The organism is Microcoleus sp. Pol12B5 (assembly GCF_036701335.1).
In the GTDB taxonomy this organism is placed as follows: domain Bacteria; phylum Cyanobacteriota; class Cyanobacteriia; order Cyanobacteriales; family Microcoleaceae; genus Microcoleus.
Genome location: NZ_JAUBQQ010000020.1, coordinates 1 through 87,778, shown reverse-complemented (window position 1 = coordinate 87,778; position 87,778 = coordinate 1). Strand labels below are relative to the sequence as shown.

Sequence of the window (87,778 nt, the reverse complement as noted above, 5' to 3'; positions counted from 1 at the left end):
ACGCCCGCCTTTCTCCCCAAATTCTTTACAACTCCTCTTAGGGTGGTGCGCCCCAGGCGCACCCCCTGAACGGTTACGATTTTCTTTATTCTTGCTTACAAGTTCTGGATTTTCCGCTTGGGGAATATGAGTACAAATTCCTTGCCGATCGAATTGCCAACCATGATAGCTACACATTAAATTCCCTGTTTCGTCATCAATGCGACCCTCACTTAGGGGAGCAAGCCGATGCGGACATCGATCTAAAAACACTTGGAAAGTTTCAGATGATTTTGGTTTCCAGATGACTAAACGCAGTCCTAGAAGTGTCACAGATGTTGGTTGCTTGGGATCTAAATCTTCGACGGGCGAAAGAGGATACCAATGCTGAAAAAAATTGAATTCGGGTTTCATTTTATCTCCTGAAGGCAGAGGACAGGAGGTAGGAGAAATGCTTCCGTCCTCTGCCCAGGACTAAAAGCAGTAAGGGTTTAAAACCCCTTCCAAATCTGGAGATTTGGGAGCACTCGTTTAGACGGGGTTGGAATCCCTGTCTAAACGAAACATAAGAGCCTCCTTATTTTAATCCCAGACGCCACGAACTGTATAGCGGCTTGCACTTTATTTACGCGTGGGCTCCCACACCCTACATCCCACACCCAGTGAATCAACCTGATGGGAATGTTGGGTTCTGCTCAATGAGTTTTCTTGTGGAGTGGGCAGGAGATACCGCCCAAAAAAGGATTATTGATATTTGTGCAAGATGTGAGTTATGACCAGAAGCTATACTTCCGGTGACTCCTCAAATAAGCGATCGCCCCGGTGCAATCCATCTGCCATTTGATAAGTTTGTGCTTGCGATCGCACTGTCGGGGCATGGGCGGCTAAATACCTTGCCGCCGCTACTAATACCACAATGCGATCGCCCGCCTTCTCTAATAAAGCATACTGGCGAAATGCCACTTCTACCTGCTGAATAACGTGGAAATCCCGATTTTCCCGCAGCATCAGTTTTCCTAAAACTGCCATCAACCGTTCTGATTTGCCGCCGCTATATAAGTATTTTGCAACTAATTTACCGACTGGATTCACCTGTTGCTGTCTGTCCAACAAGTCAGGCAGTTGTTTGAGCAATTCCTCTGGATTCTCAACTACATCTGTTGGTTCTGGAAGTCGCGCAGGCGGTACATTTAAGAAACGGTTGAGATATACGCCGATCGCTGCATCGAAAACTCCCCGCAACAACTCTATTGAAGGCGATCGTCGCAATCCTTGATGCACCGCATTCGCAAAGGTAAAGGGATGGTGCGCTGAATTCCAGTCGCTGTGGTCGTTATTCGTATTAAACCGGGCTACGCGGAGGGCTGCAGCATAAGTGACTGCACTCGCTAGTTCGTCTTCGCTACAACCTTCTTTCAAGGCAGTTAAAAGTGCATCGACGATCGCCATTACATCTTCGCCCAACAACATCGGAATTAACTGTTCTCTTCCCAACCAATTGCCCCGGTGCGATCGACCCATTTCTAAAGCTGCTGGCAACTGCGCCATTGCTGACTCTAAAATTGCCACCACATCCACAGGATAGCGCCAAGAACTCGACTCTTCCATGCGCGCCGCATTCGCCAAACCAGCCACCAAACTCGCGAAAATAGTTTCTGCCCCTTCCCAATTCACTGCATCCAGGGCTTCTAACGCCTTGTTAATAAAGTCTAGGCTGTGACCGACATCAATGTAGCGGTGGTCAGTAGCGGCCGCAAACAGCATATCAGCAATTTGTTCTCGTTCCAGAGGCGCGCGTACTGCTGTCAACAAACATCGTTCCGCCGCTTCACTGTCTCTGATTTCAATAAATTGCCGGAACCAGCTTTTGAGTGTCTCTGCATCAACCTCAGAATTAGGCAAGGGGTGAACCGCAAAGTGAGGAGGTGCGCCTGCACTATCGCGGGCCACTGCCGAAAGTCCCTGATAGAGGGCGGGGGGTCGGTCTTCTGGATCTAGATAAGGCAGGATATTCATCAAGCAGGTGTGGATCGTTAAACCCGTATCCCATCCCGACTTGTTGTAGCGGGTGCCAAATTCTAATCCGATTTGGAAAGGTTCGCTGGCAGTTGCCCCCATATCTAGCAAGGCAATCACTGACTTGGCAATGACTAGAGAAATTCCTTGTTCTAACCCATCTTGAAGTCGCTGGCGCTGGTGGGCGTAAGGGTCAAGCTGTTGTGCTAAATTTACCCAAACTTCCCCGTCGCGAATTTCCGCCGGGAACGATCGCACGTCGTCGGCCCAAGAGTCAAAAGTACCGCCGCTGGCGACATCAAAGCGGGCGTAGTGCCAAGGACAGGTGACTATGCCATCTTTGCAAGTGCTGCCGTTGAGGGGAAAACCCATGTGGGGACAGCGGTTGTCGATCGCGTATACCCGATCGTTTGAGTAGAAAAGGGCGATCGTGTGTTTTTCCAAATTCACTAACAAACTGCCCTTTGTCTCGACTTCTGCAAGTTTCGCAGCGCGAACGTAATAGCCTGAAGTCTCAGCCATAAGTTTTTAAACTAATTTATATATAAACTAGATTAGCTCAATCCCAGGGTATTTGCCTGAAGTAAAACAGGATTAAAAACTCAAGTCCTGATAGATGCTCGATCGATCGCCAGTAGGTTTCTGTTTTGGTTTTATTCCAGATTCAGGAGCGATAGCAAAGCTTCTTTCATCTCCTCTACCGTTGTTGTCGCCGTACCGAATTGACGCACGACAATACTAGCCGCCAAGTTGCCCAAAACTGCCGCTTCCCAACCGGATGCACCAACGCACAAAGCTAAAGTCATTGCTGCTACAACTGTATCTCCAGCACCGGTTACGTCGAATACATCAGTCTTGTTAAAAGGGGGAATGTCCCAACTTTTAATTGCAAATTCCCCCTTTTCACAAGTCGATGTTGGAGGGGGTGAATTTTTTATTTCTTCGCCGTTCGCCCTTTCAAACAAAGTCATCCCTTCTTCGCCGCGAGTAATCAGGATTTTTTGAGCTTGAGTTAAGTTCAATAAATCGCGTCCTGCTTGCATTAAAGTTTGAGAATTTTTGATAGCATATCCGACGGCTTGTTCGGCTTCGGGCAAGTTCGGAGTAAACAGCATTGCTCCAGAATATCGCTGCAAATTTATTTGAGCGTCTACAATTGTTTTGCCGGGAACCACTGCCGATTCGATCGCCAAATTCGTCCAAACTCCGTCGCCGTAGTCGGAACAAACCACGGCATCTACTGTCGGTATTTGCTGCCGGATGTAGTCTGCCAGTTGCAACTGCAAATCTAAATCCGGCAACTCGTCCGATTTGCGATCGACTCGGACAATTTGCTGAGTCACAGACTGCCGCGCGTGCCCGGAAATTCGAGTTTTGGTGACAGTTGGACGCTGCGAATCGATTAAAATCCCACCCGTATCAATTCCCGCCGCCTCAAAAATACCGCACAAAGCCTTTCCCTGGTCGTCTTTTCCCACCAAACCAGCAACTTTTACTTTGCCTCCCAGTTTGGCTAAATTATAGACTGCATTTGCGCCACCTCCTGGTACTTGCTGAGTATTTTCGTAGCGCAAAATCAACACAGGTGCTTCGCGGGAAATTCGCTCTACTTGTCCGGTAAGAAACTCGTCCAAGGTCAAATCTCCGATCGCTAATACCTGCGCTTGATCGAAGCAGTCTAATCTTTTCAATAATTGCTCGGTTGAGGCACGCAGTTGAGGCAAAAAATCGGAATAGTCGTTAGTCATTAACCAAAAAAATGAGACTGAGGAGTTGATAATTGAGTGTGGAACGAGCGGGAATTAAAAATCCTAATATTAATTAATAATTAATTTCCTCCCTTGTTTTATTTTTAACTTTTAATTGATTTTCTCACTGGGATTTTGATAAACCAGTTGCAGGCTATTGGCGATCGCACTCGCTCAAACAATTTGGCAAAAAAATGCGGATAAAATCGCAGCCTTTGAGACTCAACTGAAAGTTTCCCGGTGTGGAAGTTTCCTTCTACATAAGTGCCTTCAAAAAACAGCAGAATTATTTCAATTTCTGCTTGATGATCGTAATCACCTGAGTCATTTGTTTTTTGAGTGCATCAATTTCCGCTTGCATTTTCGCCATTTTCACAGTCATCGCCTCAATTTCGGCGGCGCCCCCTCCCGAAGTGGGTGCAGCGGCGGCTGGGGCTTCCGGCACTGGTTTCTTTTTGGCCAGTACCATCGCCGATTTGATCGCCTCGGTTAGCTGCTTCTTCTCAAACGGTTTGGCGATAAATGCAAAAAAATGCTTCTCAAAGGGTTTCGGAATTTTTTCCATCACCTCTTCTTCGCGGCCCGACATGATCACCAAAGGTATCTTAGAAAGCTCAGGATGGGCTTGCACTTTTTGATACACTTCCCAACCGCTGACTTTGGGCAGTAGGAAATCTAACATAATTAGATTTGGCCGGGCTTGACGGATCAGTTTGAGTCCCTCTTCGCCGTCTTTTGCTTCTAGAATTTCAAAGTTACCCTGAGGCAACATCTCTCGGACTCGGAGGCGGATGACTTTACTGTCATCGATTACCAAGATTTTTTGACCAGCCACGACTGACTCCTTCAGTAATGAATGAGTGATGATTTGCAACCTTCAGTATATCCCTAACAGAATTCTACCCATAATTCTGGGCGAGTTTAGTTTTGTTGCATTTCGGCGCGATTCGGATTTCGGGTGATACTGCTACAAGTTCAGGGGCTTTGATTTCGGATACGATCGAAGGAATTAACTCAATCGCCACTTAATTATATGTCGCCCCAAATTCCTCAAACTCCTACAGTCAAAGCAATTGCCGCCCAAATGCGGGGTGAAATCGAGGCGATGCCGGAGTGGTTGCGTAGGCCCGTTGGCAAAGCTAGCGAACTTTCCCAAGTGCAAAAAATTATCAAACAGCGGCAAATTCACACGATTTGTGAGGAGGGGAGATGTCCCAACCGGGGCGAGTGCTACGCGCAAAAAACGGCGACTTTTTTGTTGATGGGGCCGACTTGCACCCGCGCTTGTGCTTTTTGTCAAGTAGATAAAGGTCATTCTCCGATGCCGCTAGACCCGGAGGAACCGCAAAAGGTGGCGGAGGCTGTGCAGTTGTTGGGTTTGCGCTATGCGGTGCTGACTTCGGTGGCGAGGGATGATTTGCCGGATGGGGGTGCGAGTTGGTTTGCCAGGACGATCGCCCAAATCCGCCTTCTTAACCCGGATACTGAAGTTGAGGTACTGACGCCGGATTTTTGGGGGGGAACGGGGAGGAGTTCAGAGGGGGAGAATTCCGGTCTCGATGAGTTGCAGCGACAGCGGATTCGCACGGTGGTGGAGGCTAAACCGGCTTGTTACAACCACAATATTGAGACGGTGCGTCGGTTGCAAGGGCCGGTGCGGAGGGGGGCCAAGTACGATCGCTCGATCGACGTTCTGCGTATTGTTAAGCAATATGACCCAACTATTCCCACCAAATCCGGTTTGATGTTGGGGCACGGGGAAACCGAAGCCGAGATAGTCGAAGCGATGACAGATTTGCGAGAGGCCAAGTGCGATCGGCTCACCCTCGGTCAATACATGAGACCATCTCTAGAGCACCTCCCAGTGCGTAAATACTGGACGCCAGCCGAATTTGACCGTTTCGGGTCGATCGCCCGCGAGATGGGGTTTGAGCGCGTGCGATCGGGGCCCCTCGTCCGCAGTTCCTACCACGCCGGAGAGAGCGATTGAAATTAATGTGAATTCCACTCGGTATAAACTCCTTGTTACAAAAAATAACTCTAGAGGATTGTGCATAAGTGCGACGCTCTCTGCTATTTGTAAATACAGTGACATTATGAATTAGGAGCTTTACCTATGGCAGAGATAGCGAAGAACCAATTAAAATCCGACTCCGTGATGAAAACGGGCAAATTCCCTTACACATTTCGCGCAGGCTGGTTTCTCTTGCTGTTAGCAATCAATTTTTTGGTTGCAGCCTATTATTTCCATATCATTGAATAGTTCTGCAAGTTAACTTTTAGCAGACCCTGCTGTTCTCGACCTCAACGTCAGAGAAGGGAACAGAGGGAGAGGGGAGAGTTGTGAGTTTTGAGTTGGGGAGAATATGACTTCATCCTTCTAACTAATGACTACTGACTTCTTCCCTCTTCCTTCTGACCCCTGACTCCTGACTTTTGCTTAATAATTAATCCGTGTATCCCTGTCAAAATCCGTGTCCTTCCTTCTTCCTTCTTCCTGACATCCCTTACATCCGAAGAAAGCGAATCCGTTGCCGAACTTCCTTCTTCCTTTTCTAGCGATTTCTCGACGATTCTAGCTTTGACAAGCGTTCTTGAATTTTAATAACATCTTGCTTAGTTTCAATTGCCAAGGTTGCTAAATTGTCAAACATCGGGTCTCCCGACAGCGTTCTAGGATTTGTGCGACCAGAACCTGAAGGGGAAGAAGACTGAGGCCGGTTAACTCTAGAACTTTGATTCTGCAAACTGTAGATTTGTCCTCGGAGTTCAGAAATTTGACGTTCTAATTGAGTAATGCGAAATTCTAATTGACTTGTGGATTGAGCTGGTGTAAAAATTGGTGCTACAGCAATTGCTAAGGCACAAGCCAGACACAAAAAACTGATTTTTAGGGCGCGATGGCGATTTTTTTTCGGCATAGCTTTAATAATTTAAATTATACCAGTTCTACGATAACAAATCGCCGATATTTTTGGTCTCTATCAGAAGTATGTCTTATGGCAAGTAGGAATGTAGCTATTTTAATGTTCGATGATGTCGAGGTACTGGACTTTGCAGGCCCTTTTGAAGTGTTTTCGGTGACATCAGAATTAAGTAAGGGCGATCAACCTTTTGCCGTCTCTACCGTAGCCCAACATCCCGGTGCTGTCAACGCCCGCAACGGTTTGAGCATAAATCCCGACTGCACCATTTTCGATTGTCCGCCACCGGATATTTTAATTGTACCGGGAGGGCAAGGTACGAGAAAGTTAATCAATAATTCAGCAGTTGTTAATTGGATAAAAGATTGTGCACCAACAGCAGAATTAGTGCTTTCTGTCTGTACGGGTTCGCTGCTTTTAGCAAAAGCTGGCTTGTTGGAAGGTTTGGCAGCAACTACCCACCATCAGGCATTGGATTTATTGACAGAATTAGCTCCCAACACAACTATTATCGAAAATCAGCGATTTGTAGATAACGGCAAAATCATCACTTCTGGGGGAATTGCTGCGGGAATTGATATGTCTTTGCACGTTATCGGGAAACTTTTGGGTACAGCACAAGCTGAACAAACAGCAGAGCACATGGAGTATAAAATTGGGAATTAGTAATTGGGCATTGGGCAGGGTTAATTGTATAATTTGCGCGTATAGGCGAGTTTTATCAATAATTGCCTAAAACGAACAATCTCGTAAACGCGCCCCGCCCATACACGAAGGATGCTACCGGACGTGATATCAAGCATCTTCGCCCCAAACTTTTAGTTGTAAATAGACTAATATCAAAGCTATAGCCATCAGGAAAGTTGCTGCAGCGGCTGCATAGCCAAAATCAAATTGCGAAAAAGCTTGCTCGTAAATATAATAAACTAGCAAATTAGTAGAGTTCAAAGGGCCGCCGCCGGTGATGACGTAAACTTGCTCGAAACTCCGCAGAGTAAAAATAGCAGTAGTGACGGTAGCAAATACTAAAGTCGGCCGCAAACCGGGTAAAGTGATGTACAAAAATTGCTGCCAAGCATTAGCTCCATCCAATTCTGCGGCTTCGTAACGATTTACCGGAATTGCTTGTAATCCTGCTAAAAATACTACCATATTAAAGCCTAATTGTTTCCAAACACTGAGCAGAATGATCACTGGCATTGCCCAAACTGTGCTACTCAGCCAAGGAATTGGATTTAAGCCGATCGCATTTAGGGCATTATTCACCGGGCCATCGGTTTGAAACAACCACCGCCAACCCAAGCCAACTGCAACTAGAGAGGTAATCGAAGGAATAAAATAAGCGGTGCGGAGAGCTCCTCGCCAAGCAAACGAGCGATTTAGCAAAACTGCCAAACCCAATGGAATCACTAAACTGGGAATGACTGTTGCAGTAGTAAAATAGAGCGTGTTTTGGAGAATTTGCCAGAAATCCGGGTTTGTGACTAGACGCCAGTAGTTGTTTAAGCCAATCCAACGCACTCCCGACTGGGTAAAGCTGCCGCTGGTAAAGCTGAGGTAAAATAAATAGGCGATCGGCCAAATCAAAAAAGTACCCAAAAACAGCAAAGCTGGGGCCAAGAAAGTCCAAGCTGCGATCGCATCATTATCCAACCAGTTAAAACGCCCAAATTTAATCCGAACCATTGGCTTGTAAATTTTAGCTTTTAGTTTTAAATGGTATCACAATATAGGTCAATGTCAAAATGAATCTTCTCGATATATTAGCTCATTTACCCACTATAGAAACTGAAAGGCTCCTGCTCAGGAAAATTACTTTAAACGATGCTACCGATATGTTTGAGTATGCTTGCAACCCGGAAGTATCAGAATACACAATGTGGTCAACTCACACATCTATCGAAGATACTAAATACTTTCTAAAATCCATTACTAAAATGTACAAAAAACGAGAGCTTGTGGATTGGGGAATCGTCCACAAAGCCGAGAAAAAATTTATCGGCACTTGCGGATTTGTGGAATGGAGCATGACGCACAGCCGGGCGGAAATTGGCTACGCACTTTCTAGAAGATATTGGGGCGAAGGATACATGAGCGAGGCTGTGAATGCAGTGATTGAATTCGGTTTTCGGGAGATGTTTCTGAATCGAATTGTGGCTCGATGTGAAGTTAACAATATTGCTTCAGCTAGGGTGATGGAAAAAGTGGGGATGCAATTGGAAGGGATATTGCGACAGCAGCTATTTGTAAAAGGCAGATATTGGGATCTAAAACTTTATTCGATTCTCAGGGAAGAGTTTTTTGGTAATATTGTAGAATAGGGTTAAATCAGTAAGTCACATAACCAAATATACTTAGGACTTAGCCAATATCTCCCTGTAGAGTGCGACCAAGCACCCTTTACCTCTATAGTAGAATACGAGTGAATAGTTTTTATCTTTATGACAAGCGAATTTTTTGATAGTACCCGCCACGTGATTTATCCGTGGAATCAATCCAAAATCTAAAATCTAAAATCCTCAAGCCCCGAATTTATCCGTGGGGTCGCCTCCAAAATCTAAAATCTAAAATCTAAAATCGAATGACCGCTAATCCAGTATCTGTTAATTCCAATGCCTGCCTGATTTCTCCTGAGATTGGCAAAAGTGCGTTAGCGAAGCCCGCCCCTACGGGGGCTACGCCAACGAAGAGGATCGCTCCGGCCCATCCTCCGTTAAAATTAGGAGTTTTGGCATCAGGAAGCGGCAGCAACTTCGAGGTAATTGCCCAAGCCATCCAAAATCAACAACTCAACGCTCAAATCCCAGTATTAATTTACAACAACCCCGAAGCCAAAGCCGCAGCCAGAGCCGAAAAATACGACATTCCCTCGATTCTGCTCAATCACCGCGACTGCAAAAGTCGCGAAGAATTAGATACAAAAATTGTCAAAACTTTCCAAGATTATGATGTAGAATGGGTCGTGATGGCGGGTTGGATGCGAATTGTTACCAAAGTTTTGTTTGATGCTTTTCCCGATCGCGTTATAAACATTCACCCCAGCTTACTGCCGAGTTTTCCAGGAATTCGCGCCGTCGAGCAAGCACTAGCCGCCAAGGTTAAAATCACTGGATGTACGGTGCATATCGCCCGTTTAGAAGTAGACAGCGGGCCGATTTTAATGCAGGCTGCGGTGCCGGTATTGCCTGATGATACAGCAGAAACACTGCACGCTCGAATTCAGGTGCAAGAGCACAAGATTATGCTCGGTGCGATCGCACTTATTGCCGAATCTAATCAAAAACATTGTGACTAAAAACCTTGCCAGTGCTGTATCTTACCCGGAATTGCCTGTCAGCGAATCACCCGAAATAGGCTCGCCGCTGACAGACTCGAATCGCCTGAAATTAATTCTCAAAGAAAGACTCAAAAGGAGCATCGGCCTCAAGGGAGAATTCTATCTGCCTTGCTTGCCATCGATGCTAGACGACTATCTTAAATTACTCTCAGACTTCTTAAACATTCTCGGACAGAATATCGACGCTGCCCAAGCCGAAAACTTGCGAACATTAATCGCCAACGCCTTAGCAGAAGGATTCAAAAATTCCCCCCATGCTAATCTAATAGTCTCATACTTTCCCGCCAATTCCCAAAGCGGTTTAGCTGGCGGCATTACTCTGAATACCCAGATTCAAATCGAATCAATGGCCCAGAAATATCATAGCTGGCCGGATATTCGCCCCGAACCTTTATTCGGCAGCCATCCCGATGCCAAAGTCATCGCCATTGCCGCCGAATTAGGCGAACCCGGAAAAGCACCTATTTTAGATGTCGGTGCGGGCCCAGGGCGCAATAGTTTGCCTTTAGCAAGGTTAGGTCATTCCGTGGATGCGATCGAACTAACACCCATATTTGCCGAGAAACTATCATCCGCAGCCACCGCCGAAAACTTGCCGATAAATGTCACTCAAGGCGACGTTTTAGATCCATTATTGAGGATGAAAACTTATCGGTACAAATTAGCCATTGCTACAGAAGTTCTCTCTCATTTCCGCTACCCCGAACAAATTCGTCTTTTCCTGGGAAAAATGTCCGATGCCGTTTTAAGTGGCGGGTTTATATTATTCAGTGCTTTCTTAGCAGTAGATGGGTACGAACCCGATGAGATGGCAAAACAAATGTCTGAATTGTGTTGGTCTTATCTGATTACCAGGCAAGAATTGCAAGCAGCAATAGAGGGTTTGCCGTTAGAAATTATTTCTGATGAATCTGTGATTGAATACGAACAGAAACATTTGCCTGACTCTGCGTGGCCACCGACACCTTGGTTTGTCAGTTGGGCTAGCGGGCGAGATTTATTTTCTGTGCAACAAACACCGCCGTTAGAGTTGCGGTGGATACTGGTTAAACGCTTGTAGCTAAAGTAGTAGAGTGGGTCAAAACCTAGTTTATCAAAAATTGAGAAAATAACGCATTCTGACGCACTTTACTACAACTTTTAGCGATTAAAAATCCGCTCCTAAACCTCGGAAGCCCGCAATTGTCCGCAAGCGGCATCTGCTTCTAATCCGCGAGAATATCGCACGCTAACTGCAATTTTCTTTTCCTTCAAAGTCGCAACGAAACTGTTAATTCGATTGGGAGTCGGTCGTTTATATTCAGCTTCCTGAATCGGATTGTAAGGAATCAAATTGACGTGACACTGAAAACCGCGCAAGTGAGTTGCTAACTCGGCTGCGTGTTCTGGTAAGTCATTCACACCTGCTAAAAGTACGTATTCAAAACTTAATCTGCGCCCAGTTGATCGCACATATTCCCGACATTCTGCGATTAACTCACCCAAAGGATAAGGGCGGGCGCTAGGAATCAACTCTTCGCGCAATCTTTGATTGGAAGCGTGGAGGCTGACGGCGAGGGTAACTTGCAGTTGATGTTCGGCTAGTTGGCTGATGCGATTGCGAATTCCGACTGTGGAAATGGTGATGTTTCGCTGTCCAATTCCTACGTCTTGATTCAAACACTTGACAGCAGCTACAACATTATCGAAATTCAGCAGGGGTTCGCCCATTCCCATAAATACGATGTGGCTGACTCTGCGGCCGAAATCTTGCTGTACAGTCAAGACTTGATCGACGATTTCGTGTTTTTCTAAATTGCGCTTGAAACCGCCTTTTCCGGTAGCGCAAAAGTCGCAGCCCATCGCGCAGCCAACTTGGGCTGAGACGCACACAGTCAGCCGTTTATCGGTGGGAATGCCGACTGTTTCAATGATTTGACCGTCTGCCAATTTTAAGAGATACTTTACCGTGGCGTCTGGTGCGACCGATCGATAGTGAATAGTCGATCGCCCGATCGGAATTTTAGCAACAGTCTCGCGCCACTGTTTCGAGAATACAGAAATGTCAGAGATCGATCGCGCACCTTTCTCATAAATCCACTGGTACAACTGCTTTCCCCGATAAGCCGGTTGTCCCTGCTGCTGCACCCACTCCGTTAACTCAGCTAAACTCGCCCCCAGCAAGGGCGGAATTTTACCCGACTCAACAGCCAAAGCAGCAGTCTTGCGAGACTGATTCGCACCCTTGGAATTACCAGAAGAGTACACCTGAGAAACGGAAGTAGGAGACATAGGTCATCAGAAAATTTAAAGCCATCCTCCATATTAAAACTTCTCGACCAAAACTGCCGTTAATCCTCAAAAAGGCGAAGTCTCGATCCCCCTAAATCCCCTTTAAGAAGGGGGACTTTGAGAATAATCCGGTTCCCCCCTTTTGAAAGGGGGTTAGGGGGTATCTTATTGTGGACTCACAAATAAAAGTCCAGACACCAATGTCCGCAACAAAGTTAATTTTTGGCAAAATTCCCCAAATATTGCGTGTAAATGACCGCAGCCACCTAAAATAAACTCTGGAGTTTGTTAAAGGGTATGCAAATTTGACAGCTTTCCATCACAATTAATGCAACTTTTATGGTGCTAAATATTCTTGCGCTGCCCTTAGCGTTTCAATTTACATCGCCGGGCCCAATTATCTTTCAACTTGGCCCCGTAGCCATTCGCTGGTACGGGCTGTTGATAGCTTCTGCCGTCTTGATTGGGGTCAGTCTGTCCCAATACTTGGCCGAAAAGCGCCGCGTCAACCCGGAATTATTGGGTGATTTGGCAATTTGGCTGGTTATCGGCGCTATTCCCTGTGCTCGAATTTATTACGTGGCTTTTGAGTGGCAGCAATACGCCCAGAGGCCTGAAGATATTATTGCAATTTGGAAAGGCGGAATTGCCATTCACGGGGCGATTTTGGGTGGAACGATCGCAGCTTTAATTTTTGCGAAAATTCAGCGAGTTTCTTTTTGGCAATTGGCAGATTTAATCGCGCCTTCGGCAATTCTCGGTCAGGCGATCGGACGTTGGGGAAATTTCTTTAACTCCGAAGCTTTTGGCAGTCCTACGGATTTGCCATGGAAACTTTATATTCCCCCCAGCAACCGCCCGCCCGCCTACGCTAATTTTGAATACTTCCACCCCACATTTCTCTACGAATCCCTGTGGAATTTGGCAGTATTTGGGTTGCTTCTGGGTTTATTTTTCCGCGATTTGCAGGGCAAAATTCGCTTGAAAACTGGTGCTTTATTTTTGGTTTATATCGCAGCTTACAGTTCCGGTAGAGTCTGGATTGAAGGGTTGCGGACTGATAGTTTGATGTTCGGGCCGCTGCGGACGGCACAGATGGTAAGCTTGACTGGGATTGTGTTAGGGTTGGGCGGGTTAGCTTGGCTTTATTTGCTCGATAGACCTTTACCCGATGTTGTCTCCCCCAATAGCGATCGGGCAAAGATCACTCAGAAATCCCCAGAGGATCAATAAAAAACCCCAGAGAGGTTAGTCTCTAGGGTTCAAAACCAGGGTGCATCTACCATCTCTTACTTCCAACCAAAATAGGTACATCCGGAAGCGTCCGTAAATTTAGCAAATTTTTTAGCAGCCATGAGTTTGACAGAGATTGAATCCCTAATTCCAGGGGTATACATTGTAGGTGGAGGCCCAGGAGACCCGGATTTGTTGACTGTTAAGGCTCAAAAATTACTGGCTGCAGCCGATGTCATATTATTTGCTGACTCGCTAGTTCCAGAGCAAATTTTGCAGGGGGTACGCGCGGATGCTGAAGTGATCCAAACTGCCGATAAAACCCTCGAAGAGATTGTACCTTTGATGGTGCAACGAGTGCGCGAGGGAAAAAGCGTCGTCCGCCTGCATTCTGGCGATCCCTGTTTATACGGGGCTGTGGGCGAACAAATGCAAGCTTTGGCCTCCGAGGGAATTGCTTTTGAGGTAATTCCGGGAATTAGCGCTTTCCAACTTGCGGCGGCTAAACTTAAAATTGAGTTGACAGTTCCGGGAATTGTACAGACAATTATTTTGACCAGAATTAGCGGTAGAACCGAAGTACCAGATCGCGAAGAATTGGCGAGTTTAGCGGCTCATCAAGCGAGTTTGTGCCTGTATTTGAGTGCCCGCCATGTGGAAAAAGCTCAAGCTAAATTGATGGAACATTACCCATCGGATTTGCCTGTAGCGATTTGTTATCGGTTGGGCTGGCCCGATGAAAAAATTGTGCTAGTTCCCCTTGACAAAATGGCCGTTGCTACGCGCGAAAATAATTTGATCAGAACGACAATGTATGTGATTAGTCCGGCGTTGGGAAAATCAGCAGAAGGGCGATCGCGCTTGTACCATCCAGATCACGATCGGCTTTTCCGACCCTCGAAGGAAGTTCGGCAACGGATTTTGTAACGGATGTAACGGATGTCAGGAAAAAGAAAGTTCGGCAACGGATTCTGTAACGGATGTAACGGATGTAACGGATGTCAGTCCGATGGAAGAAGGAAGAGGGAAGAAGGAGCAATTATGAAATAACCAATTACCAATTCCCAATTCTCAATTCCCCAATCTAAAATCTAAAATCTAAAATCTAAAATCGCCATGACTGATTTAACTCGCAGACAATTTATCACTGTCACCGCATTAAGCGCCGGATTTGCCTTAGCAGTTCATCCTATTGCGGCTGCCGTTATCACCACTGATGCTAGCGGTTTAGTCGCAGGTGAAGTCAAGATTCCTGTCAAAGATGGACAAATTCCAGCATATAGAGCAATGCCTGCTAATGGTAGCAATTTTCCCGTGGTTCTGGTAATTCAAGAAATCTTCGGAGTTCACGCACACATTCAAGATATTTGCCGCCGTTTTGCTAAATTAGGTTATTTAGCGATCGCCCCAGAAATGTTTGCCCGTCAAGGTGATGTTTCTAAAATCACCGACATCCAAGAAATTATTAGTAAAGTTGTCTCGAAAGTTCCTGACGCTCAAGTTATGTCTGATTTAGATGCTACCGTAGAGTGGGCACAAAAATTAGGAAAAGGCAATATTAATAAGTTGGGAATTACAGGATTTTGCTGGGGTGGCAGAATTGTTTGGCTGTACTCTTCCCACAACCCGAAAGTCAAAGCTGGAGTGGCTTGGTACGGGCGTGTAGTTGGCAATTCTACGGCTTTAACTCCCAAACAGCCGATCGACATTGCAGCAACTTTGAAAGTGCCTGTATTGGGGCTTTACGGTGGCAAAGACGAGTCAATTCCCAACGATACAGTCGAGAAAATGCGGGAAGTTCTCAAAACTGGTAGCAGCGGTTCGGAAATTGTGCTTTATCCAGATGCGCCGCACGCTTTTAACGCCGACTATCGCCCCAGTTACCGGAAAAAAGAAGCTGAGGATGGTTGGAAACGGATGCAAGATTGGTTTAAAAAGTATGGAGTTTCATCATAGTTGTGAGTTGTTAATTTTGACTTAAAACTGGTGTCAAGTTTGGGATCTAAAAAGGCAATATTAGCGAATAGCCCTTAAGACAGGTGGGTTTGCGATCCCGATATTGGTAAACTGGGCGGTGTAGAATTATCGATCGAACAGGTAAGCCCGTGCTAGACGAACAAGCTAAAAAGACCATCTTGCGGAAAATCCCTCACGGATTGTACATCTGCGGTGTCAAAGACGGGGAGGAAGTCAACGGTTTCACCGCTAGCTGGGTGATGCAATCATCCTTTACCCCTCCCTTAGTTGTCAACTGCGTCAAGCAAGACTCCAAATCCCACGGCATGATCAAAGCCAGCGGTGTCTTTGCTTTGAGTTTCCTAGAAGCAGGGCAAAAAGAATTAGCCCAGAAATTCTTCAAGCAGCAGCGCCGCGTTGGCAATAAATTTGAAGATGTAGAATTTTATCCGGGCGCGGAAACTGGTTGTCCGATTATCTCGGATTCTCTGGGTTACATCGAGTGCAAAGTTGTCGGTTCTGTGGAACACGGAGACCACACAGTTTATGTGGGAGAAGTTTTGGCAGCCGGCGTCCACCGAGAAGGCAATCCGTTGCTGCTAGAAAGCACCGGTTGGAATTACGGCGGCTAAAGACTTGGCAGTTGGCAACTGGCAGTTGTCAGTTGTCAGTTGTCGGTTGTTAAGGGAGGCGAGTTAAAATTAATAAAAAATCGGCGACAATTTGGTCGGCATTTTCTTCTGTCAAAATTGGTACGTGTACGAAAATACATTTGGTGCTAAGTTGAGAATCTGCAAGGTGTTTTAAAACTGCATAATAGAGGGCTTCGCATACAAATTTTCCGGCTTCGTGACTAATTTCTGTTGCAGCTAAATCAGCGACTAGCGGTTCGAGATTAACTGATGTTTGCCGAATGTCGCGATCGCAGCAAGCGCAAGATTCTATAGTTAATTTTTGCCTGCTTTCGGCCATGCCGCAGCAGATAATAGTGTCGGGTTGGAGTTGGTTGATTTTGGCGATCGCTAAATTAGGTGCTAGCTGAAAATCTACTGGCAGTTTCCTCAAAAAAGTCAGGGAATCAGGCAAAGATTTGATTTGGGAAATCTTAGCTAATAAGTCGTCCGAAGAGTTGGATTTCTGATGGGGAAGCCAAGTATCAAATGAGGTTAGCAGGATTTTCGCCGTCATATTTGTGCAATAATACTGATATTGATAATATAAGGCAAGTAAGTCAATGTCTGTCATTGCAGTAGTAGACTATGACATGGGCAATCTGCACTCAGTCTGTAAAGGCTTGGAAAATGTGGGTGCAGTGCCACAAATTACAGATTCTCCTGCTATAATCGAGCAGGCTGATGCGGTGGTTTTGCCGGGAGTGGGTTCGTTTGACCCGGCAATGCAGAATTTACGATCGCGCAATTTGATAGAACCGATAAAAAGGGCGATCGCATCGGGAAAACCTTTTTTAGGCATTTGTTTGGGTTTGCAAATTCTGTTTGAAAGTTCCGAAGAAGGTGTAGAACCGGGATTGGGCGTTATTGCCGGAAAAGTGCGCCGATTTCGGTCGGAACCGGGTTTGACAATTCCGCACATGGGATGGAATCAATTGCAATTTCCTCAGCCGGATTTGCCGCTGTGGCAAAATTTACCGTCCGATCCTTGGGTTTATTTCGTGCATTCTTATTATGTCGATCCAGTTGATTGGGAAGTGCGATCGGCAATTGTGACTCACGGTAGTCAAAACGTGACGGCGGCTATAGCTAAAGACAATCTGATGGCCGTGCAATTTCACCCGGAAAAGTCTTCGAGTACGGGATTGCAAATGCTGTCAAATTTTGTCACTCTGGTGAGGGAAAAAGTACCTGCTTAGGCGATTTGTGCAAAACCCGGTTTGTAGTATAAACCGGGTGTTTATAGTTTTATATGATACCAGTTTCAATAAAGAATGCAACTGTAAGTATGCACCAAATTTATATTCATTCAGTCATCCCCAATCTAAAATCTAAAATCTAAAATCTAAAATTGTATGAGTCTGAGAATCTCTGGCAACCGCCAAATAAAAACCCTGCCGGGACTCGCAACTCGCCCTACACCTTCGCGAGTCAGAGAAGCTTTATTTAATATTTGGCAAGGGACGATCGCAGATTGCAGATGGCTTGACATTTGTACCGGCAGCGGTTCGATGGGTGCAGAAGCTTTGTGTCGGCAAGCCGCGAGTGTCACTGGCATCGAACAGTCGGCGAAAGCTTGTGCGATTATCCGCGAAAACTGGGAGCAAGTAGCAGACTCGTCCCAAACATTCCAAATACTGCGGGGAAACGCGACGGCGAAATTGGCGGCACTAGCGGGGCAGCAGTTCGATCGCATTTACTTCGATCCGCCCTACGCCAGCGACTTGTACGAACCTGTGTTAAACACGATCGCCAGCCAAGAAATGCTAGCACTCCTCGGCGAAATCGCGATCGAACACAGCCCGGAGCGATCGGCACAAGCGATTTCCGGCCTAGAAATTTGCCGCCAGAAAGTATACGGCAATACAGCATTAACCTTCTACACACGCAGTGCCTGACAGGCTCAAACAGCAGCAGCATCATTCCTCGACGCAGAAAGAAACCGGGTTTTATGGCGTTGGCGCGCCCGGGACTAAAAGTTTTTCCCTTGGGTACAATACAAATTTTTCCGATGAAGTTAAGCTTTGTGCGTAGGTTGTCAAAGCAAGTTGCTTAAGCAATTGACGAAATAAATGGAGTTTACGCTGAAAATAAAGACTTTCAGTTGTAACATGAACCCAAAGTGTGAGTGTGAATATTCCTAAAGGAGTGAATATGGTTCAGACACCTTCGCGCCCTCGTGGCAGCGAGTTTCCGGCTGCTAACTCGGTACAGCCAGTCAAACGCGATACGATTCTGCTGGGAGATAGCCTCCCCCTGCCCAATACCAAACTCTTCGGCACAGACGGCATTCGCGGGAAAGTTGGAGAATTGCTGAATGCACCCCTAGCCCTGCAAGTCGGCTTCTGGGCTGGACAAGTTCTACGCCAAAATACCTCCAACCAGGGGCCTGTGATTTTGGGGCAAGACAGCAGGAATTCCAGCGATATGCTGGCAATGGCACTGTCAGCGGGTTTGACGGCCGCCGGTTTGGAAGTGTGGAATTTGGGATTGTGTCCCACTCCCTGCGTTGCTTATCTGGCAAGCGTTTCGGAGTCGGTCGGCGGAGTGATGATTTCGGCTTCTCACAATCCCCCAGAAGACAACGGCATTAAGTTTTTCGACTCAAACGGCTCGAAGCTGTCGCAGCAGTTGCAGGAACAAATCGAAGCGGGAATCCGAGGGGCAAAGGTTCCGGTGGCTAGCTTGGCTTGGGGACACCACTACCATCGCTCTGAGTTGGTTAAAGATTATGCCACTTCGCTCTGTGATTCGCTGCAACAGATGAATTTGGAGGGAATGCGGATAGTTTTGGATTTGGCTTGGGGGGCGGCCGCGGGTTTGGCGCCGGCGGTGTTCGCGCAAATGGGGGCGGATGTGATCTGTTTGCACGACTCTCCTGATGGATCTCGTATTAATGTTAACTGCGGTTCTACTCATCTTGACAGTTTGCAAGCGGCTGTTTTGGAACACAATGCCGATTTGGGTTTTGCTTTTGACGGCGATGCCGATCGAGTTTTGTGTGTTGACAACCAAGGTCGAACGATTGACGGCGATTACATTCTTTATCTGTGGGGCCGGCAGTTGCGCGACTCCGAACAGTTACCATCCAATTTAATTATTTCTACTGTAATGGCTAACCTCGGCTTCGAGCGAGCTTGGGAAGAATTGGGCGGCAAACTAACTAGAACCAACGTCGGAGATCAGTACGTTCACGCTGAAATGCAGCGCACTGGTGCGATGTTGGGCGGCGAACAGTCGGGACACATTCTTTGTCCGCATTACGGTGTCAGCGGCGACGGTTTGCTGACAGCTTTGCATTTGGCTTCGCTGGTGCGCCAGTCCGGGCAATCTTTAGCACAATTGGTAAGTGGCAGTTTCCAAACTTATCCGCAGTTGCTGCGAAATATTCGGGTTGAGGATCGCGAAAAACGCCTGAAATGGCAGGAGTGCGAGGCAATGCAAAGTGCGATCGATCGTGCTACAACAGCAATGGGAGAACAGGGACGGGTTTTGGTGCGCGCTTCTGGCACTGAACCGCTAATTCGAGTTATGGTGGAAGCTGCCAGTGCCGAATTGGCTAATTTCTGGACTGAAAATTTAGTTTTAGCCGTTCAGCAACACATAGCTATCTGATGGAAATGGGGAATTAATCTGAAGGAAGAAGGAAGTTTGGCAACGGATTCGCTCGACCGATGTAACGGATGTAACGGATGTAACGGATGTCAGGAAGAAGGAAGAAGCCTCTAGATAAATATAGGCGCTATTGAAACTAATTTCTCATTCTTTATTCCCTCTTTCCTAAATAACTAAATCCTTCTTTCTTCATTTCCCCATTTCTGATTGTATGAACACCAAATCAATTCAAAATGGGCGGCTGCATCGAGTTTCGTTAAAATTTTTAATTGTCGTCATATTAATAACGGGGATATGGTTTCGCTTTACTAATCTGGATCGCAAAGTCTACTCGTTCGACGAATCTATCACCTCGCTGCGAATTTCTGGCTACACTTGGACGGAAATGGTGCAGCAAGATTTTCAAGGCAAAACAATTAGCGTCGGAGATTTGCAGCGGAAATACCAGCAGATAAATCCCGAAAAAACTTGGTTGGATACTGTTAAAGGTTTAGCTACAGAAGAACCTCAACTGTCGCCACTGTATTTTATTTTAGCCAGGTTTTGGGTGCAGTTGTTCGACCCGCAAGTGGCGACTGTCAGAAGTCTTTCAGCTTTGATTAGTTTGTTAGTTTTTCCCAGCATTTATTGGCTGTGCTGGGAATTATTTCGCTCTGCGTCTGTGGGATGGGTGGCTGTTACAATCGTTGCTGTTTCCCCCTTTCACGTCTTGTACGCGCAAGAGGCAAGACCCTACATGATGTTTGCAGTCCTGGTTTTGCTGTCGAATGCAATTCTGCTGCGGGCTATCACCCTACAAAATTCTCCGATCACATCTAAATTGAGCAAGGCTGTTTGGTCTATTTATGCGATCGCCCTGACTTTAGGACTCTATTCTAGTTTATTATTTTTTTTAGTAGTATTCGCCCACGGCATCTATGTAATTATTAAGGAGAATTGGCGTTTTAGCAAAACATTAATTGCTTATTTACTAGCTTCAGCGATAGCAATAATTCTTTTTGCTCCTTGGATTTGGGTATTACTTGATAATTCGGAAGAAATTAAGTCAACAGTAGGCTTTCCCCGCTTTTTCATGCCTTTGATATCTTCACTTCAACCTTTAATTCTCATCACCTGCCGAATGTTTATCGACACGCATTGGGAAGGCGGAATCATCAAATCTGGTTCTATAAATATGACTACAGATTTAATCCGAGTGATTGTAGTAGCCGTATTGCTGTTAGCGATCGCACATTCAATATACTCGCTCTGCCGCTCAAGTCCTAAACGAGTTTGGCTGTTTGTCTTGACAGCGATCGGAATTACAGCGATAGTATTGATAGCAGTGCGAGGCGTTGCCGATCGCTATCTGGTTCCCTATATTTTAGCAATCCAGATAGCTGTTGCCTACCTATTCACCGCTAAAATTAAAGTCGCTACCAATCCCCGCCAACAAAAGCTATGGCAGTTCGGTTTAATAGCGCTAATATCGAGTGGAATAGTTTCTTGTGCCGTCAGCTCACAGTCCCAACTGTGGTGGAACAAATATCCTTCTAGCACTAAATACAATCCGCAAGTAGCGGCGATTGTAAATCAAGCGAAAAAACCTTTAGTAATCACTCACGGAGGCAACAACATCACAGGAAAAATACTGTCTGTCAGCTATATGCTGAAGCCGCAAGTACAGCTTTTGCTGGCAGTTAAACCCGAACAAGTCAAAATTCCTGATGGTTTTAGCGATGTATTTCTCTACCGAGCTACAGAAGCATTAAAATTTGAACTAGAAAAAGTGCAAAAATATAAAATTACATTAATTTACAAACCAGGCGATGGCTGGCTTTGGCGTGTAGAGAAATAAGCAAAGTGGCAACTGCAAATGATGATTTCTGTTGTGATACCTACCTACAACCGTGAACAACCTCTGCGAGAGACATTGGCTGATGCGATTCGGCAAAATTACCCGAATTTTGAAGTGCTGGTAATTGATCAAACTCGCAGCCACGAATCGGAAACTCAAGTTTATTTAGAGCAATTGGCAAATGCGGGCCAAATTCGCTGGTTTAGAGTAGATTGGGCGAGTTTGCCTGCTGCTCGAAATTATGCAGTCCGGCGCGCAGTTGGAGAGATTATTTTATTTATTGATGATGATGTACAATTGCCAGATGGTTTTTTGGCAGCTCACGCTGACAACTATTTAGAAAAACCCGATGTGGGATGTGTGGCGGGCAGGGTTTTTGACAGAATGAAACTGGATAATTCTGGAGGCGATTTGGCGATCGAATATTTGCCCTCAGAAGCGATGGATGCGGGCATTGCCTGGTATTTTATCGATTTGGTGCATACAGTAAAACCGCAGCAGGTGCTCTCGGCTAGAGGCTGCAATATGTCATTTCGCAGGCAGGTTTTTGCCGAATGGGGGCTGAGGTTTGATGAGCGGTTTGCAGGGAGTGCGGTGCGGGAGGAGTCGGATTTTTGTTTGAGATTGCGATCGACTGGCATGAAAATTTGGTACGATCCCAATGCGTCTTTAGTTCACTTGGGGGAAGAGAGCGGCGGATGTCACGATGTCAGTACGCGATCGATCGAATATCAAGTAACATTTTATCACAACCATTTCCTCATGGGATTGAAAAATTTAACAGCTTTTCAATGCCTGCGATTTTTTGCCAAACTATTTGACTGCCACGTTTTGGGAAATCCACCTTGTTATAAAAGCCACTCGCCCATTAAAATTATAACTAGATTTGCTTTTTATATCCTGGGTTTTCTCAGTGCTATCAATACACTAATTCAATCTCTGTGGAATGATGGACAAAGTTATAGCCATCAAGACAAGATTAACGCTCAATAATTACCTATTCCCATTCGCCCTTCCCAATAAATGAGAATTCTCGTGGCTAGTCACACCTATATTGTGGACATTAATCGGGAAAAATTCAAGATATTAGCCAACCTAGAACCCGACATTGAAGTAACAGTTGTAGTGCCGCGGCGTTGGAAACCGGGAGGCGTACAAAATAAAATTATAGAAACGCAATTTTATCAAAAAGGCTCATTTAAAGTAGTCCCCGTCTCCAACTTTAGTCAAAACAATCAAGGATTGCTAACTTTTGGTAGAGATTTAATTGAACTTTTGCAAAAAATTAAGCCGCAGATAATTCAAGTTGAACAAGGTTCAAAATCCCTCGCTTGTGCTCAATTAATTTTACTAAATAAACTGCTCACACTCCAAGCAAAAAATATATTATTTACTTGGTGGAATCTGCCTTATCAATTGAAGTGGCCCATTTCAGTCTTAGAAAATTACAATCTTCAGCACACCGACGGAATTATTGCAGGCAACTTAGATGGAGCTAAAATTTTGCGGCAGCGCGGCTATCAAGGTGCGGTAAAAGTAATGCCACAACTCGGAGTAGATGAAACTTTGTTTCGCCGCACTGGTAAAGACGCTGATTTATCGCGCAGGTTAGGAATTAAACCGACCGATTTTGTGGTAGGATTTGTAGGGCGATTTGTCGAAGAAAAAGGATTGTTGACTTTAGCTGAAGCCTTGGCAGGGTTAAAGAAAAGCTCTTGGAAGTGGCTGTTAGTAGGACAAGGAAAATTGCGGACGCACCTCGCCGAAAAATGTATTGAATGGGGAATCAGCGAGCGAATAATCTGGGTAGAAAGCGTTTCCCACGAAGAAATCCCCCCCTACATTAACTTAATGAACTGTTTGGTATTGCCTTCGCAAACCAGCTATAAATTCAAAACTTTGACCACTGTGGGCTGGAAAGAACAATTCGGTCACGTTTTAATTGAAGCGATGGCCTGTCACATTCCGGTGATTGGTTCCGACTGCGGGGAAATTCCCCACGTCATCGGCGATGCGGGGTTATTATTCCCAGAAGGAAATGCAGGGGTTTTGCGAGAGTGTTTGCAGAAATTGATGGAGGGGCAGGATTTGGCGGCCGATTTGGGCGATCGGGGTTATCATAGAGCGATGAGCAATTATACCAATAAAGCCTTAGCTGAGCAGTTGTTGGAATTCTACAAAGAATTGTTGTAACTTTTAGCTATAATGCAAGTGTTAAATAAAAAATTTGGTAAATGTCTATTCCTTCCGAGATACGCTCTTTGGTTGACGAGCTCTACCAGGTACTAGACGATAGCGAGCGCCAAGCAACGCAGGGACTTTTTGCACTTAGAAGAGCCATGTCTCTTTTTCCGCAAAATGAAATACTGATGCAATACTTTTCTTTGATCACCAATTTTCAATTCAACGTAGCAGGTACTCGCTTACAAGCAGAGCACATGGTGGGCAATGTATTAATGGCTGGTGTTCCCGATGAAGATGTTCAAAAAGCAGGAGATTATTTAGCAGCCTTGCTAAAGATGGCTCCAGAATCGAGAAGTATGATAGACAAAGTAGTTGAGAGATTAGAAGCATTGCCATGAAACAATTACCCGATGAAAGCCTACTCCTGGAAATCCTTGAAATTGTGAAAGCTGCGGAAGCAAAAGCCAGTGAAATGTATGAATTTTCCAAGACAATGGCTCACAATACCCAAATTACAGCAACAAAAAGAGAGGAAGCTGAACAGCTAGACGGGCAGCCTTTTGCAGATAATTAAATTTGTAAGGGGAGATGTTGGTATGTTGATTTAAATAACTATCCCTGATGCGGATTCTCCAAATTATCCCCTCAATTTCCTTGGTATACGGCGGGCCAAGTCAAATGGTACTCGGACTTTCTGCGGCCCTCGCAGCAAAAAACATTGATGTCACCATTATCACCACAGATTCTAACGGAGATATCGGTCAACTTCCTTTAGATGTTCCTCTAAATCAACCAATACAACAAAACGGTTATCAGATTATTTATTTCCGCTGTTATCCCTGGCGCAGATATAAATTTTCACTCTCGTTATTGCAGTGGTTAAATGAAAACGCGCGACAATTTGACCTGGCTCATATTCACGCTCTTTTCTCACCAGTAACTACCTTTGCCGCCACAATTGCTAGATATCACAAGTTGCCATATATTATGCGTCCCTGCGGTATGCTTGATCCCGCTGATTTGCAGAAAAAAAAGCGCTTGAAACAGATTTATGCCACGCTTTTAGAAGGCCCTAATTTAGCAGGCGCTGCCGCAATTCATTTCACAAGTAAAGAAGAGGCTAAAATCTCAGAAAGATTTGGTTTGGGTAGCACAGGCAAGATGCCTGTGCCACGGGATTTGGTGATTCCATTGGGGGTGAGAGCAGGTTTGTTTCCTCAGAGATTGCGGGAATCAGAAGTGCCAATCATCTTATTTATGTCGCGAATTGAACCTAAAAAAGGGCTTAATTTGTTAATTCCAGCATTAGAAAGTATTTTGGCATCGGGCATAGAGTTTCACTTTATTTTAGCTGGTTCAAATCCCCAAGATGCTGATTATGAAACACAAATTAAAGTACAAATTCATAATTCAAGCTTAGCAAAATACACAAGAATAACTGGCTTTGTGAGCGGTGATTTAAAACTTGAACTGTTGACAAAAGCCGACTTATTTGTATTGCCTTCTTATTACGAAAACTTTGGCATTGCTGTAGCAGAAGCGATGGCCGCTGGTGTACCTGTCGCCATTTCCGATCGCATACATATTGCGGAAGACATACAGCAAGCAGAAGCTGGTTGGGTGGGGCCTTTGGAAGTAGGGGCGATCGCCAATTCAATCAAATCAGCACTTCTGAATCCACAGGAACGTCAACGCCGGGGATTGAACGGCCAAGAGTATGCAAGAAAGCATTATAACTGGGAGGCGATCGCCCAACAAACCATCGATGCTTACCAGGAGATTTTGTCATCTATAGCAGAAGGAAGAAGGAAGAAGGAAGAAGGAAGAGGGAAGAAGCAGTAAAATTTATCGTTTCAGCCATTAACAACGTCCTAACTGTCTTGACGGTTGCTATATTGACTAATGTGACTGGGGTTTACCTTTTACTTCTTCTCCTGCTGCGAGTTCTTGTACTGCTGCTATCAGAATTTGCAGGCGAGATTTTTTCAACGCTGCTACTTTAGGTGCAATACTTGTCAACAAAACTCTGCAATCCTGCCTGATATCCTGCTCCTACCGCTTGAAATCTCCACTCTCCATTCTTTCTATACAAGCGACCAAATTCTACAGCAGTCTCTAGCGAAAAATTCTCTTTTAATTCATAACGAACAAGTTCGCTTCCTGTATCCAAATTGGTAATTTTGATAAAAGCATTTTTGATATTGCTAAAATTTGCCTTGATTTTATCGGCTTCGTCAATAGTGACAACAAAAGTTATTTCCTCAATTTCAGGATTAACTCTTTTTAAGATAACGCCGTAAATAGTTTTATTCTCTTGACTTCTGTTGTTTTTATCCCGAATCACTTGCAGTACAGAATTGTCAAAGGATTGCAAATTATTGTAAAAAATCAAATATTTATCGTTAGGTATTTTGCCGTCAGCACCTAGCATAAACGCAGAGACATCAACCTCGTAGCTTTGTCCTGCCTCTGTCACCTGCCAACCGAGGGCGATCGCCATTTTTTTCAAACCGGGCGCTTCTTTAGATATATTAAATCTCTCACCCTTACTTAATTGCATTACCATCTGCTTATTTGTTAAACATCAAACTTTATAGCGTTCATGTTAATATTAAGTGGGACAATAACTTTTCTTCTTTAAGAAAACTTAATATTTTCTCTCTAATAGCGGGTCTCATTAAAAATATGTGCTATTGCTCTCCGAATTTATTGAGATTTACTGAGAGAGGATTACGTAAGCAAAAACCGGGCTTTCTAAAAAACCCGGTTTCAACACGTGAACTTAATTTGACTCTAATTTTGAACATTTTCAGAACTAGGTGGCAGGGTAACAAAATTACCAAAAGCTCCAACCGTTTGATAGCTTTTTTTACCTAATTCAGTTGTGTAAATACTGGCAACGCCTAAATTCTGACGCTGCGTTGTATTGTCGAGCAAGCTTTCGATCGTGTCGCGCTGCGAAGTCAGCAAATTCTTGCAACTGCCGATCAAAGTATCTGTAATGCCGCTCAAAGCTTTCGGAACGCGAGAATCTTTACACACAGTGCTTTCCAACTCGGTTTGTAGCACCCCGGAAGCATAAGTTAGGTATTTGTCTCTCCCAGGATTTGTAAATGCCATACCGGCAGCTAGAAGAGTCAGCGCGATCGCAACTTTTCCCACATTGCCGAAAAAACTAGAAGTTGGTTGGTTAGTATTCATTGCGTTATCAATATTCATTTTTTTTAGCCCCGTTGATTTATAAGCTTCTCTTGATTTAAACTACACCTCCTCAGAAACAGATTTCCGAAAGGAGGGGACAGTTTTTAGATTGGAGGCCAGTTGTGAGTAAGTCTCTCACTGGTTTACCTTCCTTTTACGTTTCCCCCTCCCTCAAATCCGGTAAATCTTCAACAAACATTTAGCTGGTTCCCAGGCAGAGCCTGGGGACGAGGAAACTTAGTTTCGCTTTGATTTTTGCCTCTCGATCTCCCGCTGCAACTCTTCAATCTGACGGCGCAAAGCCTCCGTCTCACTGTTAGGCGTTTGCGACTTGACATCAACCGCGCCCTCGGATACAGCCCGCTTGTAGTTCCCCAGCTTAATTTGGCGGTATTCCTCGGAACTGGCCCAGTCTCGCAAATACCTCAGCCTTTCCACGGGGAAAGGGTGACTCAGCATCACGCCTTGGCCCCCGTTGTAAAGTAAAAATTTATACACTTGGTTGAGATTGTCTCGATCGAGCTCTTGATAGTTGTCAGACTGGCGGATAAATTCTTGCAAACTGCATTGGTCAGCATATTTACTGCTAACTCCCGCAAGTTTCATCATCGTCTTCATCACACTGTTCAAGTCATCCGTCACCAACAAAGCCGCCCGGTCTGCCGACAATTCAGCCTTGCGCCGCCACTCGTAAAAAGCGAAAATTAAACCGCTACCGACCATATTTCCCAAACCGAAAGTCATCTCGCCAATTGTCGAGGCAACGCTCATCGCCCACATCGCCATTTGATTTAAAGTTGGATGGCCGCATTTAATGTGTCCCAACTCGTGAGCCAAGACTACCCGCAGTTCCGCCTCGTCCAACAAGTCTAAAAGACCAGTGTTTAATTCTACATAAGGCTGGTTTTTTCCCAGGGCATAGCTGTTAACTGAGGGATTCTGAGAAACAAACAAACCCGGTTCTGGAAAAACATCTAAAGCCTGCACGCACTCGCGAAATATATGATAAATGCTGGCATATTGGCGCGGGCCGACTTGAATGCTATTTCCCATTAGGTAAACGAATTGTGGTCGTTCGTAGACAAATTCTACAAATTTGCTGGCAATTAAGTCAAATCCAGGCACACTGCGTAACGCTTCCTCAGCTTGGCGATCAAGGGGATGCTGAAATGCTTCACTAGAAATTCCCGTATAAGTAGGCATAGTTGTTGCAAAAGTTACATTTAAGATATCAGGATTGCCGATCGCTGCTGGTGCTAGCTGGCGCCTGACTTATCAATGTTATCGCGACAAATATTGAACTGTTGTGGAACAGGGCGGAAAGCCTGTTCAAATTAGCGTTAAAATTGTGAATCTGGTACAGGCGCGATCGACAAACATCTTTCACAGTGCCTGTGTATCGCCTCACCCAAAAATTGGAACGTGCAAAAATGGCTATCCTGCAACTCGAAAACGGTACAACCTACACTCAACAAAGCGACATTACCCGCGAACTCGCGCCTTTAAACATTCAACTCAACCGCTGGCCAGTGGGTGACAGCGCTGAAATTCAAAATTTGTTAGCTAAAGATGCTCTTGACGACAATCAAAAAGAGCAAGTGTTACAAGCCCTCGACGGCTACTTTCAACAGTTGTCCGAAAGTGCAGGCTATCAGGATCGCGACTTAATTGTACTGCACCCAGACATTCCCAACCTCGACACCATGCTGTCCAAATTCAACAAGTGCCACATCCACGCCGATGATGAAGTCCGCTATATCGTAGCAGGCGAGGGCATTTTCGGCTTCGTGCGGCCTGACGGTAGCCAAGTCGAACTCACAGTGCAGCCGGAAGAATTTATCAACGTACCGGCGAATACAGAACATTGGTTTTATTTGACAGCAGCCCGGAAAATTAAAGCGGTGCGCTATTTTACCACGCAAGAAGGCTGGACGCCGGAGTATACGGATACGGAAATTCGATCGCGTTTAGCTGCTGTTTGAACAGAGTTGACGGTTGACTGTTGACAGTTGACGGCAATCTTCAAATCATCTAAAAATCCTCAAATCCCGCGTCAAATTTTGTGGTTTGAAGATCGCAAAATACTCAAAGCAACCGCCTCCGCCACCTTAATCCCATCAATTCCTGCCGACAGGATTCCACCCGCATATCCTGCACCTTCCCCAGCAGGATAAAGACCTTCTGTATTCAAACTCTGATAATCTTCCTTGCGTTTAATCCGAATTGGTGAAGAAGTGCGCGTTTCCACCCCAGTCAAAACCGCATCATCCATCGCAAATCCTTTAATCTGTTTGTCAAAAGCCGGAAGTGCTTCGCGGATAGCTGCGATCGCATAACCTGGCAAACTTTCGCTCAAATCAGTCATCACAACTCCTGGCGTATAAGACGGCTGCACACTGCCTAGCGCCGTGGAAGGGCGATTTGCCAAAAAATCACCCACAAGCTGCCCAGGGGCGTTGTAAGTGCCACCTCCTAACTCAAATGCCCGTTCTTCTAGGCTACGTTGAAACTCAATTCCTGCTAAGGGATGACCGGGATAATCCTCCGGCGTGATACCCACCACAATTCCGCTGTTAGCGTTGCGTTCATTGCGAGAATATTGACTCATCCCATTAGTGACAAGTCGCCCCGGTTCTGACGCAGCCGCCACTACCAAACCACCGGGACACATACAGAAACTATATACAGAACGATTGTTTTGGCAATGGTGAACCAGTTTGTAATCGGCGGCGCCCAAAAGCTTATGGCCTGCCCGATCGCCAAAACGACAGCGATCGATGATAGTTTGGGGATGTTCGACTCGAAAACCAATAGAAAATGGTTTTGCTTCGATGTAAACCCCGCGCGAAAACAACATTTCAAAAGTATCGCGGGCGCTGTGTCCCACCGCCAGAACTATATAATTACTAGCAATATATTCTCCGCTGGCGAGGGTAAGTCCCTGCACTTTTCCATTTTCGATGTGGATATCTTCTACACGAGTTTGAAACCGAATTTCTCCCCCTAATGATTCTATTTGGCCGCGAAGATTTTGGACAATTCCCACCAGTTTGAACGTGCCAATATGCGGTTTATTAATATATAAAATTTCCGGTGAAGCTCCCGCCTTCACAAGTTCCGTCAGCACCTTACGTCCATAATGCTGAGGATCTTTAACTTGGCTGTAGAGTTTGCCATCGGAAAAAGTACCCGCACCACCTTCGCCAAACTGGGCGTTAGATTCTGGGTTGAATTCTGCTTTTTTCTTCCAAAATCCAAACGTGTCAACCGTGCGATCGCGTACTGCTTTTCCGCGTTCTAAAAGGATGGGGCGAAAGCCCATTTGTGCCAGCATGAGACCTGCAAACATACCGCACGGCCCTGTACCAATCACAATGGGGCGAATCGTCAAATTGTTGGGGGCTTGCGCTACATAGCGATAACTCGTGTCTGGTGTCACCATTACATGAGGATCTTTTTTGAAGCGTTGGAGAAGTTGCTTTTCCTGTGTCGTCTCTACATCCAGAATATAGACAAGGAGGATTTCTCCTTTTTTACGAGCATCGTAGCTGCGCTTGAAGATGGAATAGCTGAGCAATTCTTCGGGGGGGATTTGCAGCTTTTTGAGAATGGCACTGGCGATCGCATCTTGAGGATGATCTAGGGGGAGTTTTATTTCGGTTATTCGTAACATATAGCAGAGGGAAGAAGGAAGAAGGAAGAAGCAAGAAGGAAGAATAAAAATCCCGAACAGAAGTATTATAACTATTTAACCGGAGATCCTACGGGCGATCGTCCTCGGTCGATCAATTTTTAATTTTTGAGTGGATAATTGAAGAAGCGTTATAATAAACAAAAAATTAAGTTTTGTAAAGACCCTTGACTGCAACATTTACACCCAAAAACAGCCGCACCTGGCACGCTCTCAACCCCCTCTGGCAAGGAGCCGAAGACGCAGTACAGAAGGGTTTGCCCCACACCAAGCTCGCACCGGCGTGGCAAATACTGCTCCTGGGCGACGGTTCCCCCACCCGTCACCTGCAACTGCTGACAGGGGAACCCACAGAAGTTGATGTCATCGATATGTCTTTAGTGGGTGAAGACGCAGACGGCGCGCCCCAGCAAATTGTCGCCGTTCCGGGGCCGCGCCTGCGCCGCCAAGTGTGGCTGCGGACTGCTTCGGGACAGCGCTTGGCCTATGCGACTTCTTGGTGGGAAGCAAGTCATGTAGACGAATATTTACAAAATAAATCTTTGCCAATTTGGGCCAGTTTAGCGAGGCTGCGGACAGAATTGTATCGCGATGTGCAGGGCATTTATTGCGGTGATTCGGTGGCTTTGGAGTCAGCTTTTGAACAGTCGGGGCCTTTTTGGGGGCGACACTATTTGTTTTGGCATCATGGTAAGCCCTTGACTCTGATTTATGAGGTTTTTTCTCCTTATTTAACTAAGTATTTGGGCCCGATGAAATTGGATGTGGATTGAGATGCTATCGGCTTATCTAGGGTTTGGGCATCTGACGCACTTTACTAATTGTGACACGCTTGCCTTAGTTCTTTTTGATAAACCGCGAAGGACACAAAGAAGAAGAGGAAGATAGATCGGGAGGGTATACAGCCGGATTTGGTATGAGCTTCCCCGACTTCTTCAAGAAGTCGGGGAGCTGGATTTTCTACCTGTTCATAGTTGTTCGACGAAAATTTACTCGCAAACCGTCGCGAGGATGAGGCATCGGTATTGCGATCAAATTCAAATCTTGATCCGGTAACAGAGCCCACTCGTACTCCCGAACCATCTTTGCTGCAAACAACTTCATCTCTAACCGGGCAAATTCTTTGCCCAAACATTCTCGCAAACCGCCGCCAAATGGCACGTAGCTGAAAGGTTTAGGCGATCGATCCGAGCTAAATCGATCGGGGTCGAATCGATCGGGTTCCGGATAAAGTTGACTATCCTGATGGGTTTGAGTAATCCCAGAAACCACGCTCCAACCCTTGGGAATTTCATAGCCGCCGAACTCACAAGCATTAATTACTGTCCGAAAAACACCTCCCGCCGGTGGAACTAAACGCAGCACTTCTCGCAGCACCTGTTCTAAATAAGTCATTTGTTTGAGCTGTTCCAAGGTTAGCGGTTCAATTGCGGGGAACTGCTGCTGTTCGGCCTGCACTTTTGCCATCACATCGGGATGTTGAGCTAGGAGGAGGCAAAAAGAGGCGATCGCCGAAGTTAAAGTTTCGTGTCCCGCAAAAAGCAGCAACAGCACTTGATCTTTTAACTCATCCAAACTCAAACTTTTTCCCTCGTCATCGCGAGCCGAAATCAGCAAACTCAAAGCATCATTGCCGCTAGGGGTTCCTTGCTGGCGATCGCGAATAATCTTTTCCAGTTCTGCCAACAGCAGCTTGCGGCACTTTTTCGCCTTACCAAACTGAGTCCAAGGCACATCTAAAGGAATCGAAAATAAACCCTTAGACCAAGTTTCAAAATAATGTCCTAGCGCCGTTTCCGAACCCTTTTCCATCCCTACTAACAACTTACACGCAACATCAAAAGTATAATTTCTCAGTTCAGGATACCAAGTCAGGGTTTCCATTTCGACCCATTTTTCCAAATAGCGCTGAGTGATATCTTCCATCGCGCCGATGTAGCCGGCTAAAGCTCGCGGCTGAAACGCTTGGTACAGCAACTTGCGCCGATTTTGGTGGTTAGCACCCGTTTGCAGGGACAAGGAAAGCGGCCCTAAAAGCGCTTTCGTACTCGGAGGAAAACTCACAACAAAATATTGGTTTTCCTTGCTTAAAACAAACAAACTAGCCTCTTGGCCACGCATAAACACGGTAGGCTCTCCGAAAATGCTCGTTTTGAAAATGGGCCCGTACTGCTGGTGGCGTTTTTTGGCAAATTGGGAATCTCGCAAAAACTTGAGGCTATCGCCAATTAGGGGTAAACCGAAACTGCCGGGAGGTAATGCCATTTTAGATTTTAGATTTTAGATTTTAGATTTTTAATATCATATCAATTTTAGTTGGAGGGTGGGCAATACGCACCAGACAAATTTATGGAAAAATAACTTTTCTCTGTTGGTAGCCTGTCGGGTGCGTCTTTAGATTTTAGATTTTAGATTTTAGATTTTAGATTTTAGATTTTTAATATCATATCAATTTTAGTTGTCTAGTTCATATTGTCAACCATACAAAATTCTGCTAAAATAACTTTTATATTTTGGCATATGTAGGGTTCGTCAGTCTTAAAGTTAGTACAAAAATAACTGGTTTTTCCAACTGACGCACCTTAGTATTTTGACCAACAAACCCATTTAATTTTCTGCCCTTTTAATCGGAATCTCGATTATAAATTCAGTGCTTTTCCCCACCACCGAGAAACACTTGATTTCACCTTTATGTTTTTCTACAATAATTGAATGGGAAATCGCTAAACCCATCCCCGTTCCTGAACCGACCCGTTTGGTAGTATAGAAGGGGTCAAATATCCGTTGCTTGACTTGATCTGTGATACCTGCACCGTTATCAGCAATTCTAATCACAGCGAGAGTACCTTCTACCTCTGTACGAATGCGGATAATTCCCGGATTTTCGAGCTCTTCTTGTAACACGTCAATAGCGTTAGCAATAATATTCATAAACACCTGATTCAACAATCCGGCGTAGCACTCCACCCGTGGCAGTTGTCCGTATTCTTTAATGACTTGAATTGGTGGGCGATGAGACTCCGTACCCGCTACGCTATCGGGCTGAAATTTCAGACGGTGTTCTAAAATCATCAATGTACTGTCGATGCCTTCGTGAATGTTAACCTTTTTCATGTCAGATTCATCGAGGCGAGAGAAATTCCGCAAACTCCGCACGATATCCCGGATGCGAGTGGCTCCCACCTGCATAGAAGACAGCATTTTCGGCAAGTCGTCTAGCAAGAAATCTAGCTCTAACACTTCTATTTCTTCCTGAATTGCTGGAGAAGGTTCCGGGTATTCATCTCGATACATTTGCAGCAGTTTCATCAGGTTTCTAGTGTATTCTTCTGTGTAGGTAAGATTGCCGAAAATAAAGCTGACCGGGTTATTGATTTCGTGGGCAATTCCTGCTACCATCTGACCGAGGCTAGACATTTTTTCTGCCTGCACGAGTTGAGTTTGAGCTTGCTGGAGTTCGCACAGAGTTACTTCGAGTTTGGCAGCTTGTTCTTGCGCTATCCGGGCTGAATCGACGCTTTTAGTGTAAAGTTCGGATTGACTGATGGCGATCGCCAATTGATCGCCAATTGCCTCCATTAACTCCACTTCCTCTTTTGTCCACTTGCGAACCTCCCTGCAAGAAACGCAGCTAACAACACCAGTTAAACCTCCGGCACTTTTAATCGGCAAATCCAAGACAGACTTGTAACCCACCTGCAAAAAGAATTCCCTTTCTACTGGATTGCTGAAAGTGGCAACATCATCTATTTGATAAACTTCCAACTTAGCGATTTTTTGTGGCAGCGTACCCGTTATGTCAGCAGGGTAATAGCCCAAAAGCGAGAACAAGTCATCATTTTTAGATTCGTGGACGACATCCCAAGCAGGTGGCGAAGCGTCGGGCAAATACCAGATAAACACACAGCGATCGACTTGCAGCAAGTCGCGAATTTGCTGCACAGTTGTTGCTAAAATAGTACCTAAATCCAGAGATTCGCGGATATTGCTAGCTAGCTGGTTCAGCAGCGCTTCCTGCTCCGCTAATTTGCGGAATCTCGCTTCCGACTTTTGCAACTGTCTTTGAGATTCTTTTTGTTTTGTAACGTCCAAACCCAAACCGATTAAGCCGATCGCGTTACCAGAATCATCTTTTACCTTAGTTTTAATTGTCTCCAAATAATGTTCTTTACCATCCGCAAGCTGCATCATTTCTTCAGAATAACAGGGAATATCTTGGCTCCACGCTTGCGCGTCAGATTCCATGCAGTTAGCCGATGCTTCTAATCCCAAAACTTCGGAATAGTGAGACGCTGCTAAAAATCTTGATTCAGGTATAGCCACATCTTCGCAGAAAGTTTTGTTAATTAATAACATCCGCCCGCTAGCATTTGTCAGCCATACCCAGATCGGAGCGTTGTCAATAATTGCCCTCAAAGTTTGCTGTTGTCTGGCGAGAGCTTCTTCTGTTTGTTTGCGCTTAATTCCCAGGGCGATCGTATCGGCACTTGACGCCAAAGCAATCAGCGTTGATTCGTTCAACTCTTGGCGAGCAAACATCGCGATTACTCCCAGCAACTGATTGTCAATAATTAGCGGATATCCAGCAAAAGCCACCATTCCTTCTCGTGAGGCCCATTTTTTGTCCTGGATTAGGGGATCTTCTTTCACACAATTAGTGATGTGAGGTTGTCGCTCCAGGGCGATTAAACCAATCTTGAACTCGCCGACAGCAATACGGCTGTGAGCGCCGTTAATATGAGTATATATCCCCGCGCTTGCTTGCAGTTGCAATACATTTCTGTCTTCATTCAATGTCCAAATCCGAGCAAAGGCAACATCCAAATGGCGAACAACTGCATCGGCGCAATATTGCAAAGTTGTACGCAAACCCTGGTTTTGAGTTAGAACAATTCCCACATCTGCTGTGAATAGAGAAAGTTTCAATTGTTCTGCTAAAGCTTGTTCTGCTATTTTGCGCTCTGTAATGTCCGTAGCAGCACCGAGACGCTGCTTAATTTTTCCCTCCTCGGTTCTGCTAAATACAATATTCCGGCTGACTAACCAGTGCAAACAATTTTGTCGATCGCGTACCCGATATTCGTACTCAATAACTTCGCCGTCGGGAGCATTTTCTAATTGCTGAAAATAGCCGGGAAATTTAGCTAAGTCGTCAGGGTGAATGATGGTGGGCAGTAGATTTCTGCCCATGTTTTCAACTTCTTCGGCGGTGTAGCCGAGGGTATCAGTGATTTCGCGGTTGCTGTAGATATTTCGCTGCTCGGTTTCGTCGTAAACAAAGAGAAGATTCGGACTGGTATTGGCAATTCGCTCAACAAAACGCTGGCTCTCTTGCAGCGCTGCTTCTGCTTGTTCTTGAGCGGTAATGTCGCGGCCGACACCATAGATCAATTCTTCCTCGCAGAAACGGGTAGCAGTCCAGGCTATCCACTTGTAAGAACCGTTGCGACAGCGCCAGCGGTTTTCAAACCCAACGGTATTATTCCCCGCAGCGATACTTTCAGCTTCTTTTAAAGTAGTTTCGCGATCGTCTGGATGCACGAATTCAATGAAGAGTTGGCCAATCATTTCTCCTGGGGAATAGCCGAGGATTTTTTCTGCTGCTGGGTTGATGAGTGTTATATAACCGTCAAAACTAAGGACGCACAGCATATCTAGCGAGAGGCTAAAAAAGCGCTCGCCCCCGTTGGGTTCGCTGGATGGGCGATCGTTTTGGGCTACGACAGCAGATGCGTTTGAGCGCGCCGATACTGCCAAAAAGACAATATTTGCTATTGCCAAAAATCCCAAGGCGAGTTGGCTATCGTGGAAATTATCACCGCTGCCAGCTACGAGCCACCCGTTTAAGACAAGCAGTACAATTATCAAAATTGAGAATAAACTGCCAGGGGCGATCGTCGCTACGCTGATTTTTTTTTCATACTCCTTGCTGCCTTCTGCCTTTTCTATTCTGGTGACTGCTGCCGTAATTTTTGTCCACAACACTTGCAGGAATTTCACCAATTTAGTGCTTTTGGATTCTCCTAATTGAACTGAATGTTTCATTCTTTTACTCTATAGTTACTTTGAGTTGTGCTGATTTAAATACAATAAAGATGTTTAAATATTATAAATATTTCCTATTGTGCGAATTCTAGTATTGGAGACTTGCGTAATTTTACGCAACACGAGGCGATAATTAAGTGTATTTACGGAAGTAGCCACCAATCTCTTTTTAGCTGGGGTACGCATTTTCTAATTTTTCCGACTCATAGAGAGAGTTTACTTATAATACTACGCGACATATTGTTGTTAGTCATTGGACATTTGGCCTAATTTAGCTAGTCTTAGACGCAGAACCTAATTATCTAGGCTGCGCCTGAAGCTGCTTACCGCCTTATAGTAGCGTGTTATACCGCACTTTTTGCGTCTAGAAATAACTAGCTTTGATGTAGGAAAATACTGCGTGGAGCGCCCTGGCTGTGGGTTGAAAAATCAGGAATATTAGTCAAGTTCAAGCAGGTTGAATTTGACCATAAATTATGAATTTAAAATAAAGATTAACTGCTAATTTGTGAAGATACAATGAAAAAAATATTCGTAGCAGTTTTTCGTTGCTCGATATGTTCGCGCGTAATGGCTAATTAGCAATTGGTATTTAGTAACAGGCAATTGGTACTTGATACGAGTTAAAAACACTAGATATCAATTTTGTTCTGATTCATCTGCAGGCGATGGGGGCCAAGGCGCCACAGCACCCAAAGCAGATTTGCGGCCTAATTGCTGTTGCCGAATTCGCTCCAAATTCCCCGCAGGAATAGAAGCTATGAGTTGCCGCGTGTAAGCTTGCTGCGGTTGGCGGTAAATGCGCTCGGCAGTGCCAATTTCCTCGATTTTACCTTTGTTCATGACGATCGCGCGATCGCTCATAAACTTGACCACGCTCAAATCGTGAGAAATAAAAATATAAGTCAGTCCAAACTCTGTCTGCAACTCCTTCAGCAAATTTAAAACTTGCGCCTGCACCGACACATCTAATGCCGAAACCGACTCATCGCAAATAATAAACTTAGGATTCAAAGCCAAAGCTCTAGCAATACAAATTCGCTGCCGCTGTCCCCCGGAAAACTCGTGAGGATAGCGTCGCATAAAATCGGGATTTAAACCCACTCTATCCAACAAATAAGCAGCGCGATCGCGCTGTTCTTTCTGGTTCTTACCAAAGCGGTGAATCACCATCGGTTCCATCACCGCATCCCCAACATTTAGGCGCGGATCGAGAGAACTAAAAGGGTCTTGAAAAATAATTTGCATATCGCGCCGCAGCCACCGCAATTTGCGATCGTAGTCTTTTTTCATCCGATAATTAGCCATCCACTGCGATGCCGAGCTACTTCTCGTAGGAGGCGTAATTTCTTGACCTTCAAAAAACACTTTACCGCTGGCTGTCGGAATTAATTGCAGCAAAGCTCTCGCCAAAGTAGATTTGCCGCAGCCAGACTCGCCCACCAAACCCAAAGTCTCGCCCGGGTAAACCTCAAAAGAAATATCGTTGACCGCCATAAAAAAGCGTTTAGTTTCGCCAAACATCCCCTGAACTGGAAAACCGACGCGCAAGTTATTAACAGCTAGCAAAGGCTCGGAAATATGCGGTAGCCGAGGCGGTTTTCCTGTTGCAAAAGCGGGATTTCCCCCGCTGTTGTCGCCGTCTAAATCGGCATTTTTCTCGACAATTACTAATTCGCCGCTAGCATTTGTGGTGACATCCATAAAATCGGAAACTGTCGGCAAGCGACGCCTTTGCCGATCGAGAGTTGGGCGGCAAGCTAATAAACCTTTTGTGTAAGGATGTTGGGGATTGCTGAAAATTTGTTCGATCGCACCGCACTCAACAATCTTGCCTCGGTACATCACCGCCACCGTATCGCCAATTTCAGCAATGACGCCCAAATCGTGGGTAATAAAAATCATTGCCATGCCTCTAGAGTCCCGCAACTCCCGCAGCAAAGCTAAGATTGTTGCCTGCACGGTTACGTCCAAAGCCGTGGTAGGTTCATCAGCAATTAATAAAGTTGGATTGCAAGAAATGGCCATTGCAATCATCACGCGCTGGATTTGGCCGCCTGAGAGTTCGTGGGGATAGCGATCGAGCATAGCTTGTTTTTGGCCGTTGACGAGCTGCATCAAATCGCGATCGTCCTCCATACCTGCTTGATTCCCCGCAGCAGCCCGGGAATGCTCTTGCCGCAAAGCCAAACACCGCTGCCTGATCTCATCGTCGCCCGGTAGCAGCTTCACCTCTTGCAGCAGAGAAGCAGCTTGGCGTCGCGCTTCTGTCTGCGACACCTGTTGGTGCAAACAAATGGCTTCTGTGAGTTGAAATCCGATCGTATAAACGGGATTTAGCGAACTCATCGGTTCTTGAAAAATCGTCGCAATCTGGCTGCCCCGGTATGTTTGTTTTTCCCTGTCCGGCATTTCCAGCAGATTCACAGGCCCATTGCTAACGCCGTCTTTTCTCGGAGAAAACCAAATTTCGCCATCGATTTTGGTTGACGAACTCGACAGCAAACCCATAACAGCCAGGGATGTTACCGATTTTCCCGACCCCGACTCTCCCACGATGCCCAGAGTTTGCCCTCGCTTGACCTCAAAGGAAATGCCGTCAACCGCTTTGACGGTTGCAGACGCATCGCCTGCGTCCGCAGATTGAAATTGAACCCGCAGGTTGCGAACTTCTAGGACGGTTTCACTCATGGAAGTCTATGGCAGTTAAATGGAGATTAAGTGGATTGTAGCAGGGCCTGTTGAAGGCAGAAGGCACGGGGAAGATTTTAAGGTTGCTTTGCATAACAGATGGCCAAAGCTAACATTCCTCGCAACGCTTCGCTGTGGGTGAGTTTTGAATTTTAAATTGTTTATAACTTAAAACTCAAAACTCAGAACTACTGGAGTGCCTTCTGCCTGCAATTTTCCTTAAAAACCGATGACTTGAGTGTCAGCAGGCAGTGCAGTGGCCTCGGAAACCTTTTTAAACACGGTTGCCTGCTCGTTTAAGGAATTAGGTCTGGCCTGTCCGGGATTAGTGCCTTGCAACTGAAGGCGCATTTGACCTTCGGGAGTCAACTCAAAAACAGTCTCAACGGTTTCTGTGCTGCTGAGGCCGACATCAATGTGCATCGGCTTTTCACCGAGATTAACTTTGTACCTCATTTCTTTGGCGCGGGCGGCTCCGTCGGGGCCTTTAGCCATGAGAAACAATTTGCCTTCTGGGGCAAAGACGAAGGTGAAAGACTGACCGGAGGGGACTGTGCCTTGCCATTGGCCTAGGAGTTGCTGGTCGAGGCTGCTAGCGGCCGGGGCTGCTGTTTCTTGGGCAATTGTTGGTGTTGCTGCGGATGCTGGGCCGAGTGAGGCGTTGAAGCTAATGAGGATGCCCAAGCAAAGGCTACCTGCGATCGCTTTACCAATCATTTTTGAATTAGACATGAGACCGATCTAAAAATTGGTTATTTGTTTTGTACACTGTAGCGGTAAAACCGTACTTTGTTTAGTTTAAATTTCTTTTAGGGATAGATATAGGTTGAGGTTTAAACCTGCAACGCAGTTGTCATCCCCGGACTAAAGCTTTTCCTGAGCTTGTTGAAGGGTCACGGGGATTTAAGTTTTTTTTATTGTAAAATCCAATACAAATCCGGCTTAAGCTGCACAGTTCGCTGTTCTGAGTTAATTGTTTTTAACTCAAAACAGCTAATTGACTATTGCGTTCGATCGCACAGAGAGTTTGGTAAATCGATCGCATTAATAGTCTTTCATTAATCTTTTTCAGTTTCGGGTTCGACTTGTTCTGTCGGAGATTCCGGCGCCGCTTCCTGTGGATTTCGCGATCGTTTCGTGCGATCCAATGCCTCTGCGTAAGACCAAGCCACGCTCACAAGAAAAGCTTTCGCCATGCCGGACAAATTTTGTGCATCCTCGGTTTCAGGCGCTTCAGCTTTTTGGTTGCCGTCGTTCATCATGTTTTTGTTTTCTCCCGGGCAGGTTTGTCTAGCGATTTTTTGCAGTCTGCGATCGATACCCACAAATTATGATTTTTCTTGCACCCGCACCCTACTTATCTTTGAGGATATGACCTTGATTACCACGAATAATATCATAAATACGCTGATTGGATGACCGAATCAGAAAGAGACCTTAACTTCGCTGGTGGCCCGCAACACTGACACCTGCTGGGAAGTGTACTTGTAAGTTTCGATAATTTAATGAATAGTTTGATTCTGTGCCGGACTACTTTCATAAATTAAAATAACTATTTATTTTAGAGTTTATCTCTAATCAGAATTCCAGAGCTGTTGAGAAACTGCCCGGAGCCGTCTAATACGGTTAGCCCTTCTCGAAAGCGAGGGGTAATAACTGCCTTGACAAACTCCTGCTATTCTGATTCATCAATTGTCTCGCATCCCGGTTTTGTTAAGCCAAAATACAGTTCATCTTTGAGGAGATTCGTTTACTTGGCATTAGTCTCCGAAGTTTCGGGAAGTTGAGCGTGGGCAATTGTCGCATGACAAACAGGCAGGATGAACAGCAGGCCTGTCAAGTAAAGACTGTTAATATATTTATTCATCAGGAATTACGCAGGAATTCTATATTGTGGGCCATTTTTTCTAGCGTGCCCTTGAAATGCTGATTAAGAATCCTGCAATATCTCAGTTTTAACCACCGAGTCTGATTAACAGTTTTTTAACCCGAATTTGATTTAATTTAACAAGATAAAAAACTTCCAACTCAAAAACCCAGTTTCTCAGGTGAAACGGGCTTTTTGAGCATCTGTTCTAGTTTATTTATGCTCGCCTACTTGATTGCGTCTGCCGTATTAAGTAGCTCAACTTATTTAAACGTCAAACTTTTCAGGTGTTCAGAAACCCGGAAGGGCGAGCACTCTTGGCTGCGCCCCGAAAGCAATCAGGTTTCTCAAAGTGTTATATTTTTTTAGGTGGAGCTACTAATCCTTTAATTCGCGGATACTTCTCTTAGCAGTATCTTGATACATCTCCCCCATTTCTTTCACGGCTGCTCCTGCCTCTTGGCCAATCTTCTGGGCTCGTTCGCCGGGAGAGTCTGAGGTTTCGCGAGCTTCTTGCCTCCATTCCCGTGTTGTTTGGGGTCTTTCAGGATTGTTGAGCTCAGACTTTGAGCTGGCTTGCGCGCCAAAACCTTCGTTACTGCTTCCCGAATCAACATTTGTTGTTAGGAGCAAAAAACCGACTAGGACAACACTCAAAAAACTCTTGATTTGAAAACCCTTAAGCAGGGAACTGATGCGAGCAATGGCTGTGGAAATCAAATTCATTTCAGTAATACTCCCTAAGTTAATTGGTGATAATTTTCAACGTTCTTTCATCTAATTGACTCGCTCCAAAATCAGCAGCTAATGCGAGGTAAAGCCAACTTAGCTTTAACTTGTGATTAACCACCTAAATAGAGTTATAGGTTAGCGATAAAATCTGGTAAACACGCCACCTATGTGTCAGCCAATTAGCTTGTTCACACATGAATATCACGTTAACAGCCGCCAAATATTTCTACCTCTAACTAAAGTCATAACTTAGTTAGAAGCAAAAAACATATTTTTATACACATGGTTAGACAATTTTTAATCAATCATGCTCTGCAGGGCAAATTCTTATTGCAAGCGATCGCCCGTTTTCACGTCAAACCAGTGCAGCAACTGAGGCGGAAAAACCAGCTCTACAATTTCGGAATTCCAGTGGCGGTCATTTGCCAACAAAGCCCGCACCGTTACTGAGTCCACACCTTTAACTCGGACGCTAACTAAATTTTGCATTCCCAAGTTTTCTACTAAATAAACCTCACCTTTAATTGCCTCTGGGGCAGAGATATTGCCGGCCTCTGCATCTGCAAAGCCGACGTGTTCGGGGCGAATTCCCAACACAATTTCTGGTGGCACAGTCGGCATATCTGGGAGTCGAACTCGAAAATCGCCCAAAATCGCAAAATTTCCCTGGCATTTAAGCACGAGCAAATTCATTTGCGGGCTGCCCACAAAACCAGCTACAAACTGATTTGCCGGACGAGTATAAATTAAGTGTGGCGGGTCTAGTTGCTGGACGTTGCCGCTGTTGAGAACTGCGACTTTAGTAGAAAGCGTCATTGCTTCGGTTTGGTCGTGAGTTACGTACACTACAGGAGCTTTTTGGGAGGAAAATAATTGTTTGAGTTCTGCCCTAACTTTTTCCCGTAATAATGCGTCGAGATTGCTCAAAGGTTCATCGAGCAAAAATACTTCCGGTTGGCGCACTAATGCGCGGCCGAGGGCGACTCGCTGCCGCTGTCCGCCTGATAGTTTTCCTGGTTTGCGATCGATTAATTCCGTCAATCCGAGGGATGTGGCAACTTCCGTCACTAACCGATTGATTTCGCTGGAGGGGATTTTGCGAAGTTTGAGGCTCGATGCCATATTCTCGTATACTGTCATGTGCGGATAAAGCGCGTAACTTTGAAAAACCATTGCAATATCACGATCGCCCGGTCTGAGATAAGTGACATTGCGATCGCCAATTCTAATCTCGCCTTTAGTCGGCTGTTCCAACCCTGCAATTAACCGCAGCGTGGTAGATTTGCCGCACCCCGACGGCCCCAACAAAGTCAGAAATTCCCCTTCGCTAACATCCAAACTAATGTCTTTTACGGGAACTACTTTAGGGCTGTAGGTTTTATTGAGGTTTTTGAGTTGCAATTTTGCCATGATTTTTAAAGTGGTGACTGTTGACTGTTGACTGTTGACTATGTTGTTTGACTCGTTCCCAGGCACAGCCCAGGAACCAGTTCAATCTAAAATCTAAAATCTAAAATCGATTTATCCTTTTACCGCCCCCGCAGTTAAACCCTGAACAATGCGCCGCTGGAATACTAAAACTAGCAAAACCAAGGGCAAAGTTCCCAAAACGGTAGCTGCGGCGATCGGGCCGTAAGGAATCTCAAATACTGACACCCCGCTGAGTTGAGCCGTGGCGACAGGAATAGTTTTCAGAGATTCGCGAGTCATAAATGTTAGTGCAAAAATAAACTCGTTCCAAGCTGAAATAAATGTCAAAATTCCAGTTGTGACTAACGCGGGGAATGTCATCGGTAGCACGATTTGCCACAGCATTTGAAAAGTGTTGTATCCGTCAACTTTAGCCGCATCTTCCAAATCTTTTGGCAACTGTTGAAAGAAACTTCGCATTACCAAAATTGTCAGCGGCAGATTGATAGCAGTGTAAGGAATAATTAATGCTAAATAATTATTGCCTAAATCCAAAGCTTTGACAATTTCCAGCAGTCCCAAAAATAGCAGCACCGCCGGAAATAGCGTCACAATCGTCACAGTTGCCAGGATGATTCTCTCCCCCCACAGTCGCAACCGGGCTAAAGCATAAGCTGCGGGAGCGCCTACTGCTAAACACAGTAATGTTGAAGTAATGGAAACAAAAGCGCTATTTAAAATGTAAAGTGCAAACGGGCGGCGCTGGAACAGCGACAGATAATGCTCGAAAGTAATTCGTTTGGGAATATAGACGTTTGGAATAGCTGAAATATCCGGATTTACTTTGAAAGAAGTTAGCACTTGCCAGATAATGGGTGCGAGAAAATATGCAACGATTAATATCGCTGAAATTGGCAAGATTAATTGCCGGATGTCAAAGTTTTTTTTGCTAGGTTGTTCGCGGGCGATCGACATAATTTATACCAATCAAATAAATGTGCAACTGTGGGTTATCTCAAATCTAAAATCCCCAATCTAACATCGTCTTAGTTTCCTCCGGCTGCATTGGTGCGGGCTCTCGATAACAGGTAAGTGGCGATCGCAACTGCTGCCACTAACATCAAAAAAGTACACACCACCAAAGCCGCCCCGTACCCAAAGTCTAAATACCTCATTACCGTGCTGTAAATGTAGATAGAAACCGTCTCCGTTGCCCCCGCCGGTCCCCCTCCCGTCATCACCTGAATCAAGTCAAAAATGCCGAAAGATTGGGCAAATCGAAACAGCAAAGCAATCACAATTTGGGGCATCAGCAGGGGAACCGTAACTTGACGGAAACTCTGCCAGCTACTCGCGCCGTCAATCGCGTGGGCTTCGTACAAATCACCGGGAATTGACTGCAATCCTGCTAGCAAAAGCAAGCTGACAAAGGGCGTAGTTTTCCACACATCTGCTGTAATTACTGCCATCATTGCCAAAGTCGGATCTCCAAGCCAACTAATGCTATTTTTAATCAATCCCAAACGCATCAAAATATCGTTAATTACGCCGTATTGGTCGTTAAAAATCCACGCCCAAGCTACTCCCATCAATGCAGTCGGCAGCGCCCAAGGTAGCAGAGAGATTGTGCGAACAATCCCGCGCCCTGCGAAGGATTGATTTAAGACTAAGGCAATGCCCATACCGAGAATTAATTCCAGCACAACAGAGGCGACAGTAAATACAGTGGTGTTGCCTAAAGTTTGCCAGAAACGCCCGTCGCCTAACATTCGACTGTAGTTAGCAAAACCGGAAAAAACCAGTTTTAATTCTGTACCAAGGTTTTGGGTGAATAAACTCAGCCAAAAAGCGCGTAATATTGGGTAAGCAAATACTAGCATCAGAATTATCAAAGCTGGTGCTACTAATATCCATCCGGTTTTTTGTTCGCGCTGTCGCATCTTGTCTAATTGCATATTGCTCACCTTGAATTTATTTTGGGGCGGGCAAGATGCCCATCCCACAATTGAATTAACTTTTTGTGGAACAGGCATCTTGCCTGTTCGGGCGGGCAAGATGCCCACCCTACAATTGAATTAACTCTTTGTGGAACAGGCATCTTGCCTGTTTCTGACAGAGGCAAGATGTCAAATTTACAAAGCTTTGGGTTGTTTTAAACTGCCTAATAAATTGCGAGTTTCGCTAGCTGCTGCTTTCATTGCTTGTTCTGCACTCATTCTCCCGGTAAAAGCTGAACTCAAATAACGCTGCAAAATATCAGAAGCTTGAGCGTATTGTGCCAGTGGCGGGCGCAAAGCTGATCGTTCCACTACTTTTAGCAGTTGCGGGTAGTGGGGATATTTGGCGACTATTTCTTTGTTGGTAAATAAGGATTTGTAACTGGGAACTAAACCGGTTTGTAAAATAAATTTGCGTTGGGTTTCCTCGCTGGTAAGATACTGAATTGCTTTCCACGCTTGTTCTGGATGTTTTGAGGTTTTGGCAATTCCCCAGCCCCAGCCGCCCAAGCAGGAACCGCCTGTTTTACCGGTACTGTTGAGCATTGGCTCGATCGCAATTTTACCTCTAACATTCGATCCTTCGGCATTTGCCAGCTTCCAAACATAGGGCCAGTTTCGCAAAAACAGCGCTTTGCCGTTTTGAAACAAAAGCCGGGTTTCTTCTTCTCCGTAGGTGGTGACACCCGGAGGAGAAATGCCAGAGGCGATCGTATTTTTGAGAAATTCCACTGCTTTAATTGCCTCCGGTTTATCTAACCCAACTTCAAAAGTTTCAGGGTTAGCCCAAAAGCCGCCGAAACCGGAGAGTACCTCGACAAACATCGCAGATACTCCCTCGTATTGTTTACCTTGCCACAGATAACCCCAAGTTGCTTTTCCCTGTTTCTGCAAGTTTTGAGAGATTTTTACCATCTCTTCAAAGGTTTTCGGCGCTGGTATTTTCGCTTGTTCTAAAATGTCTTTGCGGTAATAAAGCATTCCGGCATCGGAAGCATGGGGAATGCGGTAAAGTTTGCCGCGATACCGCCCGCCTTCGACGTTACCTTGGATGAATTTTGATAGTTGTTCGGGGGGAATTCTGTGTGTCAAATCGCTTACCCAACCTGCGGCTGCAAATTTGGGAACCCAGACAATATCCATGTTGATAATGTCGTAGGGCGATTCGCCTAAAAGAAAGGCAGATGTGTAAAGATTTTCTATGAGGTTGCTGTCAAAAGGCCCTTCTATGAGGTTGATGCGAATCTTGGGGTTTTTCTGTTCAAATTCTTTGACAAAGGGTTTCCAGTTAACAAGGTCTTGACCTTGCATTAACATGGTGAGCACGACTGGCTGTTGAGTCAGTGCCGGCAGAATAAATAAAAGCAAGACGGCGGTTAATGTGGCAGCGAATAAGGCTAAAAGACGGGGACGCTTCTGGCTTCGTTGCTGCGGGGAATTTATTTTTTGCATTTGCTCTTGAGAAATGGCGGTGCGATCGCCTTCTTTCTCTCATAACTCGCTTTCTTTTGTTTCGCTGGATTTACCGAGTTTGTGCAATAAAAATTTAAGTAAACTTTAGCTTACTTAATAATGCTTGAGTGAAGAGTGCAAATTTTGATTTAAGTAGCTACAAGGGGATTTAAGTAAACATCTATCTACAGATAGATATTGAGAGAATTGTCTGACTTGATAAAAGTCGGCGGTTGAAACAGCTCAAGAGTCAAATTTTCGTCCCTCTCACTTGAGACTAAAGAATCAACGGGATATTAAAGCCGGATTTTGTATTACACACTTTTGACACCCAGCAACCGGCTTTTGTATAGCAACCGCCAAGATGATTAGGAGGTTCTTAATCGCACAAACATAAACGGTTGATTGCAACTTCTTGCCTATTCCTTCTTCCCTAAGCTGTTCAACATTTAAATTGTGTGTCAAAAATCAATAAAAATTTTGTGGGACGGGCTTCTAGCCTGTCCTGAATTTCCAATTTAAATGCGTAATAGCTTATTCCCTATTCCTTCTTCCTCCTTCCGTGGATCCGTTATATCCGTTACAGAATCCGCTGCCGAACTTCCTTCTTCCTTCTAAATACAAAAAACACCGCTCCTCAAAATAGGAGAACGGTGTATAGGGGGTGTTATGGGTTGTTGTCTGGGATTAACCTTAACAAATCACGATCGGCTGAGGCTATGCCTTGTGATGGTTAAAAAATTGGCACAAACCTGCACTCTTGCCTGTTTCTCGATCGACCGCGAGCGATTAGCCCAACCATTCTACAACAGCATCTTCCTTGGTATTGGTGCGCCGTTCTGGGGTTTCGCGGTTGAATTTCAAGTGGATGGCGCGGTTTTGTTCGCCATCTGCGGCTACTGCAAAAATCGGATAGTCGATTAAGCCGTCTTGGAAGGACATCTGGAAGCGGAAAGTGCCGTCCGGATTGAGTTTAATCGGCTGTCCGCCTACGTAGACGGTAGCGTCGGGTTCGGTGGCGCCGTAAACGATCAGTTCGGCATCAGCAACTAACCAGAACTGGCGGGGGCGCATCGGGGCCGCGAAGCCAACTCCCGACATACCAACACCGGACATACCGAAACCGGACATGGTGAGGCCGGACATACCGACACCCGACATGGTGAGGCCGGACATACCGACACCCGACGCGGTGAGGCCGGACATACCGATACCCGACGCGGTGAGGCCAGACATGGTGGGAGCCGCCCACATTCCGACGCCGGAGGGGAATACATAGGAACTGAGAGCTTGTTCGTGGATGCCGACTTGCTGGACGGAACCGGCGACGTGCTGCATGGAACCGAAAATAGAACCGGCTACGCGCAGGGATTCGGCAGATTCTGCCATGCCGAAGATTTGTTCGTAGATGGCGTTGCTGGTGCTGTAACCACCACCATTGACTGCTTGTGCGAGTTTCTTGGCCGGAGGAACCAGTTCCGCGAAGGTTTTACCCTGCAATTCTTCTTCCCAATCGAGGGTGATGAATTGGTCTTCAATCCAGTCGCTGGGATAGACGGGAGGAACGCGGACTTCTGCCGATCGAGCTAATACCAGCCAGCGGCCATCTGCACAGCGGTAGCCGATGTCGATCGCGTAGTCCCGATCGCTCACGGGGATTGGCACGTACCATTCCCGCGCCAGTTCGTCGCAGGGATATTCTTGAATGCTGTGCGGGCTTTGAATGTCGAGGTTAACATCTGTAACGTCGTAGATCCGCAGGGCGAGTTGCTGTCCTCCTTGGCGACGCAATTCTTCTTTGCGATCGTTGGGAATGTCCCAGTAAGTGTAGGCCCATTCTGGGTCGCGGGGCATTAACACCACCCGGCTTTCGCCGTAGCCGTTGGGCAAATCTGCTAAACCTTCATCTACAGACGACAAAGAACCGCCTGTTCTATCTTCTTGACCTAGTTCAAACTTTGCTGCTTCCACTGCTTCTTGTGCCTCTAGTTTGCGAGATGGGCTGTAGGAAAATTTGGTGCGTTGAATTTCTTGAATTGATGCCAGAAGTTGCGATTTCCGCATCCGGCTGTAGCGAGAGACTCCACATTCGCTAGCAACTCTGCGGAGTTGTCGCAAAGTCATCTCTTCTAATGGTGGGCGTTCTTTTGCCATGAGTTTGTTCTCCACTAATTTGGGATGGCGGGTTAGATTTTTTCTTGCAACACAAATGTGTTGATTTTTTGAGTTAGAAACTCTTTTAAATCTACATATTATCGAGCTTCCAAATCTCTCCAACCTTTGAAGCCTTGCTTGTTTTTAGCTTGTCTTGTCCCCATGCGATCGGGGGTTTGGACTTATTGGCTTCTGCGCGCACCGTTCGATCTAAATAAAGCTTTATCTGTCGATTCTTGATTGACAAGATCGATTTTGTGAGTGCGATCGGTGCTGCTAGCAACGCTGTGCTGGCAGCACACGCGCTATTTCGACTCCCAATGCTGCTTAATCGAAGCATTTCTTTGGGATCGCTTTGTCATGACTTAATGTTGCAGACAAGTTGCGATCGGGTCAAGGGGTCTTTTGCCTCAATCCTGGGTACTTATACGCATTTTCGGGATTTTGGGGATCAATATGTCAGGGAATCTTGACATTGATGAGGTTTAGGGGATCGGTGTTGAAGCAAATGTCAGGATTTGATGACAAATTGGGATAGAGGGCTGTTGATGGGTTTGGAGGGTGGGGGCGATCGTTTAGAATGGATATGTCTTTGCGAATATGACAAAGTGGAAGACTTTCTATATAATCCTTCTAACAAGAAGGCTTCGCGGGAGCATCCCGATTTTGCAAAAATATTAGACTGCAAATCAACCATTCAAGTAGGCACAACGCAGTTGTAACATTTGAGAAACACTTTCAGATTTCTACTGTGAAGAATGGAATGTTTAGCCTTGTACCTATCTGCTTGACGGCTGATTCTACGGATCCCGATCCGATGGAGGCTGGTGGGAATTACTGACAAGTCTCATTCAATCCGATAACAACTAATTAACATCATTGTTCATTTTCAATCCTCACCTGCCAAGTCTCCAAAGTAGTACCTATTATTTTATCAAGATTTGTCAAAGCATTAAAATAGGCAATCCTCGCATTAAGTTCTGCATTTCTAGCCTCTATTAAATCCTTCTGAAAAGTCACAATATCGATACTCCGAGAAGTTCCCACTCCCAATCTTCTCTTGTCTTGCTCTATTTCTAATTGCTTTTGCGCTAACTCCCTTGACCTTTGAGCTAGTTCTACTTGCTTAAGATTCAAATTTATATCTCGAATTGCATTTCTGACCTCAACTTCCAGTTTTTGATTGGACTCCTTTAACATATTCTCAGCTTGTAATAGCTTAACACGACTATTCTGAAAATCTCGCTCAATTCCTCTATTTCCAAATTCGCGAGTCAAAACCAGTCCCGCTCTCAAATCCGAGCTGCTGTCTGAAAGATTAGTAGCATTATTATTATTAATACTTGCATTTACATCCAATTTCCATTTTCGATTATTTTCCGCTACGAGCAAGTTATATTTAGCGATTTCCCGGTCGAGCTGTACTTGTAAATAATCAGGACTATTTGACAGAGCTAATGGTAAAATATTATCGAAATCCAGAGGGTTAATCTTTACAGCAGCAGATTCTCTTGCTGTTATATTAAGATTGCGATCGAGGTCTAGAACTTGCAGCAGTGCTAATCTTGCCTTCTTCAGTTGCTCCTCACTAGCTAATACTGTCACTTCCCGATCTGCCACAGCTTTTTCACTTGTAAAAATATCAACTCTTGCTAGCCTTCCTGCCTCAATCAAAACCTGATTAGTCTGCAATTCTTGACGGGCAATTTCCAGAGAACTTTGTGAAATTTTAACTTGTTCCTGAGCCTTAATCAACTCTCTATAGGTTATAATTACTTCAGTAATTATCTCAATCAGCTTCGATTTCAAACTCATAATATTTCTTTTTTCACTCAGGCGAGCAATCTCAATTGGTGCTCGGTTGACAGCAACTCCAGCTCCCCTTAACAGAGGTTGGGTAAAATTTAACGTTAGATTTTGACTTAAAGAACCTTTACTATTAATGCCAAAACCATTCGCATCTTGTCCTTGTTCACTACTCCAAACAAAACTTATATTCCCTCCTGTGGGAATTTTGACACTCACCTGAGCAGATAAATCGACTTCGCCAGTAGTGGCGACTCTTCCCCCATTCCTCCAACGAATTGATGACACGGAAAGTTTCGGTGTAAAAATAGGGACAAATAAGCCTTCTGCTACGGATAAATCTTGTTTTTGGGCGATGCGTTCTAGGTATTTATTTTTGATATCTCTGTTGTTTTCTAAGCCTAAAAACACAACTTCTGGTAATGTCAGTTCAACCCCTAATTCATCCGCTATAGATTGCTGTTGAATAGTTGGATTTTGGCTATTTTCAGGTATTGGTTCTGCTGTTATTTCTGGATTTAGTGGAGCTTCAGAAATTACTATTGATTCTGGTTGGACAGTTTTTTTTTGATGAGTAGAAGTTGTTAATACTTGGGCATTGGAAATTGGGGATGGGGAATGGGGAATGGGTGAGTGTTTGATTTTACTTGTTGGATTTTCGTCGGGAAATTGAGGAATAACTATTCTCTGGTTTGTAGTTAGCCTTTCTCTCTGATTTGGGGGTTTAATGAGCGCCTGATTTTGCGGTAAATTTTGGATGTGTGGGAGATATTTTTCAGTGGGAACTGGCAAAATTTTGCGCGCGATCGACGATTTAGAGCTAACATCAGTTTTGACGGTTGAACTAGACTTAAAAGCAACAGCAACTATCGTCAATAGCCCACAGGTTGCAAGCAGAACGAGGCTAAAACGAAATATCCAAGGAATATCGTAGCGAGCAGGGGAATCGCTATTTGGGAGATAATCTTCGTGCGGTTGCTCAGTCATGCTAACTCAGTTATTCCTGCAAGTAATTTTATGGCGATTTCCTACGGGATGACTACCCTTGACGCAGCGCTTTAACAGGATCGAGTTGACTAGCTCGCAGAGCCGGGAAAAATCCCGCTCCTACACCCACCGCTAATGCCGATCCTAGAGCCAAAGCTGCTGTGTTGCTGTCAAATTTATAAGGCAACTTAAAAACATCCGCTACCACCACCGTTAACCCGTGTACCGTCACAATAGCAGCAATTCCCCCCGCTAAACTCAGAATTACTGCTTCTAGAATAAACTGCAACATTATATCTCTCTGAGTAGCCCCGATCGCACGTCTCAAACCAATTTCGGGGGTACGTTCCATCACCGCCGCGATCGTAATATTAGCAATACCAACACCTCCCACCAATAGCGAAATTACCCCCACTGCCAATAGTCCCCGTGAGGCGAGTTCCAGAGTTTCCTGCTGCTCCAAAATTTTCTTAACATTGTTCCCAACATAAAGCTCTGCCTGGGGAAAGCGCTGCTTCAAAACCTTTTTTGCCCGCTTTTCCACCCCTTTAATATCTTTGAGATTGTAAGGGCGCACCGAAATTGAGTTAATTCTCTGGCTCCCTTTTATAGCCTTGTAAACCGACATCGACACCAACATTTCACCTGTTGGTTTGCCAAAAGAATCTTGCTTGCTCTCCATCACGCCGACAATAATGTAAGGTCTGCGAGCAGCATAAATCCGTTTACCTACAGGTTCCGCGTCACCTTTAAAAAGTTTTGTGGCTAGCAATTCATCGATTACCACTACTGGTCGATAGTCAGCAAAATCAGTAGGCGAAAAAAACCGTCCCCCCATTAACTGCCGCCCCGATGTCAGCAAATAGTCCTGAGAAACGGCAATCATCTCTGGTTCTGCTTCTTCAGCCTGAAATACAACTTTGCCGCTCTCGAAATAGAACCCATTTGATGCGCTAATCGCCTGAATTCCTTTCAGCCGCTGCCGCAAAAATTCCATATCTTCTAACTTCAAACCTAAGCCATCCCACATAAAGATTTTAACTTGAGGCGCTTCTCGTTCAGCTAATTGTTTAGTAATTACAGCTCGGCTAATACTACCAACTTGAAGGGTTGCGCTGACCGCAGCTACACCCATGAAAACTCCAACTGTAGTTAGGGCAGATCGCAAAAGATTGCCACTTAGGGAAATACAAGTAAGGCGGAGGAGGTCTACAAGAGAAAGGCTCATAAGTAATTAAAAATTAAAAATCAACATTTCGTACATTAATAAAATTAGCTAATGTGATCCTACTCTTTAATTTTTATTCCAGATCGTCACCCTCTGTTTTTTCTTTCTTTTTAGTTGTTTTTTCTTCCTGAATAGGAGTTCCTGGCTCTAAGGAAGGTTCAGGAGGGGGTATCACAACACTGTCACCTAGCCGCAAGCCCGAACTTATTTCTACCTGTGTTAATCCTTCTAAACCTAATGTAACTGACCGTTTCTGGGCTTTGCCTTGACTGTCCCGAATCCACACAAAAGGCTTAGAGTCTGATCGCACAATTACCTCTGTATCTAAAACTACTACCTTCTGGCGCTGCTGCAAAATTATCTCCACATTCACTTGACTCCCTGGAATCAAAGTCCGGGTTGGAGCATCGAGTCTTACCGTTGCAGGAACCGTTGGTTGACTGCCTTGATTAGAGTCGTCATTTCCTTTACTATCACCACTTTTAGCAAGAATATACAAGCTTTCTACTCTTCCTGAAAACTGCTTAGGATTGGGGCCAATAATGCTGATACGGGCGGGCTGCTTGGGTCTAACTTTAGCAGCATTTAGCGTAGAAAGCTGTAGTTTTACCAGTTCTTGTGAAGGGTCGCCTAATGTCAAAAGCTCTGTTCCCCGCAGCACTCCGTCGCCATTTTTAACTTGAATATTAAGTACCTTGCCATCAATAGATGCAGTCACCACATTGTTTTTTAGTTCCTGTTCTTTTTCTCGGTACTCAAGCAGAGAGCTTTGGAGATTGGGGCTATTTGTAGCAACATCTAACTGAGCTTGTCGCACTCCTGACTGAGCAGCGATCACTTGTTGCTGAAGTTCTTGCTCTTTATCTTGTCGCTGAATTTGCCGACTTTTGAGTTCGAGCAGATCGGTGTTGATTTGAGACTGTGCGTTTCGTAAACTGACTTTAGCATTGCGAACTTCGTCTTCTTGGGATCGCACGTCATTGCGCGGAATATAACCTCTTTCAAATAAGGCTTTTTGCTCGGCAAGTTTCCGCTCAGCAGCAGCCAAAACCACCTCAGCGTCAACAACTCTTTTGCGATTATTTGCTAAGGCAATTTCCTGTTTTTTAATTTCTAATAAATCGTTATTTTGCCCGGATTTATAATTTTGAACTCTCCCTTGGGCGGTACTGAGCGTTTCCTGGGCTACGACAAGTTTTTGGCGTAAGCTTTCTAGAGTGAGTTTTTCTTTTTGAATCGCCAACTCTTGCTTGCTGAGAATTGTTTGTTTTTGGGGGTTACGAAGAGTGATTAAGTTCTGACCAGATATGATATTTTGCCCCATTTTCACTAGCACTTCATCAACAGTAGCATCAACGGGAGATTTAAGAGTTTGTTGACCAGCCAATTCAATAGTGCCGCTTTCATTAATCGTATCTTCAATATCGCCAAGTTTGACGGGGATCAAGCGCACTCCTATAGGTTCTGGAGGTCGATTTTGATATAACCCGTAGGCAAATAAGCCGCCGCCGATGGCTAGAGTGAGAAAACTCGACCACAGTAGCCATTTGACTCCTGTTTTGAAACTATTGTTTTCTTTATATTTCACTGTCAACTCCCCCTACAAACTGTAAATAACTGTTAAGCGTGCGCGATCGCCCTTTAACCGTTTTGGTTACTGTTTGGATAAAAAAATGGCAACTTTGGGGCTGACATATTCTAGCATCTGTTGACATACTACTTTCTCTCTTCCCTTCTAAAGTCGCTATTTCTTATGAATCTGTATTGCGTTCTAAGTCTGACAACCTGGAACCATTGCAATAAAAAATGCGGGAATATAGCCTTTCTCAGTAACATGAGGTGCTCTTGGGGATTGGGCATCGGGTCTAAAAGCATGGGGCATCGAACTAGCTCGTGTATTTCACTTTCTTGAGAACCGCTATATATCGCAAATGGAGCTATTTTGGGATGGTTAACCGATCGCAAAAATAAGAAAGTCGAGATATACAGACAAAATCAGGATGTGGAAATATTAGATAATCCCAGCACTGTGTCGGGGGAAGATGTGTTACCGGGATGTGTCTTAGATTTAACAGATGTTTGGTAATGACACCGAAAGATTCGCCAACAGCAATATAATAAATTAGAGCAGTACATTAATTTCAAATCTCAAATCCCATGCCCCTAACGCTTTACAACAGCTTGACCCGTCGCGAATCACCTTTTGAACCCCTCGAATCAGCAAAGGTGCGGATGTACTGCTGCGGCGTTACGGTATACGATTACTGCCACGTCGGCCACGCCCGCGCTTACATTGTTTGGGACATGGTGCGCCGCTATTTGATGTGGCGGGGATACGATGTGCGCTACGTGCAGAATTTTACAGATATTGACGACAAAATTCTCAACCGCGCCCGCGAAACAAATTCAACAATGGAAGCCGTGGCTGAACGCTTCATCGATGAATATTTTGCAGATATGGACAAGCTGAATATTCTCAGGGCCGATGAATATCCCCGCGCCACCCATACAATGGACGGCATTAAACGGCTGATTCACGAATTAGAAAATAAAGGTTATGCCTATGCTTCTGGCGGCGACGTTTACTACAAGGTGAGGCAGTTTGCCGATTACGGAAAACTTTCCGGCCGCAAGTTGGAAGAAATGCAAGCCGGGGCTAGCGGTAGATTGGAAACCGCAGAAATAGAAGCTCAAAAAAAGCAAGATTCCTCGGATTTTGCCCTGTGGAAAAGCGCTAAACCCGGTGAACCTGCTTGGGATTCATCTTGGGGAAAAGGTCGCCCCGGATGGCACATCGAATGTTCGGCGATGGTGCGCGATTGCTTGGGCGAAACTATTGACATTCACTGCGGCGGTTCCGATTTAACTTTCCCCCACCATGAGAATGAAATTGCTCAATCTGAAGCCGCGACGGGCAAGTCACTTGCTAATTATTGGATGCACAATGCTTTTGTGACTGTCAATGGCAAAAAGATGTCGAAATCTTTGCATAATTTTATTACAATTCGTGATTTGTTGGAGGGGAATTGGTCGGGGGATTGGGAATCTAACCCCCCCCTTGGTCAGGGGGGGAGTAAGAATGAAGGAAGCGAGAAGTCAAAAGCGGTGGATCCGATGGCGGTGAGGCTGTTTGTGTTGATGGCGCAGTACCGCAGTCAAATTGATTTTACCGAAGAGGCGATCGCTAGCGCTCGAAATGGCTGGAATACCATCAATGAAGGTTTGCTGTTTGGCCTTCGATACGGTTCTCAACTGAGTTGGGACGTTGAGAAAACTGGACAGTATAGCAAAGCTGTGGAGGAATTCCAATCAGCGATGGACAATGATTTCAATACTCCCGGTGCTGTGACGGTTTTGTTTGAATTGGCTAAGGAATTGGCTAAAGAAGGCAATGTTTTAGTGCATCAGGGAAAAACAGAAACTTCACCGGATTTGTTGCAGCAAAAATGGGTAACTTTGGTGAGTTTGGCGGGGGTTTTGGGTTTAGAAGTTCAGCCGGAAAGTGATAGCAATGATGCTGTTGACGGTTTGAGTGATGCGGAGATTGAGGCGATGATTCAGCAGCGGAAAGATGCCCGGAAAGCGAGGGATTTTGCTGAGGGCGATCGCATTCGCAACGAACTTAAGGATCGGGGCATTACTTTGATCGATCAAAAAGATGGTACAACCATCTGGCACCGGAGTTGAAATTTAGAGTTTTTTAACCGCAGATGAACGCCGATGAACGCAGATGAAATTCCATCCGCGTCCATCTGTGTTCATCTGCTGATATCTGCGGTTAAAAACTCTCATTCACAAACTCCGCAACAGCCGCGACAAATTCTGGGGTTGATTCGTAGGGCAAAACATTGCGCCCCGGCATTAATAAACCTTCCGCATTGGAAAAGTTAGCCAAATATTGCGCTAATCTTTCATCCGGTTTCTCTTCCTTACCCGCTTGACTGATGCTTGAGGCTTTTTCTCCCATCACAATGAGTGCGGGGCGATCGAACTTTTGAATCGTACTACTATAATCCTGGCGCCAAAACCCCGCTAAAAAAGAGAAAACCGCGTGTCGGCTGTCAGGATTTGCCGCCCCAGCCTGCAAAGCATCCAACCATTCACTGTCAACTTTTGCCGCATCGCCAAACAGTTGTTTCACAGAAAAAGAACGCAAAAATTCAGCGCGTCTGGCGTAGCGATAAAAAGCGTTTCCCAAGGGAGAATCTAACAAATTCCAGACAATTCTTTGCTGTCTTTCTGTCGAATGTTTGTTCATCACTGCCCAAGCTGGAGGCCCCGCTAGGACTAACCCGCTAATTAAATTTGAGCCGCTTTCCTGCTGCCTTTTTGCTAAAGCCAAGGCTACACATAGTAAAGCACCTTGTACGAGGACGATCGCAGGTTTTTTGACTACAGTTTCCAAGAAATACTGCAACTGCGCCGCCCAATCGTCTGGATAGCAAGCCACCGCCGGCATTTCGCAATCACCGCAGCCCAAAAGGTCGGGATTATAAATCGGATTACTGTTCCCTGCTTTGTACCAACTCTCACAAAATCTATTCCAAAAGATTCTTGACAAACCAACTCCTATCGGATGAATTAATAACAAAGGGATGCTATCTTCTGTCGCAGTAGTTGGGTTATAAAATTCATAAGCACAGCGATAATTTTGCCATTCGTAAAACAGCGTGGGTGATTTTATATACGAAATCGGGGAGAAATTTTGGGTGGAATATTGTGGTTGCATATTAATGTTTTAACGGATCATATACTAGGCGCTACGACAATGCGAGTTTGAGCTTGAACATTTGGTTGCGAGTGAGCAATACGAATCTCTACATTGCTGCCAAGTGCGTTGAGAAAACGAAATAGGCGTTCTGTAGAGAACTCGGATAATTTACCGCGCATCAATGCTGATATTTTGGGTTGATCGATTCCTAAGAGCTTTTCTGCTTCAGTCTGGCTTAATTGGCGTTCGGAGATTAACTCACTGATTTGATGAGCTAGTTCTGCCTTAATCAATAGTTCATCAGGATTGGGGAGCCCTAAGTCAGCAAAGACATTCCCACTGCTTGAATGCACTTTCATTTCTTCAGCCATTTTATTCCTCCAAGTCTTTCTGTTCTAAATATGTTTTATACAGGGCTGTTTCATTCTCAGGAAAATCGGGATTTTGTAGGGGGCGTCTCCCGTGCAGACCCTGCCCGATCCACTAGGCGCTTCAGGTATCGCGTCAAACACGGGGGATTGACCCTACTGAGAATTAAACAGCTCTGATGTTTGATAATGTTCTTGGGCACGCTTAAGCCGAGCTTCAATCAGCTCTATATCTTGCTTGGGGGTAGAAATTCCCTGCTTGGATTTCTTTTGAAAAGCATGGAGAACATAGACTATTCCTTCAAACTTCACCGTGTAGACCGCTCTGTAAGTGTCTCCATCAAAATTATCAACAATTTCTAGAACACCAGCACCTTTAAATCCTTTGAGTGGTTTAGCATCAGGATGCTTTTTACCCAATTGAGCGCGGTACAAGGCGAAACCCATGATTTGCTGGACATCTTCGGGAAACTCGCGCAAGTCGTCGCGGGAACTGCCGATCCATTCAACGGGTTTTAATAGCGAATTCATATTTTTAATTATATTGTTTATATTATAAAAATTATTATAACATCAAGGGTAAGACGAGCGCCAAAAATATAATTACTTAATCATGTCAGAACAGCGGATTACCATTTCTTTACCTAACTTGCTGCTAATTGTAGCATCGTCCTTACTCCTAGTGTTGCTGTGGCAATTGCGGAGCCTGCTAGTAATTCTAATGATATCAGTTGTCCTGGCTGCTTCGATCGTCCCGATCGTTAATTGGGCAGAAACCATGCGGACTCCCCGCTGGCTGGCGGTGATTATGGTTTATTTAACTCTCATCGGCGGATTTAGCGGGACGGTAGTGTTAATCGGGCCCACGGTCATCGAACAAATAGAGTTACTGCTGCGGCAGCTACCAGTTTATGTCGAAAGTTTGCGAACTGTGGCAACTAATGTATTGAGTCGCCTCACCGACGATGCCCCAACCCTGATGGGTCAGTTGGTGGACACTCAATCGCTGACTAATTGGCTGATTCGATCGAGCCAACAACTGGTTTTGCGATCGTACAGTTTAACGAGAGGCATTCTCGGCGGTTTCTTCAGCTTAGTTTTAGCATTATTTATTTCAGGTTACATGGTTGCCGACAGCGACACATTAATCAAAAGTTTGGTGCAATTTTTCCCTAAACCTTGGGATACAAGATTAGCTGCACAAGCCGCGCCAATCGGTCAAAGAATGGGGAGTTATATTCGCGGGCGAGTGTTAGTTTCAGGCATTTTAGGGATATTTATTACCACAGGTTTGAGCATTTTGGGAATGCCGGAATTTGCTTTAGGCTTGGGTGCGATCGCAGGTGTTACCAACCTGATTCCCTTCATCGGCCCAGTGTTGGGAGCAGTACCAGCATTAATCGTAGCATTAGCTAAAGGTGGCTGGGTGCTTTTGTGGGTATTACTGTTATTTGTAATCATCCAAAATTTAGAGACTTACGTACTCGATCCGTTGCTAGTTGGCTCATCTGTTGGGGTGCATCCTTTATATCAATTGCTGTCTGTATTGGGAGGCGTTCAAGTATTAGGAATTATTGGAGCGGTAATTGTGCCACCTTGGTTTGCGGGAGTGGCTGCTTTGATTGAAAACTTGTATTTAAAACCCAAACTTAGGAGCGAACATCGAGAGGCAATAGATCAGGCTAAAAATAATTCTGAGTTGCCACCTCTTACACCTTCGGCGTGATAGCGGTGAAGATGGGAACATGGGAGATTGGGAAATGGGGCAATAGAGAGAGGGGAATTGAAATATTTAATTTATATCGTTTCTGTTGGCATCAGCATAATATGCTTGAAAGTGCAGTGCGAGCTTAATATCTCGCGAGTGTTCTTTTCGCGAGATATTAAGCTCGCACTATTAACTAAAGACTATACTTGCATTTTAGCCTTCCCAAACAATCTTGAAATGTCTCTGCGTTGCCTCTGCTGTTACCCTCTCACTCAAAATATTTATGCAATAAGTCTAATGACTGGTGACTGAAGACTGATGACTAAAAACTAAGGACTAATTGCCACTTCAATGCGACGGTTGCGCTGCCGATTAGTATCCGAACTATTGTCTACCGAAGGACGACTTTCCCCATAGCCGATCGCCACCCAATGATACTTCTGACCGAGTACACCAGACAAATACTGCACCACAGCCTGAGCCCGCGCAAACGACACATTGCGATTGTCCGCCGCTTCCCCCGCGTCGTCAGTGTGGCCCGCAACCCGCACAGTTGCCCCCTCATGATTGCCCAACTCCGCCACCAAATTGTCCAAAATCGCATTAGTTCCCGCGCGCAAAGAAATGCTGCCAGTATCAAACAAAACATCGCTGGGCAGAGTCACCATCAGCCCATCCCCCCCAAACACCGGATTATTGGCATTCTGTGGCGCAGTATTCACCGTTTCAGGGTTCAGACTGGGGCTGCTGCCGATCGCCGGTAAAGCAGGGGCAAGAGTTGCCGCCGCTTCCGGCGACGCCAATTCCCGCGACATCAACTGCAAACGCTTTTCCAAAGTTTCCGTCGGGCGGCTGCTGCCCAACTGACTCTCCAAAGCCGCCGTCCGACCAATCAGCGCGTTGAGTTCGCCCTGCAACTGTCTCAAATCCGACTGCAATTTCTCTCTCTGGGCAGGACTAACTTTTGACTGGGGAGTTGGTGTAGCGGTTGGTGGCGGAAGCGCCGGAATTGGCGTTGCTGGGGCGCGTTTCGGGCTGGAGGTCAAATTTTGAGTTACACGCAGCAATCTCTCTGCCACCGGCATTTCCGTCGCGCCTGACGGATAAATTTGAGCGATCGCCATCCCCAAAACCCACGCAAAACCGCTGCCCACCCCCAGCAGCAGCAGTCGAAAAATCAGCGACAGTACAAGCAAACCTTTTCCCGGCGACTTGGAGACGCGAGTGGGGGGGATTGAAGGTTTTTGGTTAAAAGATCGCGTCATATTTCATCCCTCTCAGTGTACATACCAGATTAATTTCGATACTATCTTACCTATCCGATTTGAAATTTGAGATTTAAGATTTGAGATTTATCCTCCAATCTAAAATCTAAAAAATCAACCCGGTTTCTATAAATCTGGGGTTTGGTGGCGAAGCATCAAGGCAGAAACCGGGTGTCTAATCCGTTGCCTGCAAGCCTGAATCTGTTGGATAATTCAGTAAAACTTTTGGAAAAAAAACCGATGACTGACCCTTTAAATAGCCCTTATCCCGTTCCTTGGGAATGGATTAGTGCCACTCATGCTAAAGTGAGCTCCACTGCCGGCACAGGCCTCCGCTACTATCGCAGTCCATCCCTAGTATCAACTAACGGCCAATACGCAGCTTACAGTCGAATTGAGTTGCAAGTACAGCCGGAATTCTCCCGGTGTCGGGTTAGCAGCGTCATGTTTGTGGAAAATCTCAAAACCGGGGAACTGCAAACAGTGGCGGCTGCTTCGCCACTAGCCGAAAGTGGGATGTATGCTAGCGATGATACAGATATGTCCGGGACGATCGCCATTTTAGTGCCTGTTTCTTGGAACCAAGACGGTTCCCGCATTCTCGCCCGCGAATTTGAAGCACTTTTCAACTCTTCCGATATGTCCGACTACGGTGTCATTTGGGACAAAAATGATAACTACACTTATACCGTTGCTCCCGCTCGCAGTCTTTACACTCATGCTGTATTGTTGGGTTGGAGTCAAGTTTGTCCCGGAAAAGTTCTGTTCCGCGCCGGCAATTTGGGCGATCGATCTTGGCCTCTGTGTGCAGTGGATATGACAGGGCAAACGGTATCTGTCACCGAGGACAAACCCCTAGTTTTCGGCAGTCAAGCCAGCACAGACTGGATCGAACCTAAAACTCGTTTTTAGATATTATGGCGGCACTTTCTTTGATCTGGCCAACATTTTTTTTAGTATCAGGTCAGTCTTTCAACCAATTCATTTTGACCTTGGGGCTGATTATTTTAGCTGTTGTTTTTGGTTTAACAGCGTTTATTTTTATTCGCATTTTCCTAAATTGGTTGCAAGCAAAGTTCGAGAAATCTCACCTCTTTAGACGCTCGTCCATAAAAACAACTGGTCATTTAACCGCTAACTTTTCACAACCTGAAAAGGTTTTTTTAGAACCCAGATTTGTAGAAAGTGACGGAAATTTAACTGCTACTATTTTTGGAGAAAAAAGCGATATTTCAATAAATTTTGAGCCGGAGATAATCTGCGAAAATTCAGCATCAGTTGCCTATCTTTACAAGCCGATAGCCCTTTGGCACGGGCGGTTAATTTTGCCCTTAAACGAACAGCGCCAGCCTTACGGTACGGTTTTTTTTGAAGTAATAAATGCCCCCAAAAAATATAAAGATTTCATTGGCAAAACAGCATTTTTGAAATGGAGTACAAATCGCGAAGTACAGTTTTTTGTCCACGCAGTCAGTCAAGATATAAACTTCACACAAGAAACTAAAAAAAGTCAAAAATCTGGCAATATCCATCCAGAGAGATTGAACGGCTGGCGAAATGTCGGCCCTTTAGAAACTCTAGCAGGTAGCAGAGTTGAAGACAGCGTGACTGTGATGCTACGCAGGCCGGTGATTGCGATTAATTATAGCAGCAGCGATCGCCAGGAACTCACGATCGATCGCGAGCCAGTACAAATTATCGGACGTTTCTGCGCCTTAGTATCAATTTTACAGCGAAAAAAACCCGACAGCGACAAATTTATTGTCCGGCATTTCAACAAAACATCTCAACAATTTGACGGCGCCGCCGAAATTATTCGGATTCCACAAGTACAGCCAGACAAAAATGGCGTAGCGAGGTTTACCAATCACCTGATCGAACAATCGCCCTTAAATCCAGACGGCTGGTACATTTACGGCGAAAGAGACGAAGACAGTATATTTGTAGTGCAGGCAATCGAACCCCGCAAAATTGCCCAATTAACACCGGATGAAACACATTTAGGGCTGAAAAAATCTCTCGCTTATTTAAACAGTAAAAATTGGGAAAATACACCAGCCCAAAAAGGGCAAGCAAGAAGAGTATTGTTAACCCCGAATGACGCTACAGAAAACGCTTCCATCTCTCCTTGGCAAGAAGGAGATATCGGGATAGTGATTCACAGTTTCGGGGGTATCGGCGGGAAAAAAGGCGAACAGCCACCGCTGGGAATTGTCACCGGACATTTTGCTTTCGGAATAGCAAAAGTGGTGCGCGATCGCTTTACCAGCGAACTGCGCTTTGACATAGAATACAAACAAGTTTACGCTCATAATCCCGATGGAATTGTTGCAGGTTCCAGCAAATGGCAAAGTTATATGGGAGACTTGCATCGCGGCTGGTTGGGCGATCGCCCGGTTTGCGATATCATCTGTAAATTAGACTGCGTGTGTTGCGACTACGATTTTGACGGGATAACCTTGTCGCCTTTAACCGAATTAAACCAGCAACTAGATATCATGATGGCGCGCTACCGCAGCGGAGACGGCACCGGTGCAAGTTTAGTCACCCCAGCAACTTCTTGCGTCCAAGATTCAAGTCAGGCAATTTACGCGACAATTAAAAAAATCACTTCCGAAATAGAGTCAAATCCTCAGATTCAAGACTGGTTGAAAACACATCCGACGGACGCACAAACCCAAAGATTTCACCAGTTAGTAGCATTAGGAGAAAGTTTAGAAACAGTATTAATGCCCCTCGGTATTGTTCGTCCAGATTGGCGAAAAAATTCGAGATTAGCGGGGATTGATTCTGAACTGAAAAAAACCTTTTTTGCTGGTATAGCAACCCTGATAAAAGCTGCTATTAGTTACCGAACAATGTTGCCGAGGCGCACCCAAGATGAAATCGCCAAAGTTTTATTAAAACAAGGAGAATTTTTGTGGATAATTCGCACAAATCAAGTCGGAGGATTTGACCCAGATATTGAGCCGATCGCACCGACAGGGCTTTGAATCAGCAATCGATTTGTTGTAGATGATTCGGCGATTGAAATCGCTACTATAAAAACCAAGTCTGCCTCCGCAGACTAAGAGATTGAGGGAGAATTTAATCGGGATTTGGTATCAGTCAACAGTCAACCGTTAACAGTCAACACTTAACCGTTAACAGTCAACAATCAACTATTACCAAGGAGTGACTTGAACTTTGCCGTCTGGTGCCAAAACTACCCGGAAATCAGCCAGCGGTTCCGCAGGGGGCCTTGTGCCAATGGGTTTGTAAAGCAACTCCGACAACGGCGTTTCGGATCGATCAACTGCTGCCGAATTTTCCGGCTTGTAACCGACAATCGCCCCGTCTGGGGCCACACTCACCCGATAAACCAACTCCGCATCAACCGGAGGCTTATCCTTCACAACTCCATCAATTTGCTGGGAAAGTTTGCCCCTCAACAGGTCAATTTCCCCTGGATCGGTAATTGGCAGGGCTGCCACATCTGGGCTTGCCAAACCTTCAGCAACAGGGCTGGGCGTGCTTTCCGGTGAAGTGCTCGACTGCGGTGTGGCCAACGGTGAAGCGTCCGGCTGCGGCGCGGGGCTCGGAGTCGTCGAACTCGATCCAGCATTCGGAGTTTGAGTCCCAGGCAGCAAACCGTCAGCAGGGGGCGTGGGATTGGGATTAGGCGAACCCGATCCGCCCGGATTCGGCGTCCCCTGATTCTGGCCCGCTGGATTGGGCTGCGGCACCGGATCTCTCTGGCGCTGGACTTCCGGCACCGGCACCAAGAAAAACGCCATCGCCGCCAAAGCCAAACTCGACACCCCCACCACAGCAGGTAAAGTCCGCTTCGCCAAAGGTTCGGCCGACTTTATATAACGCCTGGAAATTGGGGTTAATTGCAGCGACAATTCCGGCAGTGTCTGCGTGTCGGCAAAAAACTGATCGATCGCCTCTACCAAGTCAAATAGCTGTACCGTCGTCAAATCAACTTTTGCCGACAGTTCTGTTTTTTGATCGATGTGGGTGGCGCTGCCTGTGGAGGCGGGTAGAACCGTCAACCGATGAACATTCCCGTCAATTCTGTGTAACTGCACCATACCCACATTCGGGCCGTAGCGATCGGGATAATGCACTCCGCTCATAAATTCTTGAGCGTAGCTGCTGACGGCCCTCACCAAGCTTTCAAAAAACTCCCGTCCCCCGCTTAGGGGTTCGCCAAGACCTGTAACATAGCATTCAGCGCTCATTAATATGGAAAGCACCGGCCGTATATCTAACTGGCTGGCTGCCGATCCATCGCTCAACCCTTCTAGAACCAGGGTGCAATTTGGCAGACTGTACTGACGCCTAATAGTCATTTTTTATTCAACTTCTCCATCAAACAGGCTAACCCAGAAGCGCTGCATTCCGGCTGTGCCTGTACAAAATAGCAGTTTGCTCAACAAGTTCAAAGCTAGTTCGTTGAGCTTGTCATCGGAATCGTAAGCTGCAACTAGCGATCGCTTGGGGTTCATGCGCGATCGAAAGTGAGCTCGAAAGCGTTCTAAATACTCGGCCAGCGGCAAGTGCTGGTTGAGGGGGATATTTTTCGATCGCAACTGCTGCGAATCTAGCAGCAACTGCCGAATTGTCGCGGTTAACTTGCGTGCCATATTGCAGGCGATCGCCACCAGCGCTTTTGCCTCCACCATCGTAAGGGAGCGGCGCTGCGTGTAGCGTCTCAGCGGGTTAGTATTACGCATCAGCCAAAGGGCAACCCGATTTTTGATAATTGATTCCAATTCCAGGTCCTTTGACACAGCCAGCATTTCTTCCGCACCTCCGAGATACAAGGCTTCGATCGCCAGCAACATCAAGTCAATTTGCAATCTGGCTCGGCGGGGACATCCCCCATCGGAGGGCGACAAGTCTGGCAAACTGTCTAAAATTAACGGGTTTGACTGGGTAAGCGAAGTTTCTGACGGCATTAATATCACGGCAACATCCATTCCAAACAAACTATACGGGCACGGGGGGTCTTGAGCAAGACAAATTCTCAACCAAGAACTTCTCTGGGATACTTTATTTTTATCATTTACTTTTACGTATATTTTCTAATTTAGCAGCAACCGACCGTCACAGGCGAGCTCCGGCGGCCGGAGTTCGATCGCCCACTCCCCCACCCCCGCCGCCGCTTTGTGATTCCTTGCTTCGCCAAGGGTGAAGGGAAGAGTCAATCGATTTTAGATTTTAGATTTTAGATTTTAGATTGAAGCATTGACCGCACGGATAAATTCGGGGGGCAAGTTTCATCGGATACAGGTTTTTTATTTCTGGATGGATGAATCCGGCGGCTTTTATCCTGGATGCTTTCGGTCAGAAAGCGACAAAGAATTACCCATTTCCCCTTTCTTATTTTCTATTGGAATCAATCAATGTTCATTCTTCTGGGGTTGCACCGCCGCTTCTCTTTGAGCCGTAAAATCAGTAGCCGCCGCCTTATCAGTTAGACTAATTTTTCCCTTGAGGGTTTCTTGCTCCACAATTCCGCGCATTTTAACAGAACTGTTTTGACCGGTTGCTGTGGAGTCGCTGCAACCAGCTAAATTAGGAACCGCACCCGACAAGTTCAATCCTTGAGTTTCCCACTTACCAAATAGAGAAGGTTTCTCTTCGGCTGTTTTTTCCCTGCCCTCCCTGCTGCCCGATCGCAAATTACCGCTCAAATAAACACCCGATTGCTCGATTGTCAATACCAAAACATCAGATTTCAGACATTCGGGCAAACTTTGAGGATCGAAGCGATAATTTCCCGCAATTGCCGGGGCCGCCTTTAAATTTGTTTCCCCATAAGCAGTTACTACTTTAAACAGCAGTGCAACTGAGCCGATCGCAATCCCGTAAAATGCCAGTGATTTCAGGCTTAAATGATTCATAATCTTGGTAATTAATAATTGGGAATTGGGCATTGGGCATTGGGAATTGGGCAGCGGGCATTGGGCAGGGGGCATTGGTATTAACTCACAAATAACCAACAGTCAACAGTCAACTGACTACCTTTGAGGAAGTACCGATGCCAAGTGCGATCGCACTTTAACGTAGCACCGCGCAATCAGCAGCGAAGAATGACACTGCACAGCCAATTCATCAGTATACTGTCCCAAAGTTTGGCGCTCAATTCCCCACTCCCGACTCGTACCTGCAATAGTCAAATCAGCATTAGCAGAAGCCGCCACCACTGCTTGAATTGGCTCAGCAGCCTCCACAATCGGAGTTTCAATTCGCGATCGTACCTCAACCGGTAACTGCTCCATCACTCGCTGAAAATCGTAACTCAACTCGTTTTCAGCTTCCCCGTCAACCGCCACCCGCAGCACCGTCAAACGGCGTTCCTCGCTATTAACTAACAGTCTCAGCGCCAACTCTAACCCCAAATCATCGTGAATGTTTGCCGCGTAAGGTACTAACAAGTTATTCAACCTTTCCCGACCTCTGTCAACAAAAATTGCTACATCCACCTTAGCGTTGCTGAGAATTTGGCCGACACGTCCTCCCAAACGGTTGCTGCTAAAAGTAGGTCTGTGCCACCCTACTAAAATCAAATCCGCGCGATCTATTTCCGCAATTTGTGCCGTCTCCCTGGCTACATCATTAGTAACCCGAATGATGGGATGTACGAATTTTCTCGCCTCCGGCAGTTCCAAACTCTCAATCAATTCTGATAATTTCGAGCGACGTTCTTGAATAATGCGATCGGCTTCCGCAGGCGTACTTTCAAAGGCATAGTCATCATTTAATTCTATCAAACTCAGAGGATGAACCGCCGCCGACTGTAAATCCTCACCACCCATACCAGCAGCAGGCTGCGCCAGCGCTACCGCTAGTCGCAGTAAACCTTTCTGCGTGCTGGGATTGGCAACAGGTACTAAAATTCGATAAGTGGGCAGCAATTTGTTAGCAGTTTCTTCGCTGCTGTCAGCCATTTGTGAATTTTCTAATTCTGAATCCTCAGAGTTTACTTCGGAAATATCTAATCTAATTAACCGTTTTGGATAAGTCCACTCCAACAGAGGCGAAGTCATAAAAGTTGTCACTAAAGCCATGATGACTAACATCGTAAATAGCAGCGGCGAAACTACGCCCAAGGAAAGACCTATATTCAGCACAATTAGCTCAGTCAAACCGCGAGTATTCATCAGCCATCCCAGGGCTGAAGCTTCGCGGTTGCTGATGCCACAGACTCTAGCCGCAACGTAAGTGCCGACATACTTGCCGATAATTGCAACTCCCAAAACAGCGGCGCACAGCAGCCACAATTCGGGGCTGTTAAGCAAGCCGATTTGAGTCCGCAATCCGCTATAAGCAAAAAAGATGGGAAGCAGAAATATTAGTACAAAGTCTTCGGTTTTTTCAGCTAATTCTCTAGTTAATCCAGCATTTTTAGGCATAGCAGCACCCAGCAAAAATGCACCGAAAATTAAATGAATGCCGATCAACTCAGTAATTAAGGCAGAAGCTAAAACTCCCATGTAAATGCCGGAGAGCACTAACTGTGTTAATCTGCCAGTGCGGTTGTAGTGTTTGGAAAGCCGCTGCAAGAACCAGCGGACTACAGTCAGCATGAAACCGATGTAAATCAAAGACTCAATAATTGTCGGCAAAGCACCGATCATCGAATTAGTACGAGTAACTGCGATCGCCACCGCTAACAAACACCACGCCGTTACGTCATCTACCGCAGCACAAGTTAGGGCCAGCGTCCCCAATTTTGTATTCTGCAAGTTGTGTTCTGTAATAATTCTTGCCAGCACCGGAAACGCCGTAATTGACATCGCCGCGCCCAGAAACAAAGCAAAGGCGGTAAACGAAACGCTATTATTTGAAACGATGGGATACAGCAGCAGTGCGAGCAAGCTTCCCAGGGAAAACGGCACTAGAATGCTGACGTGGGAAGTTAAAATCGCTATATCTAAATTGCTTTTGAGGTACTTGGGATTCAGTTCCAAACCAATCAAGAACATGAAAAATATCAGCCCCACCTCAGACAACACGTTTAGGAAGGGAACGGCTTCGGCTGGAAAAAGTGCTGTTGCTAAATCTGGTGCAACTAAGCCAAATAGAGAAGGCCCAAGCATAATTCCTGCGACAATTTCTCCAATGACTTGAGGTTGTTTTATCGCTCGAAATCCTAAACCTACAAGTCTCGAAAGTGCGATGACAATTAGAACTTCAAGCAGAACGAGAATGGGTATGGGCATGACGTTTTTAGCTTTGGGATTTTTGCGGATCGAGAGGGCAGGGTACTAAAGCTGACTGAATTGGCGATCGAAAAAAATGAATACCAGCTCGATCGAAGTTAGAAGGCACAAGAGGCGCACTAACAACGTCATTGTCTCACAAGCGAACAAAGGCTTTGGCAACCTTAGTACCTGGATTTTTTGTTTTTAAGAAGCCCTTGCAAGTAACTTTAACCGCAGCGTGCGTACCCCGCACCCAACCCGCGCCCTAAATCTCACCAGGAGGTGAGAAGCCAACCCTACGGATATGAGATTGTCAGAAAAAGTAGCGCGCGCTGTGATAAACTAGAAAAGTTGTTTAAATTCGCACATCCGGGTTTTCGGGTGTTTCTAGGGCGCAAACCTTCAGAAATACGACCGGGTGGAGGATTAACCCGAATTAGGAGTTAAAAATACAATGCCAGTAGTCAGTTTGGCTCAAATGCTAGAGTCAGGGGTTCACTTCGGACACCAAACCCGTCGGTGGAACCCTAAAATGTCTCCATACATTTTTACAGAGCGCAACGGGGTTCACATCATCGACCTCGTGCAAACCGCTCAGCTTATGGAAGACGCCTACGAGTACATGAGAGTTGCCTCAGAAAAAGGCAAAAAGTTTTTGTTCGTGGGTACGAAGCGCCAAGCTGCAGGGATTGTAGCCCAAGAAGCTCAACGCTGCGGTGCTTATTACGTCAACCAGCGCTGGCTGGGGGGAATGCTCACCAACTGGACGACGATTAAGTCCCGCGTGGAGCGCCTCAAGGATTTGGAGCGCCGCGAGGAAATCGGCGCCCTCGATTTGCTGCCGAAAAAAGAAGCTTCGGTACTGCGCCGAGAAATGGCAAAACTCCAGAAATATCTGGGCGGGATTAAATCTATGCGGAAGATTCCCGACGGAGTGGTGCTGGTAGACCAACGTCGCGAGTATAATGCGGTGTTGGAATGCCAAAAGTTAGGAATTCCGATCGTCTCTCTGTTGGATACAAACTGCGACCCGGATTTGGTTGACATTGCGATTCCGGCGAATGACGATGCTATTCGATCGATCAAGCTGATTGTCGGCAAGTTAGCTGATGCCATCTACGAAGGTCGTCACGGTCAGCAGGGCGGTGACTCTGAGGAAGACTACGACTACGATGGTGGTTACGAAGGCGCTGAATATGATGTCGAAATCGAAGAATTGGATGACCCCGATTATGTAGATCCCGACGACGCCGCTGAAGCCGAGGGCGAAGAAACCGAGAGCTAGTATTGCCCTCGGAATCTGACACCAGAAAATTAAAAATTAAAGATTGAAAATTAAAAATAATTATTATTATTTTTAGTTGGATATTTTTAATTTTTAATTGTACATAAGCTGCTCTGCATTTAAATTGTATGTTAAAAAAGATTAAAGTCTTGTGGGGTGGGCGTCCCGCCCACCCTGAATATACAATTTAAATGGGCGACTGCTTAGCACGAGTCTAAGTCATTAGTAGAGCTCTGGCAAAAGCATTCATTGTGTGAGGGTCAGAATTCATTCTGGCGCTACACTTACAAAGTCGGTACTAATATCCACTGGGTATTTCTTCACTTTGGTCTAATCATTAACATTAAAATTAGTGACTAATGACTGATGACTAATGACTGATGACTAATGACTAATAACTAATTTTGATTGGGAACTTAAAGAAGATGGCGGACATATCTGCAAAACTTGTTAAAGAACTGCGCGAAAAAACTGGCGCGGGCATGATGGACTGCAAAAAAGCCCTCGTTGAAAACGAAGGCAATATGGAAACATCCATCGAGTGGCTGCGGAAAAAAGGTCTGGCTTCGGCAGGTAAAAAAGGTGGACGAGTTGCCTCAGAAGGACTTGTAGGTAGCTACATTCACACGGGCGGCCGCGTGGGAGTGCTGGTGGAAGTTAACTGCGAAACAGATTTTGTGGCACGCCGCGAAGAATTCCAAAAGTTGGTGCGGGATATTGCGATGCAAATTGCAGCTTGCCCGAATGTGGAATACGTGAAAGTTGAAGATATCCCCGCCGAAGTTGTCGAAAGAGAAAAGGCAATTGAAATGGGCAAAGATGACTTGGGCAATAAGCCGGAAAACATCAAAGAAAAGATTGTTCTAGGGCGGATTGAGAAGCGCATGAAAGAGTTATCTTTGATGGATCAGCCTTTTATTAAAGATCAGAATATCTCGGTGGAAGAGTTGGTGAAACAAACGATCGCCCAAATTGGAGAAAATATCCAAGTGCGCCGATTCGTGCGTTTTGTCTTGGGCGAAGGCATTGAAAAGGTAGAAGCTAACTTTGCCGATGAAGTGGCAGCCCAAATGGGTGTTCAATAATCCCCAATTAAGATTTAGAATTAAAAATTAAAAATGTGAAAAATCAATTTTTTACATTTTTAATTTTTAATTTTTATAGGACTTATGGACAGACTATATTTGTAGGCTGATCCCTGCAAGCCTTACTACTACAGACAGCGTAAAAAGTGAAAATTTGCGTAAGTCTTAAGCTGTTGTGCATTTAAATTTTTTGTTGAGGGCGGGATCTGCTGCCCACGTCACAAAAGTGAAAATTTATTTGACCATGGAATTTAAAAGTGGATTAGCTTATTTTAATTTTATACGAGACATATGGTGCGACCAAAAGAGAGAATAGAGCAAGATTTGGCAGGACTCGAAGAGGCTTTAGCAGCCTTGAATTTGGAGTTTCGCAGTACCTACGAAGGTTATTTAACTGCGTTGGGACAAGCGGTGCGACAGCAGTTAATTTTGGCTTGCTATCACCTTTGCACTCAAGCAGTACCGGAGTCGTTTCTCAAGTTGTCCTTCGAGGGGCGACAAAAAATGCAGCAGTCTGTAAAGGCTTTGGCTGCGGCCTCGGAGGAAAAATTGCGATCGCTGGTGACTGAATCAGTAGCAGATGAAGAAATAGAGGAAGAGGAAGAGGAAGAAGAAGACGAAGACGACTTCGATGAAGAAGAAGACGAAGAAGAGGAAGACGAAGCTGACGACAAGGAAGAAGACGAAAAGGAAAAAAACCAAGTTTCGGCCATTAACTATCTATTTTCATTGGCCAATTATCAATTGCCAAGTGCCAATTCCCCAGAAAGTTTGGCACGCTGGCAAAATAGTATTGAAAAGTCGATCGTCCATATACTCAAGCTGCTTTCTCGCGACACCAACCGCTTGCTGCAACAGTCGGGAATCTTGCCGAGTCAATTGCCAGAACCGGTTCTAGAAGCTGCTTCTCAAGCTGAATCCTCCGGCGATAGTGTTGCCGGGCCGCCTAACTTATTAAACTTAATCATTGAAACCGATGCCTCATCAGCGTCGCGAAAATTGGCGGCAGCAACCTTTGGTAGTAGGGCGCTGCACATTACAGCGATTAAACTGCGGCTATCGGAAATAGAGTTTGCCGATGCGGGAACCTCGGCTTGGCGCCAGCAAATTCGTAACCTCTCTGTAAAGTTGAACTCCCTGGGCCGCGATTATCAGAAAAAGCAGCGGGAACTCGCTGTGGTGGAGGCTGAGTCGGCTTGGCGATCAAGTTGGTTTGAAGATTAGTCAGTTGTCAGTTGACAGTTGTTAGTTGTTAGTTGTCAGTTGGCAGTTGACAGTAGGTAATTTTCAGTAGGTAATTGTCGGGAATTCTTGAGCTATGATTAATAACTAATGACTAATGACTAATGACGAATGACTAATGACTAATAACTAATGACTAATAACTAATGACTGATGACTAATAATCAACCAGAATGGCAGCGATTGCAAAAAGCTCTTTCAGTAGAAGCCGATCGCGGATTTAACGACATCCAAGGCAGTCAATACCGCTTCAGCGAGTTTCTGGGCCTGAGTTTGAGACAGTTGGCAGCTTCTGTGGCGGCTTCTTCGCGCGATCGAGCTAGACAACTAGCCGCTGAATTTGACATCTACCCTCAGAAAGATCTCGAACAGCGCCAACATTCGATCGCCATTACGGTCAGTTTTCTCAGGCAAATGGAGCAAGTTTGGGAACAAGAAACTCGCCACCAGCCAGAACAAGTAGCACAAGTCAGACCCGCAAACGCTAACGCTTCTGAACCAACCGCCCCAGCACTTTCCGTTCCCCGAACAGTACCCCTGAGTACAGCACCCCCACCGCCAAGCCTGACTCTCGACCAACAGTTAACCCGCGTCACAGGCATCGGCCCCGCCAACGGCAACCGCTTGGCCAAACTGGGTTTATACACTGTATATGATTTGCTTTACTACTATCCGCGCAACCACATCGACTATGCAAAGCAAGTACAAATTCGCGAGCTAATAGCCGGGGAAACTGTCACTTTAATCGCAGAAGTAAAGCGCTGCAATTGCTTTTCTAGTCCCAAAAATAAGAAGTTAACAATATTAGAAGTAATTTTAAAAGACCGCACCGGAGAGATAAAAATTAGTCGTTTTTTTGCAGGCCCTCGCTACAGTAATCGCGGCTGGCAAGAATTCAAAAAGCGCGAGTATTGTACAGGTGCGGTGCTGGCAGCTTCGGGGTTGGTGAAGCAGGGTAAATATGGAATTACTTTAGAAAATCCTGAGTTAGAAGTATTAGACGACTCCGGCGGTGCGATCGAATCAATGAAAGTCGGCCGCCTGATACCAGTTTATCCGCTGACGGAGGGGGTGGATGCTGGTTCGGTGAGGCGATCGATTTTGGCTGCAATGCCGGCGGCAAAAATGTTGCCAGAATCGCTACCGGAAGATTTGCGCGAGCGTTACGGTTTAATGGGTTTAGCCGATGCCGTGACTAATATTCACTTTCCGCTCGATCGAGATTGTTTGGCCGCCGCCCGCCGCCGCTTAGTCTTTGACGAATTTTTCTACCTGCAATTAGGACTTTTAAAGCGCCGCCAAACCCAAAGGAAAGCTCAAGCTAGTGCAGTCATCCTTCCTACTGGCAAATTGATCGAACATTTTTATGAAATCTTGCCTTTTGCCTTGACTAATGCTCAGGAAAGAGTAATTAACGACATCCTCAACGATTTAGCTTCGTCGCAACCGATGAACAGATTAGTGCAAGGCGATGTCGGTGCCGGCAAAACTGTAGTAGCCGTCGTCGCAATGCTAGCAGCTATTCAATCCGGTTATCAAGCGGCTTTAATGGCGCCGACTGAAGTTTTAGCAGAACAGCACTACCGCAAATTGGTAGGTTGGTTTAACTTGATGCACTTGTCTGTTGAACTATTAACTGGTTCCACAAAAGTAGCAAAGCGCCGCGAAATTCACAACCAATTAGAAACCGGAGAATTACCTGTTTTAGTGGGAACTCACGCGCTGATTCAAGATACCGTGAATTTCCATAAATTGGGTTTGGCGGTAATTGATGAACAGCACAGATTCGGTGTGCACCAGCGCGCTAAATTGCAGCAAAAAGGCGAAGCTCCCCACGTTTTGACGATGACGGCAACTCCCATTCCCCGGACGCTGGCGCTGACGCTGCACGGGGATTTAGATGTGAGTCAAATTGATGAACTTCCCCCCGGTAGGCAGGCGATTCAAACCACTGTACTGTCTGCCAAAGAACGCATTCAAGCTTACGATTTGATTCGGCGGGAAGTGGCGAGCGGGCGTCAAGTTTATGTGGTGCTGCCGCTGGTGGAGGAGTCGGAAAAGTTGGACGTGCGATCGGCAATTGAGGAAAAAGAGAAACTTGAAAAAAGTGTATTTCCTGAGTTTAAGGTGGGTTTGCTGCACGGGAGAATGAGCAGTGCCGACAAAGATGACGCAATTACTAAGTTTCGAGACAAAGAAACGGATATTTTAGTATCTACTACTGTGGTCGAGGTGGGAGTAGACGTGCCGAATGCCACGGTAATGCTGATTGAAAATTCTGAGCGTTTTGGACTGTCGCAACTGCACCAGTTGCGGGGTCGAGTTGGTCGGGGCAGCAACCGTTCTTATTGTTTGTTAATGCCCGGTTCCAAAACGGCGGAAGCTATGCAGAGAATGAAGGTTTTAGAACAATCTCAAGATGGCTTTTTTATTGCAGAAATGGACATGAGATTGCGCGGGCCGGGCCAGGTTTTGGGAACTCGGCAGTCGGGTTTGCCGGATTTTGCTTTGGCGAGTTTGGTGGAGGATCAGGAGGTTTTGGAGTTGGCGAGGGCGGCGGCTCAAATGGTAATTGAGAATGATGAAAGTTTGAATCAGTGGCCGGTGGTGCGGGATGAATTGGAGCGGAGATATCAGCGGATGATGAGTGGGTCGATTTTGACTTAGATAGTTTTGGACGCAGCAACGAGGTTTTTAATAATATTTTGTAGTGGCCGGTTAAGCGAATATTTATCAAAGCCGGCTGTTTATTGCTGCACTCACGCACCCTCTCCCCGTAGGCTGATTTATTTGCACCTACCTATTTAATGTCAGAAACCGGGTTTCTTGCCACAAAGTCACGTAAAATATTAGGTTTTTTGTCAGGAAAACCCGCTTTATACCGTTTTGCTGACAATGGTGCAAAATATCAAGTTGAGCGAAGCGTCAAAAACACGAATTTGTTGGGTACGCCTGCCTCAACCCAACCTACTTTCTGAACCCAACCTAACTTTCACAGAAAATTTTTCCCTTGGTCTAGGGTATTTTTATGAATTGTAAGGATTCCCGTACTGATTAAACCAAAAATCCTTCGCAGGAATGACGGGAAAGTGTCAAAATTAAGATAGTTCTGCCAGAAACAGGGGAAAGGAAATCTAGCCTGTACTGGCGCCTAAGGCAACATTGATTCCTCGCTGGTTACGCTTGCAGGTGGTCGCCGACGGTTCGTCGAATTTAATCTCAACAGTAATTATGAAAGATCTCACTCGTTATCGAAATATTGGCATCTTCGCCCACGTAGATGCTGGCAAGACCACCACAACAGAAAGAATCCTGAAACTGACAGGCAAAATCCACAAAATTGGTGAAGTTCACGAAGGCGCGGCGACTACTGACTTCATGGAACAGGAGCAAGAGCGCGGTATTACGATTCAGTCCGCTGCTACCACCTGCTTCTGGAACGATCATCAGCTCAACATCATTGATACTCCGGGACACGTCGATTTTACGATCGAGGTTTACCGTTCTTTGAAGGTTCTTGATGGTGGCATTGGTGTGTTCTGCGGTTCGGGTGGAGTTGAACCGCAATCTGAAACCAACTGGCGCTACGCTAACGATTCCAAAGTCGCTCGCGTCATCTACATCAACAAGCTCGATCGCACCGGTGCAGATTTTTACCGCGTTGTCAAGCAAGTTGATAAAATCCTTGGCGCTAAACCGATGGTAATGGTATTGCCGATCGGTATAGAAGAAAAGTTTTGCGGCGTAGTCGATTTGCTGACCCGCAAAGCCTGGATCTGGGATGATTCCGGCGATCCCATGAACTATCAAATTAAAGATGTCCCCGCCGATATGGTCGATGATGTCGAAACTTGGCGCGAACAGTTGATCGAACTGGCCGTCGAGCAAGACGACACTCTGATGGAACAATATCTCGAAGGCAATGAACCGAGCATCGACGACCTCAAGCGCTGTATTCGCAAAGGTACTCGCGATCGGGCATTTTTCCCCACATACTGCGGCTCATCGTTTAAAAACAAAGGCGTGCAGTTGGTTCTAGATGCCGTAGTTGACTACCTGCCAAACCCGATGGAAGTCACACCGCAGCCAGAAGTCGATCTCGATGGCGAGGAAACCGGCGAGTTTGCGATCGTCGATCCCAACCGGCCATTGCGGGCACTCGCGTTTAAGATCATGGACGATCGCTACGGCGCTCTAACCTTCACACGCTTGTACTCCGGTACTCTGTCCAAGGGCGACACCGTACTCAACACCGCCACAGGCAAAACCGAGCGCATCAGCCGTTTGGTGGAAATGCACGCCAACTCTCGCGAAGAAATTGAATCGGCCCAAGCCGGGGACATTGTGGCGATCGTCGGCATGAAAAACGTCCGCACCGGACACACCATTTGCGACCCCAAAAATCCCGCAACCCTAGAGCCGATGGTATTCCCCGATCCCGTTATTTCGATTTCGGTCAAACCGAAACAAAAAGGCGGCGAAGAAAAAATGGGAGCAGCCCTCACCAAGATGGTGCAAGAAGACCCATCCTTCCACATGGTGACGGATCAAGAAAGCGGCGAAATGATTCTCAAAGGGATGGGCGAGTTACACCTCGACATCAAAGTAGACATTCTCAAGCGCACCCACGGCATCGAAGTAGAAGTCGGCGAACCGCAGGTAGCCTACCGCGAGTCGATTACCAAGCGCCTCGAAGACGATTACACCCACAAAAAGCAATCAGGTGGTTCCGGTCAATTCGCCAAAATCGGCTACGTGATCGAGCCTGGTGAGCCTGGAAGTGGCTTCATATTTGAGTCAAAAGTGACTGGTGGTAGTGTACCGAGAGAATATTGGCCAGCAGTCGAAAAAGGCTTTGAAAGCTGCATCGACAAAGGCGTCTTGGCTGGATTCCCTTGCCTAGACTTGAAATTCACGCTTCTAGAAGGCGGTTTCCACCCCGTTGACTCGTCAGCAATGGCTTTTGAAATTGCTGCCAAAGCGGCCTATCGTCAGTCTCTGCCGAAAGCCGGGCCTCAGTTGCTCGAACCGATTATGAATGTCGATGTATTCACTCCAGATGATTACATGGGCGACGTGATCGGCGACCTCAACCGCCGCCGGGGGATGATGAAATCTCAAGAAACAAGCCAAACAGGAGCACGGATCAAGGCCGATGTGCCGTTGAGCGAAATGTTTGGTTACATTAGCGATTTGCGTACTATGACCTCTGGGCGCGGACAGTTCTCAATGTCCTTCTCGCACTATGCTCCTTGTCCGAATAACATCGCTGAAGAAGTGATTAAGGCGGCAAAAGAACGTCAAGCTGCGAAGTAATGTATTTGACTCCTGGTAGATGCTATCTGGAGTCAAACAGAAAAATTAGATCCCCGCTTTTTGAAGAAATCGGGGATCTAATTTTTGTAAACTATCGGTTAGAATACAATACGGTTCAGTTAAGCCCGATCCCCCCTAGCCCCCCTTAAGAAGGGGGGGACAAGAACTTACTCAAAGTCAACCCCTACTCCCCTTCTTAAGGGGGATTTAGGGGGATCTCCGGGGAATAAACAGTTTTAACTGAACCGTATTGGGTTAGAATAAGTCAACAAAACATATTAGATAGTTGAATCACGAGCTGACTTCAACAACATCTGGATTTCTTCAAGACTTAATGGTGGTGAACTACGATGAATCATAGCGTGACAATTTGGGCAAACAGGACGCAAATCTTTTATAGGATCAATTTCATACTCTTCTGCAATTTCTGAAAGGGGTCTTAGATGATGAACATGAATGAAACCTTTTCCTGGTTGTCCAAAAGTTTTGCCAAAATCGAAATCACAAATATAGCAACTTGAACCGTAATAATCAATACATTTTTGCCGAGCTTTAGGCTCTCGTTCATAGGCATTGACTGAAACTTGCCTTACTGCCCCCTCACGAAATGTTTGTACTGCATCTACTTCATCAGGAAACAATCTAGTAGTTACAGATTCCTGAACCTGAAGCGGATTTTGCCAATCCCTCAAACATTTTAGGTAGTCCTCAAAACGGTCTTCCTTACCAAGAAACACATTTGATGCAGCACGAAAGATAGCAAAGATTTCGACAAAGTTATTAATCACTGGCTGAGCTGCATCTAGGTCTTTAATAGGAAGAACTAGGGATGGACTCTGAATACAAGTACCATTCCAACCTACTTCATGAATTAATTGCAGTCTGTTAATGAACTCCTCATACTCAAACTTACCATATTTTTCCGGTGCAATATTATTAGAGGAAATAATATATCTACCATGCTTCAAAATCCTAGTAACATCTTCTAAATGGTTTTTCAGAACGTGAACAATCGGATTGCTTTCTAGCCCTCTTAATCCAAAAAATTTCACAACTAAACTATAAGAAGTACACTCTAATCTCTGTTGAAAATACCAACCTTTTCCTTTTATAGTCAAGCCAGCGCTTGCTATTTTGTAGGGCTGGGTTTTTTTGGCTTCAAGGCGATGAGCTGGTGTAGTCAATATCCGATAATCTGATAGTACATCTGTGCCATAAACTTGGTGAATTAGGTCACAAGCTTGTTTAATGATTATTTTAAGCTTAGGGCTAAGTAATTCTTTTAGCTTATCAGCACGCTCTCGATTGTCTTCGACTGAGAAGAGATATTGTTCAGCAGACCCTATGAGTGGCAAGTCAACGATTTCTGACATTTCGGTTTCCTCAACTGAACTCATATTTGCTCTCCGACATGACAAGTCCAACGAAAACTAATCGATATTTTAGCTTTTTTTCGACATATCCTGAAATAGGTCATGCTTCCCCTGCTCCTAAAACCTGTGCTGTGGTGAGTTTCAGCCTTGTAGGGTGCGTCAGTTAGAATATTTACTGGACAAGGGAAACGCTTATGGACTGACGCACCCTACTATTGTCTTTTAAATGCCGAACAGCTTATGACTCAAATAAATCCCGATCGCACTGCTGGTACAATTGCGATCGACGTTTCCGCTCAATCAAACGGGCAGTATCTTTGTCAGATTTCGTCATCTCTGAGCGATCGCCCCAATGATACCATGAATTTTTACGGACAAACGAAAGAACACGCGATCGCGATCGCCTTAGAAAATTTAGCCTCTCGCTACCGCCAGCAAGCCGAAGACTCTCAAAATATAGATTGGGATGCGGTGGAAATTTCGGATTCGGGAGAGCCGATTGAAAAGCGTTATCACGTAATTTTGCACTACGAACGAATTGCTAAAGATGAATCTAAGTTTGAGGCAATGCACAATACAATGATGGGAAATACAGTAGTTGAAAATGCCAAAATTTCAATAATTGAGATCGAGCCCGATATCGAAATCGAGCCGTTAGAGCGATCGGGATATTGAGCCATCGGGACTTAGGTGCGGATGGGCATCTTACCCTACGCATCAGCGATCGAAACGTGAGTTTGAGGCGACCATCGACTAGAAGGGATCGGATAATTGCAAATCCCCAAAATTTCTTTTCTATTACTCCCCCGCAAAATCTGCCCTAAACTTCTCCACAACTCGATTCAACTCAACTGAATGAGAAGCTTTAAATAAAATCCGATCGCCATTTTCGACAAATCCCAACAACCGCTTTGCTAAATCTTCCCGCCCATCCTTGGCTGTAATATCTCCTATCTCCACAAAATGCAAACCCGCAGCGCCCGCGGCCATCGCCGCCGCTTCCTCAAAATCAGCAAAAACAAACAAAGCGTCAAGCTGCAACTCTCGCGCCGCCCTTCCCACTTGTCGGTGAAACTCGATCGCCCTATCGCCCAATTCCTTCATCGTTCCCAACACCGCAATCCGGCGCCTTCCAGGAGTATCTGCTAACAGTCTCAGGGCCGCCAACATCGACTCTAAACCAGCATTGTAAGTCTCATCCAGAATCACAATATCCTGCGGCAAATCGTAGCGGCGTGCCCGTCCATCCGGTAACTGCACAGACAAACCTTGCTTTAAAGCTTCCCAATCAATACCTAAAACTTTTCCTACCGCCAAAGCCGCCAAATAATTTAGAGCATTGTGTCGTCCCGGCAGCGGCAGTGGCAATTCTATACCTTCTACTAACATTGTATCATGGTTGAGCAATTCTCCGCACAAATCGCCTTCTTCTAAACCGTAACTTAAAGTTTTTCCCTGCCAAACTTTGGCCGCAGTTGCGATTAATCTGTCACAATCGTGATTGAGAATAGCAATGCTATCCCCAGGCATTTCGGCTAACAGTTCGCACTTAGCTTGAGAAATCGCCTCTTCCGATCCTAATCGCCCGATATGTGCCGTTCCTACATTAGTAATTACCGCCACAGTAGGACGCGCAATTTGCGACAGTAGCGCAATTTCGCCACTCCCGCGCATCCCCATTTCAATTACAGCATAATTGTGGGTCGGTGAAAGCTCCAACAGAGTTTTTGGTACGCCAATTTCATTGTTGTAGTTATATAGAGTTTTAAGAACATTTCCCGTCGTTGACAAAAGCGCCGCAATTAACTCTTTAACAGTAGTTTTACCTACAGACCCAGTAACAGCAACTATAGGTATACTGAATTGGTCACGCCACCAGCGGGCGATCGACTGATAAGCTTTTAAAGTATCATCAACGCGCAACAGCGGAAAATTAGGCAATGCCTCTTGCCAATCTCGATCGACTATCGCCGCAATCGCCCCCAAATCCCTGGCTTTTGCCACAAATTGATGCCCGTCAAAATTATCTCCCCGCAGTGCCAAAAATACTTCGCCCCCCTCAAGAGTGCGCGTATCTGTGGCAATACCTGTCCCTAAAGCTGTCAAAACGCCCTCAGACACAGCAGGCAAAGGTACACTTAAAATTTTAGATAGTTGGGCGATACTTACACGACAAACCATAACCAGCACTCACATTTCAAATAATTATTTTCACAGCTAATTCTACCCCGCCCAACCTCAAATTTAACTAACAGCGGGCTGCGGATCAGGATTGACCTTGATCATCCTAATACTAAATCGTCTGCCCACTAAGAAATTATTGCGTACCCACCCACAATCTTTACCAATACTTTACACAGTCGATGGTGATTTAAGGCCTTGCTAATTACCAACAATTCATGTCATGCTGGTGTTGATAAATAGTTTAACTAAGCAAAAAATATCGACCGGCTTAAGCTGCTGACAGCTTCTACCCATAAGTCTCAGCCGGCGAGAAGCTTGGTTGACTCAATTATTGCGATTCATTTGCCAATTCATCAAGCTAATAGCGCTGAAAGCTCCTGCCCCAGCCTCGGAGGGTTAATCCACAGTGAACGACTACAACAGACAAAGCCACGAAGAAGAACAGCTACTTTACAAGCATTGGCTGGAGTTGGTACAACGAGAGCAGCCGGCCGAACTCATCAGCCGCTTTCGCGCATTGTTTATCCAGGGTACCGGATATCCCGATCGCTCGATCGCCGACGCACTCGATAAAATAGCACGCTCAGAACACGCCGAACAAGAATTCAAATACATCCTCAACCGCTGCTGCCACATCCTGATCAACCGCTGGCAAACATACCCCAGCAAGCAAGCCGCCATCCCTGAATTGATCGCTGTGTTTGAAGAAGCGCCCAAAATATTATTTGGATACAATCGATCGCGGGGGCGAGGCTCCATCCCCCAATTAGTCAATCAATTTACCGAAAGCGAACAGTACCTCACCCTCCAACGTTTAGCCAAAGTCATAACTCACAGCAATGAAGATAGCAGCAACAGCAAAACCCCTGCTACCCTAGCTCTCGGAACCTTAATTCCCCGTTACCCTTACCTCTACAAACACTGCCTCCTCAGCGACGACAGCACCTACGAACAGCAAAAGATCATTAAAAAAATCCAAGCTCAAAAGCAGCAGCAATTTGAGATCAACCTCTCACAATATGTCGCCCACCAAGTGAGAAAGGCTCACATAGCGCGTCGGGAAACCTCCCTTTCCTTCGGCAGAAATATACAGCCTATAAAAAATCCTACCCTATTGACCGACCCGGAACTATTCTTTGCCCTCAAGCAATTTGTCGGAAAAGTAGAAGGAGCCGATACCTACAGACAGCTAGCGGGCCGTTTCACGGCGAACGCCAGCACCTATCAGTCCTACCGATCCTTTAAAGACGACTTGTACGAATACCTGATTTCTTCTGTCACCGACGATCGCTACGGCAAACGTCTGTTTAACGAAAAATTGTATAAGCAACTACAAAATACCCTGCCCCACAGCGATGATCAGAATTTTAACGAATTTTTAATGATCAGAACTTGCAGCCAGTTATTGAACTTTTTAGTAGTAGAGAGTCCTGTGCGGCCCAACCACTTTGTCTTCATCGACCTGATCTCAAACCTCGGGCCGACCCAAACCACAGGTTTGCTGCTGAAAATCGTACTAATTTGCGGCAAAGTCAAGCCCTACCTAGAAAAGCGACTGGCAATTTTGTTCGGTCATTACGAATGCAGTACCCGAGAAGGCGTGGTGTGGTTAGTCAAAGCCCTAGAAAACGTAAACCTAGCTTTGAGTACCAACTTTGGCAAGGTGGATGTATCTTTCCTGCGGTGAGAGGGCGCGGCATAACTTTCTCTGCTTCCAATGCAGGCAAAACATCACGCCGATCGACCAGGTTTCTGAATACCCTAAAAGTTTTACCTTTGATTAGAACAACTTAATTAACTCCTGAAACCTACTCAAAAGACATTATTCTATGTTAAAGTACCAAGTGTGAATCAGATTCAGTTGCAGGCTTTGTTCATTGCTACAGAATTGTCTAAAAACTTGCCCTTCTGTATCGGCAGGGGACTCTCCGAAACTGAAATCTTCGCACTGTCTAAATTTTGGAGTTATTCCTCATGTCGATATACGTCGGTAACTTATCCTACCAAGTTACCCAAGAAGACATCACCACCGTCTTCGCCGAATACGGAACTGTTAAGCGGGTACATCTACCTACCGACAGAGAAACCAGTCGCCCCCGCGGCTTCGGTTTTGTAGAAATGTCCACAGATGCAGAAGAAGATGCAGCGATTGCTGCTCTCGACGGAGCAGAGTGGATGGGTCGCGACCTCAAAGTTAACAAAGCCAAGCCCCGCGAAGATGAAGGTGGCCGGGGCGGCGGCAACCGGGGCGGCGGTGGCCCTGGAAAATTTGCTCGCGGAGGGGGCGGCGGCGGAGGACGTTATTAATTTCCTCTGATAAAGATTTGAGATTGAAGAGTTGAAATTGGCGCGAGAGCTCACCTAGCTCCGAACCACTTCCGGCCGTTCCGAAAAACCTATCCTCTTCAAATTTCCATATCTACCGGATTAAATATACCAAAAAGCCAAGGGCCTAACCCTTGGCTTTTTGGTATGAGGGTTGACGGTATGAGGACGGTATGAGTCTGAAACCGGCTACGCGAATCCGTTGCAGTACCGTCAGGTTCTAATCGTCAGGTTCAATGCTGCTACTCAACCCGTGATTATTGAGCGTTTCAGCGTAAAACTCAGCGTGTTCGAGAGCGCAAACAATCACCAATCCCATCCCGTTAGTATGGGCTTCCATCATCACATTTACCGCCTGTGGCTGAGTCAGACTCGGTACCGTCGCCATCAAAGTCTGCACCACGTACTCCATAGGATTGAAATCATCATTGTGCAGCAGAACGCGGTAGCGCGGTGCAAGCTTGCGGACTGTGGAAGGCTTTTGAATAATTTCGACAGACACTAATCTATACCTCCTGACTTGTAAAATGTTAAAATTTGTCAACAATCTTGAGCCGGATTCCTCCGCTGTGCAAGACTATCTCACTTTCAGCTATTTTATTGAAATCTGAAAATTCAGACAAGGCAGCCCCTGGGTCGATCGCGAGCTGTGAACCCAACACCAAACCCACAGGGCGTGTCCTGGGCCCTCCGCAACCACATTCCTAGCGCCATAATATTAGAAAGGCGCGATCGGTTAAAAATAACAAACTACTACCTGTTGAGTCTCCAGAACTGACGGAACCTTATATGAAACGCAAACCTAAATCCTACAACGACAGATTCAGCGGCGACCCATCCCGAGGAGATGAAGACTCCGATTACTCCGGCTCCTTTGGCGGACAGTCGCGGCGTCAACCTCAGTCCGGCAAACCCTCTTTCCTCAATTCCGCCACATTAGGGATTTTAACAGCCGTCTTTATTCTGGGAATTGGCATTGGCATTGCCTTTAGCTCCACCGCTACAATTAGCCCAGAGAACGTAGCCTCCCGCGAATTTATCGATCGCAGCGCCCCGAACCCAGAACTTTGCGTGCAGTTTGGAGCAAGCGCGATGGTGACAGATATGCGCCTCTACGTCACCCTCAACCCTTTCAACGTCTACATCTCGCAGCCGAGTATGCGCCCCGGATGCGTCCTGCGAACCAATAACTGGGCAATTCTAGAACAAAGAAAACTCATCAGCCAAGACCAAGTGCGCGATTGCAAAAATCGCATGAACACCTTTGGCTTCACCGGCCCCCTGGAAGCTCAACCGGAAATTAACTGTATCTATCAAAACGACGGCGCTAAAAACCTGTTCCTCAATCAACCGGGATCGATAGCTCCAACCAGTGAAGGTCAAAATTTCTAAATCGCCGATATAGCGGTTTTCAGTTGAGTCAATTACAGATATGCGGTAGGACTTAGGCTTTGCCTAAGTCCTTATTTTGTTTCATAGGATGGAAAACTGCTCTAAGAAAATATTGAACTAAGAGATTCGAGGGAAGAAGAAAGTCTTCCTTCTTCTTCCTTCTTCCTTCTTCCTTCAAAAATCAAACTGGGGGAAATCTTCCGTTAACTGAACTTGCAAAATTTGGCCGGGTTGAATCGTAGCAGGTTGTGGAGCAGCGACGTAAGTTGTAGCAACACCACCGGCTGCTCCCGCCAACAAACCGATACCAGAAAAGCCGCTCAGCAAGAACAAAGCTAAGCCACCAATACCAGTATTTCGCAACAAACTGCGATCGGTCGGCTGTTGCCGGCGGCCGCCCACGGGTTCGGAGCGAGCCAAGAGAGGGATATTGCGGCCGTTGAGACTAATACCTTCGACCACAAATTGACTGCCGAGGTTCGTTGTTTCAAACCGACCGATGACCGGCGTATTAGCAGGTACGATCGTATTACCGAGACCGTCGAGAATTCCCCCTTGCAGGAGCAGCACTTCCTTTCGGCTGGGCTTCGCTTGCAGTCGCAAAGCCCGATCGCCGAGGTATAGCAAACTGAGCTCCGTGCCCGCCGGCAACAAGACATTCGCCCCAGTCGCAGCCTGCAAAGGAGCATTCGATCGTGCGCGAGGAAGCGGTTCACCAAAGGTAAGCGTCCGCTGTTGGGGTGCAGCAGCCGTTTGTTGAGGATCTAGGCGGGGTACAGCAGCAGCTTTTACCCCACGGCGTTCGTCAAGGCGAACATTGACTAAAGGCACTCTTAGCGGCCGGATTTGGTCATTTGAAGTTGACCGCGGCGAAAAATTTGTAGCGGGATTCGGGGCAGTAGGAGGCTCAGGTCGATCGACCTCTGGGGCACTAATTGACCTGGAATCAATCGGCGGCTGGTTTTGCGGTACTTGTATTGCAGGCTGCGGCTGAGTTTCGGAAGTTTCCATAATTGGAGTCGGTTCGATCGAAGGACGCAACACCCAGCGATTTTCTACCCCGCTTCTTTGGAATTGAACTTGCCCTGCGCTGAAACCGACTCCTGGAGCCAAATTGACCAGAATTCTCGCCGTTCCCGGTTGAAGTTGACTCACCCCCACAGAACGCACTCTGCCTTGCGGGTATAGCTGAGTTGAATCTACTCCGATCTCAGTATTGGGCAAATCCACAGCAATCTGAGACGGGTTGAGTAGAGAATATGTGGGGGTTGTTCCCTCTGGGAGAGTAATTTCTAGCTGATTTGTCGCCGGATCGAATTGCCAACTTGTCACTGTAGAAGCATTTGCTGGTTCCAGTGTTGTCGGCACTGCTGCAACTGCGGCGACGACTGCTAGACTCAGACCCAGTGACTCGATCGCAAACAATCCCGCTGGTAGAGAATTAACAGTCAATTTTTGTAAGTCTTCCCCAAATCGGGTGAGTAATTTTTTGTATGGCATGGCGGCTAAGTGAAATTTTTGATTTGAAATAGATTATGGATGGGAAAATTTTGAGTTCGGATGACGCTGAAAGTTTAGCATTATTGCGATATGAAAAATTTAGTTAAATGGAAATTATTGCGATCGCGCTTCGTTCTTAACAACAAGTGGTGTCAGGTTAGACAAGATGAAATAGAATTGCCAAGCGGACAAATTATAGACGACTTTTTTGTTAATGTTCGACCCAACATCGCCCTTGTATTTGCCACAACAGAGCAGCACGAACTTTTATTAGTGCGCCAATACAGGCACGGAGTAGGCGAAATTTTGCTGGAACTGCCTGCTGGATCTTTCAATCCTGCTGAAGAGAGCGGGAAATCGGCAGCCGCCAGAGAACTTGCCGAAGAAACGGGATATGTTGCTGAAGAATTGTTGGAACTAGCAACCTTATATGATAACCCCGTAAAAGACACCAATTCTATCCACCTCTACTTCGCTAAAAATGTCAAGCTTGCTAGCAAAATAAAATTAGATATTACAGAAGATATTGAAGTAGTTTTAGTTCCTATTGCTGAAGTTTTGTTAAAAATAAAAAACCGAGAAATTTGTGTAGCAGGAAGCATCGCAGCTATTTTTTTAGGATTAGATTTTTTGAATAAACAGCGGTAAGGTGCTGTATGAATGGAACCTTACACGCTGTTTAATGGGCTTTGTTTTCAAGGATAAAGAGTGAGAAAGTCCAGAGCAGTGATAGAATTATCAGCACCAAAAACCTGAGCCAAAACCTCCCCAGTCGCAGCAACTTGCAGCAGTGT

General features: G+C 45.8%; 77 protein-coding genes. 37 read left to right on the top strand and 40 right to left on the bottom strand.

The genetic code is table 11. The annotated features are described in order from the left end of the window. The 4 genes from QUA24_RS12430 to QUA24_RS12415 form a co-directional block, all read right to left on the bottom strand. Positions 1–393 (bottom strand): Rieske 2Fe-2S domain-containing protein (locus QUA24_RS12430; RefSeq protein ID WP_333230022.1); only part of this gene is annotated, 393 nt, incomplete at its 3' end. Positions 394–762: 369 nt separating this feature from the next. Next, a complete protein-coding gene (locus QUA24_RS12425; protein WP_333230020.1) occupies positions 763–2,517 on the bottom strand; it encodes a Rieske (2Fe-2S) protein in 1,755 nt (584 codons plus the stop codon). A gap of 131 nt (positions 2,518–2,648) precedes the next feature. Continuing rightward, positions 2,649–3,743, bottom strand: a complete 1,095-nt coding sequence (locus QUA24_RS12420) for a PfkB family carbohydrate kinase (RefSeq protein ID WP_333230018.1) — start codon at positions 3,741–3,743, stop codon at positions 2,649–2,651. A 286-nt stretch (positions 3,744–4,029) separates the two neighbouring features. After that, a complete protein-coding gene (locus QUA24_RS12415) occupies positions 4,030–4,578 on the bottom strand; it encodes a response regulator (protein ID WP_333230016.1) in 549 nt (182 codons plus the stop codon). Positions 4,579–4,776: 198 nt separating this feature from the next. On the opposite strand from QUA24_RS12415, the gene lipA reads away from it, so the two are divergent. Both lipA and QUA24_RS12405 read left to right on the top strand, forming a co-directional pair. Next, complete coding sequence (gene lipA / locus QUA24_RS12410) at positions 4,777–5,733, top strand: lipoyl synthase (RefSeq protein ID WP_333230014.1); 957 nt, start codon at positions 4,777–4,779, stop codon at positions 5,731–5,733. Positions 5,734–5,859: 126 nt separating this feature from the next. Next, positions 5,860–6,006, top strand: a complete 147-nt coding sequence (locus QUA24_RS12405) for a photosystem I protein PsaX (RefSeq protein ID WP_332954628.1) — start codon at positions 5,860–5,862, stop codon at positions 6,004–6,006. A gap of 292 nt (positions 6,007–6,298) precedes the next feature. Here the strand turns inward: QUA24_RS12405 and QUA24_RS12400 are convergent, their stop codons facing one another. Further along, complete coding sequence (locus QUA24_RS12400; RefSeq protein WP_333230012.1) at positions 6,299–6,664, bottom strand: hypothetical protein; 366 nt, start codon at positions 6,662–6,664, stop codon at positions 6,299–6,301. A 78-nt stretch (positions 6,665–6,742) separates the two neighbouring features. Here QUA24_RS12400 and QUA24_RS12395 point away from each other — a divergent pair, with 78 nt between their 5' ends. Continuing rightward, positions 6,743–7,333, top strand: coding sequence for a DJ-1/PfpI family protein (locus tag QUA24_RS12395; protein ID WP_333230010.1), 591 nt, complete (start codon positions 6,743–6,745; stop codon positions 7,331–7,333). A gap of 129 nt (positions 7,334–7,462) precedes the next feature. On the opposite strand, the gene QUA24_RS12390 is transcribed toward QUA24_RS12395, so the two are convergent. Next, a complete protein-coding gene (locus QUA24_RS12390; RefSeq protein WP_333230009.1) occupies positions 7,463–8,353 on the bottom strand; it encodes a sugar ABC transporter permease in 891 nt (296 codons plus the stop codon). 59 nt (positions 8,354–8,412) lie between these two features. Here QUA24_RS12390 and QUA24_RS12385 point away from each other — a divergent pair, with 59 nt between their 5' ends. The 3 genes from QUA24_RS12385 (at position 8,413) to QUA24_RS12375 (ending at position 11,064) form a co-directional block, all read left to right on the top strand. Continuing rightward, on the top strand, positions 8,413–8,988 hold the full coding sequence (locus QUA24_RS12385) for a GNAT family protein (RefSeq protein ID WP_333230007.1): 576 nt from the start codon (positions 8,413–8,415) through the stop codon (positions 8,986–8,988). Between the two features lie 260 nt (positions 8,989–9,248). Further along, positions 9,249–9,962 (top strand): phosphoribosylglycinamide formyltransferase, encoded by a 714-nt coding sequence (purN, locus tag QUA24_RS12380; RefSeq protein WP_333230005.1) that lies wholly within the window; start codon positions 9,249–9,251, stop codon positions 9,960–9,962. Continuing rightward, on the top strand, positions 9,955–11,064 hold the full coding sequence (locus QUA24_RS12375) for a class I SAM-dependent methyltransferase (protein WP_333230003.1): 1,110 nt from the start codon (positions 9,955–9,957) through the stop codon (positions 11,062–11,064). Before purN ends, QUA24_RS12375 begins: the two co-directional genes overlap by 8 nt. A gap of 101 nt (positions 11,065–11,165) precedes the next feature. Here QUA24_RS12375 and rlmN read toward each other — a convergent pair whose 3' ends face one another. Next, the gene (rlmN, locus tag QUA24_RS12370) at positions 11,166–12,275 is read right to left on the bottom strand and encodes a 23S rRNA (adenine(2503)-C(2))-methyltransferase RlmN (protein ID WP_333072679.1); all 1,110 of its coding nucleotides are present in this window, start codon (positions 12,273–12,275) and stop codon (positions 11,166–11,168) included. A 339-nt stretch (positions 12,276–12,614) separates the two neighbouring features. On the opposite strand from rlmN, the gene lgt reads away from it, so the two are divergent. The 4 genes from lgt to QUA24_RS12350 all read left to right on the top strand — a co-directional run bounded on the left by lgt (position 12,615) and on the right by QUA24_RS12350 (position 16,096). Next, positions 12,615–13,508 (top strand): prolipoprotein diacylglyceryl transferase, encoded by an 894-nt coding sequence (gene lgt, locus QUA24_RS12365; protein ID WP_333230001.1) that lies wholly within the window; start codon positions 12,615–12,617, stop codon positions 13,506–13,508. Between the two features lie 120 nt (positions 13,509–13,628). Further along, on the top strand, positions 13,629–14,435 hold the full coding sequence (gene cobM / locus QUA24_RS12360; RefSeq protein WP_333229999.1) for a precorrin-4 C(11)-methyltransferase: 807 nt from the start codon (positions 13,629–13,631) through the stop codon (positions 14,433–14,435). Positions 14,436–14,624: 189 nt separating this feature from the next. Then, entirely contained in the window at positions 14,625–15,464 is an 840-nt protein-coding gene (locus QUA24_RS12355) for a dienelactone hydrolase family protein (protein WP_333229997.1), read from the top strand. Between the two features lie 149 nt (positions 15,465–15,613). Then, positions 15,614–16,096 (top strand): flavin reductase family protein, encoded by a 483-nt coding sequence (locus QUA24_RS12350; RefSeq protein WP_333084418.1) that lies wholly within the window; start codon positions 15,614–15,616, stop codon positions 16,094–16,096. 49 nt (positions 16,097–16,145) lie between these two features. Here QUA24_RS12350 and QUA24_RS12345 read toward each other — a convergent pair whose 3' ends face one another. Beyond that, positions 16,146–16,652 carry a pyroglutamyl-peptidase I family protein gene (locus tag QUA24_RS12345; protein ID WP_333229994.1) on the bottom strand — a complete coding sequence of 169 codons (507 nt, stop codon included), beginning with the start codon at positions 16,650–16,652 and terminating at the stop codon, positions 16,146–16,148. A gap of 46 nt (positions 16,653–16,698) precedes the next feature. Here QUA24_RS12345 and hisH point away from each other — a divergent pair, with 46 nt between their 5' ends. From hisH to hpsP, 9 genes are all read left to right on the top strand, one after another. After that, positions 16,699–17,334, top strand: coding sequence for an imidazole glycerol phosphate synthase subunit HisH (gene hisH, locus QUA24_RS12340; protein ID WP_333229992.1), 636 nt, complete (start codon positions 16,699–16,701; stop codon positions 17,332–17,334). Between the two features lie 156 nt (positions 17,335–17,490). Beyond that, complete coding sequence (gene rsmD / locus QUA24_RS12335; protein ID WP_333229990.1) at positions 17,491–18,033, top strand: 16S rRNA (guanine(966)-N(2))-methyltransferase RsmD; 543 nt, start codon at positions 17,491–17,493, stop codon at positions 18,031–18,033. Positions 18,034–18,289: 256 nt separating this feature from the next. Beyond that, positions 18,290–19,750 carry a phosphoglucosamine mutase gene (gene glmM / locus QUA24_RS12330; RefSeq protein ID WP_333230027.1) on the top strand — a complete coding sequence of 487 codons (1,461 nt, stop codon included), beginning with the start codon at positions 18,290–18,292 and terminating at the stop codon, positions 19,748–19,750. 211 nt (positions 19,751–19,961) lie between these two features. Beyond that, positions 19,962–21,587, top strand: coding sequence for a glycosyltransferase family 39 protein (locus QUA24_RS12325; RefSeq protein WP_333229988.1), 1,626 nt, complete (start codon positions 19,962–19,964; stop codon positions 21,585–21,587). Between the two features lie 18 nt (positions 21,588–21,605). Further along, entirely contained in the window at positions 21,606–22,580 is a 975-nt protein-coding gene (gene hpsN, locus QUA24_RS12320; RefSeq protein ID WP_333229987.1) for a hormogonium polysaccharide biosynthesis glycosyltransferase HpsN, read from the top strand. Between the two features lie 30 nt (positions 22,581–22,610). After that, positions 22,611–23,780: a hormogonium polysaccharide biosynthesis glycosyltransferase HpsO gene (gene hpsO / locus QUA24_RS12315; protein WP_333229983.1), complete on the top strand. Its 1,170-nt coding sequence runs from the start codon at positions 22,611–22,613 to the stop codon at positions 23,778–23,780. 41 nt (positions 23,781–23,821) lie between these two features. Beyond that, a complete protein-coding gene (locus QUA24_RS12310; protein WP_333229981.1) occupies positions 23,822–24,169 on the top strand; it encodes a hypothetical protein in 348 nt (115 codons plus the stop codon). Beyond that, positions 24,166–24,345 carry a hypothetical protein gene (locus QUA24_RS12305; RefSeq protein ID WP_332977946.1) on the top strand — a complete coding sequence of 60 codons (180 nt, stop codon included), beginning with the start codon at positions 24,166–24,168 and terminating at the stop codon, positions 24,343–24,345. The genes QUA24_RS12310 and QUA24_RS12305 overlap by 4 nt, the downstream gene beginning before the upstream one ends. A gap of 47 nt (positions 24,346–24,392) precedes the next feature. Beyond that, the gene (gene hpsP / locus QUA24_RS12300; protein ID WP_333229979.1) at positions 24,393–25,613 is read left to right on the top strand and encodes a hormogonium polysaccharide biosynthesis glycosyltransferase HpsP; all 1,221 of its coding nucleotides are present in this window, start codon (positions 24,393–24,395) and stop codon (positions 25,611–25,613) included. Positions 25,614–25,770: 157 nt separating this feature from the next. On the opposite strand, the gene QUA24_RS12295 is transcribed toward hpsP, so the two are convergent. The 3 genes from QUA24_RS12295 to QUA24_RS12285 all read right to left on the bottom strand — a co-directional run bounded on the left by QUA24_RS12295 (position 25,771) and on the right by QUA24_RS12285 (position 28,175). After that, positions 25,771–26,331 (bottom strand): TerD family protein, encoded by a 561-nt coding sequence (locus tag QUA24_RS12295; RefSeq protein ID WP_333229978.1) that lies wholly within the window; start codon positions 26,329–26,331, stop codon positions 25,771–25,773. A 233-nt stretch (positions 26,332–26,564) separates the two neighbouring features. Continuing rightward, positions 26,565–26,990, bottom strand: coding sequence for a DUF4359 domain-containing protein (locus QUA24_RS12290; RefSeq protein ID WP_333229976.1), 426 nt, complete (start codon positions 26,988–26,990; stop codon positions 26,565–26,567). Between the two features lie 219 nt (positions 26,991–27,209). Next, positions 27,210–28,175 (bottom strand): M48 family metallopeptidase, encoded by a 966-nt coding sequence (locus QUA24_RS12285; RefSeq protein WP_333229975.1) that lies wholly within the window; start codon positions 28,173–28,175, stop codon positions 27,210–27,212. Between the two features lie 227 nt (positions 28,176–28,402). Between QUA24_RS12285 and QUA24_RS12280 the strand changes: the two genes are divergently transcribed. Then, a complete protein-coding gene (locus QUA24_RS12280) occupies positions 28,403–28,954 on the top strand; it encodes an acireductone dioxygenase (RefSeq protein ID WP_333229973.1) in 552 nt (183 codons plus the stop codon). 71 nt (positions 28,955–29,025) lie between these two features. Here QUA24_RS12280 and QUA24_RS12275 read toward each other — a convergent pair whose 3' ends face one another. After that, positions 29,026–30,645: an NAD(P)/FAD-dependent oxidoreductase gene (locus QUA24_RS12275; protein WP_333229971.1), complete on the bottom strand. Its 1,620-nt coding sequence runs from the start codon at positions 30,643–30,645 to the stop codon at positions 29,026–29,028. 185 nt (positions 30,646–30,830) lie between these two features. Here QUA24_RS12275 and QUA24_RS12270 point away from each other — a divergent pair, with 185 nt between their 5' ends. Then, a complete protein-coding gene (locus QUA24_RS12270) occupies positions 30,831–31,436 on the top strand; it encodes a chorismate lyase (protein WP_333229969.1) in 606 nt (201 codons plus the stop codon). A gap of 187 nt (positions 31,437–31,623) precedes the next feature. Here QUA24_RS12270 and QUA24_RS12265 read toward each other — a convergent pair whose 3' ends face one another. From QUA24_RS12265 to QUA24_RS12210, 12 genes are all read right to left on the bottom strand, one after another. Continuing rightward, positions 31,624–32,928, bottom strand: a complete 1,305-nt coding sequence (locus QUA24_RS12265) for a cytochrome P450 (RefSeq protein WP_333229967.1) — start codon at positions 32,926–32,928, stop codon at positions 31,624–31,626. 342 nt (positions 32,929–33,270) lie between these two features. Beyond that, positions 33,271–36,708, bottom strand: a complete 3,438-nt coding sequence (locus tag QUA24_RS12260) for a PAS domain S-box protein (RefSeq protein ID WP_333229965.1) — start codon at positions 36,706–36,708, stop codon at positions 33,271–33,273. A gap of 639 nt (positions 36,709–37,347) precedes the next feature. Beyond that, a complete protein-coding gene (locus QUA24_RS12255; RefSeq protein WP_333229963.1) occupies positions 37,348–39,399 on the bottom strand; it encodes an ABC transporter ATP-binding protein in 2,052 nt (683 codons plus the stop codon). Between the two features lie 219 nt (positions 39,400–39,618). After that, positions 39,619–40,131: a hypothetical protein gene (locus tag QUA24_RS12250; protein ID WP_333229961.1), complete on the bottom strand. Its 513-nt coding sequence runs from the start codon at positions 40,129–40,131 to the stop codon at positions 39,619–39,621. A 326-nt stretch (positions 40,132–40,457) separates the two neighbouring features. After that, positions 40,458–40,661, bottom strand: a complete 204-nt coding sequence (locus QUA24_RS12245; RefSeq protein WP_333229959.1) for a hypothetical protein — start codon at positions 40,659–40,661, stop codon at positions 40,458–40,460. 299 nt (positions 40,662–40,960) lie between these two features. Next, positions 40,961–41,053: a DUF3574 domain-containing protein gene (locus QUA24_RS12240; RefSeq protein ID WP_333230025.1), complete on the bottom strand. Its 93-nt coding sequence runs from the start codon at positions 41,051–41,053 to the stop codon at positions 40,961–40,963. Positions 41,054–41,644: 591 nt separating this feature from the next. Beyond that, a complete protein-coding gene (locus QUA24_RS12235) occupies positions 41,645–41,992 on the bottom strand; it encodes a hypothetical protein (protein WP_333229957.1) in 348 nt (115 codons plus the stop codon). Between the two features lie 333 nt (positions 41,993–42,325). Further along, the gene (locus QUA24_RS12230; RefSeq protein ID WP_333229955.1) at positions 42,326–43,408 is read right to left on the bottom strand and encodes an ABC transporter ATP-binding protein; all 1,083 of its coding nucleotides are present in this window, start codon (positions 43,406–43,408) and stop codon (positions 42,326–42,328) included. 111 nt (positions 43,409–43,519) lie between these two features. Further along, the gene (locus QUA24_RS12225) at positions 43,520–44,383 is read right to left on the bottom strand and encodes a carbohydrate ABC transporter permease (RefSeq protein WP_333229953.1); all 864 of its coding nucleotides are present in this window, start codon (positions 44,381–44,383) and stop codon (positions 43,520–43,522) included. A 71-nt stretch (positions 44,384–44,454) separates the two neighbouring features. Then, positions 44,455–45,363 carry a sugar ABC transporter permease gene (locus QUA24_RS12220; protein ID WP_333230023.1) on the bottom strand — a complete coding sequence of 303 codons (909 nt, stop codon included), beginning with the start codon at positions 45,361–45,363 and terminating at the stop codon, positions 44,455–44,457. A 177-nt stretch (positions 45,364–45,540) separates the two neighbouring features. Then, positions 45,541–46,857, bottom strand: coding sequence for an ABC transporter substrate-binding protein (locus tag QUA24_RS12215; RefSeq protein ID WP_333229951.1), 1,317 nt, complete (start codon positions 46,855–46,857; stop codon positions 45,541–45,543). A 789-nt stretch (positions 46,858–47,646) separates the two neighbouring features. Beyond that, positions 47,647–49,011: a DUF4912 domain-containing protein gene (locus QUA24_RS12210; RefSeq protein ID WP_333229949.1), complete on the bottom strand. Its 1,365-nt coding sequence runs from the start codon at positions 49,009–49,011 to the stop codon at positions 47,647–47,649. 521 nt (positions 49,012–49,532) lie between these two features. Between QUA24_RS12210 and QUA24_RS12205 the strand changes: the two genes are divergently transcribed. Continuing rightward, complete coding sequence (locus QUA24_RS12205) at positions 49,533–49,733, top strand: hypothetical protein (RefSeq protein ID WP_333229947.1); 201 nt, start codon at positions 49,533–49,535, stop codon at positions 49,731–49,733. Positions 49,734–49,887: 154 nt separating this feature from the next. On the opposite strand, the gene QUA24_RS12200 is transcribed toward QUA24_RS12205, so the two are convergent. The 3 genes from QUA24_RS12200 to QUA24_RS12190 all read right to left on the bottom strand — a co-directional run bounded on the left by QUA24_RS12200 (position 49,888) and on the right by QUA24_RS12190 (position 54,620). Then, entirely contained in the window at positions 49,888–51,804 is a 1,917-nt protein-coding gene (locus QUA24_RS12200) for a TolC family protein (RefSeq protein WP_333229945.1), read from the bottom strand. A gap of 52 nt (positions 51,805–51,856) precedes the next feature. After that, positions 51,857–53,032 carry an ABC transporter permease gene (locus QUA24_RS12195; protein ID WP_333229943.1) on the bottom strand — a complete coding sequence of 392 codons (1,176 nt, stop codon included), beginning with the start codon at positions 53,030–53,032 and terminating at the stop codon, positions 51,857–51,859. A gap of 73 nt (positions 53,033–53,105) precedes the next feature. After that, positions 53,106–54,620 (bottom strand): HlyD family efflux transporter periplasmic adaptor subunit, encoded by a 1,515-nt coding sequence (locus tag QUA24_RS12190; RefSeq protein WP_333229941.1) that lies wholly within the window; start codon positions 54,618–54,620, stop codon positions 53,106–53,108. A 336-nt stretch (positions 54,621–54,956) separates the two neighbouring features. Here QUA24_RS12190 and QUA24_RS12185 point away from each other — a divergent pair, with 336 nt between their 5' ends. Then, positions 54,957–55,118 carry a Uma2 family endonuclease gene (locus tag QUA24_RS12185; RefSeq protein WP_445242610.1) on the top strand — a complete coding sequence of 54 codons (162 nt, stop codon included), beginning with the start codon at positions 54,957–54,959 and terminating at the stop codon, positions 55,116–55,118. Between the two features lie 71 nt (positions 55,119–55,189). After that, positions 55,190–56,719, top strand: coding sequence for a cysteine--tRNA ligase (gene cysS, locus QUA24_RS12180; protein WP_333229938.1), 1,530 nt, complete (start codon positions 55,190–55,192; stop codon positions 56,717–56,719). Positions 56,720–56,810: 91 nt separating this feature from the next. On the opposite strand, the gene QUA24_RS12175 is transcribed toward cysS, so the two are convergent. The 3 genes from QUA24_RS12175 to QUA24_RS12165 form a co-directional block, all read right to left on the bottom strand. Further along, a complete protein-coding gene (locus QUA24_RS12175; protein WP_333229936.1) occupies positions 56,811–57,761 on the bottom strand; it encodes an alpha/beta hydrolase in 951 nt (316 codons plus the stop codon). Between the two features lie 17 nt (positions 57,762–57,778). Further along, positions 57,779–58,114 (bottom strand): helix-turn-helix transcriptional regulator, encoded by a 336-nt coding sequence (locus QUA24_RS12170; RefSeq protein WP_333229934.1) that lies wholly within the window; start codon positions 58,112–58,114, stop codon positions 57,779–57,781. 153 nt (positions 58,115–58,267) lie between these two features. Continuing rightward, positions 58,268–58,642 carry a type II toxin-antitoxin system RelE/ParE family toxin gene (locus QUA24_RS12165; protein ID WP_333229932.1) on the bottom strand — a complete coding sequence of 125 codons (375 nt, stop codon included), beginning with the start codon at positions 58,640–58,642 and terminating at the stop codon, positions 58,268–58,270. A gap of 82 nt (positions 58,643–58,724) precedes the next feature. Between QUA24_RS12165 and QUA24_RS12160 the strand changes: the two genes are divergently transcribed. Continuing rightward, entirely contained in the window at positions 58,725–59,837 is a 1,113-nt protein-coding gene (locus tag QUA24_RS12160) for an AI-2E family transporter (protein WP_333229930.1), read from the top strand. Positions 59,838–60,148: 311 nt separating this feature from the next. On the opposite strand, the gene QUA24_RS12155 is transcribed toward QUA24_RS12160, so the two are convergent. Further along, entirely contained in the window at positions 60,149–61,084 is a 936-nt protein-coding gene (locus QUA24_RS12155; protein WP_333229928.1) for an OmpA family protein, read from the bottom strand. 240 nt (positions 61,085–61,324) lie between these two features. Between QUA24_RS12155 and QUA24_RS12150 the strand changes: the two genes are divergently transcribed. Together QUA24_RS12150 and QUA24_RS12145 are read left to right on the top strand one after the other, a co-directional pair. Beyond that, a complete protein-coding gene (locus tag QUA24_RS12150; RefSeq protein WP_333229926.1) occupies positions 61,325–61,996 on the top strand; it encodes a hypothetical protein in 672 nt (223 codons plus the stop codon). A 5-nt stretch (positions 61,997–62,001) separates the two neighbouring features. Then, complete coding sequence (locus QUA24_RS12145; protein WP_333229924.1) at positions 62,002–64,077, top strand: abortive infection protein; 2,076 nt, start codon at positions 62,002–62,004, stop codon at positions 64,075–64,077. A gap of 171 nt (positions 64,078–64,248) precedes the next feature. Here QUA24_RS12145 and QUA24_RS12140 read toward each other — a convergent pair whose 3' ends face one another. The 5 genes from QUA24_RS12140 to QUA24_RS12120 form a co-directional block, all read right to left on the bottom strand. Beyond that, positions 64,249–65,421, bottom strand: coding sequence for a DUF4335 domain-containing protein (locus tag QUA24_RS12140; RefSeq protein WP_333229922.1), 1,173 nt, complete (start codon positions 65,419–65,421; stop codon positions 64,249–64,251). 3 nt (positions 65,422–65,424) lie between these two features. Continuing rightward, on the bottom strand, positions 65,425–66,051 hold the full coding sequence (locus QUA24_RS12135) for a DUF3038 domain-containing protein (RefSeq protein ID WP_333081936.1): 627 nt from the start codon (positions 66,049–66,051) through the stop codon (positions 65,425–65,427). A gap of 105 nt (positions 66,052–66,156) precedes the next feature. Beyond that, positions 66,157–66,279 (bottom strand): hypothetical protein, encoded by a 123-nt coding sequence (locus QUA24_RS12130; protein ID WP_333213984.1) that lies wholly within the window; start codon positions 66,277–66,279, stop codon positions 66,157–66,159. A 195-nt stretch (positions 66,280–66,474) separates the two neighbouring features. Next, a complete protein-coding gene (locus tag QUA24_RS12125) occupies positions 66,475–67,011 on the bottom strand; it encodes a hypothetical protein (protein ID WP_333229920.1) in 537 nt (178 codons plus the stop codon). 84 nt (positions 67,012–67,095) lie between these two features. After that, the gene (locus tag QUA24_RS12120; protein WP_333229918.1) at positions 67,096–69,300 is read right to left on the bottom strand and encodes a cation:proton antiporter domain-containing protein; all 2,205 of its coding nucleotides are present in this window, start codon (positions 69,298–69,300) and stop codon (positions 67,096–67,098) included. 436 nt (positions 69,301–69,736) lie between these two features. On the opposite strand from QUA24_RS12120, the gene rpsB reads away from it, so the two are divergent. The 5 genes from rpsB to fusA all read left to right on the top strand — a co-directional run bounded on the left by rpsB (position 69,737) and on the right by fusA (position 78,210). After that, entirely contained in the window at positions 69,737–70,567 is an 831-nt protein-coding gene (gene rpsB, locus QUA24_RS12115; RefSeq protein WP_172187021.1) for a 30S ribosomal protein S2, read from the top strand. A gap of 425 nt (positions 70,568–70,992) precedes the next feature. Continuing rightward, complete coding sequence (gene tsf / locus QUA24_RS12110; RefSeq protein ID WP_333081940.1) at positions 70,993–71,652, top strand: translation elongation factor Ts; 660 nt, start codon at positions 70,993–70,995, stop codon at positions 71,650–71,652. A gap of 291 nt (positions 71,653–71,943) precedes the next feature. Continuing rightward, positions 71,944–72,876 (top strand): hypothetical protein, encoded by a 933-nt coding sequence (locus tag QUA24_RS12105; RefSeq protein WP_333229916.1) that lies wholly within the window; start codon positions 71,944–71,946, stop codon positions 72,874–72,876. A 171-nt stretch (positions 72,877–73,047) separates the two neighbouring features. Continuing rightward, positions 73,048–75,561, top strand: a complete 2,514-nt coding sequence (gene recG, locus QUA24_RS12100; RefSeq protein ID WP_333229914.1) for an ATP-dependent DNA helicase RecG — start codon at positions 73,048–73,050, stop codon at positions 75,559–75,561. Positions 75,562–76,125: 564 nt separating this feature from the next. After that, on the top strand, positions 76,126–78,210 hold the full coding sequence (fusA, locus tag QUA24_RS12095) for an elongation factor G (protein ID WP_333229912.1): 2,085 nt from the start codon (positions 76,126–76,128) through the stop codon (positions 78,208–78,210). Positions 78,211–78,488: 278 nt separating this feature from the next. On the opposite strand, the gene QUA24_RS12090 is transcribed toward fusA, so the two are convergent. Then, a complete protein-coding gene (locus QUA24_RS12090) occupies positions 78,489–79,607 on the bottom strand; it encodes an HNH endonuclease (RefSeq protein ID WP_333229910.1) in 1,119 nt (372 codons plus the stop codon). Positions 79,608–79,823: 216 nt separating this feature from the next. Between QUA24_RS12090 and QUA24_RS12085 the strand changes: the two genes are divergently transcribed. Continuing rightward, positions 79,824–80,258, top strand: a complete 435-nt coding sequence (locus tag QUA24_RS12085; protein WP_333229908.1) for a hypothetical protein — start codon at positions 79,824–79,826, stop codon at positions 80,256–80,258. A 123-nt stretch (positions 80,259–80,381) separates the two neighbouring features. On the opposite strand, the gene QUA24_RS12080 is transcribed toward QUA24_RS12085, so the two are convergent. Beyond that, entirely contained in the window at positions 80,382–81,764 is a 1,383-nt protein-coding gene (locus tag QUA24_RS12080) for a UDP-N-acetylmuramoyl-tripeptide--D-alanyl-D-alanine ligase (RefSeq protein WP_333229906.1), read from the bottom strand. Positions 81,765–82,173: 409 nt separating this feature from the next. Between QUA24_RS12080 and QUA24_RS12075 the strand changes: the two genes are divergently transcribed. Together QUA24_RS12075 and QUA24_RS12070 are read left to right on the top strand one after the other, a co-directional pair. Then, on the top strand, positions 82,174–83,454 hold the full coding sequence (locus QUA24_RS12075) for a hypothetical protein (protein WP_333229904.1): 1,281 nt from the start codon (positions 82,174–82,176) through the stop codon (positions 83,452–83,454). Between the two features lie 287 nt (positions 83,455–83,741). After that, positions 83,742–84,074, top strand: a complete 333-nt coding sequence (locus QUA24_RS12070; protein ID WP_190743136.1) for an RNA-binding protein — start codon at positions 83,742–83,744, stop codon at positions 84,072–84,074. A gap of 238 nt (positions 84,075–84,312) precedes the next feature. Here QUA24_RS12070 and clpS read toward each other — a convergent pair whose 3' ends face one another. After that, positions 84,313–84,594: an ATP-dependent Clp protease adapter ClpS gene (clpS, locus tag QUA24_RS12065; RefSeq protein ID WP_015178019.1), complete on the bottom strand. Its 282-nt coding sequence runs from the start codon at positions 84,592–84,594 to the stop codon at positions 84,313–84,315. A gap of 287 nt (positions 84,595–84,881) precedes the next feature. Here clpS and QUA24_RS12060 point away from each other — a divergent pair, with 287 nt between their 5' ends. After that, complete coding sequence (locus QUA24_RS12060) at positions 84,882–85,484, top strand: DUF3172 domain-containing protein (RefSeq protein WP_333213962.1); 603 nt, start codon at positions 84,882–84,884, stop codon at positions 85,482–85,484. Between the two features lie 174 nt (positions 85,485–85,658). Here the strand turns inward: QUA24_RS12060 and QUA24_RS12055 are convergent, their stop codons facing one another. After that, positions 85,659–86,984: an AMIN domain-containing protein gene (locus QUA24_RS12055; RefSeq protein WP_333213960.1), complete on the bottom strand. Its 1,326-nt coding sequence runs from the start codon at positions 86,982–86,984 to the stop codon at positions 85,659–85,661. A gap of 90 nt (positions 86,985–87,074) precedes the next feature. Between QUA24_RS12055 and QUA24_RS12050 the strand changes: the two genes are divergently transcribed. Then, positions 87,075–87,632, top strand: coding sequence for an NUDIX hydrolase (locus QUA24_RS12050; RefSeq protein ID WP_333229902.1), 558 nt, complete (start codon positions 87,075–87,077; stop codon positions 87,630–87,632). The last annotated feature ends 146 nt before the right edge of the window (positions 87,633–87,778 follow it).

What these genes read in the sequence shown, in the direction of transcription:
- QUA24_RS12200 (WP_333229945.1), bottom strand. Translation starts at nt 51,804, where the DNA reads ATGACTGAGCAACCGCACGAAGATTATCTCCCAAATAGCGATTCCCCT.
- QUA24_RS12050 (WP_333229902.1), top strand. Translation starts at nt 87,075, where the DNA reads ATGAAAAATTTAGTTAAATGGAAATTATTGCGATCGCGCTTCGTTCTT.
- QUA24_RS12085 (WP_333229908.1), top strand. Translation starts at nt 79,824, where the DNA reads ATGACTCAAATAAATCCCGATCGCACTGCTGGTACAATTGCGATCGAC.
- QUA24_RS12105 (WP_333229916.1), top strand. Translation starts at nt 71,944, where the DNA reads ATGGTGCGACCAAAAGAGAGAATAGAGCAAGATTTGGCAGGACTCGAA.
- QUA24_RS12245 (WP_333229959.1), bottom strand. Translation starts at nt 40,661, where the DNA reads ATGATGAACGACGGCAACCAAAAAGCTGAAGCGCCTGAAACCGAGGAT.
- QUA24_RS12175 (WP_333229936.1), bottom strand. Translation starts at nt 57,761, where the DNA reads ATGCAACCACAATATTCCACCCAAAATTTCTCCCCGATTTCGTATATA.
- QUA24_RS12215 (WP_333229951.1), bottom strand. Translation starts at nt 46,857, where the DNA reads ATGCAAAAAATAAATTCCCCGCAGCAACGAAGCCAGAAGCGTCCCCGT.
- QUA24_RS12425 (WP_333230020.1), bottom strand. Translation starts at nt 2,517, where the DNA reads ATGGCTGAGACTTCAGGCTATTACGTTCGCGCTGCGAAACTTGCAGAA.
- QUA24_RS12260 (WP_333229965.1), bottom strand. Translation starts at nt 36,708, where the DNA reads ATGAAACATTCAGTTCAATTAGGAGAATCCAAAAGCACTAAATTGGTG.
- QUA24_RS12060 (WP_333213962.1), top strand. Translation starts at nt 84,882, where the DNA reads ATGAAACGCAAACCTAAATCCTACAACGACAGATTCAGCGGCGACCCA.
- QUA24_RS12405 (WP_332954628.1), top strand. Translation starts at nt 5,860, where the DNA reads ATGGCAGAGATAGCGAAGAACCAATTAAAATCCGACTCCGTGATGAAA.
- QUA24_RS12135 (WP_333081936.1), bottom strand. Translation starts at nt 66,051, where the DNA reads ATGGATGTTGCCGTGATATTAATGCCGTCAGAAACTTCGCTTACCCAG.
- cobM (WP_333229999.1), top strand. Translation starts at nt 13,629, where the DNA reads ATGAGTTTGACAGAGATTGAATCCCTAATTCCAGGGGTATACATTGTA.
- QUA24_RS12280 (WP_333229973.1), top strand. Translation starts at nt 28,403, where the DNA reads ATGGCTATCCTGCAACTCGAAAACGGTACAACCTACACTCAACAAAGC.
- QUA24_RS12285 (WP_333229975.1), bottom strand. Translation starts at nt 28,175, where the DNA reads ATGCCTACTTATACGGGAATTTCTAGTGAAGCATTTCAGCATCCCCTT.
- hisH (WP_333229992.1), top strand. Translation starts at nt 16,699, where the DNA reads ATGTCTGTCATTGCAGTAGTAGACTATGACATGGGCAATCTGCACTCA.
- hpsN (WP_333229987.1), top strand. Translation starts at nt 21,606, where the DNA reads ATGATGATTTCTGTTGTGATACCTACCTACAACCGTGAACAACCTCTG.
- QUA24_RS12120 (WP_333229918.1), bottom strand. Translation starts at nt 69,300, where the DNA reads ATGCCCATACCCATTCTCGTTCTGCTTGAAGTTCTAATTGTCATCGCA.
- tsf (WP_333081940.1), top strand. Translation starts at nt 70,993, where the DNA reads ATGGCGGACATATCTGCAAAACTTGTTAAAGAACTGCGCGAAAAAACT.
- rlmN (WP_333072679.1), bottom strand. Translation starts at nt 12,275, where the DNA reads ATGTCTCCTACTTCCGTTTCTCAGGTGTACTCTTCTGGTAATTCCAAG.
- QUA24_RS12250 (WP_333229961.1), bottom strand. Translation starts at nt 40,131, where the DNA reads ATGTCTAATTCAAAAATGATTGGTAAAGCGATCGCAGGTAGCCTTTGC.
- hpsP (WP_333229979.1), top strand. Translation starts at nt 24,393, where the DNA reads ATGCGGATTCTCCAAATTATCCCCTCAATTTCCTTGGTATACGGCGGG.
- QUA24_RS12090 (WP_333229910.1), bottom strand. Translation starts at nt 79,607, where the DNA reads ATGAGTTCAGTTGAGGAAACCGAAATGTCAGAAATCGTTGACTTGCCA.
- QUA24_RS12420 (WP_333230018.1), bottom strand. Translation starts at nt 3,743, where the DNA reads ATGACTAACGACTATTCCGATTTTTTGCCTCAACTGCGTGCCTCAACC.
- lipA (WP_333230014.1), top strand. Translation starts at nt 4,777, where the DNA reads ATGTCGCCCCAAATTCCTCAAACTCCTACAGTCAAAGCAATTGCCGCC.
- QUA24_RS12140 (WP_333229922.1), bottom strand. Translation starts at nt 65,421, where the DNA reads ATGACTATTAGGCGTCAGTACAGTCTGCCAAATTGCACCCTGGTTCTA.
- QUA24_RS12145 (WP_333229924.1), top strand. Translation starts at nt 62,002, where the DNA reads ATGGCGGCACTTTCTTTGATCTGGCCAACATTTTTTTTAGTATCAGGT.
- QUA24_RS12225 (WP_333229953.1), bottom strand. Translation starts at nt 44,383, where the DNA reads ATGTCGATCGCCCGCGAACAACCTAGCAAAAAAAACTTTGACATCCGG.
- recG (WP_333229914.1), top strand. Translation starts at nt 73,048, where the DNA reads ATGACTAATAATCAACCAGAATGGCAGCGATTGCAAAAAGCTCTTTCA.
- QUA24_RS12055 (WP_333213960.1), bottom strand. Translation starts at nt 86,984, where the DNA reads ATGCCATACAAAAAATTACTCACCCGATTTGGGGAAGACTTACAAAAA.
- QUA24_RS12385 (WP_333230007.1), top strand. Translation starts at nt 8,413, where the DNA reads ATGAATCTTCTCGATATATTAGCTCATTTACCCACTATAGAAACTGAA.
- QUA24_RS12345 (WP_333229994.1), bottom strand. Translation starts at nt 16,652, where the DNA reads ATGACGGCGAAAATCCTGCTAACCTCATTTGATACTTGGCTTCCCCAT.
- QUA24_RS12265 (WP_333229967.1), bottom strand. Translation starts at nt 32,928, where the DNA reads ATGGCATTACCTCCCGGCAGTTTCGGTTTACCCCTAATTGGCGATAGC.
- purN (WP_333230005.1), top strand. Translation starts at nt 9,249, where the DNA reads ATGACCGCTAATCCAGTATCTGTTAATTCCAATGCCTGCCTGATTTCT.
- QUA24_RS12165 (WP_333229932.1), bottom strand. Translation starts at nt 58,642, where the DNA reads ATGAATTCGCTATTAAAACCCGTTGAATGGATCGGCAGTTCCCGCGAC.
- rsmD (WP_333229990.1), top strand. Translation starts at nt 17,491, where the DNA reads ATGAGTCTGAGAATCTCTGGCAACCGCCAAATAAAAACCCTGCCGGGA.
- QUA24_RS12355 (WP_333229997.1), top strand. Translation starts at nt 14,625, where the DNA reads ATGACTGATTTAACTCGCAGACAATTTATCACTGTCACCGCATTAAGC.
- QUA24_RS12295 (WP_333229978.1), bottom strand. Translation starts at nt 26,331, where the DNA reads ATGCAATTAAGTAAGGGTGAGAGATTTAATATATCTAAAGAAGCGCCC.
- QUA24_RS12205 (WP_333229947.1), top strand. Translation starts at nt 49,533, where the DNA reads ATGACAAATTGGGATAGAGGGCTGTTGATGGGTTTGGAGGGTGGGGGC.
- QUA24_RS12390 (WP_333230009.1), bottom strand. Translation starts at nt 8,353, where the DNA reads ATGGTTCGGATTAAATTTGGGCGTTTTAACTGGTTGGATAATGATGCG.
- QUA24_RS12255 (WP_333229963.1), bottom strand. Translation starts at nt 39,399, where the DNA reads ATGAGTGAAACCGTCCTAGAAGTTCGCAACCTGCGGGTTCAATTTCAA.
- QUA24_RS12170 (WP_333229934.1), bottom strand. Translation starts at nt 58,114, where the DNA reads ATGGCTGAAGAAATGAAAGTGCATTCAAGCAGTGGGAATGTCTTTGCT.
- glmM (WP_333230027.1), top strand. Translation starts at nt 18,290, where the DNA reads ATGGTTCAGACACCTTCGCGCCCTCGTGGCAGCGAGTTTCCGGCTGCT.
- QUA24_RS12305 (WP_332977946.1), top strand. Translation starts at nt 24,166, where the DNA reads ATGAAACAATTACCCGATGAAAGCCTACTCCTGGAAATCCTTGAAATT.
- QUA24_RS12325 (WP_333229988.1), top strand. Translation starts at nt 19,962, where the DNA reads ATGAACACCAAATCAATTCAAAATGGGCGGCTGCATCGAGTTTCGTTA.
- rpsB (WP_172187021.1), top strand. Translation starts at nt 69,737, where the DNA reads ATGCCAGTAGTCAGTTTGGCTCAAATGCTAGAGTCAGGGGTTCACTTC.
- QUA24_RS12235 (WP_333229957.1), bottom strand. Translation starts at nt 41,992, where the DNA reads ATGAATTTGATTTCCACAGCCATTGCTCGCATCAGTTCCCTGCTTAAG.
- QUA24_RS12275 (WP_333229971.1), bottom strand. Translation starts at nt 30,645, where the DNA reads ATGTTACGAATAACCGAAATAAAACTCCCCCTAGATCATCCTCAAGAT.
- QUA24_RS12150 (WP_333229926.1), top strand. Translation starts at nt 61,325, where the DNA reads ATGACTGACCCTTTAAATAGCCCTTATCCCGTTCCTTGGGAATGGATT.
- QUA24_RS12290 (WP_333229976.1), bottom strand. Translation starts at nt 26,990, where the DNA reads ATGAATATTGATAACGCAATGAATACTAACCAACCAACTTCTAGTTTT.
- QUA24_RS12070 (WP_190743136.1), top strand. Translation starts at nt 83,742, where the DNA reads ATGTCGATATACGTCGGTAACTTATCCTACCAAGTTACCCAAGAAGAC.
- lgt (WP_333230001.1), top strand. Translation starts at nt 12,615, where the DNA reads ATGGTGCTAAATATTCTTGCGCTGCCCTTAGCGTTTCAATTTACATCG.
- QUA24_RS12160 (WP_333229930.1), top strand. Translation starts at nt 58,725, where the DNA reads ATGTCAGAACAGCGGATTACCATTTCTTTACCTAACTTGCTGCTAATT.
- QUA24_RS12125 (WP_333229920.1), bottom strand. Translation starts at nt 67,011, where the DNA reads ATGCCCAATTCCCAATTATTAATTACCAAGATTATGAATCATTTAAGC.
- QUA24_RS12400 (WP_333230012.1), bottom strand. Translation starts at nt 6,664, where the DNA reads ATGCCGAAAAAAAATCGCCATCGCGCCCTAAAAATCAGTTTTTTGTGT.
- QUA24_RS12155 (WP_333229928.1), bottom strand. Translation starts at nt 61,084, where the DNA reads ATGACGCGATCTTTTAACCAAAAACCTTCAATCCCCCCCACTCGCGTC.
- cysS (WP_333229938.1), top strand. Translation starts at nt 55,190, where the DNA reads ATGCCCCTAACGCTTTACAACAGCTTGACCCGTCGCGAATCACCTTTT.
- QUA24_RS12195 (WP_333229943.1), bottom strand. Translation starts at nt 53,032, where the DNA reads ATGAGCCTTTCTCTTGTAGACCTCCTCCGCCTTACTTGTATTTCCCTA.
- QUA24_RS12080 (WP_333229906.1), bottom strand. Translation starts at nt 81,764, where the DNA reads ATGGTTTGTCGTGTAAGTATCGCCCAACTATCTAAAATTTTAAGTGTA.
- QUA24_RS12310 (WP_333229981.1), top strand. Translation starts at nt 23,822, where the DNA reads ATGTCTATTCCTTCCGAGATACGCTCTTTGGTTGACGAGCTCTACCAG.
- QUA24_RS12230 (WP_333229955.1), bottom strand. Translation starts at nt 43,408, where the DNA reads ATGGCAAAATTGCAACTCAAAAACCTCAATAAAACCTACAGCCCTAAA.
- QUA24_RS12395 (WP_333230010.1), top strand. Translation starts at nt 6,743, where the DNA reads ATGGCAAGTAGGAATGTAGCTATTTTAATGTTCGATGATGTCGAGGTA.
- QUA24_RS12220 (WP_333230023.1), bottom strand. Translation starts at nt 45,363, where the DNA reads ATGCAATTAGACAAGATGCGACAGCGCGAACAAAAAACCGGATGGATA.
- fusA (WP_333229912.1), top strand. Translation starts at nt 76,126, where the DNA reads ATGAAAGATCTCACTCGTTATCGAAATATTGGCATCTTCGCCCACGTA.
- QUA24_RS12210 (WP_333229949.1), bottom strand. Translation starts at nt 49,011, where the DNA reads ATGGCAAAAGAACGCCCACCATTAGAAGAGATGACTTTGCGACAACTC.
- hpsO (WP_333229983.1), top strand. Translation starts at nt 22,611, where the DNA reads ATGAGAATTCTCGTGGCTAGTCACACCTATATTGTGGACATTAATCGG.